This window comes from Bradyrhizobium commune, assembly GCF_015624505.1.
Lineage (GTDB): Bacteria > Pseudomonadota > Alphaproteobacteria > Rhizobiales > Xanthobacteraceae > Bradyrhizobium > Bradyrhizobium commune.
Genome location: NZ_CP061379.1, coordinates 5,167,372 through 5,282,714 on the forward strand (window position 1 = coordinate 5,167,372; position 115,343 = coordinate 5,282,714).

Sequence of the window (115,343 nt, forward strand, 5' to 3'; positions counted from 1 at the left end):
AGGCCCCGGCGCGTGGTGGCGCGCGGCGGATAATTCTCGTCCTTGCCGAGCGCGTCGTACATCATGACGATGTTGGCCATGGGCGGATAGATCGCGCCCATGCCGTCCTCGCCGTTGAGCCGCTCCTCGGTGAAGGCGAGCGCGGCATCGATCGCGCGCTGGCGCAGGCGCTTCGGAAACATCGGCTCGACGACGCGCAGGATCGTGTCGAGCGCGCGGAACAGCAGGAACCAGGCCATGCTCTGATGCGGCGCCTTCGCGGTCATGCCGATCGAACGCGGATCGCCGAGAAACAGCTCGTCGATGCCGACGCCCTTGGGATTTTTCGCACGCGGCTTCAGCGCGGCGAGCACCAGCAGCGGCACCATGGTGGTGCGCGCCCAATAGGAGATCTTGTTGATGTGGAACGGAAACCAGAACGGCAGCAGCGTGATCTCGACCGGCAGCACCGGCACCGCGCGCCAGGTCAGGACGCCGAACATCGCGAGCGTAAAGCGCGTGAAGACGTTGCTGTTGACGGCACCGCCGTGGGCGTGGATCGCCTCGCGCGCGCGCACCATGTGCGGCGCGTCGACGCTGTCGCCGATCATCTTCAGCGCGAAATAGGCCTTCACGCTGGCGCTCATGTCCAAGGGACCGTCATGCACCAGCGGCCAGCCGCCGTGGGCGCCCTGAATGCGACGCAGATAGTTGCCGATCTTGGCCTCGAGCTGCGCATCGACCGGCTCGCCGAGATGGTGACGCAACAGGATATATTCGGCCGGAATGGTGGCGTCGGCCTCGAGTTCGAACACCCAATGGCCGTCGGATTGTTGAAAGCCGAGGACGCCTTGCGTCGCCGACGCAATGCTCGATTCCAAGACCTTCGATTCCAAAGCTTCGCGGCTGGTCGCGTTCACGGAATCCATCTTGCTCGATTACTCCGACAGTTGATTGCAATGGACCGGGACAAATGCCCGTCAGGGCCGCTCTTCAGGATCCTTTTGAGTCAAGAGCCCTTTTTGAGTCAAAAGCCCTGGGCGGCCAAAACCAGATCGGCGGCGCGATCGCCGGACCGGACCGATCCCTCGATGGTTGCAGGCAATCCCGTAGCAGTCCAATCGCCTGCTAGGAACAGGTTTTTCAGCGCGGTGACCGGCCCCGGGCGCAGGGCATTCTGCGCTGGAGTAGCGGCAAAAGTGGCGCGACGCTCGCGCACGATCTGCCAGGGCGGCAGCTCGCCGGAGACACCGCCCGCCTTGCAGACGTCGCTCCAGATCGTCTGCGCGAGCTCCTCGCGCGGCACGTCGACCAGGCGGTCGCCATTGCTAATGGTCACCGAAAGCCGGTTGGGGAATGCGAACAGCCATTCGACCGTCCCGCCGATCACGCCCAGGATCGGCGCCGAGCCAGCCGGCGGTTCGATGCGGAAATGCGCGTTCACGATGGCGCGGAATTCGGTCGGCGTCTTCAACCCCGGCAACAGGCTCGCCGCCGCGCGCGGCGGCACCGCCATCACGATCACGTCGCCTGCGGCGAGCTGGATCACGTCCTCGCCGCCGAAATTCAGCGCGCCGACCTTGCCGTCGGCGCTCGCGAAGGACCGCAGCTCGTGGCCGAGCTGAACCGTGTGGCCGCGCTCAGCCAAGAACTTGAGGGCGGGCTCGATCAGCACGGCGCTGAGGCCGTCGCGCGCGATCAGCGGGCGGCAGGCGTGTCCGCCCGCAAGCAGCGTCTCGCGCACGATCGCGCCGGCAAGTCCGGCCGAACCTTCGGGCGGATCGACATTGAGCGCTGCGAGCAGCAGCGGCTGCACCAGGCGCTGATAGAGCGTGCCCTCGCAGGGAATGGACTTGCCGACCAATGTTGCTTCCGACGCCCAGATCAGCGGCGCCAGCTTGAGGTAGTCCGTCAAGCCGGTGTCGGGCACGCGGCGGCCCTCGTCGAACAGCCAGCCCGGCATGCGGCCATCGCCGAGATCGAGCTGCCAGCGCTGGCCGGTCTTGATATCGACGAAGGGGAATTGCGCGCGCTCCGGACCGACCAGGCCGGCCTCGGTGCCGATCGAGCGCGCATAGGCGCGCGCGTGGCTGTTGCCGGACAGCAGCAGATGATTGCCGTTGTCGATGGTGAGATTGGTGGCGCCGTCGAAATAGGAACGGCAGCGGCCGCCGGCCTGCTGCGTCGCCTCGTGCACGGCGACCTTGAAGCCGGCATTGGCGAGCCGAACAGCGGCAGAGAGGCCGGAAATTCCAGCGCCGATGATGTGAGCTGTGTTTTGCATCAGATGAGAGCGTAGCGGAGCAGGATCGCAAAGCGTGTGACCTTCGACACACGCACCGGCTCGCGCGGTGCGTTGAAGCCGCGCGCGATCAGGAGGTCCAGGATGGCGTGATAGTATTTCGACATGATCCGCGGCGCGCGCACCGCGCGGCGCCGGTTGCGGTTCATGATCTCGTCCGACTGCTCGAAATGCGCCTTCGCGCGCTGCGCCAGCGGCAGGCAAACCTTCGCCAGCGCGCGCTCGGCGATCACCCGGTTCGGATCATTCGACGTGATGCCGGCGTGCAACAGCGCCTCGCGCGGCAGATAGAGCCGGCCGAGGCCTGCGTCCTCGTCGATGTCGCGCAAAATGTTGGTGAGCTGGAGCGCGCGGCCGAGATGATGGGCGAGCAGGATGCCGTCCTCTTCCGGCAGGCCGAACACCCGCACCGACAGCCGCCCCACCGCGCTCGCGACCCGATCGCAATAGAGATCGAGCGTCGCCATGTCGGGCGCGCGGATGTCCTGCGGCACGTCCATCTCCATGCCGTCGACGATGGCGAGGAAATCCTCGCGCTTCAGGCCGAAGGTTTTCACGGAGCCGACGTAGTCGGCAAGACGCGGCGGAGGGTTGCCCTGGTAGAGCGCATCGATGTCGTTGCGCCAGTCCTGGAGCGCGGCGAGGCGCTCGTCGCGCGGGCCGTCGGAATCGGCGATGTCGTCGACCTGGCGGCAGAAGCTGTAGATCTGGAACATCGCCTCGCGCTGGTCGCGCGGCAGGATGCGCATCGCAGCGTAGAACGAGCTGTTCGATGCGGTCGAGCCATAATTGGCGCCGGGCGACGTCGCCTCAAGCGTCATGGGCAGTCCCCGGTCTAGAGATGGCCTTGCGGCCGAGCGCGCGGCGGCCGACTGCGCCGATCATGCCGGCGAGGCTGAAGATGAGCAGCTCAAACTTGTTCAGATGCACCCGCTCGCGCAGGGGATCACGCACCTTCAACAGGCGCACGATGCGGTCGGCGTAAGCCTGGATCACCGCGACGTCGACGCCGAGGCGGACATCCCTGATCTCGGCGCTGAGCGCCCTGCCCTCACCCAGCAGCGCTTCGTTGCGCACGGCGAGCGCCTGAAGGCAGGCCAGCATCGCCGGTGGCGACTGCGCAAGGGCGAGCTGCTCGACCGAGGCACCGCTTGCGGCCAGCGCGTCGCGCGGCAGGTAGACCCGGTTGAGCTCGCGGAAATCCTTACCGCAATCCTGGAGGTGGTTGTTGATCTGGAGGCCTGCGCAGAGCGCATCCGAGGCGGCCCAGGTCGAGGTCGCCTCACCATGGACGTCGAGCATGAAGCGGCCGACCGGCATCGCCGAATAACGGCAATAGTGGATGACCTCGTCCCAGTTCTCGTAGCGCAGCTTGGTCACGTCCATGCGGAACGCGATCAGCACGTCGAGCGCGTGACGCGGCGCCATGCCGCGTTCGGCGAGCGCGCGCCGCAGGGTGACGGCTTCAGCCTGGGTGTCGCCCTTGCCGAGCAGTTCCGCCTCGAGCAGGTCGAGGATGCGAAGCTTCTCGTCCGCCGGCAGCGTCGCGTGGTCGGCGATGTCGTCGGCAGTGCGGACGAAGTTGTAATAGGCCAGGATCAGCGCGCGATGACGCGGATGAATGATCCAGGACGCGACGGGAAAATTCTCGTCGCGGTCACCCTTGCCGGATCGCAATTCGCTCGCAGAGGTCATCGAGGGCTGGTCAACAATCGTTTGGACAGGAAGGGCTTTTTGCCCGCACGGGCTCACGCCGGCGGTGCCGCCGCGGCCCCCATATAGGGGAATACGGCCGCAAAACCAATCCTGTCTCGCGATGGTGGCCCTTCCGAATCCGACCCGAAAAGGCGGCCTTCCGGGGGCCGCCTTCGATGGGCCAGTGGCCGAGCTTACTGGTTGTGGTTCTTCAGGACCTGGTCGCAGGCCTGCGAGATCTTGGCCCGGTTCTCCTTGAGGCAGGCCAGGATTGTGAAATCGCCCGCGTCAATGACCGGACGGCAGAACTTCTGCACATCGCGGGTGCAGGCCTTCTGCTCTTCGGCCGTGCCACGGCCTGCCTGGGCGAACGCCGCGGTCGAAAGGGATGCCGACAGCAGGGTGAGAGCGACGAGAAGCTTACGCATTGTATTCCTTCATTCTGACGGCAGAATCGCACCGATCCCGGACAGCACAGGGCGGACGACGGGAACGGTTTGTTCTGATGGCAAGTTGCCGCGGAGAGAGCGGCACCGGAGAAGGCACAAGCGCTGGTAAATGCGGCCAAATTGGCGCCACGCCTACCAAATCCGGTCTTCCCTTGGTCTTCATTGGCAGATGTAAGAGGTTGATACTACGTCATAATTCGGGCAGGCCGCGTTTTGCTGGGCACCTGTTGCAGGTCTGCATCTGTCCCGGCCGCGTTTTCGGGCGGAAACATCCAGAAACGCGCGAAACCGGAGGGTGCGGGCATCGCGCGGGGCGCCGTGAACCGCCATCTCTGGCGATCCGGTGTTGAACCTGACACTGGCTCGCAGCACTAAACTTTCGATGTGGCGAGACGTCTTTTCCTGAAGAGACGTCGTTCCAAAACGGGATATTGATGATGAAATTCTTTGGGCGATCTGGACATGCGATCAAGGCGGCCGGCATTGGGGCTGCCCTGCTCTTCTCGATTTCGGCAAGCCACGCGCAGTCGTCCGGACCGTTCGCCGGTTTCGATGGCGCGTGGACCGGCACCGGCACGGTGTCTCTGTCTGATGGTTCCACCGAGCGCATCCGCTGCAAGGCCGACTACAAGGTCGCCGGCACCGGTCTCAGCCTCAAGCAGGCGCTGCACTGCGCCTCCGACAGCTACAAGTTCGACCTCACCAGCGACGTGACGAGCCAGGGCGAGCGCATTTCCGGCAATTGGAGCGAGTCCAACCGCAACATCTTCGGCAATTTGCAGGGCACCGCCGGCGGCGGCCAGATCGACGTGTTCGTCGAGGCCAACGGCTTTGCCGCCAACCTGACGCTGCGCACCAACGGCAGCAAGCAGACGGTGCAGATCTCCTCCAAGGGCGAGATCCGCGGCGTCAACATCACGATGACGAAGGGCTGATCGCCCTTCCGGATCGAAGAGGAACACGCCCCCGGTTCTCGCGAGCCGGGGGCTTTCGCTGACATGCTGCGCGGAGGCCGCCCCGCTCAGATCGCGGGCTTGTCGGGGCCCTGAAGTTTTGCGTGCAGATTGATCAGCCACATCGCGGTCGGGCGCAGGATGAAGAGGTCGGCGACGAGTGCGGCCACCATCGAGAAGGCGCTGAGCCAGCCGAACAGCCGCAGCGACGGCAGGTCGGAGAACACGGTGACGACAAGGCCGCAGGCCAGGACCACCGTGGTCAGGATCAGCGCCGGGCCGACCAGCACGGTCGCGCGCTCCACCGCGAGCGCCGAGCCCACGCCCGGCTTGCTCTCCAGCCGCAGACGGTTGAGGAAGTGGATGGTTGCGGAGAGGCCAAGGCCGAACGAGACGGTGAGCGCGACGACGCTGGCGAATTGCAACCCCTCGCCCATCGCCCACAGCACCGTTCCCGACATCACCACCGGGAAGATGCCGGGCAGGATGCAGGCAAACATCACCACCCAGGAGCGGAAGGCCAGGCCAATGAAGATCGCGACCAGCGCGAATTCGATGGTGAGACCGCGGTTCAGCTTCTCGATCATGCCGGACGAGTTGCGCGCGGCGATGGCGGCGAGGCCGGTGACGGCAACCTCGTAGCCCGGATGCTTCTTGCGGACGGCGTCGAGCTCGGTATCGAGCTTGTCGACGATCGGCAGGAGCTGGCTGGAATCCTTGTCCGGCACGCGGCCGGCCACGACCACGGCATCCTGCTCGGCGTCGATGAAGCGACGCACCAGATGCTCGGGAATGACATTGACATATTCCTTGAGCGTTGCGACGTCGTCGCTGCCGGCCTTTTCCGCCAGCCACCGGCGCAGCGTCTCCAGCGACCAGACATTGCCGACGCCGGCCGCCTTCTCCACGGTCGCATGCACGTCCGCGATGGTGTGCAGCGTCTCCGGCGAGTAGAGCGTTTCGCCCTTGGGGAACTGGATCAGGACATTGACCGGATTTGCGCCGGTCAGCTTGGCGTCCAGCCGGTCGCTGGCGGCGACGGCCTGGCGCTTGTCGGGCACCTGGTCGGCGAGCCGGTAGCGCGGCTCCAGATTGGCGTAGATCACGCCGAGGCTGGCGACGAACAGCAGCGCGATCAGGCTGAACAGGCCGGGCCGGCCGACCATGCGCACCGCAATCCAATAGCAGAAATTGCGCAGCGCCTGCACGCCGGCGTCCGCGCTCTGGAACTTGACCGCGAAGACCTTCTCGTTGCGCACGAACAGCACGCCGAACACCGGCACCAGCGACAGCACCGTGACGAGCGCGATGATGGTCGCGGCGAGGCCGGCCTCGCCGAATTTGCGGATCAGGTCGGAATCGGAGAACTGGAGCGCGATGAAGGAAATGCCGGCGGTGCCGTGCGTCAGCACGCAGGCCGGCCCCACCACCAGCACCGCGTTCTTGAACGCGGTGAACTTGTCCTGGCCCGCGATCAGCCGGTCTCTTGCAGCAAAGGTCAGCTGCATCGAGTCCGAGAAGGAGATCACCATGATGAGCGGCGTCATCACGTTGAGGAACATGTTGAGATTGAAATTGGCCCAGCCAAGCGCACCGAGCGCGATCAGGATCGCGATCATCGGCGGGAACGCCGCCACCACCATGAAGGAGATTTTCCGGAAGAAGACGATGGCGATGATGCAGCCGGCGAGAATGCCGAGGATGTTGTAGGTGAGGCCGTCGCGCTCGACCGCGTTGCGGATCTCGAGCTGCATCACCGGCACGCCGGAGAGCTGCACGCTGAGCCCGGTGTCGCCAAGATCTTCCTTCATCAGCGCGCGGATGTCGCCGACGGTCTTGGTGAGCCTGCTGGAGGCGACCACCTCCGGATCGAGCGAGAGCACGATCAGCGCAAGCGTGCCGTCCTCAGATATCAGCTTGCCGCGGATGATCTCGTTGTTCTTGACGGTCTCGATGAACTGGTCATAGGCCGCGCCCTCGGGCAGTTCGGCGGGAAACAGCGCGGCCGGCAGCTTGCCCGGCGCTGGCGCCTGGCGCGCGGAGAACAACGAGACCAGACCGCGCGTGCCTTCGACCAGCTGCAAATCGGTGACGAAGTCGCGCAGCTTCTCGAGGTTGTTGCGGGCCAAAAGGGTCTTGCCCTCGACCACGACCAGGACGTCGAACTCCTCGGCCGGGAATTTCTTCGTCACCGCTTCATATTGGCGGAATTCCGGCGTGTTGGAGCGGAACAGCTGCGACAGCGAATCGTCGATCTTGATCCGCTCGATGCCGAACACGGCGGCGACGATCAGCGCAACCAGGATGATGCAGGAGACGATCGGCGCGCGGACGGCGATCAGCCCGATGCGCTCCAGCCCGAAGGCAATGGAGGACGCAGGCCCCTGCTCGACCTTGTCGACATGAACCTCATTCTCGCGGTGCTTTTCGAGCATGCCTTGTCCAGTTCCTAAATCGGCTCGGTCAATGAGCTTGTTGCGCCCCGCGAACGGCTTGAAAACGCCATACCAATGGGAGGCTTGCCCTTTGAAAATGCGCGGAAAATCGCCGGCAGCGGTTTAGCAGGTGAACGGGCCTTTTCGCAAGCATGCGTGAGGTGGCCAAATCGATCAAGATGCAGCGATTTTGCCGGAATGCCCGTCATTCCGGCAAGGCCGTGCCAATTCGACGCGGCGCGCGGTCGGCGCTCTCGTCCTTGAGCGCCACGCCGGTGACTTCTCGCGCCAGCCCCTCGCGGACCAGCCAGGCGATCTTGAAGGCGGCCTCGTCATAGCTCAACCCGGCGTGGTGGATATTCGACACGCAGTTGCGCTCGGCATCGGTGCGGCCGGGCTTGGGCGCGAAGGTCAGATAGGCGCCGAGGCTGTCGGGCGCTGATAGCCCCGGCCGTTCGCCGATCAGCATCGCGACCATGTGGGCGCCGAGAATGGCGCCGATCTCGTCACCGAGCGCGACGCGCGCGCCTGAGGCGATGATGACTGGGCCGATCGCGACAGCTTCCCCGTTCGCGAGGAGCCGCAGCAGGCTCTTCACCAGCGCGACAGCGTGCACGTGGACCGCCGCCGCCGACAATCCGTCGCCGATGACGAGCGCAAGCTGGCACGGCCCGGTGGCGCCGTGCGCCAGGGCCTCGGCCGAGCCGGCATCGAGCTGTCGCCCGAGATCCGGCCGGCGCAGATAGTCCCTGCGATCGGCGGCGCGGCTGCTCACCTCGGTCACGGCAAGGCCGAGCGCGTCGAGCTCGGCGGCCAGACGCGGCGCCTCGAAAGCGGCATGCACGGCGTCGCGGGCGCGGGCGTGGTCCAGCGTGAAATCGAGCAGCGGCTTTGTCGGCAGGCTTGCGCCGCTGCGCCCGAGCGCAACGCGCGCAGGCGTGAACGACCGCAGGTCGAGGATCGGACGCGCTGGAACGGACTTGTCGCTCATTCGGCCGGAACGGCGGCCTCGCGCAGCCGGATCGAATAGTTCGAGGCGTTCTGCTTGCCGCTGGTGGCTGCGCGCGCAAAGGTGATGAGGTGATGCGCGATCATGCTGCAGCCGATCAGGCCTTCGATGTCGCCATGCCGGATCCGCCCAAGCGCAAACTTCCAGAACACGCGCCTGTAATTGCCGAGCACGCCGACCTTCCAGAAGATGTTCCTCATCATGATGAGGCCGCGCCTGATGTTGGCCCAGGTCTTCATCTCGTCCGGCACCGGCATCTTGAGACGGTGGGGATAAACCTCGTCGCATTGATACTGGAAGCGGGCGTAGACCTTCTCGGGCTCGTAGGCGACGCTCATGGCGTGCTTCCAGGACGCGACGACGTCGTCATAGGGCAGCAGGAAATTGACGTTGGAATCGCGGCCTTCGTCATCGACCAGTCGCCCCTCCTTCTCGAGCCGGTCCCACAGCGGCGTCTTCGGCAGCGCCTGAAGCAGGTTGATGGTCAATAGCGGAATCCGGGACTCCTCTACGAAGGCCAGCAGCCCCTCCGCCGTATTTGGCTTGTCGGTGTCGAGCCCCATGATGATGCCCGACACCACCTCCATGCCGTAGGAGTTGATGGTGCGCACGCCCTCGAGAATCGGGACCATCATGTTGTGGTCCTTGTGCATTGCCTTCAGCGCGTCGGGATCGGGCGTCTCGATGCCGCAGAAGATGGTGATGAAATAGGCGTCGCGCATCTTCTTGAGGATCTCGGGACGCTTGGCGATGTTGAGCGTCGCCTCGCAGGCGAGCCGCATCACATAGCCGGTCTTCTTTTGCCATTCGATGAGGTGCGGCAGGAGATCCATCGCGGCCTTGCGGTTGCCGATAAAATTGTCATCGACGAAGTAGACCGTGTCGGTCATGCCGCATTCGCGCAGACGGTTGAGCTCCGCGATGATCTGCTCGGGTGACTTGATGCGCGGGTTGCGGCCATAGAGGCCGGGGATGTCGCAGAACTCGCACTCATACGGACAGCCGCTGGAATACTGGATGCTGCCGAGGAAGTATTTCTTTACGTCCACAAGCTCGTAGGCCGGAATCGGAAACTCCGTCATCGGCACGCGGTCCTTGGTGGTCAGCACCACCTGGCTCTTGGGACGCGAAGTGTCGCGCGACAATATCTCGAGCAGCTGGTTGGTGGCGTCACCGAGCTCGCCGACGTGGAGATAGTCGAACGAGGGATAATAATCCGGACACGCGCTGACCGAAGGCCCGCCGAGCGCGACCGGCAGGTCGAACTCATGGGCGCGGCGGCAAATGTCGTTCATCTGCTGGCGCTGGATGTGCATGCCGCTGACGAACACGACCTCCGCCCATTCGAACTCGTCCCTGGTTGTGCTTCGGAGGTTCTCGTCGACGAACTTGACCTGCCATTCCTTGGGCAGATAGGCCGCAAGCAGCAGCAGGCCCTGCGGCGGCATGAAGGCGCGGACGCCGTCGGTCAGCGGATAGGAATATTCGAAAGTGCCGAACGACGATGTGTAACGCGGGAAGACGCAGAGGATATGCCGGATCGTTCCGTTGCTTGCAGCGCGCATCGAACTTCCCCCAACCAACGTTCTACGAACGGTACTGACGAGGTCACCAGACACATAACGTAACGCTGTGACCGGATTTCCTCAATATCGTGATGGCGAACTAATTCGTGAGACGCACCAATGGTTTCCCCGGTTCACGCCGGCGGGAAGAAGTTTTTGCGGGCGTTTTACACGCGCTGGGCCTCAGGCGATCAGCCGGGAGGCAAAATCGGGCAACAGGCCTGCATCACCGGCAAGCCGGAAATCGGCGCTGGCAATGCCGGTTTGCGCCAGCCAGTCGTCGAACTCCGGCGCGCGGGCCGCACCGAAGACGTCGCGGACATAGAGCGCGTCGTGGAAGGAGGTCGACTGGTAGTTCAACATGACGTCGTCGGCGCCCGGCACCCCCATGATGAAGGTGACGCCAGCCGCCGCCAGCAGCGTCAGGAGATTGTCCATGTCGTCCTGGTCCGCTTCGGCATGGTTGGTGTAGCAGATATCGACGCCCAGCGGCAGGCCGAGCAGCTTGCCGCAGAAATGATCCTCGAGCCCCGCCCGGATGATCTCCTTGCCGTCGTAGAGATATTCCGGACCGATGAAGCCGACCACGCTGTTGACCAGCAAAGGCGCATAGGCGCGGGCGACCGCATAGGCGCGGGCCTCGCAGGTCTGCTGGTCGACACCGTGATGGGCGTTGGCCGACAGCGCCGAGCCCTGGCCGGTCTCGAAATACATCACGTTCTCGCCGACCGTGCCGCGCTGCTGCGACAGGCCGGCCGCCCGCGCCTCCTTCAGCAGCGCGAGGTCGATGCCGAAACTGCGATTGGCGGCCTCGGTGCCCGCGACCGACTGGAACACGAGATCGACCGGCACGCCCTGCCCGATCAGCGACAGCGACGTCGTGACATGAGTCAGAACGCAGCCTTGCGTCGGGATCTTCAGCCGCGCGATGATCTCGTCCAAGAGCCGCAGCAATTGCGCGATCACGGCCGGATCGTCGCTCGCCGGATTGATGCCGATGCAGGCATCGCCCGCCCCTAACAGGAGGCCGTCGAGGATCGAGGCGGTGATGCCTTTGGCGTCGTCAAACGGATGGTTGGGCTGGAGCCGCGTGCTCATCCGTCCCTTCAGGCCGATGGTGTTGCGGAAAGCGGTGGTGACCTGGCATTTCCGCGCGGCCAGAATCAGGTCCTGATTGCGCATCAGCTTCGAGACGGCGGCTGCCATCTCCGGGGTGATGCCGCGCGCCAGCTTGCGCAAGACGTCCGATGTCGCGGCGTCCGACAGCAGCCAGTCGCGGAAGGCGCCGACCGTCAGTGACGCCACCGGTGCAAACGCCTTGGCATCGTGGCTGTCGATGACGAGGCGGGTGACCTCGTCGGCCTCGTAGGGGATGACTGCTTCCTGCAGGAACTGCCCGAGCGGGACGTCGGCGAGCGCCATCCGGGCCGCGATCATCTGCTCGGCGCTCCCGGCGGCAATCCCGGCCAGCCGGTCGCCGGAGCGCGGCGGCGTCGCCTTGGCGAGGAGGTCGCGCAGATCGGGGAAGGTGTAGGTCGTGGCGTCGATGGTGTGGCGATAGACCAAAGGCCTCTCCGGGGTTCGTCGGCCAATGGCCGATCGATCATGGCGTCAGGGAATACGCGCTTGGCGGCCTCCGTGCACGCCGATGTTTGGGGCACTCCGGGCGATGCCCGGGGCGCCTTGCCGGAAACCGATAGGATTTACCCCAAATCACTGGGATGGCTTATCTTTCCTGCGGCTGATCGGGCACACCCTGGACGGGCGCGTTAACGCCGCGTCCATCTTCATTCTGCATAGTTTTGCAACAATTTTACAGGACCGCGCGCTACAGGCCGCTCCCGGCCATTCGGGCCCGAACACCATGACATCAGACCGACCTGGGAATGCCGCCGCTCTGGCTGGCCGCTTCTCGCTTGCGACCAAGCTCTACGCGATCTTCGCGCTGTTTGCGCTGCTCACCGCCGCAATTGCGATGCTGTCCGACTACAACAGCCGCCGCGGCGCCGAGCTGACCGTCGCGATCGAGACGGCGAATGCGGCAGCGCTCAACGTCGAGCGCGTCAACTCGCTGGTCTATGCCGTGGTAATGGAATCCCGCGGCGTCTACATGTCGACCGACCCCGCCGCCGCGAAGAAATTCGGCGACGGCCTGCTCAAGTTCAACACGCAGATCCTCGACGTCGTGAAGCGCTGGGAGACCATCGTCAAGTCCGACGATGCCGAGCAGTTCGCGACTTTCAAGAAGCGCATCGAGCAGTTCGTCGACTTCCGTAAAGAGCTGGTGCGCCGCGCCAACGAGATCAGCCCGGCTGCGGGCCGCGAATGGGGCGACAACGACGCCAACCGCGCGGTGCGCTCGGCGCTGAACAAGGACCTCGAGGCGCTGTCCAAGGTCTATGCCGAGCGCGCCAGGCAAATCGCGGAGCAGACCGAGACCAACCGCACGCTGTCCTTCGTGCTGACCTGCCTCGGCGGCGTGGCGCTCGCGCTCGTCGTCATCGGCATCGTCATCATTGCCCGCTCGATCGCCCGGCCGCTTGCCGCGATCACCGCGACCATCGAGCAGGTCGCCGACGGTGCCGAGAATGTCGTGGTGCCGCACTCCGGCCGCGCCGACGAGATCGGCGCGCTCGCCCGCGCCATCCAGGTGTTCCAGGACGCGATGGGCCGCAACCGCAACCTCGCCTCGCAGGTCTCGCAGGATTCGGCCGCACGCGAGCAGCGCGCGCAACACATCGAACAGTCCGTCGAAGCGTTTCGCGAAGCGATCGGCGCGATCATGCGCGGCCTCAGCGACAACGCCGCCGTCATGCGCGAGACCGCGCAGACCATCACCCGCGTTACCGCGGATGCCAACAGCCGCGCCGGCACGGCGGCGAACGCCACCGAACAGGCCTCGCACAATGTCACGGCGGTGGCAGGCGCGGCCGAAGAACTGTCGGCCTCAGTGGAAGAGATCGGCCGCCAGGTGCGTCAGAGCGCAGGCGCAGTCGAGCAGACCGGCCAGCGCACCGAGAAGTCGATCGCCGAGATCGAAAGCCTTGCCGCCGCCACGCAACGCATCGACGGCGTGCTGACCCTGATCCAGACCATCGCCGAGCAGACCAATCTGCTCGCGCTCAACGCCACCATCGAGGCCGCGCGCGCGGGTGAAGCCGGTCGCGGCTTTGCCGTCGTCGCCCACGAGGTGAAGGCGCTTGCCGGGCAGACCGCGAAGGCGACCGCCGAGATCAGCGAGAACGTCGCCTTGATCCAGGCGTCCACCCGCAACGCGGTCGACGCCGTGCGCGAGATCGGCGGCGCGGTGCGCGAGATCAACGAGGTTACCTCGGCCATTGCCGGCGCGGTCGGTCAGCAGGATCAGGCCACGCGCGAGATCTCGTCCAACGCGCAATCGGCAGCCCAGGGCAACGAGACGCTGGTCGCCAACATCACTTCGCTCCGCGACGCGATCGGCGAGACCGATACCGCGGCATCCTCCGTGTTGACGGCCGCGAGCGGCCTGACGGCGACGGCCGAGACGCTGTCACGCGAGGTGGAGACGTTCTTCCAGAACCTGCGATCAGGCGCGGATGGACGCGCCGCCAAGGTCGCGTGAGAGCGGCTCTCGCAAGAAGCGCGAAATCAACCCCATGCACAGTAGGCGGTGACAGCCTTATCAATGAGTTGGCTGCCAGCACCGGGCCTTTCCGATTTTACGAAGCCATTTGACTCGTCGGGCAAAACACTGGCATGATGTCATCATGGCGGCGGCTCTCCCGAAAGAGGCGCAAGCGATGTTCCCATTCCCGATTCTATCGCAGCTGCGCTGGCGGGATTGTATTTTCTCCTTGATCCAGATCGACGAATGACCGCGAGGGTCGTCGTCTACCTCGCCATCAACCTGCCGCGCGTGCTTCAAGCAACGAAAAGCCCCGGCGCGAGGGCCGAGGCTTGCGATGCAGCCCGCGTACATCCGGCGAACCAATCGTCGACTGGAAGGTTAGCAACGGATTTTGAACGGATGATGACGAGGTTCTCGCGCGCGCAGAGAACCCCTTCATCCACGCGAAAACTCAGAATCCATAGCCGACGCTGAAGGTGAGAGACCCACCTTGCACATGCTGCCCTTCGGACCCGCGGTCGCTGGCACCGAGCGTGAAGGCGCGGGCCTTCGCACCGACCGACCAGTTCTGGTTGAGCTGAACATCGACACCGATACCCGCAGTCGGGCCGACCAGGGTGAAATAGTCGGTCACCCCCGCAGACGACACACGGGTCCGGCCCCACATCGGACCGGCAAACCCATACACCGAGACTGGCATAGAACCGTTCTGGAATGTCGTTCCGATCAGGATGTCGACCGGCACACCCCACCGCAATCCAACGCTGAAGCCTGGAACGGCTTCCTTGGTCAGATCGGTGCCCAGCACGCTCACTTGCGCGCCGACGAACATATTGTTTGGCTGCGCGACCCGTACGCCCACAGAGCCGCCACCGATAAAGCTGCGAGGATCGATGCTCAGCTCGTCGTAGTGTGCCTGGGCCCCGGTAAATCCTCCTTCCACGCTGACGAAGAACCGGACACCCGAGCTGCCATCAGGCGACATGCCCGGCGTGCGATAGCCGCCGGTCCCCGAACCCGGCCGTTCGTAAAAGCCGCCGCCGACTTGCTTCGGCTGTTCCGGCGGCACACATTTCCGCCGATCGAATTCCTTCAGCAAATTGTCGAGCCGTTGAATGAGAGGGTCGTTGTCAAGAATCGAGCGGTTGTCCTTGGAGAACTTGATCACCGCGAGTTCCTGACTGAACAGCAGCGAAATCCATGATTTTGCCAGAGCCGGCGGTATGCAACCGCTAAAGGTGCTGAGCACCTTTTCCCCGTTCTCAGCGACGCGCTGCGCTTTCGAGATGACCGGCGGGGTTTCGGGCGGCGCCGGGGTTCCCCCGCCGGCGTTCGGCGGTGGCGGAGGTGGCGGAGGAGGCTGCGGCACGGCACATTGGAAAGGCGGGCGCTGGTTGTAGATCTTCAGCGCCTCGTCCACGTCGTGCTTCAATCGCGCGTCCAGCCGGGCGAAAACATCCTGGCCGCCCCACACACCGCTGCGGAGTTTCTTACCGAAGGTACGCCCCTGCTGGAATTTCTCGTATCGCGCCTTTGCATCGAGATAGTCGCCCCAAAGGTACGCCGAGGCCAGCTCGTATTCGCCTTTGTCACAATGCGCGATGGCAATCTTGAGCAAAGCGAGGTGCGCCCGTTCTGACGCTGCCTGACCGCGGTCGAAGACGCTGCCGTAATCCGTTCCCTCAACGCTGACTTGATTCTGGGGCACATCCTGCGCCCTCGCATTCGCACTTATGAGAACGACAAAGCTTGCGATCAACAAGCCGCGCGCAACCGCAAAACAATCCAGCATGGCTGCCCCCCAACCAGAACTGAAATAAATAAAGGGGAAGCCAAGGCCGGGCTGGGCCGGCAGTCAACAGGCCCGCTGGTAGATGCCACGACATGAAGGCAGGTTTGTTTCCGAGTGTCTCTATGACGCAACATGCCCGAGCCGGATCAGGAGGCGAACTGGCGCGCTTCCAGCACATCCATCAGCGAATATCTCCAGGGATACTCGCTATCCGAGTGTAATGGCCCTACCGTGCCATCACCTCGACGCGCTTGATCAGCTCATTGCCGGCGGCGGCGAAATACACCTGATCGGGCCAATCGCCAAAGCGATGAGGCGCGGATAGGCGCAGACAAGACTATTCGATCACCTCGTCGGCGCGAGCGAGCAGCGCGGGGGGAATCGTCAGGCCAAGAACCTGGGCCGTCTTGAGGTTGATAGCCATGGTGTAGCGTTCTGGCTGTTCGACGGGAATGTCCGCAGGCTTCTCGCCTTTGATGATCTTGTCGACCAGATGCGCACTCTGTCTCGCCAGCGCAACCAGGTCCGGACCAAGACTGATCAATCCCCCGGCAGCCACCGTTTCCCTGAATCCGTGGAGCGACGGCAGGCGGTTCGCGAGCGCCAAATCGGCGATCGTCTGGCTGCTTCCATAGGTCATCCCGCCGGCGACGACGAGCAGCGCCTCCATCCCGCCTCGCTTCATATCGTCGAAGACGGCCGGCAGATCTTCCTTCGACGGCAGCGAAAAGGTCGTGAGCGTGACCTGCATGGCAGAGGCCGATTCTGTCAGGGATGCCATCGCAAATCGAACGTTCGGATCATCTTTTGCACCCAGGACGGCGACACGCGATGCTTTCGGCATGATCTCCTTCAGGATCTGCAGCCGCTTGGCGTAGGTTTCCGACGTTGCCTCGAATGACACGCCCGTGATGTTGCCGCCCGGGTGGGCAAGACTTTTGACGAGCCCGATATCGACGGGAGCGCCGACCGAAATGAACACGACGGGAATCGTCGATGTCGCGGACTTGGCTGCCACGCCCCCGACGGTGCCACCGACAACGAGCACATCAACCTGATCGGCAATCTCCAAGATGGCCTGCCTCGTGGCGTCGATCGTCGAGATCGCAACTTCCTTTCGGATCAATCTGACGTTCTTGCCATCGACATATCCAAGGCTGTTCAAGCCTTCGAGCAATCCTGCGACCCAGGCATTGGTCGGGCGGCCGTCAAGATAGGCGACACGAGGAAGCGCCTTCGGCTGTTGGGCTCGAACCATGAGGGGAACGGCTGCCAGGGTGCCAAGCAGGCCAACCAGTTCACGCCGTCTCATTGCCGCCGCCCTTCACATTAGAGGACGTTACGGTAACAGCAGCAATTCGCGAATGGAACGCCTATCCCGCCATCACGCCGCCGCGCTTGATCAGCTCCTTGCCGACGGCTGCCAGATGCACCTGGTCCGGCCCGTCGCCGATGCGGATGAAGCGGGCGTAGACGTAGGCCCGCGCGAGGAACGTGTCCTGCGAGACGCCGGCGGCGCCGTGGATCTGGATGGCGCGGTCGATCACGCGCGCGGCCATGCTGGGGACCACGATCTTGGCTGCGGCGATCAGGTCGCGCGCGGCCTTGTTGCCGTCGCGGTCCATCTTGTCGGCGGCTTGCAGCGTCAACAGCCGCGCCTGCGCGATCTCGCAGAAGGAGTGCGCGATGTCCTCGCGCACCGAGCCCTGCTCTGCCAGCGGCTTGCCGAAGGCTGTGCGCGAGACCGAGCGCTGGCACATCAGTTCGAGTGCGCGCTGGGCGCAGCCGATCAGCCGCATGCAATGATGGATGCGGCCGGGGCCGAGCCGCCCTTGCGCGATCTCGAAGCCGCGGCCTTCGCCGAGCAGGATGTTCTCGGCGGGCACGCGGACGTTGTCGTAGACGATCTCGGGATGGCCAACCGGCGCGTCGTCATAGCCGTAAGTCAGCATGTCGCGGACGATGCGGACGCCGGGTGTGTTCTTCGGCACCAGGATCATGGATTGCTGGCGGTGGCGATCGGGATCGTCGGGCGCGGTCTTGCCCATCACGATCAGGATCTCGCAATCCTCGTTCATTGCGCCGGAGGTGAACCATTTGCGGCCGTTGACGACGTAGTCGTTGCCGTCACGCTTGATCTCGCATTGGATGTTGGTGGCATCGCTGGAGGCGACCTGCGGCTCGGTCATGGAGAAGCCGGAGCGGATGCGGCCCTCCAGCAGCGGCGTCAGCCAGCGCTCCTGCTGTGCTGGCGTGCCGTAATTGGCGAGCACCTCCATGTTGCCGACATCGGGCGCCGAGCAGTTGAACACCTCGGGCGCCCAGAGGATGCGGCCCATGATCTCCTTCACGGGCGCATATTCGAGATTGGTGAGGCCTGGACTGGTAGGATCTGGGCCGTGCTCGCCGGAGAGAAACAGGTTCCACAACCCCTGCTCCCGCGCCAGCCGCTTCAGGTCCTGCAACACGGCCGGCGCCTTGTAGCGGGTCGCTTCCGGTTTCACCTGCTCGTAATAGAGCTCCTCGACCGGCTCGACATGCATCCGCATGAACTGGCGGACGCGCTCCTGGAGCTCCAGCGAACGTGCGGAGTGTTGAAAGTCCATGGTGGTCTCCTGTTCCCTTCTCCCCTTGTGGGAGAAGGTGGCGCGAAGCGCCGGATGAGGGGTATCTCTCCACTCGTCCAAATGAGAGTTGGACTCGCGGAGAGATACCCCTCACCCGGCTCGCCGCTTTGCGGCGATCCACCCTCTCCCACAAGGGGGAGAGGGTGCACCGCCTCCGTGGCCGCTCGCCCCGCCCCTCACGTGCCGCGCAACAGCTCGCTCGCCACGACCCAGTCGCTGCCGTCGAACTGGAGCATATAGCCGTCCTTGATCGGGCGGAAATCCTGCGGTGTGGTGTTGAGCGTGATGCCGGGCAAGAGCAGCGACAACGGCACGCTCTTCAGGTTGGAGGCCTGCGCCATGATGTTCTCGCGCGTCAGATTGTCCTTGCACTGCTTCAGCACCACCACCAGCGCCTCGGCAACCGTGTAGCCGTAGAGCGCGGCGACATTGTTGATGTCGGCGTTCGGCAGGCGGCGCTTCATGAAGTCGATATAGGCCGACATCGCCGGATCGTCCTTCGGTTCGGCCGTGAACGGTTTCAGCGAGCCGAGCGACAGCACGCCCTTGCCGGCATCGAGGCCGGCCGGCGCCATCACGGTCGCCTTGTTGGCGCAGCCCGAAGCGAGGAAGCGTGTCGGCTGCCAGCCGACCTCGTAGGCCTTGCGGATCGCCTGCGCGCAGGCGCGCGGCGTCACTGAGTAAATCATAAAGACGTCGGCCTTGGTGTTGGCCAGCGTCAGCACCTGGGAATCGACGGTGGGATCGGTGACCTCGAAGCTCGAGGCCATCGCCAGCGCCTTGTCGGCATCGGCGCCGAGCGCTTCCTTGACACCGCGGAAATATTCCTTGCCGGCGTCGTCGTTCTGGTAGAGCACCGCGAAGCGCGCATTGGGGTTCTTGGCGCGGGCATAGGCAACGTCGATCGCGGCCTCGCTGGTGTAGTTCGGCGCCCAGGGCAGTGCCATCGACCAGGGCATGTTGGCGGGGTCGTTCCACTTCGAAGCCGAGCTGATCAGGAACAGCTGCGGTACCTTGTTGCTGTTGAGATATTTTGCGATCGCCGAGCTCGGCGCCGTACCCATGGTCGCGAAGATGAAGGCGACGCCGTCGCCCTCCACCAGCCGCCGCGCCGCTTCCATGGTCTTGGGCGGCGAGAACGCGTCGTCCAGCGAGAGCAGATTGAGCTTGCGGCCGTTGACCCCGCCCTTCTCGTTGATCTCGTCGAAATAGGCCGCGAGCACGCGCCCGGTGATGCCGAGCGGCGAGGCCGGCCCGCTATAGGGCATGGTGTTGCCGATCTTGATCTCGGCGTCCGTGATGCCGGGACCATAGGATTTTTGCGCGGATGCGGGCGTGGACAGGCAGGCGGCAGCGAGCGCTGCGGCCAGGGCCAAGGCGGCTCTCATGGTTTCTCCCCGGGGCTTTGTCGTCCGCGCGCGGCGTCGAGCGCAGGTGCGGCGTGCTGCTTTTTGTCAGCGCGTCAGCTCAGCGGAGTTCCGCAACATGGTCTTGCGTCGAGTTGCTGGTGGCTAGCGCCGCTGCTTCAGGCTGAAGCCCAGGCTGATCCAGCCGGCGCCCGCCATGATGAGGTCGATGCCGAGGAACAGGCCGAGGATGTAGACGCTGTTGACCGGCCAGCGCGCGACGATCAGCAAACCAAGCAGCAGCGTGATCGCGCCCGACAGCGCCACCCATACCCATGGGCTTTCGCGTTTCATGCTGAAGGCGAGGAACAGCCTGACGGCGCCGGAGGCGATCAATGAAGCACCGAGGAACAGCGTCAGCAGCACTGCCGCGAATAGCGGATTGTCGAAGACCAGAAAGCCCGCGATAACATAGAGCACGCCGAGCAACGCCCAGATCAGGAACTTGCCCCAGCTCTTCATCTGGAACGCGCTGATGATTTCGACTGCACCAGCGACGATCATCATGGCGCCGACCACGATCACGCTCGCCACGGTCGCCATCACGACGCTGCCGAGCGCGACGAAACCGGCAATGAGATAGACGACGCCGAGGGCGACGATCCAGCCCCATTTGGCGTGCAACGCCGCGATGCCCGAACCCAGGCCCAAATTGTGAGAGGTATCTGATGCGCTTGTCATGACGGCTACTCCTGCATGCGAAGCCCCAGAGCGCAGCTCAGGATACCACGAGCCGTGCCGGAACGACAGCCAGCAGAGCAGCCTCCGGGGCGCCCGTATTGACGCAAATCAAGCTCGAATGCGGTGCAACGTGTCCTTGATTGCTTCTGAAATCAGGCCGGTCCGGCCGCCGTGCGCACATCGAGCACGGCCTGCGCCCATTCGGCCGGCCGCTCCTGCGGAAGATTGTGGCCGGCGCCCGCGAAGACGCGCCGCTCGAAAAATCCCTCGAACTTCTTCGCATGATGGGCGGTGCCGGGATTGACGCCGTCGCTGTCGCCGTCGATCGCGATGGTGGGGACGCGGACCGGCGGCTGGCCCGCGAGCTTCGCCTCGATCGCAGCATAGGCGGGATCGCCCGTGACCAGCGCATAGCGGTGGCGATAGGAGTGGATCACCACATCGACGAAATCTGGGTTGTCGAACGACGCTGCGCTCGTCTCGAACGTGGCATCGTCGAACGCCCATGTCGGCGACCACATCGCCCAGAGCTGGCGGGCAAAGCCGCGCCGATTGCGCTCCAGCGCGCGGCGGCCGCGCTCGTTGTGGAAGAGATATTGATACCACAGCGCCGCCTCTTCCGGTGGCGAGGCCGGCTCCATCGATCTGGCGATGTTCTGGATGTTGTAGGAGTTGCCGGAGACGAGCCCGACGACGCGCTCAGGATGGAGCACCGAGACGACGCAGGCCGCGCGTCCGCCCCAATCATAGCCGCCGACGACCGCACGTTCGATGCCGAGCGCATCCATGAAGGCGAGGAGATCCGCGCCCAGCGCCGCCTGCTCGCCGGAGCGGAGCGTCTCGGCAAAGCGAAACCGCGTCGGACCATAACCGCGCAGCCACGGCACCAGCACCCGCGCGCCGGCCTGCGCGAGGATCAATGCTGCCTCGGCATAGGCATTCACGTCATAGGGAAAGCCGTGGCCCATGATGCAGGGCCAGCCGTCCGGCGCGCCGTCCTCGAGATAGGCGATGTCGAGGACGTCCGTGGTGATGGTTTTTTGTTGCATGGTTCATTCACGGACTTGTGCGATGTAGCGCCGATCCGGCGGCTACTTCTGCGGCCCGGACAGCGAGATCTCGCGTTCGGCGCGAAACACGTTGCTGTAGAGATTGGCGATCCATTGCCGGCCAATCTCGGTCTTGTTGAGATAGCCGATCTCGGTCTGGATGTGGGGTGCGACGCTATTCCAGTAGAATTGCGGATAGCGATTCACGATGTCGGCCGGCGAGTCGTAACCGAGCTGCCGGTTCATGCCGACCTCCTCGAACTCGTAATAGAGCGCGTTGGCCTTGCGCAGATAATTGGGATCGCCGAGCTGCCCGATGAAGTCGGCGGCGCGCAGGGTCGCGGCATCCGCGTCGTAATCCTGGCCTTCCCGGGCCGGGAAGCGCGTCCCCTCGATGGCGGCCGCAATGCGTTCCGGATCGAGCCCCGCAATGTGCCGCAGCCGCCGCCGCACATAGAGCTTCGAGCGGTCGACGTGATACATCATCAGACTGGCATCCGACGCGCCACGCTGCAACGAGACCTTGGTGCCGGCCGCATCGATCACGAAACCGTCCTCGTCGTCCTCCTCGAACAGACCGCGGACATAGCCGATGTCGTGCGCAAGACAGGCAATGAGGACATGAACGTAGTCCTCCGCCTCCAAATGGGTATGGAGATATCGGCCGCTGAGGATGGAATGACCCGCCAGGGTCACCAGCATCGTGTGCTCGATATTGTGATAGAGCGCGTCGCTGTTGCCGATGCATTCCATCGTGGTACGGGTGGCGCTCTCGACGACGTTTGCCGCAGCATCGCCGTACCGACGGCGCATGAACGAACCCAGCAATTTCTCCAGGGATTCGGCCGCCAGTCTCGGTAACGTGATCATCGATGCAGCCCCGTTTGTCGGTGGTGCCCCGCCAACTCCCGACGTCTCATTCTCGCCCTCGACACAAGCTCAGCATAGCCCAATCCGGGCCGGCTGGCCAAATCCCGAAACGAAAATACGGAAATATGTTGCCGTCCCGCCGCGCAACATCACGGTTGCGATCACAGTTCGGTGCGCCCCGCGGCGAGACATGCGGGGACCGGCGCGACTGTTGAGGTCGGCAACGAATTCACTTTACCGGAATTTTACGGGATGGTCCGCGCGAAGCGGCCAAGCATGGCGTCGAACGCGAGCTTGATCTTCCGGATATACAGGTCCTTGTAAGGAAACTCCGGATTCTGGTCGTGCACCAGCATGGACGCGTTGACCTCGAACACGACGAGGTCGCCGTCGCGGTCGAGCCCACAATCGATGCCGAAATAATCGAGACCGATGCGGTCGCGGATCAGGCGCAACGCATCATAGTGGGCCGCGTCGAACACCTCTTCGGGCGCACGCAAAAAGTGCTCTTCCTCGTCCTGCATCCAGACATGGCGTACCATCTCGGTGCTGTCGCGATGCAGCTTCCAGCCGTCGCCGATCGCCAGATGATAGGGCAGGATCTCCTCGCCCACGAACAGGAATCTGTACTTGCGGAAGAAGCCGTCGGCCGAGCGATAGTCGATATAGTCGATGACATAGCGGTCGTGGTCGACCTGCGCGGCGAGGAAGGCGTCGAGCGCCGCGGCATCCTCGAACTTCTCGAAGACGTCGCCGCCATGCATTCCGGCCTGGCGGGCCAGCAGCGGAAAGGCAAGGTCGAGGCTCGCAGGCAGCGCCTCACCGGCCGCGATCCGGACCGTGTGCGGCACGCGGCAGCCGTCGATGCCGGCGAGCGCCAGCGCGGTCGCATCGCGGGTCGTGCGCAAGATCTTCTCGGGATCGTTGACGATCGGCTTGCCGAGGCGTCGCGCAATTGCGGTCGCAAGCGGAAGCACCGTCGCGCCCTGGTCGGCGTCGGAGACGAGGTTGACGACGACATCGGTCTCACGCGCGAGCAGGCCGAGATCCGGCGCGGCTCCGGGCAGCAGCGACAGGATGCTGGTCTCGTAGCCGCAATCCTTGAACAGAAACTCGACCGGCGTGTTGCCGACGAAGGGCGCAAACAAGGCCAGCACCCGGAACGCCGGCGGCGATTTGACCGCGGGCCTAAGCAGGATCGGATGCACTTGCGCGGCGCGGGCGTAGGCGGCCCGTGCCGCCTCCAGCTCGCCCCGCGCCTGGCGGATCGCACCGATCCAGTAGATGTTCTCGGACTGGGCGGGCGCGAGCGCAACGGCGCGCTCGAACTGCGCGATCGCCTCGCCGCTGTCGCCGAGCTCGAAGCAGATCTTGCCAAGCCCGCTGCGCAGCTCGGCATCGTCGGGCGTCTCCTCGAGCAGCTCGAGCAGGAGCGTCCTCGCGATCGTGAACTGCCGGGTTGCGACCAGCGCCTGGACCAGGTTGGTCCGCGACGGCCGGTGCGCCGGATTGCGCCTGAGCGCCTCGAGGTAGAGCGCAATCGCGTCCTGCGTCATGCCGGAGCGCTGATGCACGATGCCGAGATTGCACCAGCAGGCGACGAGATGCGGCGCAAGGCGAAGTGCGGCCTTGTAGTTCTCAGCCGCTGACGCAATGTCGTCGCAGAGCATGAAGGCATTGGCGAGTGCGGCGTGAAGATCGGCCGCGACGCTGCTGGCCGCCACGCCGATCGAGACGGTCGCCGCAAGTGCGAGCCCGGCCTGGAAGATCGCGATCGCGGACCTGATTTCACCGCGCCGGTAATGCTCGCGCCCCGCGCTCAACAGGTCAGATAGGCTCGGCGCGCCGGTGGCCGGCACTGCGAGGGCCGCCGATGGTGAAATCATGTGCCCTCCGGAGGCGTCGCCGTGAAGGTGACGCCGTGCAGATTGATCGCAGGCGAGATGCCGTAATGATTGCCGCCGAAGGCCTGCATGCGGCGCCACAGCTCGTCGCTGGAAATGTCCAGCGGGATGTCGCAGGCGTCCCTGTAGCGGCGGCGCGTATTGGTGCGACCGCTCCATGGCAGCGTGCACCGCGCCACCAGCGACGGCTCCCGCGCCAATGGTTCGGCCCACACTTCGAACAATTGCAGCAGATACGCATAGGCGAGCTCGCCGAGCCCCATCAGCGTGCAGGCGTGCGGAATCGGGAATGACACCACGTCGAGGATGGTGCCGGAATCGACCCGCTCCGCCATGGCGTGAAAGGTCACGCCGAACGTGTCCGCGCGGTCGTAGAGCGCGAAATGGGCCGGCGCCCAGCCCGGATAGTTCGGCGGCCCCGGATGGAAATTGTAGGCGCCATGGCCAACGTTCGCGAGCAGGTCGGCGGGCACGATGACGCTGGACGCGAAGGCGACCAGCCGGGCGTTGCGCAGGACCGCCGTCTCGACGCGGCGAAGCTCATCGATGCCCGCCACCGGCCAGATCGCCTGATCCGGCCGGAAACTTCGCAGGATCCGCGACAGCGCCAGCTGCTCGGCGGCATCCGTCAGCAATACAAGGCCCTCGACCATGGCTTCGGCTTCAGCAAGGATGAAAGTGAGCCAAAATGTCGCGGCGCAGCGTTAACAGCGTCTTAACGGACGGACGTTCGTCGCATCCGGGAAACACACCGAAACAAATTTATTGCGCTTGAACGCATTCGTTCACAGCGCCGCACAGTGAAACTACGGATCATTCCACCAGCAGCACGTCCACAGCGACGCCAAGCTTCTGCTTCGGCGAGCCGACGATGATGCCGTCGACCGGGGAGACATCGGAGAAGTCCCGCGCAACTGCGAGCACGATGTGGTCGTTGGCGACGAGGAGATCATTGGTCGGATCGAGATCGACCCAGCCGAGCTCCGCGCCGCACCACAGCGAGACCCAGGCATGGGTGGCGTCAGCGCCCTGCAGCCGCGGCTGGCCCTGCGGCGGAATGGTGCGCAAATAGCCGCTGACATAGGCTGCGGGCAGCCCGAGCCCGCGCAGGCCCGCGATCATCACATGGGCAAAGTCCTGGCAGACGCCATGGCGCTTGTCGAAGACCTCGTTGAGCGGTGTCGAGATCACAGTGGCCTTGGGATCGTAGCGGAATTCAGTGCGGATGCGGTGCATCAGATCGACCGCGCCGGCGAGGATGCCGGCACCCGGCGCAAAGCTCATCGCCGCATAGGCACTGACGGGCCGCAGCACCGGCACCAGCGGACTCGCAAAGACATAGCCGACCGGCGAAGACGGCCCGAGGCTCGTGGCCTCGAACGCGATGTCGCGGATGCTCTCCCAGGGCGGGCTCATGGCATCTCGCGCCGGCGGCTTGCGTACGACCGAGACGCGCGAATTGGAATCGATCCGCAAGCTGCGATGCGCGGCCTCGATCACCACGCTGTCGGTGAGCGTGCCGAAGAAATCGCGGCGGACATTGCGCTCGGCCGGACGCGGGCGGATCTCGAGGCTGTGCGAGATCAGCTCCTGACCGTTGCCGCTCTTCGGCTCCAGCCGCAACGTGCAGCGGGCGAAGCTGACCGGGCTCTCATATTCGTAGGTGGTGACGTGTTTTATGTCGTAGATCACGCCAGCCCCGTCAGCTTTTCCGGCCGGCTGGCATTGGGGCCATGCGGAAAGTAGTGCGACCCGATTGCCTCGGCGAGGCTGAGCAAATCCTGCTCCAGCGAGAACAGCGTCTTGACCTCGAGCTTCTCGGCCTCGGCGGTTGCGAGCATCGCCTGCACCGCGACCGCGAGCCGCTGCGGCCGCTCGATCAGGCCGTGCTCCTTCAGGCTCGGCAGCGCGGCGATGTGCTCGTTCAAGGTCGCGACCTGGAATGCGACCGAACGCGGATTGTAGCTGTCGAGCACCGCGAGATCGCGCACCGGCGCAAGGATCGGCGCCAGCAGATAGCGCGAGCGGTAGGTGATCTGGGAATCCACCAGCGTCAGCAGGATATCGAGATCCTCGTCGCCGGCCTCGTCATAGGCGAACTGGCGCGCAAAGCGCGTGGTGTTGATGGCGCGCTCGGCGCGGCGGCCGATGTCGAGGAAGCGCCAGCCGGCGGCGCGGTTCATGTTCTCCTGCGCCAGCCCCGCAAAGCTCGCGAGCTCCTGCAAGGTCAGCTCGGCCGCGCTCAGCACGCTGTCGTCGTCCTCGACTTCGTAAGAGAGCCGATCTGCCATCTCGGTGATGACCTGCCAGGCGTCGGGCGACAACCGCTCGCGCAAGGAGGTCGCCGTGCGCTGGGCCGCACGTACCAGCGACAGTGCCGAGCCGAAACGCTCCGCGCTCTGCAACGCTTCGGCGACAATGCGTCCAGGTGCCGCGCGCGAGGTTTGCGAGATCGCGCCCCAGGCGACCAGCAGGCGCTGGATGCGTTCGGCCGATTGCATCGAGGCCGCGGTGCCCTTGTTGGGGCCGCTCGGCGAACCCAGCGCGCGCACCAGCCGCAGCGTCGCCTCGGCGCGCTCGAGATAGCGGCCGAGCCAGTACAGATTGTCGGCCGCACGGCTCGGCAAGACGCCGGCAATGCGGCGGATGCGCACCTTGTCGGTCGCCGGCAGCAGCGATGCGGTCGAAACCTGCTTGCCCGAGACGACCCAGACGTCGGCGGCGCGCGCGCCGTCGCCCATCGACACAGCGCGCGCATCGGCCTGTTCGGCGATCCGGCAGAAGCCGCCGGGCATGATGGCCCAGCCATCGGGCGTGGCGGCCGCGAACACGCGCAGCACGAAGGGGCGCGGTGAGATCTGCCCCTGCTCCCACACCGGCATGGTCGAGAGCCGCACCACCTCCTGACCGACATAATCCATGCCGCGTGCGCCGATGGCATCAACGAGACGCTGGCGCCCGGCTGCATCGAGCTCGCTCGCAAGCACCGGGCCGTTGCGCTCGAAGCCTGGAACGCCGCGGCGGTAGGCGCCTTCGATCGCGACGTCATCGAGGCGAGACAGCACCTCGTCGCGCGCTGCGCGCTGGCCGCACCACCAGGTCGCGATGTGCGGCATCTTCAATTCTTCGCCAAGCAGGCGGCGGCTGAGCGCCGGCAGGAAACCGAGCAGCGCCCTCGCCTCCAGCACGCCGGAGCCCGGCATGTTGGCGACGACGACGCCGTCCTTGCGCAGCACGTCGATCAGGCCGGGCACACCAAGATGCGAGGACGCATCGAGCTCGAGCGGATCGAGCGAATTGGAATCGACACGGCGCAGCAGCACGTCGAGCCGCTTCAGGCCCGCCACGGTGCGGATATGGACGCGGTTGTCGCTGACGGCGAGATCGTCGCCCTCGACCAGCAGGAAGCCGAGATAGCGTGCCAGCGTTGCGTGCTCGAAATAGGTCTCGCTGAAACTGCCGGGGGTGAGCACGCCGATCCGCGGCTCGTCGCGGTCGGCGCGCGCGCGCAGACTGTCGCGGAACGCCTCGAAGAACGGCGCGACGCGCGGCACGTTCATCGACTTGTAGAGATCGGAGAAGGCGCGCGACAGCACCAGGCGGTTCTCGAGCGCATAGCCCGCGCCGGATGGGGCCTGCGTGCGGTCGCCGAGCACCCACCAGCGGCCATCGGGCCCGCGGCCGACATCGGCGGCATAGAGCGAGAGGTAGCGACCGCCCGGCGGCGGCACGCCGCAGACCGGACGGAGATATTCGGGGCTGCCGGCGATCGCGGCCGCCGGCAACGCGCCGTCGGCGACGAGCTTGCCCTCGCCATAGATGTCGCGAAGCACGCGCTCGAGCAGCTCGGCGCGCTGGGTGATGCCGGCGGAGAGCTGCTTCCAGTCGGCCTCGTCGATCAAGAGCGGCAAATGGCTGATTGACCAGGGCCGGTCCTGGCTATCGCCGGGCGCCCGGTAGGTGACGCCGGCCTCGCGCAGATGGCGGTCGGCCATGGCGAACCGCCGCTCGATCTCGTCCGGCGCGAGCGCGCCGAAGGCATCGAAGAAGCGGCTCCAGACCGCGCGCGGCTTGCCGTCGGGCCCTAGGAACTCGTCGGGAATGCCGGGCAGGCGGCTATAGTCGCGGACCCATTGCGCGATCCGGCGCTGGCCTTCACGCTGTCCTTGCGCCTTACCCGCCTGGTCGTCCTCTTCGACTGCGCCCTCGCCCATGGGCCTCTCCCTCCCCCGCCATCATACTCATTGCAGGAGCGGGGTTCGCAAGTCGAGGGTCAGCGGAAATTCATTTGTGCGTTCCTCCGGCGGCGGCTGCATCGGACCCGGCGTATGGCCATGGTCCTGGAAGCGCGCCAGACGCCGCGCCTCGGCCTCATAGGTGTTGACGGGCTTGGTGTCGTAGCTGCGCCCGCCGGGATGGGCGACGTGGTAGACGAAGCCGCCGAGCGAACGGCCGTTCCAGGTGTCGATGAGGTCAAAGGTCAGCGGCGCGTGAACCGGAATGGTCGGGTGCAGGCCGGAGGCCGGCTGCCAGGCCTTGAAGCGGACGCCGGCCACGGCCTCCGCCGAGCGGCCGGTCGAGGTCATCGGCAGACGACGACCGTTGCAGGTCACGATATGGCGACCCTCGACGAAGCCCTCCGCTTTGACCTGAAGGCGCTCGACCGAAGAATCGACATAGCGCACGGTGCCGCCGGCCGAGCCTTCCTCGCCGAGCACATGCCAGGGTTCCAAAGCCTGCCGTAGCTCCAGCGTCACGCCGCCGTGGTGGACGCGACCGAAGGCGGGGAAGCGGAATTCGAGCTGGGCCAGGTACCATTCCGGCTCGAACGGATAGCCGGACTTCTTCAGCTCGGAGAGCACGTCCAGAAAATCTTCCCAGATGAAATGCGGCAGCATGAAGCGGTCATGCAGCGCCGTGCCCCAGCGCACGAACTTGCCCTGTTGCGGCTCGCGCCAGAATTTTGCGATCAGCGCGCGGATCAGGAGCTGCTGCGCCAGCGACATGCGCGGATCCGGCGGCATTTCGAGCGCGCGGAATTCGACCAGACCGAGTCGCCCCGTGGTGCCGTCCGGCGAATAGAGCTTGTCGATGCAGATCTCGGCGCGGTGGGTGTTGCCGGTGATGTCAACGAGCAGATGCCGGAACAGCCGGTCGACCAGCCACAGTGGCGTCTGGTAGCCCGGCGGCGGCACGTGCGAGAGCGCGATCTCGAGCTCGTAGATGCTGTCGTGGCGGGCTTCGTCGATGCGCGGCGCCTGACTGGTCGGACCGATGAAGAGGCCCGAGAAGAAGTAGGATAGCGACGGATGCCGCTGCCAGTACAGCACCAGGCTCTTCAACAGATCGGGCCGGCGCAGGAACGGCGAATCCTGCGGGCTGGAGCCGCCGATGACGACGTGATTGCCGCCGCCGGTTCCGGTATGGCGGCCGTCGACCAGGAATCGGTTGGCGCCGAGGCGCACCTTGCCCGCATCCTCATAGAGACCCGAGGTGATGTCGACCGCGTCGCGCCAATTCTTGGCCGGCTGGATGTTGACCTCGATGACGCCGGGATCGGGCGTCACCTTGATGACCTCGATGCGCGGATCGAACGGTGGCGGATAACCCTCGACATGGACCTGGAGCTGCATCTCCTCGGCCGTGGCTTCGAGCGCCGCGATCATTTCGAGGTAGTCCTCGATGCGCTCGACCGGCGGCATGAAGGCGCAGATCACGCCGTCGCGGACCTCGACCGACAGCGCAGTACGGACGGGGACGGACGTGTTGAGCTGCTCGGGCGCCACCCGCGGCGGCGGCGATTCCGGGCGCGCGGGGAGACTGAACACCGGCAGCTTGCCGCGCGCCTCCATCGGATCCTGCTCGACGATGTAAGGATATTGATTGGGCGGGACGTGGCCGAGCGAGTCGAGCGGCAGGCGCAGGCCGAGCGGTGAATCGCCAGGCATCAGGAACAGATGATTGCGCCGGAGTTGCCAGCGCTCGCTGCGCCAGCGAGGTGGCGCGTTCCAGCGCTGCACCGGCAGCACGAAGCCGCGCGGCGTGTTGAGACCCTGGTCGAACACCCGCGCCATCCGCGCGCGTTCTTCCGGGTTGGATAATTTGGAGTCGGACGGATCGACGTCGACGGGAAGCTCGGCCTCCTTGTGGAGCCAATAGGCAGTGTCCTCATAGGCCGGCATGATGTAGCCGGGGTCGAGCCCGAGCCGCAACGCCGCACCCTCCATGAAGGTGTCGGCATCCTTCGCCTGCGCTGGCCGCGGATTTTCGATCTTGGCGATGAGGTCGGCGTTCTTCCAGATCGGCACGCCGTCCTTGCGCCAATAGAGACCGAAGGCCCAGCGCGGCAGGCTCTCGCCGGGATACCATTTGCCCTGGCCGAAATGCAGCAATCCGCCCGACCCGAAGCGCGAGCGCAGGCGGCGGATCAGATCGTCGGCGAGTGCGCGCTTGGTCGGACCGACAGCTTCCGTATTCCACTCCGCCGCCTCGAGATCGTCGACCGAGACGAAGGTCGGCTCGCCGCCCATGGTGAGCCGCACGTCCTGGGCCGTGAGATCGCCGTCGACCTGCTCGCCGAGATCGTTGAGCCGCGTCCAGGATTCGTCCGAGAACGGTTTTGTGATGCGCGGCGCCTCGCGGATACGCTTCACGCTCATATCGAACGCGAACTCGACCTCGGCAAAGCCGGCGCCGCCGGAGATCGGCGCGGCGGAGCGATAATGCGGCGTGGCCGCGACGGGGATGTGCCCCTCGCCTGCCAGCATGCCGGAGGTCGCGTCGAAGCCGATCCAGCCTGCGCCGGGCAGATAGACCTCGGCCCAGGCGTGCAGATCCGTAAAATCGTTCTCCACCTCGGGCGGTCCCTCGATCGGATCGATGTCGGGACGGATCTGGATCAGATAGCCGGAGACGAAGCGGGCCGCGAGGCCGAGATGACGCAGCGTCTGGATCAGGAGCCATGCAGAGTCGCGGCACGAGCCGGCACCGGAGGACAGCGTCTCCTCCGGCGTCTGCACGCCGGGCTCCATGCGGATGATGTAACGGACGTGCTTCTGAAGCTCGCGATTGAGATCGACCAGGAAGTTGACGGTGTTCGGGGCTTCGTGCGGGATCGAGTCGAGAAATTTCGCGAACAGGCGATCGGCCTTGATGGTCTCGAGATAAGGGGCGAGCTCCGTCTTCAGGTCTTTGGTGTATTCGAACGGGAAGCTGTCCGCATAGGGCTCGACGAAGAAGTCGAACGGGTTGACCACGGTCATCTGCGTCGTGAAATCGACCTCGAACTTCAGCTCCGTGGTCTTCTCCGGGAAGACGTAGCGGGCCAGCCAATTGCCCTGCGGGTCCTGCTGCCAATTCACGAAATGATTGGCCGGGGTGACCTTGAGCGAATAGCTCAGGATCGGCGTCCGCGTATGCGGCGCCGGCCGCAGGCGGATGGTCTGCGGGCCAAGATCGATCGGACGGTCGTATTTGTAGTGCGTGACGTGGTGTAATGCGACGTAGATCGACACGGGTTACGGTGCTCCAGCAGCTTTTTTGAGCAGAACACCTGACGTGATCGCGATCAAGCACTAACAACGGGCAGACCGTGCCTATGCAAGGTGCGGGCCGAGCGGTTGTAGGACTTGTCTGGTGCGCTGGCTAACGCTCCCCTCCGGCTCCCTCTGCGGAAGAAGGTGGCGCGAAGCGCTAGATGAGGGGTTCTCTCCACTTGCCAGACCGTTCGTGAGGACGGAGACTCCTCACCCGGCTTCGCTTTGCGAAGCCACCCTCTCCCGCAAGGAGAGGAGGTATATTGATGGCTCGAATCTGCGCCAGTTTCGACCAAAATGCGCCCTCACATTTGCTCCACAGATTCGGATTACCGACATCTGCTGTCACGTGTTTCGCCAAACCGCACGACTCGGATTGCGTTGCTCCCATATGGAAAGGACGCAACAAGGGGATATGGTCTAACCGTAGATTTTCTCTAGTTGCAGTTGCGTCACGGTAAATTTCCTGCAATTTTCTCAAGCGGGCAAATCCTGCTACGGACGCAAGATCTTTTGTTTATCGGCGCCCCGTCGATGAGCGTTATTGAACGCCGCTAGGAAGCGCTTCGTGGCATTCCTGGTCGCTACATTTTGTTCAGATCCAATGATATCCGAGAGAACAGAAAAACTCCTCCTGTTGGTCAGCGCCATCGTAAGCGCCCTAGTAGCAATTGTGGGTGGAGCAACAGATCTTTTCAAGAAACTCGCGGCTTTAGCAGTAGATATTAGAGGGACGCCTCCGTTAATTTTTGGGCTCATCTATTCTGCATTCTTCGCGTTATCAATTTGGCTGATTATAAAGTGGAGATCCCGCAGCTCCAAGCTTTTGAAGCCAGATGCCTTTCGGCTAGATCGAGACAACGTAGACCACCTTGTTGGGCGGACCGACGATACCGAGATCCTTCTGCAGCAATGCCTCTTTAAGCAAATCACATTTTTGGAGGGCGAATCCGGATCAGGAAAATCGGCCTTGATTAGGAGCGGTTTGTTACCGAGGTTAAAAGGCAGTGATTTAATCGTTCCGCTCTTGTTGCCAGACCTTTGGGTCGACCAATGGGAGCGTGGGCCCATGCAGGCGCTAATGATCGCACTGAGGAACAATGCAAGCCTCGGTCAATCTAGTGACCTAAACGATAAGAAGTCCAATCTCTTCGCTTCTTCGACCGATATCGAAAATTGGCTCGCATCCCTGCACGATTTGAGAGCGAAAACGGCCCTCATCATTTTTGATCAGTTTGACGACTACCAGGCTCGTAACCGAGATCGGTTTCTGAAGCAAAAAACTTGGATCGACCCAACTACGTTGCGTCGGCAGAATCGATTCTGGGAAATGATTGCTCGCTTGCTCGAAGCAGAGAAAGTGAAGTGTCTTTTCGTAACACGCAGCGATACTGCCGGCGGCTTCAGCTCGGTACAATTTCTGGGGCCTGTTGAGGCCTTGCGACTTGATCGAGTCCCTACACCGTATATCGCAGAACTTATAAATAGCATAACAAGAGGAAAACCAGACGCCCCCGTGATAGCTGAGCCGGAAGCCGGCTGGAATAAGCTCCAAGAACGAATTGTACGGGACGTCTCGCAGCAAGATGTTGTGCTACCTCAGCAACTCAACACTATGCTTCGAGGTATCCAAGGCCTCAAATCTCTGAGTGTAGCCGAATACGACAAAGCGGGAGGTGCCAGCGGCATAGAGGCTCTGTATGTCGAGCGCCAAATCGCTGGCGCCGCACGGAAGTCTGGACTGGAAAGCAGCCTGATTCTACCGATGCTGGTTGACTTGATCGATCCTATCAATGCGTCCAAGACGCGCTCCCGCTCGAAGGCCCTCCTCGCAAAAAAATGCAATGCTGTTCATGAAGATACTAAAACGCTAGCAAAGTTGGAGGTCGTCCTAACGGAACTAGAGCGTGGTGAGTTAATTCGAGCCGAAAGTGATCCCGACAAGAACACTGAAGTCTATCGTCTCGACCACGACTATCTCACTCGCGGAGTTGCTGCTGCCGAGCGGCGTGCGAATAAGTGGCGCTACGTTCTTGAGGACGGTTCAAAGTCATTCGAAAATGCCGGGACGTCTGCAAATCGCTGGCGCGCGTTGCTTCCAGCCTCCGTGCAAGTTCGACTTGCTTGGGAACGCTTGCGTGGCAACGTTCGCTATGGCCAGCAGCAACTCTATGCGCTAGCAAGTCTTCTTCGACTTGTGCCTTTAGCAGCCGTTCTGGTCGCAACAGCGGTCGGGATATTCCAGATCAAGCACTTTCGCTATGAAGAGGCGGTGCGGAAGCGAGCTCAAGAAATTTGGGTGAAATTTGAATTCATCGACGGGATCAGCGATCAGGAACGAGACGCCGCATGGATGCTGGCAAGCGAACCCGATCCAAATGTCAGATTGGAGTTCGTTCGCCAGATGATGACGACTCCCGAGTACGCAGTGCGTCTACTGCGCAGCCCTGAGTTGGTCACCCAAGCGCTTGTCCCAACTAATCTCATTGCGCGGCGAAAGCTCGAGCCAACGGTCGTCGAATTTCTGAAAAATAAGCAGCGATACGGTGTCATCGAGATTGGCACGATATCGATCGCCCGCCAGCTCGGAAATCCTGTCCCGCTGGACACAGGCGCATTGGTAGAAGCAACAATAACTGCCGACAACAATCAAGTGCCGGTACTGCAAGAGGCGTTCGACACCTTCGTGAAGCAAGTTGGGGCTCAGAATCCGGCTTTCCTCATGCAGCAGATCGTAAATGCAATCACACTAAAAAGCTCTCTGGGCTCCTCGCTAAATCGAATGTTTGACTCACTCTCGTTGCTGATAAGCGAACAAGATAGCGAACGGTTGGAAGCTCAGGTCATTTCGTCGGTTCTTGCGGTTACTGATGGAGACCAACTCACAAGCCTTAGAGTGTTTGCTAGAACGCTTACGCCAAAACTGACGTCCCAAGAATTCTTAAAGTCACAGGCAATACGAGCCATCAACGGTGTAAATTCAACTCTTGATTACGATCAACATCGTGCACTTGAAGAAGTGCTCGAATTGCTAAAGTCACAACTTACCCCAATAAATTCAAGCAGCTTGATCGAGTCGATTATGTCCGCGCTATCGCAGACAAACGAGGTCTACAAACTTGGCACACTGAGTCGAATGCTCTCCGTCGCAGGCTTGCCCGCGCACATCGCAGACGCTCGTGCCTTGGCTCTCGCGGTTATTGACGGACTGAGAGTGGGAGAGACAAACAAAGCCCTCTTTTCCGATCTGGAAATCGTTAGACCTCTGCTAAGCGAAGACGGGGCCTATACAGTTGCTGAATCTGCGATTTCTGCCATCGACCAGGAGGGCACGACCTACATCAAGCAGAACTTACAGAAAGGGTTTTCCCTTATAATTCCATCATTGAATTCAGCCGCTGTGAGAAAGCTTGCCGACAGCAATTTGGCTGCCATCAACGAAACTCAAGACTATTGGACTGTCGCGGTTTTAGCAGACTCAGTTATCGCACTTAGCCTAAGACTCAGTACAGATGAGCTTGCGATTATGGCGAAGTCGTTGGTTGAAGCCGCGAAGAGTCATGACGGATATCAAAGAGACGGATATGCCAAAATCCTCGCCAGCGTATACGCGCACCTGGAAGAATCCGGAAAAGCTAGTGTGGAATCCAATATTATCCGCACAGCAGAAACTGCGTCTGACAGAGACCGGCTGCTGTTTCTTCTTTCAATTGCTCAACAGCTCGATGAAAATAACGTTCGTTGGCTTACTAAGCCGCTGACAGACTTAATGCAGACAAATGGCGATGCGGTCGGCTTGCTGATGGATGCGTTTCTTGTGGTTGGGCGATCTTTGAGCGATCGCGATCGCGAGGTGCTAGCAGATAGCATTTCGCGCAATATCTATCGTGCCGCGAACTCAAATAGCTACCTCCGACCATATGTGATTGCCAACATCGTGGATAGATCGTTTGTGAAGAGAGACAAAATTTCAGGCGCCGCTGCGTATTTTCTCACGCGGTCTCTGCCTACAATTCGCAGCGATTATGAAAGCTTTCGGCGGGCTGCTGATATATCTGAGGTGATTTCGCCACATCTGACACCCGAGGCGGCTGCTGCACTGAACAAAGCAATTGTCGAGTCCTTTTCAAGAGCGCAGGGCACAGCACAATGTAGTTTGTTGAGTCGAGCCATTGCCGCTTTGGCTCCTGTCTTGGATGAGACCGAAGCGCATGCTCAGGCCATTTCGGCAGTTACGTTGATCAGAGGACGTGACCGGTCCGACCAAGCAACTGGACTAGCCGACGCATTCAGTAAGCTTGCGCCCCGCATGAGAGCTAGCGACGTCAAAGATACAATTTATTCCTTATACAAATTGATGAGCGAAACAAAACAATGGTGGCAGATTGGAGCGCTGGCGCAGGCTACCGTGACCGTCGCGCCTAACATGGATGTTGAGGTGGCTCGGCAATTTTCTGAAAAGCTGTTGGGCTTGATTGATGAGCAGCCAAATACACCTTTGGCGACCTTGCTGGTGGCTGTGGATCGAAAATTGCCTTGGAATGAGCGACTGAGATCACTAGCAACCGCTCTTAAATCCCCCAATGTCTATGGCAGTTCGCGCACGATGATCGTGGAAGCGATTGCAGAAAATCCTGATGCACGACGAATCTCTGGCAAAATCGATACATGGTCGATCGCGCAATGGCTTCAAACAGACAACGCCATCGATATGGAATCTCCTCTGCAAGGAAAGCAGTCTTCGGAGAGAACATATAGACCTTTGCACTAGGATTTAGCGATCAACCTTACGAGGATGGGGTTAACTTCTTGAAGTCCATTTGTGGTGAGTAATACTGCTGCTTAGCCAATTCCGCATTTGAGGCGGTATGCGCCATCGCGCTTGAGATCCCCCGACTTAAATGTTTCGCTGCGAACCCGCTCTAGGACAAGTCGATCCGCCAAGGGTCTCAGCGGCTCCATTAGGTCGAACACCAATGCAGCGCGATTCTTGTCGCAGAGGCGAGCGCTCCCAAAAGGAATCAAGCTCACATCGCTAAGAACTACGGCTGACGATATTAAGCAGGCGTTAGCGCAGGAACTCGCGCGATCAAATGACGATCCGCGTAATTACTTAAGCAGGCGACATGCCGTTGGCTGATACCGCCGCAGCGCGTTTACATCGTTGCCCCAAGCACCCAGGGCGCGAACTCGGCGCCGCCGAAATCGAAGCTCTCGCTCTTGGTCGGCTGGCCGGAGGCGGTCTTGAGGATAAGATCGAAGATGCGCTGGCCACACTGATGGACGCTCTCCTCGCCTTCGAGGATGGTGCCGCAATTGACGTCCATGTCGTCTTCCATGCGCTTGTACATGGGCGTGTTGGTGGCGAGCTTGATCGACGGCGCCGGCTTGCAGCCGAACACACTGCCGCGACCGGTGGTGAAGCAGACGAGGTTGGCGCCGCCGGCGACCTGCCCCGTCGCCGCGACCGGATCGTAGCCGGGCGTGTCCATGAACACGAAGCCGCGCTTGGTCACCGGTTCGGCGTAGCGCAAGACATCGACGAGATTGGTGGTGCCGGCCTTGGCCATGGCGCCGAGCGATTTTTCCAGAATGGTGGTGAGGCCGCCGGCCTTGTTGCCGGGGCTCGGATTGGCGTTCATCTCGGCGCCCTCGCGCTCGGTGTATTCGTCCCACCAGCGCATCAGATCGACCAGCTTCTCGCCGACCTCGCGGCTGACCGCGCGGCGCGTCAGCAGATGCTCGGCGCCGTAGGTCTCGGGCGTCTCCGACAGGATCACGGTGCCGCCGTGACGGACGATGAGATCGCTGGCCGCACCCAGCGCCGGGTTGGCGGACACGCCGGAATAACCGTCCGAGCCGCCGCATTGCAGCGCCACGGTCAGTTCGCTCACCGGCACGGATTCGCGCTTGACCTTGTTCGAGTCAGCCAGCGCCTCGCGCACGAAGGCGATGCCGGCTTCGACCGTCTTGCGGGTGCCGCCGACCTCCTGGATGTCCATCGCACGCAGGCGGCCGGCGAGCTTCTGCTCCTCCATCAGGCCGCCGATCTGGTTCACTTCGCAGCCAAGGCCGAGCACGATCACATGAGAGAAGTTCACGTGCCGCGCATAGCCGCCGAGCGTGCGGCGGAGCAGCGCGAGCGGTTCGTTCTGCGTCATGCCGCAGCCGGTCTTGTGGGTCAGCGCGACCACGCCATCGACATTGGGGAAATCAGCGAGCGGGTTGTCGCCGGTGAAGGGATTTTTCTTGAAGACATCGGCGACGAGACCAGCGACATGCGCGCTGCAATTCACCGAGGTGAGAATGCCGATATAGTTGCGGGTAGCGACGCGGCCGTCCGGGCGTCGGATGCCCTCGAACGTCGCCGGCAGATCGAAATTCGGCGTCGGCTTGACGTCGGCGCAATAGGCATAGTCCTTAGCAAAATCGCCCATGCCGATGTTCTGCACGTGCACATGCTGGCCCGGCGCGATGGCCTGGGTCGCAAAGCCGATGATCTGGCCGTAGCGGATGACCGGCTCGCCGACCGCGATGGGCTTGATCGCCACCTTGTGGCCGGAGGGAATGCGCTCGACCGTGGTGACGCCGTCGGCCACCACCGTCCCCGGCGGCAGGCTCGCGCGCGCAGTCAGCACGCCATCATCGGGATGCAGGCGGATGACGGGGCTGATGGTCATGGGAGGTCTCCTTGGGCGAATAGTGAGTAGTGAGTGGCGAAATGGAAAAAGGGAGTAGCGCTATTCGCTACTCCCCATTCGCCATTCGCGAGATCTCAGGCCTTCCCGCCCGAATCCTTGCGGGTCGCATTCACCTGCATCTTGGCGTAGGTCGTCATCAACCCGACCTCGTTCGAGAGCGTCACCAGCTTGAAGCCCATGTTGATGGCACGCGCCGCACCTTCGGCGCCGCTGCAATGGATGCCGGGATTGAGGCCGCGCTTGCCGCATTCCTTGATGATCTTCTCGTAGATCGCGAGGATCTCGGGCTCGGTGCGATCCAGCTTCGGCTCGAGGCCGTAGGAGAAGCCGAGATCGGACGGGCCGATATAGACGCCGTCGAGGCCCTCGACATCGAGGATCGCTTCCATGTTCTCGACCGCGGTCCTGGTCTCCATCATCGGCAGCAGCACGGTGTCGGCGTTCGCGGTCTTCTGATAGGAGCCCGCAGTGCCGTACATGCCGGCGCGGATGGGGCCGTTGGAGCGGACGCCCTGCGGCGGATATTTCGAATAGGAGACGAGATTTTTCGCTTCCTGCGGCGTGTTGACCATCGGGCAGATCACGCCATAGGCGCCGCCGTCGAGCACCTTGCCGATGATGCCGGGCTCGTTCCAGGGCACGCGGACCATCGGCGTCACCGGATGCTTGTCCATGGCCTGGAAGCACTGCACCATCGACAGATAATCCTGCACGCCGTGCTGCATGTCGACGGTGACGCTGTCGAAACCGCATTGCGCGATCATCTCGGCCGAGAAGCCGGAGGGAATCGCGAGCCACGCGTTGACCACGGCCTTGCCCGACTTCCAGATTTCCTTGACCTTGTTCGCCACGTTGCCTTCCTTCTTGTTGCTTGGACCGTTGTCGGGACCTTCGTCACCATGACGAGCGCCACGAGGGCGATCCTGCTTTCCGGTGCCGATTTGGACGGATCGGCTTGAGCGGCACTTTGAGCGAAAAAACGCGGCCATGTCCATGGCTGTTGCCGCGCCTCTGCGCATATCTGGTTTCACTCCTCGGCACTTGCCTCGTCGGCGGCGCCGAGCCCCGCGAGGCTTTGCTCGAGCTCGCCCAGCATCTCCTGCAACTCGACGAGCTTGCGTGCGCCAAAGCGCCGCGTGATCTCGGCATAGATCGCTTCCGAGGACGGCGCCACGGAGGCCATCAGCTTCACGCCCTCCCTGGAGATCGACACCATGCTGCGGCGCTGGTCGGCCTTCGCGGTCTTGCGCTCGATCAGATTGCGCGCCTCCAGATCGCGCAAAATGCGCGACAGGCTCGGGCCGAGCAGGAACGCGGTGCGTGCGAGTTCCGTGACCTCGACGGCCTCGATGGCCGCGAGCGCGCGCAGGATACGCCATTGCTGCTCGGTCAGCCCGTGCTCGCGCAGCGATGGGCGGAACTGCCGCATCACCGCCTCGCGCGCCCTGAGCAGCGACATCGGCAGCGAGCGCGAGAAGTCGCGCATCGGCACCTGCCGCGCGGCAGGTGCATTTGGGCTAGGATCAGCCGGTCGCTTCGCCATTGACGCCCTTTCAAAGTCGCCCTTTCAAACCGCAAAACGTTTGCAGTGCAGCAAGCCCGATTTGGGTTTGACGCATACACTTAACATGTTAAGTAACTTCCGGCACCATGATTTCCAGAGATCGCGGATGGCGCTTTCCAACGACGATATCCGAGCTTGCGCGAGGCGTCTGCACCAGGCGGAGAAGACCCGTACGCAGATCCGGCAGCTCTCGCAGGATTTTCCCGACATCAGCATTGCCGATGCCTACGCGATTCAGAAGGCCTGGGTCGAGGTCAAGATCGCCGAGGGGCGCGTGGTCAAGGGCCACAAGATCGGCCTGACCTCGAAGGCGATGCAGAGCGCGCTCAACATCAACGAGCCGGATTCCGGCGTGCTGCTCGACGACATGTTCTTTGCCGATGGCGGCCAGGTCCCGACCGAGCGCTTCATCGCGACGCGCGTCGAGGCCGAGCTCGCTTTCGTCATGAGCAAGCGCCTCGCGGGGCCGGACCGCACGATGTTCGACGTGCTCAACGCCACCGACTTCGTGGTGCCCGCGCTGGAGATTCTGGATACGCGGATCGAGCGCGTCGATCCCAGGACCAAGGCGGCGCGAAAAATCTACGACACCATCGCCGACAACGCGGCGAATGCCGGCATTGTGCTCGGCGGACGGCCGATCCGCCCGCTGGACGCCGATCTGCGCTGGATCGGCGCGCTGTGCTTCAAGAACGGCCAGCTGGAGGAGACGGGGCTCGCCGCTGGCGTGCTCAATCATCCCGCGACCGCCGTTGCGTGGCTCGCCAACAAGATCGCGCCGCTCGGGCTTGCGCTCGAGCCCGGCCAAATCGTGCTTGCCGGCTCCTTCATCCGTCCAATCGAGACCCGCAAGGGCGACACAATCCAAGCCGATTATGGCGCCTACGGCTCGGTGAGCTGCTACTTCGCCTGACGAATAAAAATACAGGGAGTGAAACCGCCATGCCGCATTTCACGATTGAATATTCGGCCAATCTCGATAGCCGACTTGACATCGGCACTGTCTGCGAAGTCGTGCGCAAGGCGGCGGTCGAGACCGGCATTTTCCCGCTCGGCGGCATCCGCGTCCGCGCCATCCGCTGCGAGCATTATGCGATCGCGGATGCGCGGCAGGATTACGGCTTTCTCGACATGGTGCTGCGCATCGGCGAGGGCCGCGACCTGCCGACCCGCAAGAAGGCGGGCGAGCAAGTCTTCCAGGCGCTTTCAAAACATCTCGATCCGGTCTTCGCCGGCTCAAAATTCGCTTTGTCGTTCGACATGCAGATCAACGACAAGGACACCAGCTGGAAGCGCAACAACATCCACGGCGCATTGAAAGTGGAGGCTGCCCATGGATAAACCCACCCCGAAGGCCGATGTGTTCCAGGCCAACCGCGACCGCGCAGCACCACTGCTGAAGACCCTGCGCGCCGACGGCATCGGCCACATGATCGACGGCAAGATCGTCCCGTCGATCTCAGGTGAAACGTTTGAGACGAAGTCGCCGGTCGACGGCGCGACGCTTGCGAGCGTCGCGCGCGGCAACGCCGAGGACATCGACGCCGCGGCGACTGCGGCGGCGCTCGCCTTCAAATCCTGGCGCGACATCGGGCCGGCGATGCGGAAGAAGCTGCTGCATCGGGTCGCCGACGCGATCGAGGACAATGCCGAAGACATCGCCGTGCTCGAATGCATCGACACCGGACAGGCCTATCGCTTCATGGCCAAGGCCGCGGTCCGCGCCGCCGAGAATTTCCGCTTCTTCGCCGACAAATGCGCCGAGGCTCGTGACGGCCTCAACACGCCGAGCGATGAGCACTGGAACATCTCGACCCGCGTGCCGATCGGCCCGGTCGGCGTGATCACGCCGTGGAACACGCCGTTCATGCTCTCGACCTGGAAGATCGCGCCTGCGCTGGCCGCGGGTTGCACCGTCGTGCACAAGCCGGCCGAGTGGTCGCCGGTGACGGCCGCGATTTTGGCAAGGCTGGTCAAGGAAGCCGGCGTTCCCGACGGCGTGCTCAACACCGTGCACGGGTTTGGCGAAGAGGCCGGCAAGGCGCTGACCGAGCATCCCGCCATCAAGGCGATCGGCTTCGTCGGCGAAAGCGCGACGGGCTCGGCGATCATGGTTCAGGGCGCGCCGACCTTGAAGCGCGTGCATTTCGAGCTCGGCGGCAAGAACCCGGTGATCGTGTTCGACGATGCCGATCTCGACCGCGCGCTCGATGCGGTGGTGTTCATGATCTACTCGCTCAATGGCGAGCGCTGCACCTCGTCGAGCCGGTTATTGATCCAGGCCAGCATTGCGGAAAAATTCGTGGAGAAGCTGACCGCGCGCGTGAAGGCGCTGAAGGTCGGCGATCCCCTCGATCCCGCGACCGAGATCGGGCCGCTGATCCACGAGCGGCATCTGGCAAAAGTCTGTTCCTATTTCGATGTCGCACGCCAGGACGGCGCAACCATTGCGGTCGGCGGCAAGGCGTATGACGGCCCGGGCGGCGGCCACTATGTCGAGCCGACGCTGGTGACCGGTGCCAACGGCAAGATGCGCGTGGCGCAGGAGGAGGTGTTCGGCCCGTTCCTTACCGTGCTGCCGTTCGGGGACGAAGCCGACGCGATCGAGATCGCCAACGACATCCGCTATGGCCTGACCGGCTATGTCTGGACCAACGACGTCGGCCGCGCATTGCGCGTCGCTGACGCGCTGGAGGCCGGCATGATCTGGCTGAATTCGGAAAACGTCCGCCATCTGCCGACGCCGTTCGGCGGCATGAAGGCCTCGGGCATCGGCCGCGACGGCGGCGACTATTCGTTCGACTTCTACATGGAAACCAAGCACGTCTCGCTCGCGCGGGGCACGCACAAGATTCAAAAGCTGGGAATGTAGGACTCGTTATTCCGAGAGGAAACGTCAATGCCGGTACCGCAACACATCTTCGAGCCGCCGTTCAACATCATCCGTTCGAGCCACGTCGTGCTCGACGTGACCGATTTGAAGCTGAGCCGCGCGTTCTACGAGACCATTGTCGGCCTGCATGTCGAAGACGCCGACGACAATGTCGTCTATTTGCGCGCGGCCGAAGAGCATCAGCATCACTCTCTCGTGCTGCGGAAGGCGGCCGCGCCCGCCTGTAACAGGCTCGGCTTCAAGGTCGGCAACGACAGGGATCTCGACAAGGCCGCGAGGTTCCTCTCCGAGAACAGCCTCAACTACGCCTTCGTCGATCAGCCGTTCCAGGGCCGCACGCTGCAATTCACCGACCCCTTCGGCTACCAGATCGAGCTCTATGCTTCGATGGACCGCCGGCCGCACCTGCTCCGCCGCTTCGACCTCTACAAGGGATGCCATCCGCAGCGGCTCGACCATTTCAACGTCTTCGCCGCCGAGGTACAGGACACCGTCGAGTTTTACGCGCAGCTCGGCTTCCGCCTCACCGAATATGCCGAGGAGGATGGGCCGAACGGACGCATTGCGGCGGCCTGGATGCATCGCAAGGGCAACGTCCACGATTTCGCGATCACCAACGGCAAGGGCCCGCGGCTGCATCATTTCGCCTACTGGACGCCGACGGCGATGAACATCATCCATCTCTGCGACGTCATGGCCTCCGCTGGCTTCGTCAAGAACATCGAGCGCGGCCCCGGGCGCCACGGCATTTCGAACGCGTTCTTCCTCTACGTGCGCGATCCCGACGGGCATCGGCTGGAACTCTACACCAGCGATTACTTCACCGGCGATCACGACCACGAGCCGCTGCGCTGGTCGCTGCGCGATCCGCGCCGCCAGACGCTGTGGGGCGCACCGGCGCCACGCTCCTGGTTCGAGCAGGGGTCGCCCTTCACGGGCCAGGCCGTGCGCGACCCGAAGTTTGTAGCCGACGTGCTGGTCGCGGATTGATATTCTTCGCCGGGACGACAAGAGAGATAAACTGAAGATGAAGCTCCCTCGCCTCGCCACCTATTCCGTCAAGGGTGCAACCCGCTACGGCGCCGTCCTGGAGGGCGGCATCGTCGATCTCTCGCCGCACCACGAGGACTATCCGACGCTGCGCGAGGTGATCGCCGCGGGAAAGCTTGCAAGCCTCGCCGAGCAGGCGGCCGGCCGCAGGCCGGACCATGCGCTCGCCGATATCACCTGGCTGCCGCCAGTGCCGGCGCCGGAAAAGATCATCTGCATCGGCGTCAACTATCCCGACCGCAATGCCGAGTACAAGGATGGCCAGGACGCGCCCAAATATCCGAGCATGTTCATGCGCTCGCCCCGCTCCTTCGTCGGCCACGACACGCCGCTGGTGCGCCCGCGCGCATCGGCGCAGCTCGACTATGAGGGCGAGATCGTGCTGGTGATCGGCAAGGCCGGGCGGCACATCGCTGAAAGCGCTGCGCTCGATCACGTCGCAGCGCTCACACTCTGCAACGAAGGTTCGGTGCGCGACTGGCTGCGCCACGCAAAATTCAACGTCACGCAGGGCAAGAATTTCGACTCCAGCGGCAGCCTCGGGCCGTGGCTTGTGCCCTACACGAGGGAAGCGCAGATCGCCGACATCCGTCTGACCACGCATGTCAACGGCGAGCTCAGGCAGGACGACCGTACCAGCCGGCTGATGTTTCCGTTCCGCACCCTCATCAGCTACATCTCGACCTTCGCGACGCTCGTCCCCGGCGACATCATTGTCACGGGCACGCCGACCGGCGCCGGTGCCCGGTTCGATCCGCCGCGTTACTTGAAGCCCGGCGATGTCATCGAGGTCGCAGCCGAAGGCATCGGATCTTTACGCAACGGCGTCGTCGACGAAGCCTGATCAACAATACGAATGGAATGATGCAATGACCACCCTCACCGGCGGCGAAGCGATCGTAAGCGGGCTTGTTGCGCATGGCGTCGACACCGTGTTCGGCCTGCCCGGCGCGCAGATCTATGGACTGTTCGACGCCTTCCACCAGGCCCAGCTCAAGGTGATCGGCGCGCGGCACGAGCAGGCCTGCGGCTACATGGCGTTCGGCTATGCGCGCTCCAGCGGCCGGCCGGGCGTGTTCAGCGTCGTGCCCGGCCCCGGCGTGCTCAACGCCAGCGCGGCGCTGCTCACCGCCTATGGCTGCAACGAACCGGTGCTGTGCGTCACCGGTCAGGTACCGACACAGTTTCTCGGCAAGGGTCGCGGCCATCTGCACGAGATGCCGGACCAGCTCGCAACTCTACGCACCTATGTGAAATGGGCAGACCGCATTGAGACACCCGGCAACGCGCCGACCACTGTCGCGCGCGCCTTTCAGGAGATGACGTCCGGACGGCGCGGCCCCGCTTCGGTCGAAATGCCCTGGGACATTTTCACGCAGCGCGCGGAGACTGCGGCTGCGCAGGTGCTGGAGCCGCTGCCCGCGCCGCTTCCCGACCCTGATCTGATCAGGCAGGCGGCTGCGCTGATCAAGGCCAGCAAGGCGCCGATGATCTTCGTCGGCAGCGGCGCGATCGAGGCGCGCGCGGAGATCCTCGAGCTCGCCGAGATGATCGATGCACCCGTGGTCGCCTTCCGCAGCGGCCGCGGCATCGTCTCCAATGCGCATGAGCTCGGGCTCACCATGGCCGCCGCCTACAAGCTGTGGCCAAAGACCGATCTGATGATCGGCATCGGCTCGCGGCTGGAGCTGCCGACGATGTCGCGCTGGCCGTATCGGCCCGGCGGGTTGAAGAGCATCCGCATCGACATCGATCCCGTCGAGATGCGGCGCTTCATCTCGGACACCGCCATTGTCGCCGACGCCAGGACGGCGACTGCCGATCTCACGGCTGCCGTCAGCAAGGCCGGCTACAGCAAGACCGCCGGCCGCCGCGCCGCGATCCGCGAGGCGACTGCGACCGCGCAACAGGAAATCCAGCGCATCCAGCCGCAAATGGCGTATCTCAACATCCTGCGCGAGGTGCTGCCGCCGAACGCGATCGTCACCGATGAATTGTCGCAGGTCGGCTTCGCCTCCTGGTACGGCTTTCCGATCTACCAGCCGCGCACCTTCATCACGTCGGGCTATCAGGGCACGCTCGGCTCGGGTTTTCCAACCGCGCTGGGGGCCAAGATCGCCAATCCCGACAAGCCGGTCGTCGCCATCACCGGCGACGGCGGCTTCATGTTCGGCGTGCAGGAGCTTGCCACCGCCGTGCAATTCAACATCGGCGTGGTGACGCTGGTGTTCAACAACAACGCCTATGGCAATGTCCGCCGCGACCAGCGCGAGCGCTTTGACGGCCGCGTGGTGGCATCCGATCTGGTCAATCCGGATTTCGTCAAGCTCGCGGAGTCGTTTGGCGTTGCTGCGGCGCGCGTGACGGCGCCTGACCAATTCAAGGCGGCGATGGAGAAGGCGCTGGCGCAGGGCGGACCTTATCTGATCTCGGTGGAAGTGACGCGGGATTCGGAAGTCAGCCCGTGGGCGTTCATTCACCCGCCGAAGCCGTAGCAGACCCTCATGGTGAGGAGGCGCTTTAGCGCCGTCTCGAACCATGAAAGGCCCGGCTCTCGCAGCTCGGCCTTCATCCTTCGAGACTCGCGCCAAGTGGCGCGCTCCTCAGGATGAGGGAAGAGATCACCGCGTCCTGCGGAACGTCAAATTGATCCGCTTCCGCCCAAGCTGCGCGTGCTCGCCCTCGGCGAGCGGCGCGACGCCGTGATAGGCGAGCCTGTTAGCCCCGCCCCAGACCACGACGTCGCCATGGACCAGCCGGAAGCGGCGCGGCTTGTCGCTCCGCGCCATGCCGCCGAACAGGAAGGTCGCGGGCAGGCCGAGCGAGACCGAGACAATCGGCGCCGAATAATCCAGCTCGTCCTTGTCCTGATGCAGCGATAGCCGCGTACCGGGCTCGTAGCGGTTGACCAGGCATGCATCGGGCGCGAAGTTTTGGAAGCCGCCCTGCTCCGCCGCACGGCGGGCGAGATTGCAGAGCACCGGCGGCATCGCCGGCCATGGTGCTCCGGTTCGCGGATCGATAGGATCATAGCGATAGCCGGTGTGATCGGTGATCCAGCCGCGCTCGCCGCAATTGGTCATCGCCACCGACATCAGATGGCCGCCGGGCGTGGTCATGCGGCGGAACGGCGATTGCGCCACGATCGCGCGCACGGCTTCGATCAGCTCGCCCTCGATCGGCTTGACGAAGCCGCGCAGCAGCACGGCGCCGTCGGCGATCTCCTCGCGCGACGGCTGTGCCTCGGCAACGCTGTCGAACAAATCAGCCGTCAATGGCTCCGCTCATTTGGCATCGTGAAAGATCACGCCCAGCGTATGGCGCTGGCCGGACCTGATCCGGCTGACACCGTGGCGCAGATTAACGCGGTAGGTGCCGCGTGTCCCCTGCACAGGGCGATGATGCACAGCAAAGGCGACCGCGTCGCCCTGCGTGAGCGGCACGACCTCGGCGCGGGACTGCATGCGCGGCCGCTGCTCGGTCAGCACGAACTCGCCGCCGGTGAAATCGCGGCCGGGCTCGGAGAGGAGGATCGCGACCTGGATCGGGAACACGTGCTCGCCATAGAGGTCCTGGTGCAGGCAATTGTAGTCGCCCGCCTCATATTGCAGCAGCAGCGGCGTCGGCCGCGCCTGCCCCGCCTCGTGGCAGCGCTTGAGGAAGGCGGCATGCGCTGTGGGATAGCGGATGTCGATCCCCATCGCCTCGTTCCAGCGATTGGCGACGCCTTGCAGGTGCGCGTAGAGCGCCGGGCGCAACTGCGCGATCAGGTCGGGCAACGGATAGGTGAAATATTTGTACTCGCCGCGGCCAAAGCCATGGCGGCCCATGACGATGCGGCTGCGAAAGCTTGCGTCGTCCGGATAGAGCGCGGAGATGGCCCGGCATTGGTCGGGGGTGAGCAGGCCCTTGAGGACGACGCAGCCCTGGGCGTCGAGATCGGCGGTGATTTGGGGCCAGTCGAGGGCATCGACGTGGGCGTCGAGGTCGCTCGAGGGCGATGGGGATGATTTGCGGGCTGTTGCTGTCATGGCCGCGACTCTCGCAATACGATGCCCCCGCCGCCACCCGATTTCCGACTCTCTCCCCGTCATTGCGAGCGAAGCGAAGCAATCCAGAGTACCTCCGCGGAACCAGTCTGGATTGCTTCGTCGCAAGGGCTCCTCGCAATGATGCGGAGAGAGCTGCGCCGCCAAAAACGGCGTCCTTAGCCCCGCACCGGCAGTGTCACCACGTCATACCCATGCCTGATCGTCCGCTTCAGCACGGGGTCCTCCAGCTCGAACTCGAAGCGGTCCGCGGGGCGAATGCCGCCCTTGGCGGCGAAGGTGCCGCCGAACATGGCGCAACCGTCGGGGAATTTCCCACCCTCGAAACCGCGCACGATGAGGTCGGCGACCGGCAGCATCGAATCCAACGTGCCCTCCTGGTAGAGCACGCGCTCGCCCTTGATGGTGGCGTAGGAGCGCAGGATCATCTTGTCCCAATGGCCGATGACGTCCTCGAGCTCCCACAGCGTCGAGGCGATCGGCTTGTCGCACATCTGCTTGGACACCGTGACGTTATAGGCCTCGACCTTGCGGTCGGTGTGGTCGGAGCCGCAGCCGACGAAGATGCGGCCCTGCCAGCCGATCAGCACGAACTCGACCTCGCCGCTGGAATCGCCGCCGCAGCATTCGATGCTGTCTTCCATGGTGAACCGTCGTGCCGCGGCGCGATAGTAGATCGGGGTCGAGGCCGGCGGGGCGATGCCCATCTCTTGCAGCTCGGCGATGTGCTTGTCGCGCGCGACAGGATCGCGGCCGGTCCAGCCGGCGATGACCATCTGGTCGATTGCCAGCGTCAGCGGCCTGATGGTGTCCTGGGCGTCGACGGTGAAAGTCAGGTCAAACACGAATGACGGCCTCCATGCCGGCAGCAAGTTCAAAGATACGACGGTCCGAGCCGCCGCACCCCGCCAGCATCAGGCCGACGGGAATTTCGCCCTCGCGATGCGCGGGCAGCGCGATGGCGCAGCCGTCGATCATGTTGATCAGGGTGCAATTGCGCAGCGCGCGCAGGTTCTGGGTGGTGAACGCCTTGTCGTCGGCGAGATCGGAAATCTTCGGCGGCGTGTTGGCGGTGGTCGGCAGCACCAGCGCGTCATAAGGCGCGATGCGCGCATTGACGCGGGCAATCAGCGAGCGGCGCTCGTTGAGGAGATCGATGTAGTCGGCCGCGCTCTGCGCCTCGCCGCGCATGATGCGGACGGAGACGCGGGGATCGTAAACGTCGCCCTTGGCGGTGATGAGATAGCGATGCCAGGCGTAGCTTTCGGACGCCGCAAAGCCACCCTTGGCATTCATCGGGCCGATGTCGTGGAATTCCGTCATCTCGATGCGCTCGATGATGGCGCCGTGGTCGGCGAGCGATTTTAGCGCGCGCTCGAACGTCTCGGCCACTTCTGGATCGAGATCGTCAAGCGCGATCGTGGTCGGCACCGCGAGGCGCATGCCCTTCACCGGGCGCGGCCTCAACGGGACGATCGGCTCGTTGGCAAGGATAGCATCGAGTATGGCACAGCAACTGACCGATCGCGCCAGCGGACCGATGCTGTCGAGCGAGAACGACAGCGGCACCGCGCCGTCGAGCGGCACGCGGCGCTGCGTCGGCTTGTAGCCGACGATACCGTTGTACGCGGCCGGAATCCGACAGGAGCCGCCGGTATCAGTGCCGAGCGCGCCATGCGCCATGCCGTCGAGCACGGAGACCGCGGCGCCCGAGGACGAGCCGCCGGGCACGTGGCCTTCGGCCCGGTTCCAGGCGCCTTTAGGTGTACCATAGTGCGGATTGATGCCGATGCCGGAATAGGCGAACTCGGTCATGTTGGTACGCCCGATCAGGACGAAGCCGGCCTTGCGCAGCCGTGCCACGGTCGCCGCATCCTGCTCGGCCGAGGGAGAATCGTCGAGCGCGCGGGAGCCGGCGCGCGTCACCTGGCCCTTGATGTCGAACAGATCCTTGATCGAGACCGGAATACCGGCATAGCGCGATGGCGCCCCCTTGACCTTGCGCAAGGCGTCCATCGCATCCGCAGTTGCGAGCGCGGCATCCCTGTCGACATGGATGAAGGTGCGCTGGCCTTCGCCAGAGGGATCGGCGATCCTGGCGATGCACGCCTCGACCAGTTTTCGGGAGGTGGTGCGGCCGCTTTCGAGGTCCTCGGCGAGCTTCGCGAGTGTCGGAAAATCGGGCATGTCTGTCTCACGGAATATTGGCGCGCGCAATCTATAGCGCGGGCTCAGTTCGACACAAGCATTGTGCGCATGATGGCATGCATGCTGCCTGCTGGACCGTTGACGCGCCATGGTCAATTGTCGCATCAAGATCGAAACAGACGGGCGCAAAGCCTGTCTCTTGGGAGGTTTTCCGACATGGCCGAACCGCAGCGCGCGCGACCGAAACCGACGCCGGAGACCCAGCATTTCTGGGATGGCGCGAAAGCGGGCGAATTGCGCCTGCAACGTTGCGACGCCTGCGCGCATGTCTATTTCCCGCCGCGCCCGTTCTGCCCGTCCTGCGCCTCGCGCAAGGTGTCCGTGTTCAAGGCAAGCGGCAAGGGCTTCCTCTACAGCTACGTGATCAACCACCGCCCCGCCGCGCCCGGCTTCACGCCGCCTTACGCGATCGCCGTGGTGGAACTGGCCGAAGGGCCGCGGATGATGAGCAACATCATCGACTGCCCGCAGACGCCGGAAGCGCTTCAACTCGACATGAAGCTCGAGGTCGCCTTCGAGGCGCTCGACGACAAGATCACCCTCCCCGTGTTCCGTCCGGCGAAGGGATAGACCATGCGCAGAAACCAGGTTGCCGTCGTCGGCGCGGCCGAGACCACCGAGCTTGGCGTCATCCCCAACATGTCGCAGCTCCAGCTTCACGCGGACGCGGCGCTCAACGCCATCGCCGATGCCGGGCTGCAACTCTCCGACATCGACGGCTTTGCCACCGCGGTCGAGACGCCACAGCAGGTCTGCCATTATCTCGGCATCACACCGACCTGGGTGGATGGCACCTCGGTCGGTGGCTGCTCCTTCATGCTGCATGTCCGCCACGCCGCCGCGGCGATCGAGGCCGGACTGTGCAAGACCGTGCTGATCACGCACGCCGAGAGCGGCAAGTCGATGATCGGCAAGGCGCCGCGCTCGACAGCGCCGGACAGCCTCAACGGCCAGTTCGAGGCGCCATTCGGCGTCTACGGCCCACCCAGCATGTTCCCGATCCCCGTGCTGCGCTTCATGAAGACCCATGGCATCACCCACGAGCAGCTGGCTTCCGTCGCCGTGGTGCAGCGCGAATGGGCGGCGAAGAACCCGCGCGCGATGATGAAGAACCCGATCACGGTCGCCGACGTCCTCAATTCGCGCATGATCGCCTATCCGTTCCGCCTCTTGCAGTGCTGCCTCGTCACCGACGGCGGCGGCGCGCTGATCCTGACCTCGGCCGACCGCGCCAAGGACTTTCCGCAAAAACCCGTCTACATCATGGGCACCGGCGAGAGCGTCGAGACGCCGATGGTCAGCCAGATGGAGACTTTCAACTCCTCGCGCGCGTTCAAGACTGCCGGCCCGCTGGCCTTCAAGGAAGCCGGCATCGCACACAAGGACGTCGATCATCTCATGATCTACGATGCCTTTGCGCATCTGCCGCTGTTCGGCCTCGGCGATCTCGGCTTCATGCCGCACGAAGAGACCGGCAAGTTCATCGCCGACGGCAACACGCGCCCCGGCGGCAAGCTGCCGCTCAACACCAATGGCGGCGGATTGAGCTACATGCATTCAGGCATGTACGGCATGTACGCGCTCCAGGAGAGCGTGCGCCAGATGCGCGGCATCGCGCCGGCACAGGTCGCCAACGCGAAGATTTCGGTGTGTCACGGGGTCGGCGGCATGTTCGCCGCAAGTGGCACGATCGTGTTTACGAACGAGAGGTAATCGACATGACAAAATCACTGCAAGACAAGGTCATCATCGTCACCGGCGCAGGCCGCGGCATCGGGCGCGAGATCGCGCTGCTTTGTGCTGCGGAAGGCGCCAAGGTCGTCGTCAACGATCCCGGTGGCGCCGCCGACGGCGCCGGCTCGAGCGCTTCGCCTGCCGAAGAAGTGGTCGACGAGATCAAGAAGCGCGGCGGCATTGCCGTGCCGAACTTTGAAAGCGTCGCGGAAGCGATCCCCGCGAGCAAGATCGTCAAGACCGCGACCGATCATTTCGGCAAGCTCGACGGCGTCGTCAACAATGCCGGCATTTTGCGCGACATGATCTTCCACAAGATGAGCGTGGAGGCCTTCGAGGCCGTCATCAAGGTGCATCTGATGGGCTCGTTCTACGTCAGCCACGCCGCGGCGCGGCTGTTCCGCGAGCAGGAGTCCGGTTCCTTCGTGCACTTCACCTCGACCTCCGGCCTGATCGGCAATTTCGGCCAGGCCAATTACGCCGCCGCCAAGCTCGGCATCATCGGACTCTCCAAATCCATTGCGCTCGACATGGGCCGCTTCAATGTCCGCTCCAACTGCGTCTCGCCATTCGCCTGGACCCGCATGATCGGCACTATCCCGACCGAGACCGAAGCCGAGAAGGCGCGCGTCGAGAAGATCAAGCAGATGGGTCCGGAAAAGATCGCGCCGATCTGCGCCTATCTGCTTTCCGACGCCGCCAAGGACGTGTCCGGTCAGATCTTTGGCGCGCGCATGAACGAGCTGTTCCTGTTCAGCCAGAACCGCCCGCTGCGCTCGGTGCACCGGAGCGAAGGCTGGACGCCGCAATCGATCGCGGAACACGGCATGCCGGCGTTGAAGGGCTCGTTCTACAAGCTCGACCGCTCCGCCGACATCTTCCCGTGGGATCCCGTCTAGCCACATTTTGGGCGTCCCTGCGCTGCGATCTCTGGTTGTCTCGCCCAGAGATCGCCCCGCTTGATTGCGGGCGAATGGTATCCTCCCGATAAAACTTTGGGAGGAAACCATGACAAGAACACTGACGAACCCCAACGACACCTCAGCAACGGAACCCGGTGGGCTCGGCCGCCGCACGCTCCTCAAGGGTGCGGCGACATTCGCCGCATCCGCTCTGCTCGCCTCTGAGGCGAGCGCCCGCGATTACGGCGCCAATGCCGAGCCGCAGCGCTATCCCGACTCCGATATCGTCGTGATCGATCCCAAGCGCTTCAAGGCCAAGGTCGGCAACACCGCGATCAAGCGGCTCTATACCGGCTGCCTGTGGGCGGAAGGACCGGCGTGGAACGCGCAAGGCCAATACCTCGTCTGGAGCGATATCCCTGCCAATCGGCAATTGCGCTATCTCGACGACGACGGCCACATCTCCGAGCAGTTCCACAAGCCTTCGAACGAGGCCAACGGCAATTCGTTCGACACCGAGGGACGCCAGATCACCGCGGAGCGCACGCGCCTGGTCCGCTACGAGCACGACGGCTCGGTAACGACGCTGGCAGAGCAGGCCAACGGCAAGCCGCTCAACGGCCCCAACGACATGGTCGTGCATCCCAACGACAAGTCGATCTGGTTCACCGATCCCGGCTATGGTGCGATCAGCATCTACGAAGGCAAGCTCGCCAATACCGGCTCGCTCCAGCCCTACCAGAAGGAAGCGGTCTATCGCCTCGACGCGCAGTCCGGCCAGCTGACGAAAGTTGCCGACGAGCCGTTCAAGCCGAACGGCATCGCCTTCTCTCACGACTACAAGAAGGTCTACGTTCGCGACACCGGGATCACGCATTATCCGCAGGCGGAAAACGTGGTGTGGTCCTACGACCTCGACGGTCAGAAGCTATCGAACCCGAAGCGGCTGATCGACATGAAGCTCGACGGCAAATCCGGCTTCCCTGACGGAATGCGAGTCGACACCGAAGGCAATATCTGGGTCGGCGCCGGCTGGGTCGGTCCGGGTTATGATGGCGTGCAGGTGTTCGCACCGACCGACGGCGCGCGCATCGGACAGATCATGCTGCCGGAGACCTGCGCCAATCTCTGTTTCGGCGGCAGGAAGCGCAACCGCCTGTTCATGACCGCGAGCCAATCGCTCTATTCGGTCTATGTCGAGACGCAAGGCGCGCATTTCTGTTGAGGTAAGCGAATAGTGAGTGGCGAATGGCGAGTAGGGTTTCTATTCGCTACTCGCCATTCGCAACTCGCCGTTTAACCCGTATTCCGCAACCCAGCCGAGATGCCGTTGATCGTCAGCTGAATGCCGCGCAGCACCTGCTCGTCCGGATTCTGTGCGCGGTGCTCCTTCAACAGCTCGACCTGCACATGATTGAGCGGGTCGAGATAGGGGAAACGGTGACGCACCGAGCGCTCCAACAGCGGGTTGCCTTGCAGCAGCCGATCCTGGCCCATGATGTCGAGCAGCGTCTCGATGCAGGAATGCCATTCGCGGCGGATGCGGCCAAAGATCTTTTCGCGCAGGGCTTCATCGGGCACCAGCTCGGCATAGCGCGAGGCGATCGCGATCGAGCTTTTGGCGAGCACCATGTCCATGTTCGACAACAGCATGCGGAAGAACGGCCACTCCTTGTAGAGCTCTTTCAGGAACGGCATTCCCTTGTCGGGATGCTCGGCGATCCACTGCTCGACCGCGCTGCCGAAGCCATACCAGCCCGGCAGCATCAGCCGGCATTGCGCCCAGGAGAACACCCAGGGGATCGCGCGAAGGTCCTCGATGGCACGGGTCTTCTTGCGCGAGGCCGGGCGGCTGCCGATGTTGAGCGTCGCGATCTCGTTGATGACGGTCGAAGCCCAGAAATAGTCGACAAAGCCGTCGGTCTCGTAGACGAGGCCGCGATAGGCCTTGAAAGCGAGATTTGAAAGCTCGTCCATTGTCGTCAGATATTCGTGACGCGGCGCGCTCTGGCGCGGATGCAACAGGCTCGCCTCCAGCGTCGCCGCGGCCAGGATCTCCAGATTGTTGCGGCCGACCTCGGCGTTGGAATATTTCGACGAGATGATCTCGCCCTGCTCGGTGATGCGGATCTGGCCGTTCACGGCGCCGCCGGGCTGCGCGATGATGGCGTCATAGCTCGGCCCGCCGCCGCGACCGACCGAGCCGCCGCGGCCGTGGAACAGGCGCAGCCGCACGCCATGGCGCTCGAACACCTCGACGAGGCCGATCTCGGCCTTGTAGAGCTCCCAGCCCGAGGTGACGAAGCCGCCGTCCTTGTTCGAGTCGGAATAGCCGAGCATCACCTCCTGCACGCTGCCACGGCTGTCGACCAGGCGGCGGTAATCGTGCAGCGACAACATGCGGTCCATGATGCCGCTGGACGCCTGCAAATCCTCGATGGTCTCGAACAGCGGCACGATGTTGATGGCGCTGCGCCCCGAAGGGTGGACCAGTCCCACTTCCTTCAGCAGGATCGCGACCTCGAGCATGTCGGACATGCCCTTGCACATCGAGATGATGCATTGGGGGATGGCATCCGAGCCGAACTTCGCATGCGCCTCTGCGGCGGCATGGAAGACGTTGAGCTCGCCCATGGTCTCGTCGCTGTATTTGACGAATTGCGACACCAGCGAGCGCGTCGAGCGCAGCTCGTTGGTGAGCAGCGAAATGCGCGCTTCCTCGCCGAGCGCGAGATAGGACATGCCGGGGTTGGCGGCGTCCATCAGCTCGGCGATGGTGCGCTCGTGCACAGCAGAATTCTGGCGGATGTCGAGCCGCGCCAGGTGGAAGCCGAAGCAATCCACTGCACGCCGCAGCAGCCGTAGCCGGCCGCGGGCGATGACGCGGGCGTTGTTGGAGATCAGCGAGCGGTGCAGCACGTCGAGATCGGCTTGCAGCTCCTTGACGCTGTCATAGGGCGCGGCCTTGCCGACGGGACGGCGCGTGATCTCGACCTCGAGCTTCTCGGCGGTCGCCGTCAGGCGCGCATAGATGCCGGAGACGGCCAGACGATAGGGCTCGCCGCTGCGATGTGGCGACGTATCCGGCGAGCGCTCCGCCAGCGTGCGCAGCTCCTCGGAGACGTCGGCAAGATGCGCCGCGATCGATAGCTCGGAGCCGAGCACATGCAGCTCGTTCAGATAGAACTGCATCACCCGGCTCGACTGGAGCCGCAGCGTGCCGCGCATCACGTCGGCCGTGACGAACGGGTTGCCATCGCGATCGCCGCCGATCCAGCTGCCCATGCGCAGGAACGAGGCGAGCTCGGCTGCCGCCTGCTCGCCACCCTCCTCCAGCCGGTCCTCCAGCGCGTTCACCAGCCGCGGCACCTCGCGGAGAAACGTGTAGTCGTAGAACGACAGGCCGTTGGCGACCTCGTCGAGCACCGTGAGCTTGGTCCGGCGGAGCAGATTGGTTTGCCACAAGGTCAATACCTCGCGGCGGAGCTGCTCGTCACTGGCGGCGGCTTCGTCAGCGGTCAAGGCGACGCGCTCGCGGCGGTCGAGCAGCGCTGCAACCTCCATCTCGCGGTCCATCGTGCTCTTGCGGCGGACCTCGGTCGGGTGCGCCGTCAGCACCGGGCTGACCTGGGCGGTCTTGAAGAAATTGCGCAGCTGGTCGGCGCTGATGCCGGCCCCCTTGGCATTGGCGAGCGTCTCAGCCAGCACGCCGGAGCCGCTGCGTGATCCAGCCTCTTTGGCAGCCGTCCGGGCGCGCATCTGGCGGATGTTGTTCTGGTCCTCGGCGATGTTGGCGAGGTGGGAGAAATAGCTGAAGGCGCGGACGATCCGCACCGTCTCGGAGGTCGACATGCCGTCGAGGATCTGCTCGAGCTCGCGGCGGGCCAGCCGGTCCTCGTCGCGGTGGAAGCGGATCGAGGTCTGGCGGATGCGCTCGACCAGGTCGAACAATTCAGCCCCCTCCTGGTCGCGCACCGTGTCGCCCAGGATGCGCCCGAGCAAGCGGATGTCGTCCCGCAGCCGCGCGTCGGCCTCCAGCGCCTGGGCGTCCTCAGGCCTGTTCGGGCGATGATCGGCGGCGTCGGATGGTAAGGTCTGGAGGGACATGGCTCGCTCCCTGGTTCGAGCTCGCTGAGGTGCCCGGCCAGCCGAGTGTGCAAGTTTTTTGCCGCAGCGCAAGATGAAGTTGGGGGCGGCGCACTTTGAACGCGGGCGCAGCGCCTCGCGCCCTCTAAGCCGGCACGATCACCTTGCCGATCGGCCAGAGCGCGATCCCTGCAAGCTTCAGATGGGCCCAGGCGAAGGGGATGCCGATGATGGTGATGGCGAGGACAACGGCCGTCACGAGATGGCCGAGCGCCAGCCACCAGCCGGCAAGCACGAACCAGATGATGTTGCCGATCACCCCGAGCGGGCCGGTCCCGATATCGCTCACGCCGGTGACGGCGTCGCGGCTGACCGCCCGCGAGCCGAACGGCAGCAGCGTATAGACGGCGATGTTGAACGCCGCCCGCGCCCAGGGCAGGCCGATGATGGTGATGGCCATGATGATGGCAGCCACCAGCCAGCCCAACGCCATCCAGGCGCCGCCGATGAGGATCCAGAGCAGGTTGAGCAGGATGGAAACGGGAGCCATGAGATTATCCGCGGTCAATGACCCCGCTTGTATAGGCTCGAAATCTGTCCCTGCGAAGACAGGTCTTCCGAGATCAAAGCCCGTGGCGGCGGCTGCGTTCGGCACGCAGCGATGCGCCGACAAACCCGACGTCCTCGATGCCGCGGGAGATCTCCTTCGAGCAGAGCCAAAGCGTCAGCGCGGCCGCGCCGATCGCGACCAGCCCGGACACCAGAACCGGATTCGGACAAAAGGTATCGAGAAGGTTCTCCAACGGGACGGATCCGCCCGGCCGGCGCGGCCCGCACGCCGAGGACGCTACGGCCCAGCCGGCAAGCATCACGCTGACTGCGTTCGCGGCAGCCAGCACGGCAATGACAATCGCGAGGCCCTTTTTCATGGAAAGCGCGAGATCGACCAGCTTCACCATGGCGCAACACGTGCCCACGAAGACGGCGGCCACACCCCATGCCGGAAGCCCGACGGCCATAGCCTGACCGGTCCAGACCCATAGCGCGGCGATACAGGCCAGAAGCGCGAGATTGACCTTCACCGCTTCAGGAAACTTGCAGCGAAGCACATAGGCATTCGCTTTCTCGATAAGGTCCAGCACCGCGCAGGCGATCAGGCCCGCCGCAAAGCCGCCGAGATGGACGCCCCAATCGATCCGCGAATTGCCGAACGCGAACGCGATATTCAGCCCGATGTTGATGGCGAAGAAATCGAATCCGAAATCGAGCTTGCCGAGGATCCACAGGCAGAGCAGCGCGCCGAGGATGCCCGACGTGGCGCCGGAGGCGCCGACGGTCAAATAGGGCGTGGAATGGATGGCGTTGCCGATGATGGCGCCGAACACCATCGCGCAGAGATAAAGGATGAGGAAGTAGGCCGGACCGACCCGCCGCTCGAGATGGCCGCCCCACAGCACGAGGCACAGCATGTTCATCGTGAGGTGGACGAAATTGACGTGCAGGAAGCCATAGGCCAACAGGCGCCAATATTCGTGCCGCGCCAGCGCGGTCGAATACATCCCGCCATAACGATACAGCAGCTCCGCCGGCGCCGACGGGCCGGCTGACTGGATGAAGCAAAATCCAGAGGCGAGAACCGTCACCGTCATCAACGCGTAGACCGCGGCATGCGGGACTTCGAGGAAGCTGGAGCGGTGTGACGGCATGGATGATCGCAAGCGGCTCGAGTGGGATCGGCAAACTAGCCGAGCCGATCGATGATTGCTACTCCAGCGTGCGCGACCCGGCCTCGCCTGTGGGAGTCCTCTCATTCTTGCGGCCCGGATGGGCATAGCGACATCCGGGACCTTAATTCTCACTGTCCCGGGTATCGCTTCGCTTACCCGGGCTGCGCACCGTCAAATCTTCCGTCCAGCCTGCTCCCAATAGGGATCGCGCAGGCGGCGCTTGAAGATCTTTCCGGAATCTTCGCGCGGCAGTCCGGTGCGGATCTCGATGTGCTTCGGCACCTTGTAATCCGCGAGCGAGGCCTTCAGCCGCGCGCGGATGTCGGCGACACCGAGCGTGACGCCGGCTTGCGGCTCGACCACGGCCATCAGCGCCTCGCCGAATTCGGCGTCGGGAATGCCGAACACGGCGCAATCATGCACGCCGGGCACAGCGTGCAGCACGGATTCGATCTCGGCCGGATAAATGTTGACGCCGCCTGATATCACCATGTCGCGCTTGCGGTCGCAGATGAAGACGTAGCCGTCCGCGTCGATATAGCCGACATCGCCGGAGGTGATGAAACCGTCGCGGTCGATCTCGGCGCGCTTCTCCGGCTTGTTGTGGTAAGTGAAGTCGGCCATCTCGGCCATGCGGGAATAGATCTCGCCGATCTCACCCACACCCAGCGCGCGGCCGTCCTCGCCGATGAAGCGTAATTCGGCGCCGGGTGAGATCTTGCCGACCGTGCCGGGCTTCTTGAGCGCATCCTCGGAGGTCGCAAAAGTGACGGCGCTGGACTCGGTCGAGCCGTAGAACTCGTAGATCACCGGCCCCCACCAGTCGATCATGGCGCGCTTGACGTCCGCCGGACATGGCGCCGCGGCATGGATGATATGCCGCAGCGATGAGACGTCGTACGTTCTGCGCACCGCCTCCGGCAGCTTCATCAGGCGGATGAACATGGTCGGCACCATGAAGATGGTGTCGATCTTGTACCGTTCGATCAGCTGCAGAAACTCTTCCGCCTCGAAGCGCGGCATCAGCACCAGCACGCCACCGAGCTTGCCCGCGCGGATGCCGAAGGAGTTCGGCGCGGAATGATACAGCGGCCCCGGCAGGATCGCGCGGGCGCCGGGCTTGAGCCCATAGATCATCGCGCGCATGCGCTCGGCGGCCGCTTGCTGCGCCGGCGTCGGCGCATTGCGCCGCACGCCCTTGGGATGGCCGGTGGTGCCGGACGTGTAGATCATGTTCATCGGCTGCGGCACGACCGGGCCGTCATAGGGCTGGTACTGCGTGAACCAGGATTCGAAATCGATCGCAAAATCCGGCGTCGCCAGATGATCGGGATCGATCTTGTAGTTGGACAGGATCTCCGGCGGCGTCGGCACGCTGAGCACGGTGACGCCTTTCGGGATCGAGCCGCGCAGGGCGTGCAGCATGTCGGCATGTCCGATCAGCACGGATGAGCCGGTGTCGTTGAGGATGTAGTTGATCTCCTCCGGCTTGAAGTGCCAGTTGATCGGCACGCCATAGGCCCCAAGCCGCATCGCGGCATAGGCGGCCTCGAGGAAGACGATGTCGTTGCGCATCAGCATGCAGACGCAATCGCCTTGCCTGACGCCGATCTTCGCAAGGCCGCTCGCGATGCGATCGGCGCGGGCAGCGACGTCGGCGTGAGCACGACGGCGATCGCCGGAGACGATGCCGAGGAAATTTGACGTTTCGCTCATTTTTGTTTTCCGATCTTTCGTCGGGCTTGAGATCTCAGTCACAACCGCGGTCGTCATTCCGGGATGCGCCGAAGGCGCAGGCCCGGAATCCATACTCCCGATCGTGGTTATGGATTCCGGGCTCGATGCTACGCATCGCCCCGGAATGACGGCAGTTTGCTAGTCCGCGTACCTCGCCGCACGCTTCTCCAGATTGGCGCGCACCGCTTCGGTCTGGTTCGGGCTGCCGATCAGCTTCTGCTGCTCGACCGACTCTGCGAGCAGCGCAGGACCCGGGTCGACCGAGAGATTATTCAGCAGACGCTTGGCCGCCCGGATCGCATCGGGGCTCTTGCCCGCGATTTCACGCGCGGCTTCGAGCGCCGCAGCACGCGGATCGTCGCAGATGCGCGTGGCGAGGCCATACGTCATCGCTTCCTGCGCGGAGAAGATGCGGCCGGTGTAGGTGAGATCGCGCAAGATATCGTCGCGCACCAGTGATGCCAGGATCGGCGTGCCCGCCATATCGGGCACCAGGCCCCATTTGATTTCCATCACCGACATCCGCGCATCGGGTGTGAGGAAGCGCATGTCGGCGCCGAGCGAGAGCTGGAAGCCGCCACCGAAGGCAACACCATGCACGGCCGCGATGACGGGCACCGGAAGCTGCCGCCAGCCCCACACCGCCTGTTGCGGGAAGTTGGCCTGGCCATGCGTGCGCGCGGTGAGGTCGCGATTTTCGCCACCCGGAATTCCGTTGCCGCCCTTCTCCTTCATGGCCGCAAAACGCCCCATGTCGAGACCGGCGCAGAAAGCGCGGCCCTCGCCGGACAGCACGACGACGCGCACGCCTTTTTCCTTCGAAAGCCGCTCTGTTGCCGCGACAAGGGCCTCGAACATCGCCTGATCGAGCGCGTTCATCTTGTCCGCGCGCACCAGACGCACGTCGGCGACGCCCTCCGAGATCGAGATCGAGACGCGCTCTTCCATGGATGAATTCTCCCCTGTTCTTGTTCGGTGCCGCTTTACAGAAAGACGGCGGCCGGATTTAGTCAATCGACCAATTAACTGACAATCCGTACGGGAGAAACAGCCATGTTCAAGGAAAATCTTCTGGCCGGACGGCGCATTCTCGTGACCGGCGGCGGCACCGGGCTCGGCAAGTCAATGGCGGCGCGCTTCCTGCAACTGGGAGCAGAGGTGCACATCTGCGGCCGGCGCAAGATCGTCTGCGACGAGACCGCGACCGAGCTGATGGCAGAATATGGCGGCCGGGTCACCAGCCATGGCGTCGACATCCGCAACGCGCTCGCGGTCGAGGAGATGGTCGAGACCATCTTTCGCGACGGTCCCCTCACCGACCTCATCAACAACGCCGCCGGCAATTTCATCTCGCGCTCGGAAGAGCTCTCGCCGCGCGGCTTCGATGCCGTGGCCAACATCGTCATGCACGGCACGTTCTACGTGACGCACGCCATCGGCAAGCGCTGGATCGCCTTGAAGCAGCCCGGCAATGTCGTCTCGATCACCGTGACCTGGGTGCGCAACGGCTCGCCCTATGTGGTGCCGTCCGCGATGAGCAAGTCGGCGATCCACGCCATGACGATGTCGCTCGCGACCGAATGGGGCCGCTACGGCATCCGCCTCAACACCATCGCGCCCGGCGAAATCCCGACCGAGGGCATGAGCAAGCGCATCAAGCCCGGCGACGAGGCCGGCGCACGCACCAAGGCGATGAACCCGATGGGCCGCGTCGGCACCATGGAGGAATTGCAGAACCTCGCGGTGTTCCTGATCTCGGGCGGCTGCGACTGGATCAATGGCGAGACCATCGCCATGGACGGCGCCCAGGCGCTCGCGATGGGCGGCAATTTCTACCAGCTGCGCGACTGGAGCGACGACGACTGGAAAACCGCGCGTGAGAGCATCATGGCGCAGAACGAGAAGGACCGGGCCAAGCGGGGGTGATGCTATCCATTGTCGTCCCGGCGAAGGCCGGGACCCATACGCACCGAGAGTGGTTTGGCGAAGGCTGGTCATGACCTGTCTTCGCCAAATTGCGTTCATTGGTTATGGGTCCCGGCTTTCGCCGGGCCGACGGTGTTGAAGCAGTCGCGCCTCCCCTCTCCTCCCTTGTCTTCACCCGCGGATGACGCCACACTCCGCGGCATAAAAACAAAACGCCACGGGAGAGACATGTCCACACAGCCATTGGCGAATCTCGCCGATATGGTGCGCGAGCGCGCGAAGAGCCGCGGCAACGCCACCGCCTATGAATTCGAGGGCCGCGTCACCAGTTTTGCCGAGTTCGACGCTAGGACCAACAAGGTCGCGAACGCGCTGATCGCAATGGGCGTGGAGAAAGGCGACCGCATCGCCTATCTCGGCAAGAACAGCGACCTCTATTTCGAGCTGTTGATGGGCGCCATGAAGGCCGGCGTGGTGATGGCGCCGGTGAACTGGCGGCTGGCGGGCCCCGAGGTCGCCTTCATCGTCGCGGATTGCAAGGCGCCGGTGCTTTTCGTCGGACCGGAGTTCATCACCCTCGTCAAGCAGATCAAGGATCAGATTCCGGGCGTCCGCTCCGTTATCACCACCGAGGGCGGTGCGCCGGAATGGCAGGATTTTGCCGCGTGGCGCGAAGCGCAGAGCGGCGATGATCCGAAAGTGCCGATCGACACCAGGGACATCGCGATCCAGCTCTATACGTCGGGCACGACAGGCAAGCCGAAGGGCGCGATGCTGTCGCATGCGAACTTCCTCAACCTCGTGCAGACCGGCAATGCCGAGGACAAGCCGGAGTGGAACCGGTGGTCGACCGACGACGTCTCGCTGATCGCGATGCCGATCTTCCATATCGGCGGCTCCGGCTGGGGCGTGATGGGGCTCTATCACGGCGCCCGCGGCGTGATCGCGCGCGAGTTCGATCCGACCAAGGTGCTGGATTTCTTCGAGCAGTCCGGCATCACGAAATTGTTCATGGTGCCGGCGGCGATGCAGTTCGTGGTGCGGCAGCCGCGCGCGAGGACGGTCGATTTCTCGCGGCTGAAATACATGCTGTATGGCGCCTCCCCGATTCCGGCAGCGCTGCTGAAGGAATGCATCGAGGTCTTCAAATGCGGCTTCGTGCAGATGTACGGCATGACCGAGACCACCGGCACCATCGTCGCGCTACCGCCGGAGGATCACGTCGAGGGGCTGGAGCGGATGCGCTCGGCCGGCAAGGCGCTGCCGGGCGTCGAGATCGCGATTTTAGATGCGGACGGCAAGCCGCTGCCGCCGCGCCAGGTCGGCGAGATCGCGACGCGCTCGGGCTCGAACATGGCGGGCTACTGGAATCTGCCGGAGGCGACCGCGTCGACGCTGCGCGGCGACGGCTGGCTGCGCACCGGCGATGCCGGCTACATGGACGAGGACGGCTACCTCTATATCCACGACCGCATCAAGGACATGATCATCTCCGGCGGCGAGAATATCTATCCAGCCGAGGTCGAAAGCGCGCTGTGCGATCATCCTGATGTCGCGGAGGCCGCCGTGATCGGCATCCCCGACGACAAATGGGGCGAAGCGGTGAAGGCCGTGGTGGTGATGAAGCCGGGCAAGGAAGCGACCGCCACCGACATCATCAACTTCACCCGCGAGCGCATCGCCGGCTACAAGACGCCGAAGAGCGTGGAATTTTTGCCGGCGTTGCCGCGCAATCCCTCAGGCAAGATCTTGCGGCGGCAGTTGCGGGAGCCGTATTGGGCGGGGAAGGATCGAAGGGTGAATTGATCTCAGGGTGGGCAAAGGCGCGCTCTTCGCGCGCCGTGCCCACCACTTCTCTCTGCGGCTGCGGCAAATTGTGGGCACGCTTCGCTTTGCCCACCCTACAAAACCGGCGCAAGCCTCAGTGCTTCCCCGGCCCCATATATCCGAACAAGAACCCCGCCACTTTCCGCATCTGGATTTCTTCGCTGCCTTCGGTGATGCGGTAACGCCGATGATGGCGGTAGATGTGCTCGAACGGCTTGTGGCGTGAATAGCCCATGCCGCCGTGGACTTGCATGGCGCGGTCGGCAGATTCGCAGCAGAGGCGGTTTGCAAAATAGTTGCACATGGAGACGCGGTCGGAGAGCGTGCGCTCGATCTGCTCCTCGGTGAGCTTGTCCATCTCCCACGCGGTCTTGCGGATCAAGAGGCGCAGCATCTCGGCTTGCGTCGCGAGCTCGACCAGCGGGAACTGGATCGCCTGGTTCTCGGCGAGCGGCCTGCCGAACGGTTTTCGCTCGCGTGCGTACTTCACACTCTCGTTGATGCAGTAGACGGCGGCGCCGAGCGAACTCGCCGCCTGGCGGATGCGATTCTGATGGACGAAACACTGTGCCAGCGACAGGCCGCGGCCGACCTCGCCGAACTGCGCATCCTCCGGCACGAACACATCCGTGAAGCTGACGCGCGGGTGATCGGTCGGCATGTTGAAGGTCCACATGTACTCCTCGACCTTCACGCCGTCGCTCCTGGCCGGCACCAGGAAGCAGGTGATGCCGCGCGCATCGCCGTCATTGCCGCTGGTTCGCGCGAACAGAGCGCAATGCGTGGCGACGTGCATGCCGGTGGTCCACATCTTCTCGCCATTGATGATCCAGCCCTTGACGTTGTCGCGGGTCGCCGGCACCGCGCGCGTTTCCATGTGAGTCGCGTCCGAGCCGTGATGCGGCTCGGTCAATCCAAACGTGATCCGGTACTTGCCCTTGATCGAACCGTCGATCATCGCCTTCTGGTCGTCGCGGCCGTAACGGTCGAGCATGGTCACGACGGGAAAATTGCCGACGATCGAGTGCTCGTTCTGAAGGTCATTGTGCAGGCCGAGGCCCTTCGCCGCAAAATGCTCGCGGATCACCGCCATCCAGAGGTTGGAGCCGTCCTTGCCGCCATACTCCTTCGGCACCGGAAAGCGCAGATGGCCGGCGGCGTCGGCGAGATCCTTGGCCTTGCGCAGCAGCGCTTCCCATTCATGGCGCGGCAGGCCGCCATTCTCGAAATCAGTGCGCGCCCACTCGCGGCGATGATCGAAGAAGCGGATGTTGTCGTCGGCTTCTTCCAGCGGCTTGATCTCGCGTTCGATGAAGCGGTCGAGCTCTCCGAGATAGGCGACGAGATCGGCAGGCAATGAGAAATCCACGGCTCTCTCCCGGATGATTTTATCGTTTTGCGTTAAGGCGCTAGGCGCGTTTCTGGTTCAATCGATTAAGGTGAGAAGAGCGCGGCCAAGTCAAGCAAAGCGAGGCGTGACGGCCACGCAAGGCGCGCCCGCGCAATTCGATGGCGCTCTTGCGCACACGCGCGCTAATATAACGCCAATATTCCTTCACGAGAAAATGCGGGAGCGACCATGGAGCTGAAATTCTCAAAGGTGGAACGCAAGGGGCCGATCACGATCGTCACGCTGTCGCGGCCGGAGGTCTACAACGCGCTGCACACCGACGCGCATTTCGAGCTCCAGAAGGTGTTCGACGATTTCGCGGCCGATCCCGAGCAGTGGGTGGCGATCGTCACCGGCGCCGGCGACAAGGCGTTCTGCGCCGGCAACGATTTGAAGTGGCAGGCGGCGGGCGGCAAGCGTGGCTGGGACAAGGGTGGTTTCGCCGGCCTCACTGCGCGATTCGACTGCGACAAGCCGATCATCGCCGCGGTCAACGGCGTCGCCATGGGTGGCGGCTTCGAGATCGCGCTCGCCTGCGACCTGATCATCGCGTCGGAGAACGCGACCTTCGCCCTGCCCGAACCGCGTGTCGGCCTCGCCGCGCTCGCCGGTGGCCTGCACCGGCTGCCACGCCAGATCGGCCTCAAGCGCGCCATGGGCATGATCCTCACCGCGCGCCATGTCAGTGCCAAGGAGGGCCATGAGCTCGGCTTCGTCAACGAAGTGGTGCCGCAAGGCGAGGCGCTCGCAGGCGCGTTGCGCTGGGCCGAGATGATCACCAAGAATTCGCCGATGTCGATCCGCGCCTCCAAGCAGACCATCCAGAAGGGCCTTGCGGTCTCGCTGGAGCAGGCGATCGATGAGCAGCGGGACTATCCGGCGGTGAAGGCGATGGCGGCTTCGCAGGATTATGTCGAGGGTCCGAAGGCGTTCTCGGAGAAGCGGCCGCCGAAATGGGTGGGGAAGTAGTTCCGCTTCTCTGGAAGACGGCCGCAGTAGCTCACCCGCGAGTCGTCCCGGCGAAGGCCGGGACCCATAGCCACAGGGAGGCGTTTGGCGAAGACTCGTTGTTCGGAACAACGACTTCGCAACATCGATAAATCACGCGGTATGGGTCCCGGCCTTCGCCGGGACGACTAAGAGGATAGACCGCCGTTCACCCGCCTCCCTCCAGCTCCCGCTTGTACGATGCATAGTTCGGCTGATCGACCGCGAGCTTGTCCATTGTGGTCGCCCAGAGGTGCTCGGCGAGACCCGGCGTTGCCAGGTCGACTTCGCCCTTGGCAATGCGCTCCGCGAGCGCGCGATTGAGATCCGTCACCGAGCCCTCCATGCCAAGCAGAGCGCGCAGGCGCTCCACCTCGCTTGCATCGCTCCCCTCCTCCCGCGTCAGCTGCCGGGTCACGAGGTCCAGGATGTTGATGGCGACACGCAGCTTGAAGGCCTGATGGCCGGAGATCAGCGGCGTGATGTCGTTGCGGAGAAAATCGGCAACTGACTTGGTCAGCTCGACCGGTGTCGGCTCGTCCTGCATGGTTCACCTCCCGCGCGGCGCCAGCAGCCGCAACAGATCGATCTCCGTCTCCGAAGCGCGACGGCCGATCATGGCACGCTCCATCGAATGGTCCGGGCCCTCGCGAAAACGCTGCATCATGCCGCCGCACATGATGCCCCAGCGCAGCGTGCCCATCACTTCCCAGAACTTGACGCGTGCTGGATCAATCTTGCGCCCCGCAGCTTCATAGCCGGCGAACATCTCCTCGCGCGAACCGAAGCCGCCGACGGGCTTGTCGATCTCGCCAAAGCGCCAGGAATTGACGCAGACCCAGCCGAGGTCCTCCATGGGATCGCCGAGATGGGCGAGCTCCCAGTCGAGCACCGCCCGGACGCCGTCTGAACCGATAATGAGATTGCCGTTGCGGAAATCGCCATGGACCAGCGTCGTCTCGGCTGAGGGGCCGGGATCGTGGTCGCGCAGCCAGCGCAGCGCCAGCTCGAACACCGGCTTCGGCCAGTTCAGGCTATGATAATCGCGGTCGAATTCAGAGATCTCCTGGGTCGCATTGCGGCTGCGCAACTCGGGCAATTTATCTTGCGGCAGCCTGTGCAGGCCCGCGAGCACGCCGCCGATCTGCCGTGCGAGGTGCGGCCGTGCGGCGGCGAATTCGTCATCGCGCAGGATCTTGCGCGCAATGGTCTCACCTTCGACCCGCTGCATGATGAAGCCGGTGCCGAGATCGTCATCGGCCGTCAGCACATGCATCACGCGCGGCGACGGTACGCCCGCTTCATACGCGAGCTGCATCAGCTGCGCTTCCGCAGCGAGACCAGCCGCGCGCGTTGGGGCTGCGCCATAGCCCTTCGGCGAGCGGCGCAGGATCGCGCCGACCGGCCCACCAGGATGCACGATATCGAAGCGCCAGGTTTCCTGGCTGGCGCCGCCCGATAGCCTTGCCGCGCCGGTGACGCCGGTCGCACCGGGGCACCAGCGCTGAACGCTGCGGGAAAGCTCCGCCTCGATCATTTGCCCTTGAACTGCGCCGGGCGCTTCTCCAGGAACGCGCCGACGCCTTCCCGGAAGTCCTGCGTGTCACCGGCCCGGAGCTGGCACTGGAATTCGAGATTGAGCTGGTCCTCGAACGAATTTTCCGGGCTGTCCCAATAGAGCTTGCGGATCAGCGACAGCGCAACCGTCGGGCCGCTCGCGAGATCGCGCGCGAGCTTCATCGCCTCCTCCATCAGCATCCCGTCATCATGGACGCGGTTGACGAGGCCCCATTCCAGCGCCTTCTCGGCCGGCAGCCGCTCGCCCATCAGCGACAATTCGACCGAGCGCGCCTTGCCGATCAGACGCGGCAGCAGCCAGGTTGAACCGCAATCCGGCACGAGGCCGATGCGACGGAACGCTTGCAGAAAGTAAGAGGACCGCGCGCACAAAATCATGTCGCCGAGCAGCGCGAAGCTCATGCCGGCGCCGGCAGCCGGGCCGTTGACCGCGGTGACGATCGGGCAATGAAGGTTGCGGATACGACGCAGGAACGGATGAAAGCCGGTCTCGAGCGTCATGCCGGCCTTGGTCTTCTTCGACTGGCTGTTGCGGCCCTGGAGATTCGCACCGGTGCAGAACGCGCGCCCCGCACCGGTCAGCACCACGCAGCGCACCTCGTCCTTCTTCTCCTCGATCTCGTCGAGCGCGTCGGCGAGGCCACCCAGCATGTCCACCGAGACCGCGTTCATCACCTCCTGATGGTCGAGCTTGAGGATTGCGACCGCACCATCGAAATCGAGCGTGACGTGTTTGAACTGCATGGTTTCCTCGTCAGTTGCGGCCTGCGTCAGTTTCGCAGACCGGAATTCGTTTTTGCCGGGGCGCATATTTGATTTTTGGCGCGGTCTTGTCCATGGTGGGATGAGCATACCCCACCGTCATATCGCATGATCTTGCGCGCACCGGCTGACGCGCGGCATTCCAAAAAACCTTGCCAAGAACCCTTGCCCAAAACAGGAAACGCCATGAACCTTTTCGATCTCACCGGCCGCGTCGCCGTGATCACCGGCGGCAACGGCGGTATCGGGCTCGGCATCGCGCAGGCGCTGGCCGGCCAGGGCTGCAACGTCTCGATCTGGGGCCGCAATGCTGACAAGAACGAGGCTGCTGCCGCGAGCATGGCGGGGCTGTCGGGCAAGGTCGATAGCCGCGTCTGCGACGTCACCGATCCGGCGTCCGTCAACGCGGCGATGAAGGCCACACTCGATACTTTCGGCCGCGTCGACGGCTGCTTCGCCAATGCCGGCATCGGCGGCGGTGGAAGGCGCTCCTTCATCGAGCGCACCGAAGAGGAATGGCGCACGATGTTTGCGACCAATCTCGACGGCGTGTTCCACGCCTTCCAGGCTGCCGCAAGACACATGACGGAGCGCGCCAATGCCGGCGATCCCTTCGGCCGGCTGGTCGCGACATCGAGCCTCGCCTCGATCTTCGGCACTGCGCGCAACGAGCATTACGCGGCAACCAAGGCCGCGATCAACGCGCTGGTGCGCGCGCTCGGCGTCGAGCTCGCCCGCCATGGCGTCACCGCGAATGCGATCCTGCCGGGCTGGATCAAGAGCGACATGACCGCAGGAATCATGGCCAACGAAAAATTCGTCGCCAACGTGATGCCGCGCATTCCGCAGCGCCGCTTCGGCGAGGCATCCGATTTCGGCGGCATTGCCGTGTATCTCATGAGCAAGGCATCGTCGTATCACACGGCAGATACGTTCGTGATCGACGGCGGCTATACGGCATTTTGAGTCTCGTAGCCCGGATGGAGCGAGGCGTAATCCGGGATTCTAGAAAGCAAGCAAGACCCGGATTTCGCTGCGCTCCATCCGGGCTACAAATCATACTGAGGGGATAGGGCAATGTTCTCCCACATCATGATCGGCACCAACGACCTCGACAAGGCCAAGGCCTTCTACGACAATTTGCTCAGCACGCTCGAGGTGCGACCGGCCAAGGTCGATGGCCACCGCATCTTCTACTTCACCAAGACCGGCATTTTCTCGGTGACGAAGCCGATCAACGGCGAGCCGGCGACCTGCGCCAACGGCGGCACCATCGGCTTTGCCGCAAACTCGCCTGAGCAGGTCGACAGGTGGCACGCCGCAGGCGTCGCCGCCGGCGGAACGCCGATCGAGAATCCGCCCGGCATCCGCGAGGGTGCGGGAAACAAGCTCTATCTCGCTTATTTGCGCGACCTCGACGGCAACAAGATCTGCGCGATGCATCGGATGCCGAGCTAGATCGGCACGCACAATCGTAGCCCGGATGGAGCAAAGCGTAATCCGGGGTTGCGCTCCATCCGGGCTACACATCATCCCAGCCGGCAGCATTCAAACAACATTTCAAACGCCCTCGCGAAATTCCATCGCATGGCATGGGTCGTGTGAGAAAATGCGCGCTCGCGCTTTGGCCGCGCTGCGTCTATTCTCCGGCGCAACGCGATCTCAGTGACCCCGGGAGGAACAATGACAAAGCATGCCTACATACCCCGCACCACCAACTACACTCTCAATCCCGGCGACGAGCTCAACGACCTCCGCATGTCGGACCAGGTCCGGCCGCTCTATGACCATGTGAAGAAGTTCATCCGCGACACCGTCGAGCCGATGTCGATCGAATTCGCCAAGGCGGGCGAAGGCAAGGAAGACCGCTGGAGCTTTACGCCGAAGCAGCTCGAAGTGCTCGAGGTCGCCAAGAACAAGGCGAAGAAGGAAGGCCTCTGGAACTTCTTCCTGCCCGATGACGAAACCGGCCAGGGCCTGAAGAATCTCGATTACGCCTATATCGCCTCCGAGCTCGGCAAGAGCCCGCTGGCCTCAGAGACCATGAACTGCTCGGCGCCCGACACCGGCAACATGGAGGTGCTGGAGCGCGTCGGCACCAAGGAGCAGAAGGAGAAGTGGCTGAAGCCGCTGATGAACGGCGAGATCCGCTCGGCCTATGTCATGACCGAGCCGAACGTCGCCTCCTCCGACGCCAAGAACATCTCGACCACAGCAAAGCTGGTCGGCGATGAATGGGTCATCAACGGCGAGAAGTACTACATCTCCGGCGCCGGCGATCCCCGCTGCAAGATTCTCATCGTGATGGTGAAGACCAATCCGGACGCCGCGCCGAGCAAGCAGCAGTCGCAGATCCTGGTGCCGCGCGATGCGCCGGGCGTCGAGGTGCTCGGGCCCATGTACGTGTTCGGCCAGGATCACGCGCCGCGCGGCCACATGCACATGCGCTTCAACAATGTACGCGTGCCGAAAGAGAACATGCTGCTCGGCGAAGGCCGCGGCTTCGAGATCTCGCAGCTCCGGCTTGGACCGGGCCGCATCCATCACTGCATGCGCACCATCGGCAAGGCCGAGAAGGCGCTCGATCTGATGGTGCAGCGTGGCCTCACCCGCGAAGCCTTCGGCAAGAAGATCGCCCATCTCGGCGGCAACATGCAGATCATCGCGCAGGCGCGCTGCGAGATCGAGGCGATGCGGCTGATGGTGCTGAAGGCCGCGAAGGCTATGGACGTGCTCGGCAACAAGGAGGCCCGCGTCTGGGTCTCCATGGTGAAGGCCATGGTGCCGGAGCGGGCCTGCAAGATCATCGACCAGTCCATCCAGATGCACGGCGCCACCGGCATCTCGCACTGGACCCCGCTCGCCGAGATGTACCAGGATGTGCGGCATCTGCGCTTCGCCGATGGCCCGGACGAGGTGCACTGGATGGTGGTCGGCCGCCACGAGCTGAGCATGGCGTGATCCGCCCCTCGGGGAGAGCCATAGGGTGGGCAAAGGCGCGCGCTTCGCGCGCCGTGCCCACCAATCGCAACATGGCAAGAAGTGGTGAGCACGCTTCGCTTTGCCCACCCTACAAGACTACCCGCGAGGCACAGGAGCCCCCATGGACTACGCCGCCAGCGACCTGACGCCACGCGAGCGCTACAAGGTCCTGACCTCCTTCATCCTGCCGCGGCCGATTGCGTGGGTGACGTCAGTTGGGCCGACCGGCGTCGTCAATGCCGCACCGTTCAGCTTCTTCAACGCGTTCTGCGAGGATCCGCCGCTGTGCATGTTCGCGGCCAACCGCAAGCCCAACGGCCAGGACAAGGACACTTTCCTCAACATCCAGCGCACCGGCGAGTTCGTGGTCAACATCGCCGATGAGCCGCTGGCGAGGGCCATGCACGAATCCAGCGGCGATTTTCCGCCCGAGATCGGCGAGCCCGATTATCTCGGGCTGAAGCTCGCCCCATCGAGCAAAATCGCGGTGCCCCGGCTCGCCGACGCGCCTTGGGCGATGGAGTGCAAGCTCTGGAAGCTGATCGACGTCAACGACGATCGCCGGCTGATCATGGGCGAAGGCATCCACTTCCACATCCGCGACGAGCTGTGGGACCACGAGGCGATGCGGGTTCACATGGATCGCTATCACCCGATCGGCCGCATGTTCGCCGACCGCTACTGCCGCACCGATGACCGCGTGGTGTTTCCCGCGGCCGAGGGTGCGAGGAAATCGTAGGGCGGACTACGCCTGCGGCTCTAATCCGCTCTATAAGCTCACGTCGCCGGCGCGACCTTGTCCTGCGTCTTGGTCTCGAAATCGCTGGCGTCGTGGCGCTCGTGGAGCTGGCTGGCGGGATCGCCGGAGATTCGGTTGACCATGCGGCCGCGCTTCACGGCCGGGCGCTTGGCGATCTGATCGGTCCAGCGCTGCACGTTCTTGTAGTCCTGCACCGAGAGGAATTCGCCCGCGCCATAGACCAGCCCCTTGGCGAGCGCACCGTACCAGGGCCAGGTCGCCATGTCGGCGATCGTATACTCGGCACCGCCGAGATACTCGTTGTCGGCGAGGCGACGGTCGAGCACGTCGAGCTGCCGCTTCACCTCCATGGCATAGCGGTTGATGGCGTATTCGATCTTGGTCGGCGCATAGGCATAGAAATGACCGAAGCCGCCGCCAAGGAACGGCGCGCTACCCATCTGCCAGAACAGCCAGGACAGGCATTCCGCCCGCGCCTGACCGCTGGTCGGCAGGAAGGCACCGAATTTTTCCGCGAGGTGAACCAGGATTGCGCCGGACTCGAACACCCGGACCGGCGTCGGTCCGCTGCGATCCACCAGCGCCGGAATCTTCGAATTCGGATTGACCCCGACGAAGCCGCTGCCGAACTGGTTGCCGTCGATCTTGATCAGCCAGGCGTCGTATTCCGCGCCGCCGTGGCCGGCGGCCAGCAACTCCTCGAACATCACCGTGACCTTCACCCCGTTCGGGGTCGCCAGCGAATAGAGCTGGAAGGGATGCTTGCCGACCGGCAGTTCCTTGTCGTGGGTGGGACCGGCGATCGGGCGGTTGATGCTGGCGAACTGCCCGCCGCTCTCCTTGTCCCAGGTCCAGACTTTGGGCGGCACGTAAGAGGTGTCGGTCATGCGAGGGGCTCCGGCGGAAAGATGCGCCTGCATTAATTAGCCCGGGAATGGCCGATGACAAGCCCTGCCCGCTCTGCGTCCGGCGCGGGCCTCTAGCTCGTGTCATGCGTTCGGCCTAACCCGTCACCGCCCTGCGCGACCGGACCTCGGCCTCCATCACGAATCCCTCATATCCCTTCGCCGCGACCTCGTCGCAGATCCGCCGGTAGACGCCGACGCCGCCGATATAGGGCATGAAGATGCGCGGCTTGCCGGGGATGTTGGCGCCCATGTACCAGGAATTGGCCTGCGGATAGAGCGTTCCGGCGGCGACCTCGTTGACATGGGCGACCCATCTCTCCTCGGCTTCGCTTCCCGCCTCGATCGTGGCCATGCCCTGCCGCCGCAGGTGGACGAGGCCGTCGGCGATCCAGTCGACGTGCTGCTCGATCGACACGATCATGTTCGACAGCACCGACGGGCTGCCCGGCCCGGTGATGATGAAGAGGTTCGGGAAGCCCGCGCTCATCAGCCCGAGATACGTCTTCGGGCCTTCCGCCCATTTCTGGTTCAACGTCTGGCCGTCGCGGCCGCGAATGTCGATCTTCGCGACGGACCCGGTCATGGCGTCGAACCCGGTCGCCATCACCAGCGTATCGACCTCGTGATCCGTCCCTGCGACGCGCACGGCGTTCGCGGTGACCTCTTGAATCGGATTGGCCTTGATGTCGACCAGCGAGACGTTCGGCCGGTTGAAGGTCGCGAAATAATCGGTGTCGATGCAGATGCGCTTGGTGCCGATCGGATGGCTGTTGGGCTGGAGCAGCTTTGCGGTCGCGGGATCCCTCACGATCTCGGCGATCTTGCTGCGGACGAAATCGGCGGCCGTATCGTTCGCCGTCCGGTCAAGGCCGAGATTGTTGTAGGCGTACATGAAGGTGAGCCCGCCGCGCTCCCAGCGCGCATCGTACTTGCCTCGCCTGGTCATGTCACTGTCGTCGAACGCACCGCGATCGGGCTGCTCCGCATAGATGCCGTTGCGCGCGACCTCACGCGCGAAGCGGCGGATCTCCGGATAGTTCTTCCGAAACGTCTCGCGTTCCTCGTCGGTCAGCGTCGCATTGCGGGCGGGAATCGAGAAATTTGCCGTGCGCTGAAACACGGTGAGCTGCCTGGCCTGTTCGGCGATGATCGGGGCGGACTGAATGCCGGACGATCCGGTGCCGATCAGGCCGACGCGCTGACCGGTGAAGTCGACAGGCTCATGCGGCCAGTTGCCGGTGTGATAGACGGGGCCTTTGAAGCTCTCGAGGCCCTTGATCTCAGGCTTGCGCGCGTTGGAGAGGCAGCCGGTGGCGAGCACGACGAACCGTGCTTCGACCTCGCGACCGCCTGACATCGTCACTAACCAAATGTTCGTGCGCTCGTCGAACACGGCGCGCTCGATGCGGGTGTCGAACTGGATGTCGCGGCGCAGGTCGAAGCGGTCGGCGACGTGGTTGGCGTATTTCAAGATCTCTGCTTGCGGCGCGTAACGCTCGCTCCACTGCCATTCCTGCTGGAGCTCTTCAGAGAACGAGTAGGAATACTGCATGCTCTCGACATCGCAGCGCGCGCCGGGATAGCGATTCCAGTACCAGGTGCCGCCGACGCCATCGCCCTGTTCGTAGACCCTTGCCGAGAAACCAAGCCCGCGCAGGCGGTGCAGCATGTAGATGCCGGCAAAGCCTGCGCCGACGACGACCACGTCATAGGCTTCGGTGGACTCGGCCGGGCTTGCTTGTGGTGGCGACATCGGTTGGCGCTCCCTGATCGTTTTCTGTTGTTGTGATCCAGCATTCTCTCACGTTCGCGAAAGCGCAAGAGGCTTATCGGCAGCCCCTGCCCCGCTTTATTTTGCGCGACGGAATGGATCGTGACGCAACATGACGCCTGCGCGCAAGATGCGCGTGGGGATCCGGCATGGCATCGCAAACGACGATGGGCTAGCGTCGTCGAAGGCCGCCGGGAGAGGACCATGAAATCGCCGATCTGCGACATGCTGGGCATCGAGTTCCCGCTGCTCGCCTTCAGCCATTGCCGCGACGTCGTTGCCGCCGTCAGCCGCGCCGGCGGCTTTGGCGTGCTCGGCGCCACCGTGCATACGCCGGATACGCTCGAACGCGAGCTGAAATGGATCGACGATCACGCCGACGGCAAGCCCTATGGCATCGACGTGCTGATCCCCGAGAACATCTCGACGGCCGGGGAGAAGGACGTCACCTGGAAGAGCCTCGAGGCGCGGGTGCCGCAAGAGCACCGCAACTATACGCGCAATCTCCTGAAGAAGTACGACATCGAGCTCACGACGACGAGCGTCGATGACAACCAGCCGCAGCCGTTCGATGCGCAGACAGCGCTGGAGCTGCTGGAGGTCTCCTTCAATCATCCGATCCGGCTGATCGCCAATGCACTGGGCGTGCCGCCGAAGGCGATGATCGAGATGGGCAGGAAGCACAACGTGCCGGTGGCGGCGCTGGTCGGCGCCAAGGAGCACGCGCTGCGCCAGGTCGCAGCCGGCGTCGATATCCTTGTGGTGCAGGGCACCGAAGCCGGCGGCCATTGCGGCGAGGTCTCGACCATGGTGCTGGTGCCGGAGGTGATCAAGGCGATCAAGAAGATCCGCGACGTTCCGGTGCTGGCGGCTGGCGGCATCATGACCGGGCGGCAGATGGCGGCCTGCATGGCGATGGGCGCGGCCGGCGCCTGGACCGGCTCGGTGTGGCTCGCGACGGTGGAAGCCGAGACCACGGAAATTTTTCGCGAGAAGATGATCGCGGCCTCCTCGCGCGATGCGATCCGCTCGAAGGGCCGCACTGGAAAACCTGCACGTCAGCTCCGCTCGGTTTGGACCGATGCCTGGGACCGCGCGCCGGAGAGTCCGGGCGCGCTGCCGATGCCGCTGCAAAGCATCATCAGTCGCGACGCCTTCAACTCGATCGATCGCGCGGCGGCCGCCGGCAACGCCAAGGCGCGCGATCTCGTCAGCTATTTCGTCGGCCAGGGCGTCGGGCTGATCGACAGCGTGAAGTCGGCGGGCGCCGTGGTGCAGGAGTTCAAGGAAGAGTTTGCCGAAGCCGTCGAGCACATGAATGCGCTGGTGGCGGAGTGACAACCACATCGTCATTGCGAGCGAAGCGAAGCAATCCAGGCTGCCTCCGCGGAACGATATCTGGATTGCTTCGCTTCGCTCGCAATGACGAAAACAACCGATATCGTGAACCGAGACTATGACTGACAATACCAACATCCCCGAAGACCGCATCCCCGTCATCGTCGGCATCGGCGAGATCGTCGACCGCCCCAGGGAGATCACCGAGGGCCTCGAGCCGCTCGATCTGCTCGAACAGGCGCTGCGGCGCGCGGAGCAGGATACAGGCGCAAGGCTGCTTGGCGAGGTGCAGTCGCTCGACGTCGTCAACTTCCTGAGCTGGCGCTATCGCGATCCGGAGAAGATTTTGGCGCAACGCCTCGGCATTTCGCCCGCGCACTGCTATTACGGCCCGGTCGGCGGCGAGAGCCCGATCCGCTACATCGACGAAGCCGCCAAGCGCATTGCGCGCGGCGAATGCACGGTGGCGGCGGTCTGCGGCGCGGAGGCGCAGTCGACCGCGACCAAGGCGGAGCGCGCCGGCTCAAAACTGCCATGGACGCCGTTTGCGCACGACGTCGAGGAGCCGAAGCGCGGCGCGGCATTCCAGAAGCCGCTTGCTGTGAAGCTTGGCGTCTTCCGGCCCGTCACGGTCTATCCGTTTTATGAGGCCGCCTCCTCTGCCCGTTGGGGCCAGACGCCGCATGAAGCCATGGCGGAGTCAGGTACGTTGTGGTCGCGCTATTCGGAAGCTGCCGCGCAAAATCCAAATGCCTGGCTGAAGCGGCGCTATGCGCCCGACGAGATCACGACGCCGACGGCGGACAACCGCCTGATTGCGTGGCCCTACAACAAGCTGATGGTCGCCAATCCCAGCGTCAACATGGGCGGCGCATTGCTGCTCACCAGCCTTGCCAGGGCGCGCGCGGCCGGCATTGCCGAGGACAGACTGGTCTATCCCCTCGGCGGCGCCTCGGCGGAAGAGCCGCGCGACTATCTCCTGCGCGACCAGTTCTACGAGAGCCATCCGCAGAACGCGGTGCTGAACGCCGTCATGGATCTCGCCGGCGGCGACGGCAAGAAATTCGACGCGATCGAGCTCTATAGCTGCTTCCCCTGTGTGCCCAAGATGGCGCGGCGGACGCTGGGTCTTTCCGCCGACGTGCAGCCGACCGTGACCGGCGGCCTCACTTTCTTCGGCGCGCCGCTCAACACCTACATGACGCACGCGGCCTGCGCGATGGTGCGGCGTGTGCGCGGTGGCGCCGGGCTCGGCCTGCTCTACGGCCAGGGCGGCTTCGTCACCAAGCATCATGCGCTCGTGGTGTCGAAGACTCCTCCGCGCGAGGCGCTGGCGCAGGAGACGAGCGTCCAGGCCGAGGCCGACCGCAACAAGCGCGCGGTGCCGGACTTCGTCACGGAGGCTTCAGGCAAGGGCAAGGTGGAGAGTTTTACGGTGCTCTACGGGCGCGCCGGCGATATCGAGCACGGCGTGGTCATGCTTCGCACGGCGGATGACCGGCGCACGCTGGCGCGGATTCCGGCGGGCGATACGACGACGCTGGCGCATCTGTTGAACATGGAGAAGACGCCAGTCGGCTCGCTCGGCGAGATCGCGATGGCCTCCGACGGCGTGCCGGAGTGGCGGGTGGCTTGATCTCGTAGGGTGGGCAAAGGCGCTCTTGCGCCGTGCCCACCACCTTTTCCGCGATCACGTCAAATGGTGGGCACGCTTCGCTTTGCCCACCCTACAAGACCCCCTCAGCCCTTTGGCGCCTGCGGCTCCGACGCCGTCGCCGGCTTGCCCTTCGCAGCGGCACCGCCGACAACGTGCACCTGATCGCCATCGGAGAGGCCATCCGGCGGCGCGGTGATGACGCGATCATCGGGCGCGATCCCCGAGGCGAGCTCGATCTCGCGGCCGAGGTCGCGGGCAATCGTCACGGTCTTGAACTGCACCCTGTCGTCGGCGCCGACGGTCGCAACGCGCAGGCCGCTGCCGTTGAAGATCAGGGCGCTGGCGGGAATGCTGAGCGGGGCCGTATCGCGTTGGAGGCTGAGCTTGACGCTGGCATAGCCGCCGGGCATCAGCTCGCCGCTGGAATTGTCCAGCCCAAGCTGCATACGCGTCGTGCCCGACGCCACGTCGACGGCCTGAGACGAAGCTTCCACCGTCGCCTGGAAGGTTCGGTTCGGGTATTCCGGCATCACCATAGTGGCCTTGGCGCCGATCTTGATCGCCGGCACGTAGTTCTGGGGCACATTGACGTAGACGCGCAGTTTGGTGATGTCGGAGACCACGAACATCGCCGGGCCGGCCCCGCCGCCGGCATTGATCAGCGCGCCGACGTCGGTGTCGCGCGCGGTGACCACGCCGTCGAATGGCACGGTGATCTTCTTGTAGCCGGCGAGCGCTTCAAGCCGCTCGACATTGGCCTGGCCCGAATGAACGGCGGCGTTCTTGTTGGAGAGATCGGCGGTGCGCTCGTCGATTTCCTGGGCGGAGACGAAATTGGAGGCGACCAGCGTCTTGCGCCGGTTCAGGGTTGCCTCCGACAGCCTGGCGCTGGCTTGCTGGCTGGCAAGGTCGGCGCGGGCCTGCAAGAGCTGCTGGTCGAGGTCGGGCGCCTCGATCTCGGCGATCACCTGGCCGGCCTTGACGCGGGCGCCGATATCGGCGCTCCAGCTTTTGAGGTAGCCGGAGACACGGGCGAAGATCGGGGCGCGGTAATAGGCCTCCAGCCGCCCCGGCAGGTCGATGGTGGCGTTAAGGGATTTTGCGTTGGGCTGGGTCACAGCGACGCTGGGAACGGCCTGGTCGTCGGTCCATTCCTTCAGCTTGGAGCCCTGGTCCTCGCGGGCGCGGATGCCGGTGCCGACCACGAGGCCTGCCGCAATCAGCGCCACCACGCCGAAAATGCCCAGTTTCCGGTGCGACACCGGGGAGCGGGGTTCAGTGGGCGACATGCGGAGTCTCCAAAGGGGCGGCGGCTTTGGCGCCTTGTTTCTTGTGTACCATACTGAACACCACGGGAACAAACATCAGCGTGGCGAAGGTTGCAAAGATCAGGCCGCCGATCACGGCGCGGCCAAGCGGCGCGTTCTGCTCGCCGCCCTCGCCCAGGCCCAGTGCCATCGGCGCCATGCCGATGATCATGGCGAGCGCGGTCATCAGCACCGGGCGGAAGCGGACGAAGCCAGCCTCCAGCGCCGCCGCGACGGGATCGCCGAGCTCCTCGTAGCGCTCGCGGGCGAAGGAGATCACGAGCACGCTGTTGGCGGTGGCCACACCCATGCACATGATGGCGCCGGTGAGCGCCGGCACCGACAGCGTGGTCTCGGTCGTGAACAGCATCCAGACGATGCCGGCAAGGGCTGCCGGCAGCGCGGTGATGATCACGAACGGATCGGACCAGGATTGGAAGTTCACGACGATCAAGAGATAGATCAACACCACGGCGCCGAGCAGGCCGAACAGCAGACCGCTGAAGGCGCTATTCATGGTCTGCACCTGGCCGAGCAGCACCACGGACGAGCCCTTCGGCACCTCCTTGGCGGTCTCGGCCATCAGCTGGCGGATGTCATTGGACACCGCGCCGAGGTCGCGGCCCGACGTCGTCGCAAAGATCTGCACCAGCGACTGGATGTCGTATTGCGACACCACCGCGCTCGAGGTCGAGCGCTTGATATCGGCGATGCCGCCGAGGATCGGCGACTGCGAATTGCCGGCCGCCGTGATCGGCAGCGTCTGGAGCGCGCTGAGCGAATCGATCTGGTATTGCGGCGTCTGCATCACGATGGAGTAGGACACGCCGTTATCCGGATTGAGGTAGTAGGTCGGCGCCACCTGCGAGGAGCCGGCGAGGTTGACCACGAGGCTGTTGGTGACGTCGCGCTCGGTCAGGCCGACATATTGCGCGCGGGTGCGGTCGACATCGATGTTGAAGGTCGGATTGCTCGGCGATTGCTGGATACGCGCATCCGCAATGCCGGGAATCCGCCGGACCTTGGCCAGCAGCCTGTTGGCATAGGCGAAGTTGGCCTCGAGATTGGCGCCGCGGATTTGCAGGTCGATCGGCGCCGGCGCGCCGAAATTCAGGATCTGGCTGACGATGTCGGCCGGCAGGAAGGCGAAGCTGACGCCCGGAAACAGCCGTGGCAATTGCTCGCGCAGCACCTTCACGTGCTCTTCGGTCGGCTTGTGGCCCTCCTTGAGCTTGATCTGGATGTCGCCATCCTGCGGGCCGATCACACCGGTGTTGTTGTAGGTCATGTTGATGCCGGAGATCGGCATGCCGATGTTGTCGGTCAGCGTCTCGATCTCGCCGGGGATCAGCTTGCGGATCGCCTTCTGCACGTCGGCGAACTGGTTGGCGGTCTCCTCGACGCGGGTGCCGACCTGGGTGCGGACATGCATCAGGATGTTGCCGGCATCGACCGCGGGGAAGAAGTTGCGGCCGAGGAACGGCACCAGCGCGAAGGACGCACCGACCACGCAGAGGAAGCCGATCACGAACACCGCGCGGTGCGCCAGTGCGAGCCCGAGGAAGTTATGGTAGCCGCCGCGGATCCGCTCGAACCGGGCCTCGAAGCCGCGCTGAAACCAGACGAACGGATTGCGCGACTTCGGCGGTTCACCCTCGTGATGGACATGCGCCTGCAAGAGGTAATTCGCCATGGTCGGCACCAGCGTGCGCGACAGGATGAACGACCAGATCATCGCGAACATCACGGCTTCGGCCATCGGCACGAACAGGAAGCGCGCGACTCCGGAGAGGAAGAACATCGGCACGAACACGATGCAGATGCAGAGCAGCGAGACGAAGGCCGGCGTCACGATCTGGTTGGCGCCGTCGAGGATCGACTGCTCGACCGGCTTGCCCTGCTCGAGATGGTAGTTGATGTTCTCGATCGTCACCGTGGCATCGTCGACGAGGATGCCGACCGCGAGCGCAAGGCCGCCGAGCGTCATGATGTTCAGCGTCTCGCCGATCGCCGACAGCATGATGATGGCGCCCAGCACGGAGAGCGGGATCGAGACCGCGATGATGACGGTCGAGCGCCAGCTGCCGAGGAACAGCAGGATCATGACGCTGGTGAGCAGTGCGGCGATCACACCTTCGAAGGCCACGCCCTGGATCGCGCCGCGGACGAACACGGACTGGTCGCCGATGAAACCGATCTTCAGCGCATCCGGCATCTGGTCCTTGACGTCGATCACCTTCTGCTTGATGCCGGCGATGATATCGAGCGTCGAGGTCGCGCCCGCCTTCAGCACCATCATCAGCACCGAGCGGTTGCCGTCGACATGGACGATGTTGGTCTGCGGCGGATTGCCGTCGCGCACGGTCGCGACATCGCGGACATAAACCATCGCGCCGTTGACGGTCCTGATCGGCAGATTGCCGAGCTCGTCGATCCGAAGCGGCGAGTTGTTGAGCTGGATGTTGTACTCGAACTGGCCGATCTTCTGGGTGCCGACCGGCGTGATCAGGTTTTGGGCGGCCAGCGCGTTGGCGACGTCCTGGCCGGAGAGGCCGCGGGCCTGGAGCGCGGTCGGGTCGAGGTCGATCTGGATCTGGCGCTGCTTGCCGCCGAACGGATACGGGATCGCGGCACCAGGCACGGTGACGAGCGGCGTGCGCAGCTGGTTGATGCCGATGTCGGCGAGGTTCTGCTCGGTCAGACCATCGCCCGACAGCGCCACCTGGATGATCGGCACGGTCGAAGCCGAGTAATTCAGGATCAAGGGCGGCGTCGCGCCCGGCGGCATCTGCTTCAGCAGCGTCTGTGAGATCGCGGTGACCTGGGCGTTGGCGGTGCGGATGTCGACGGTCGGCTGGAAGAAGATCTTGATGATGCCAAAGCCGTTATAGGAATTGGCGGTGATGTGCTCGATGTCGTTGACCGTCGTCGTCAGCGCCCGCTGGAACGGCGTGGTGATGCGGCCGGACATCTGGTCCGGCGGCAGGCCGGTATACTGCCAGACCACGCCGATCACGGGGATGCGGATGTCCGGGAAGATGTCGGTCGGCGTCCGCAGCGCTGCGAGCGGTCCGATGATCAGGAGCAGGAGCGCGAGCACGACAAACGTGTAGGGTCGGCTCAGGGCAATACGGACCAGAGCAATCATTCGTCAGGCAATTCCAAAACGGGGGACAGGGAACACGCCCCCACGGTTTCCCTCAGCCCATTTACCCGAACACCGCCAAAATGGCCAACGATGCCGGGTCACGCGCGGTCAATTCCCTGCTATCGCACTGCGAAATCGCATTCCAGATATGCAGCCTCGACCTGAAGATGACCGAGACGGCTTTCAGCCATGTAAAAAGGCGGCGCCCTGAGGCGCCGCTTTCAAAATCGTTTCTGTTTCCCGGCTCAAGCCGCCCGGACGTTGGTCAAGAACTTGCTGACCTCAGTCTTTAGTCGGGTGCTGTCGTTCGACAGCATCTGCGCCGCCGACAGCACCTGTGAGGAGGCGGTACCGGTCTCGGTCGCGCCGCGCTGCACGTCGGTGATGTTGGAGGAGACCTGCTGGGTGCCCTGGGCCGCCTGCTGGACGTTACGCGCGATCTCCTGGGTGGCCGCGCCCTGCTCTTCCACCGCGGCCGCGATGGCCGAGGAGATTTCCGACAGGCGCTCGATGGTCGAGGAGATCTCCTTGATCGCGCCGACCGAATCGTTGGTCGCCGCCTGGATGCCGGAGATCTGCTGGCCGATCTCGCCGGTCGCCTTCGCGGTCTGCTCGGCGAGCGCCTTCACTTCGGAAGCGACCACCGCGAAGCCGCGGCCGGCTTCACCGGCGCGCGCCGCCTCGATGGTGGCGTTCAGCGCCAGCAAATTGGTCTGGCCGGCAATGGTGTTGATCAGCTCGACGACGTCGCCGATGCGGGAGGCCGCCTTGGACAGCTCGCTGACGCGCTCGGTGGTGGCACGGGCCTGGCCGACGGCGTCGCCGGCCATCCGCGCCGATTCCTGCACCTGACGGCTGATCTCGCCGACCGAGGAGGCCATCTCTTCGGTGGCCGAAGCCACCGACTGGACGTTGGTGGAGGCCTCTTCCGAGGCCGCGGCAACCGTGGTCGCCATCCGCTGCGAGCGGTCGGCGCTCGAGGTCAGCGTCGAGGCGGAGGCTTCGAGCTCGGTCGAGGCCGACGACACGGTCTGGACGATCTCGCCGATCATCGCTTCGAATTCGCGGGTGATGTTGTCGACGCGACGGCCGCGCTCGATCTTGGCTTCGGCATCGGCCGCAGCGGCCTCGTCGGCCGCCTTCTTGGCGATCAGCGCCTCCTTGAAGATCTGGAGCACGTCGGCCATGGCGCCGATCTCGGTCTTCTCGCCGCGGTGCGGCACCTCCGCGGAGAGGTCGCCCTTGCCCAGCGCCTGCATCGGCCGGGTGATCGAATCGATGCCGCTGGAGACATCGTGGACGAGATAGAAGCCGACGCCGATGCCGACAACAACGGCGGCTCCGAGGATCATCGCAACCAGCATGAAGGCGTAATAATAGGTGTCGGAAGCGTCCGCGGAGGCCTGATCGCCACCCTTGGTGTTGAGCTCGATGTCCTTGGCCAGGATGGCGTCGGCCTCGAGCCCGATCTTGTTGACCGTCTTGGTGTTCAGCTCGTGCGCCTCGTGCGGGATCTTGCCGGCCTCCTGACGCGACAGCGCCATAACCTCCTGGGTACCCTTCTTGTAGTCATCCCAGGTCTTGGACCACTGGTTGTAGAGCGCGCGCTCCTCGGGCGAGGTGATCATCCCCTCGTAGGACCTGCGGAACTTGGTGTTGGCCTCGACCACGGTCGCGAGCGTCTTCTCCGCTGCGAGCTTCTCCTCCAGCGTCTCCGCCAGCATGTGCTCGCGAATGACGTTGCGGTAGGTGATGACGCCGGCCCGGAGGTCGCCAATCACGCGCACGCTGGGCATCCAGCTCGTGGTGATGTCGACCGTGTTGGTATTCATCGACCGCATCTTCATGACGGCGAGCAGGCCCATGCCGGACATCGCGACCAGTAGGAACGCCACGACACTGATGATCTTGGCGCGGATGGAGATCTTGGCGAGCATAACAGGTCTCTTTTTGCTGGGCGCGGTCGCGCGTCCCTAAATGAGTCAACCAAAGGGGCGGCGCCGACATCCAACAACAAAGCGACTGAGCAGTTGTTAACTACGACTCCGTACGAGTACGGAACCTTAAAGAAGTGAACGAGGGACTAAGAATGTCCTGCGCTCAGCGCATGAGCCCAAGCGCATCCGAGAAAAATTCCGGCCCACCGAAATTTCCCGACTTCAAAGCGAGCAGCATGTCGCCGCTCGTGCCCCCTACTGCGCGCAAGACCGGGACGCCGGCAGCTATCTCTGCGCCGACCAGAAACCCGGGAATCCTCAACCGGTCAACGACAGCGCCGGAGGTCTCACCGCCGGCGACGACCAAACGTCGCACCCCCGATTTCACGAGATTTTCTGCGATATCGGCCATCGTCTGCTCGATCGCGTGCCCCGCCGCGTCGCGGCCGTGGCGCGCCTGGAGTGCGGCAACCTGATCCGGCGTCGCGCTCGATGCGATCAGCACCGGACCTTCGGCCAGTCTCGGGCTCGCCCAGTCCAGGGCGCGCTGCGCCTCGCCCACTCCCGTAAGAATACGGTCCGGATCGAGATGGAGCACCGGCATGGCGCGCTCAGCGCTGGCGATCTGATGAAGCGTCGCCTGCGAGCAGCTTCCCGCAAGGCATGCCGCCGGCCCGCCGACCGCGGCACCGGGCCCGCCGCTTGCCGCGGTCGATTTGATCTTGCCCGTCGAGACCAGCGCGCGCGCCAGCCCCAGGCCGATGCCGGAGGCGCCGACCGACAGCCGATGCTGGGCGGCAACGAGGCCGATGGTCTCGAGGTCGCGATCGAACACGGCGTCAATGATCGCAGCGCCAATACCCTTGCCGGCAAGCTCGGCAACACGCGCCCGCACGGCGTCCGCCCCACGCGTGACGGTGGCGAGGTCAACGAGGCCGATCTGCGTCCTGCTCTGGCGCGCCAGCACGCGCACCAGGTTGGAATCGCGCATCGGGTTGAGCGGATGGTCCTTCAGCGAGCTCTCGTTCAGCGGCACGGCGCCGACGAACAGATTGCCCTGGTAGACGGTGCGTCCGGTCTCCGGGAAAGCCGGCGTCACCAGCACGGCGGCCTCGCCACAATCGGCGCGCAGCGCATCCATCACCGGGCCGATATTGCCGACATCGGTGGAATCGAAGGTCGAGCAGATCTTGAACAGCACGTGGCCCGCGCCGCGGCTGCGCAGCCATGTCTCGGCGGCGCGCGAGCGCGAGACGGCAAGCCCCGCCCCGATCGAGCGGCTCTTCAGCGACACCACGACGGCGTCGACCTCGGGCAGCGCGAGATCGTCCGCGGGTACGCCGATGGTCTGCACCGTGCGCAGGCCGGCGCGCGTCAGCGTGTTGGCGAGGTCGGAGGCGCCGGTATAGTCGTCGGCGATACAGCCCAATGCGAGCGTCACGGCTTCACTCCCGCATAGGGCTTGAACCAGGCAAGGCCATCATTGGTCTTGCCACGCGGATTGTACTCGCAGCCGACGAAGCCGGCATAGCCGAGCCGGTCGAGCTCGGCGAACAGGAACGGATAGTTCAGTTCCTCACCATCGGGCTCATTGCGCGAGGGAATGCTGGCGATCTGGATGTGACCGATGATCGGCATCATCTCGCGCAGCCGCATGGTGACGTCGCCATGGATGATCTGGCAGTGATAGATGTCGAACTGGAGCTTCAGGTTCGGAAGCCGCAACTCCTGGATCAGGTCGCGGGCGAAACCGAAATCGTTGAGGAAATAGCCGGGCACATTGCGTGCATTGATCGGCTCGATCACGATGTCGATGCCGTGCGGCGCGAAGAATTCCGCCGCCCACGCCACCGACTTGTAGAAAGCCTCGATCGCGACACGCTCGCCGCGATTGGCGATGCCGGCCATCAGATGCAGGCGCTTGACACCGGTGGCCTTGGCGTAAGGCAGCGCCGTCTCCAGGCTCGCCTTGAGATCGGCGAAGCGCGCCGGCAGCGCGGCAAAGCCCTTCTCGCCGGCATTCCAGTCGCCCGGCGGCAGGTTGAACAGCGCCTGGGTCAGGCCGTTGCGCTTGAGCCGCTCGCCGACCGCTTCGGCCGGATGCTCATAAGGAAAGAGAAACTCGACGGCGGTGAAGCCGGCCTCGGCGGCCGCATCGAAGCGGTCGAGGAACGGCACCTCGGTGAACATCATCGAGAGGTTGGCGGCGAAACGGGGCATTGGAATCCTCTTCTACTTGTCGCCGGGAAGTTTGACGCCGGTGACCTGCGCATACATCCGCGCCACCGAGGCGTCATCGTCGCGGCCCATGCCGGCGGCTGATGTCATCAGGAACATCTGGAGCGCTGCGGCGGACACCGGCACCGGAAATCTGGCGCTGCGTGCCATGTCCTGGATGATGCCGAGGTCCTTGACGAAGATCTCGACCGCACTGCGCGGCGTGTAGTCGCCATCGAGCACATGCGGCATGCGGTTCTCGAACATCCAGGAATTGCCGGCCGACGCCGTGATCACCTCATAGACCTTGCGGATGTCCAGGCCCTGCTTGGCCGCGAACGCGATCGCTTCCGAGGCGGCAGCAATATGCACGCCGGCGAGAAGCTGGTTGATCATCTTGAACGCGGCGCCCTGCCCTGCGGCGTCGCCGAGCTCGTAGAGCTTTGCAGCCATGGCATCGAGCGCGGGCCGCGCTTTTGCAAATGCCACCGGACTACCGGAAGCGAGGATCGTCAGCTCGCCTTGCGCCGCGCGCTGCGCGCCGCCGGAGATCGGTGCATCCAGATAGTGCCGGCCGGTCGCCTCGATCTGTTTTGCGAGTCGACGAGCCACATCTGGATCCATCGTGGCGGAGGACACGAACACGCTGTCCTTCGGCATGGTCTCGGCGACGCCATCCTTGCCGAACAGGATGGTCTCGGTCTGCGCGGCATTGACGACGACGCTGACGACAATGTCGGCGCCCTTGGCTGCTTCGGCCGGCGTCTTCGCGCCCGCGCCGCCGTCCTTGACGAAGCGCGCCACGGCATCGGCCGAGACGTCGCAGCCGGTCACGGCATGGCCGGCACGCTTCAGCGAGGTCGCCATGCCAAAGCCCATCGAGCCGAGCCCGATGATTGCGATGCGCTGATTCTGTGGCGGAGAGGCGGACATGCAACTGATCCTTGCGAACGTTTCCCGGACGGCCGGCCTTGGCGGCGGCTCACTGACCCGAATAACACGGCTTGGCCGCGCTGCCAAAGCGTGAGACAAAAAGGCATGACGGCCATGAGAACTGAAACGAGCAACGAGACAAGGCTGCGTGAGGACATCTGCCGCTTCGGACGCTCCCTGTTCGAACGCGGGCTGACGCCGGGCTCCTCCGGCAATATCAGCGTCAAGCTCGATGACGGCGGCTGGCTGGTGACGCCAACCAACGCCTCGCTCGGCTTTCTCGATCCGGCGAAGCTCTCACGGTTGGACGATCAGGGCCGGCTGGTGTCGGGCGATGCCCCGACCAAGGAAGTTCCGCTTCACACCGCGCTCTATGACACGCGCGGCAGCGCACGCGCGATCGTGCATCTGCACTCGACCCATTCGGTCGCGCTCTCGATGCTGCCCGAGATCGACCCGCGCGCCGCGCTGCCACCGATGACGGCCTATTACCTGATGAAATGCGGCGCCACCGCGCTTGTGCCCTATTACCGCCCCGGCGATCCCGCGGTGGCGGACGCGATCAAGGGGCTGGCGGGGAAATACTCGTCCGTGCTGCTCGCCAATCACGGCCCGGTCGTTGCCGGCGATACGCTGGAGGCCGCGGTGTTCGCGACCGAGGAGTTGGAAGAGACGGCGAAGCTGTATCTGCTGCTGCGCGGGATGAACCCGCGCTATCTGTCGCCGGAGCAGGTAACGGATCTGGTGAAAGTATTCGGAGTGGCGTTGCCGGAGCATGGGCACCGGCATTGAGCCCCCGGCTCTCGCCTGGTCATTGCGAGCGAAGCTCGCAATGACGGGTGTGGCTACAGCCCCAGATACGCCTTGCGCACGTCCGGATTGCCCTTGATCTCCGCCGCCGGCCCCTGCATCAGCACGCGGCCGGTCTGGAGAATGTAGGCGCGGTCGGCGATCTCGAGGCACTCGGCCATGCGCTGCTCGACGATCAGCACGGTCATGCCGGCGTCGCGGATGCGCAAGACAGCCTGAAAGATTTCATCCACCAGCTTCGGCATGATGCCTTGCGACGGCTCATCCAGCATCAACAGCCGCGGGCGGGTCATCAGCGCGCGGCCGATCGCGAGCATCTGCTGCTCGCCGCCGCTTAGCGTCTCGGCGCGCTGCTCGAGACGTTCGGACAGGCGCGGGAACAGCTGGAAGACGAGATCGAGCGGCGCCTCGCGATCCGCCTCGCCGCGGTAGAGATAGCTGCCGAGGCGAAGATTGTCGCGCACGGACAGGCGCGGGAACAGGCGGCGGTTCTCCGGCACATAGGCGATGCCGGTCGCCGTGATGTGATGCTGCGCCATGCCGTCGAGGCGCTTGCCGTCGAAGGTCACGGTGCCCGAACGCGGACGCTCGGCGCCGGCGATGGATTTGAGCAGCGTCGACTTGCCCGCGCCGTTGGCGCCGGCGACGCAGACGATCTCGCCCTTGGTGACTTCGATGCTGACCGCGGAGATCGCGACCAGGCCCTGATAGGCGGTCGTGACCTCATGCACCGACAGCATGACGATCTCCCAGATATGCGCTGATCACCTTGGGATCGCGGACGACCTCAGTGGGCTTGCCCTCGACCAGCACCTTGCCGAGGTCGAGCACGATGGCGCGGTCGACCAGCGGCATCACGATCTCCATGACATGCTCGACCATCAACACGGTGATGCCGGCATCGCGCACCTTGCGCACCAGCGCGACGCCGGTCTGCGCCTCGGTCGGCGTGAGGCCGGTGAGGACCTCGTCGAGCAACAGCAGTTTCGGTTCGGTCGCAAGTGCGCGGGCGACTTCGAGGCGGCGCTTCTCGGCCGGCACGAGGTCGCTCGCGAGCACGTCGGCGCGGGCGGCAAGCCCGGTGAACTCCAGCACCTCATACGCTTTCCGGCGCGCCACGCGCATCACGGTGTTGCGCACCAAGGCACCGACGATGACGTTGTCGATCACGGTCATGGTCTCAAAGCTCTTGACGACCTGGAAGGTACGCCCGACGCCGCGCTGGCAGCGCTCGGCTGCCGGCAATTTGGTGACATCCTCGCCGTCGAACCAGATCGAGCCTTGCGTGGGCGGCAGCACGCCGGCGATGAGGTTGAACAGCGTCGACTTGCCGGCGCCGTTGGGGCCGATCAGGCCGACGATCTCGCCGCGGCCAACCGAGATCGAGACATCGCTGTTGGCGACGAGGCCGCCGAAACGTTGCCAGACGCCGCGGGTTTCAAGGAGCGCGGTCATCGCGTGGCTCCTTTCGCTTTTGAACGTGAGAACAGGCTGACCAGGCCTTGCGGCAGCGCCAGCGAAATCGCCACGATCAGTGCGCCGTAGACGATGAGGTCGACGCCGCGGCCGGAGCCGCCGATATAGGAGCGCGTCAGCTCCGTCATCGGGATCAGGATGGCCGCCCCCAGCACAGGTCCCCATAGGGTGCCGATACCGCCGAGCACCGCGGGCAGCGCCATCAGGAGCGAGAACTGGAAGCCCATCACGCTTTCAGGATCGATATACGAGAGAAACTGCGCATAGAAGGCGCCGCCGACGGCGACGAGGAAGGCGGAGACGGCTGCCGCACCCATCTTGGAGTTGAACACGACGACGCCGAGACTTTCGGCCGCTTCCGGATTATCCTTCACCGCGCGCCACCAGAAACCCCATTTGGAATCCTCCAGCCACCAGGTGACGAACCAGGCGAGGCTGCACAGCGCCAGCGCGAAATAGAAATATGGCAGCTTGCTGCGCAGGAACTGGAATTTCAGCCAGCTGTCGCCGCGCACGGGAATGGTGATGCCCATTGCAGCCCCCGCCCATTCCCAGTTCTGGAACAGCAGCAGGCCGATCTCGGCGATGACGATGGTCGCGATCACGAAGTAATGGCCGCGCAGGCGGAAGAAGGGATAGCCGAGCCCCATCGCGATCACGGCCGCGATCGCGCCGCCGGCGAGCATACCGAACCAGGGCAACACGCCGAACTTGGTGAACAGGAGCTCGGTGGTGTAGGCGCCGATGCCGAAATAGAGCGCGTGGCCGAGCGAGATCTGCCCGCAATAGCCGGACAGGATATTCCAGCTCTGCGACAGCGCCGCATACATCAGGGTCAGGATCAGGATGTTCTGGACGTAGACGTCCTTGATGAGCAGCGGCGCGAGCGCGGCCAGCGCGACCAGCACCGCGGCGATGATGAGGTCGCGGCGGCGCCGCGCGGCAAAATTCTTGTCCATCACATCGACCCGAACAGGCCGCGCGGCCTGATGAAGACGACGAGCAGATAGACGGCATAGATGCCGACCGATTTCAGCGAGGGCGGCAGTACCAGCGCAGTGGTCGCTTCGACCAGGCCGACGATGATGCCGCCGGCGAAGGCGCCGAACACGCTGCCGAAGCCGCCGAGCGCCACCGTGACATAGGCGATCAGCGCAAAGGACGCGCCGACGTCGGGATAGATGTAGAAAAACACCGCCATGATCGCACCGGCGAGTCCGACCAGCGCCGCGCCAAGGCCCCAGCCGAACGCGAACACGCGGTTCTTGTCGATGCCGACGAGTGCGACCGCACCGGGATCTTCGCGGGTGGCTTCGATCGCGCGGCCAAAATCGGTGCGGTGGATGAAGAAGTAGAGGCCGCCGAACGCTGCGATCGAGACCAGCGCACCGACCAGCTGCGGCTCCGGCAGGAAGATGCCGGCGATCGAGATGGTTTTGCCGCCGATCCAGGACTGCGGAATGCTGCGGTAGTCCGGCGTGAAGAAGAACTGCGCCAGCCCGCGCATCACGATGGCCAAGCCAAAGGTCGTGAAGATCTGGACCATGCCGGCATTGGCCTTGGCCCGCATGGCGAAGCGTACAATCAAAAGATAGATCACCGCTCCGAACACGAACATCGCCGCTGCGACCAGCGGCGCCGACAGCAAGGGATCGATGGCGAAGAACGAGAACAGGAAGAACGACACGTACATCGCGATCATCAGGAACTCGCCATGGGCGAAGTTCGTGACGTCCATCAGGCCGAAGATCAGCGCGAGGCCGACCGCGATCAGCCCGTAGAGCAGGCCCATCAGAAGGCCGCTGGCGAGACTTTGGATAATGGCTTGGGCTGTCACCTCTAGTCCCCCGTTCGAAATGTCATCGTTTGCTCCGTCATTGCGAGCGAAGCGAAGCAATCCAGAATCTCACCGTGGAGACGCTGGATTGCTTCGTCGCTTCGCTCCTCGCAATGACGAGGCTCGTGCGACGATCTCGATTTATTCCCCTACTCCCGCGACCTTACTTCATCGGCCAGATCGCCTCGGCGATCGCGGCCTGCGGCGGGAAGATGGTGACGAACTTGCCGCCGACATATTGCAGCAGCACCGGGTCGGCGTCGTTGTTCTGGCCCATCTCGTCGAACTTCACGCGCTTCCAGGGCATGATGGTCTGCTCGCCCGGGATGTCGGTGGCGGCCAGCGCGTCGCGGATCTTCTCGCCGTCGGTCGACTTGGCGCGGCTGATGGCGTCGGCCAGCACGATCAGGCCCATGAACTGGCGAGAGGTGAGGTCATTGAGATCCTTGCCCGACTTCGCCTTGAACATGTCGTTGACCTTGCCGACCATCGGGCGCTTCTGCGCGAGGTCGAGCGAGAAGGTGCCGCGCGAGATCACGCCCTCGAGCTTGTCGCCGACGGCGTCGTAGAGCGCCTTCTCGGAGAAGCCGGCGTCCTGCGCCACGATCGCATTCGGCTTGTAGCCGAGCTCGGCCATGGTCTTGACCAGCAAAATGCCGTCGGTGGTGTAGCTCGAGGGCATCAGCACGTCGGCATTGGCGGTCTTGAGCTGCTGCACCTCGGCCGACAGCGACGGCGAATTGGCGCGGTACTTGATGTCGGAGACGATCTTGTAGCCGCGCTCGCCGGCGATCTTGGCCTGCGCATTGCCGGAATCGGTGCCGAAGATGGTGTCCTCGTGGAACAGCGACAGCGTCTCGATCTTGGTGCCCTTCTTCTTCAAGGCATCGAAGAAGTCGAACATCGCGGCCGAGTACATCTCGTCATGCGGCGAGGCACGGAAGTAGTATTTGAGGCCGCGCCGATGCAGGCTCGGCGAGGAGTTGTCGGCGGACACGAACGGAATCTGGTAGCGCTCGCAGATCTGGCTGACGGTGACGGCGACCGCGCTCTGATAGGTGCCGATGATGGCGCAGACCTTCTCCTGCGTGATCAGGCGCTCGGCTTCGGCGCGGCCCTTCTGGGGATCGGCTTGGTGGTCGGCGAACACGAGGCGCACCTTGGCGCCGCCGAGGCCCGGCAGGCCCTCGCCCTTCGCCAGCGGCAGGTCGAAATCACTGTCCTTGTTGATGACCTCGAGCGCGGTCTCATAGGCCTTCTGCGCGTCGACGCCCTGCTGGGCGCTGCCGCCCGAGAACGGATAGATGACGCCGATCACGACTTCCGAGGTTTGGGCACGTGCCGCTAGCGGCACCAGCGCGGCGGTAGCGGTCGCACCTAACAAAACGTCGCGGCGAGTGATCGTCATGGGTGAATTTTCCTGTTACTGAATTTTGCGCGTATCGAATGAAGCGATTGGTGGAGAGCGTAAAGCCTGAAGAAGCAGCAAATGCTGCCCACTAAATCACGGCCATGGTCCTGTTCTTCAGATCGGTGACCAGCATCAGGCCCGGCGAATGCGTGATCGCGAACGGCAGCTTGGCGGCGTTGATCACCGATTGCGGCGTGACGCCGCAGGCCCAGAACACCGGGATCTCGTCATCGGCAACCGGCACCGGATCGCCGTAATCGGGCTTGGCGATGTCCTTGATGCCGATCAGATGCGGATGACCGAGATGCACGGGCGCGCCGTGCACGGCGGGATAGCGCGAGGTGATCTGCACGGCGCGGATCGCATCGGCCGGCTTGAACGGACGCATCGACACCACCATCGGCCCCGCGAACGGGCCGGCCTCGCCGCAGGCGATGTTGGTGCGGTACATCGGCACGCGCACGTTCTGCTCGATGTGGCGGATCGGCATCCCCTCGTCGAGCAGTGCCTCTTCGAATGAGAACGAGCAGCCGAGCACGAAGGTCACGAGATCGTCGCGCCAATGCTTCGTCACATCGGTCGGCTCGTCGACGACTTCGCCATCGCGCCAGACGCGATAGCGCGGCACGTCGGTGCGGATGTCGAGATCGGCGCCGAGCGCGGGAATGTGCGGGCTGCCGACATCGGACATGCCGATGATCGGGCACGGCTTTGGATTGAGCTGGCAAAAGCGGTGGAAGGCGCTGGCGTATTCCGCCGGCAGGATCGCCAGATTGCCCTGGACGAAGCCGGGGGCGACCCCGGCCGTGGAACCGACCGCACCGCCGCGATAGGCGAGCCGCGCCTGGCGGCTCGGGAGAGTGTCGGGCGTTTCAGTTTGCTGCACTGCCACCAAAACAGTCATGTGATCGACCTGCCTATAAACTCGACAAAGACAGCCAACACCAAGCGTGCTATAAAGTCTAATCTTCCTTTCTAATCAAGATCGATAAATTTGATTTATCGATTAGGAAAATCCTTCCAATGCTGGACTTTAGATCGATCGAGACATTCCTCTGGGTTGTGAAGCTCGGCAGCTTTCGCGGCGCCGCAGCACGGCTCAATACGACCCAGCCGGCGATCTCCCAGCGCATCGCCCAGCTCGAGCGCGAGATGGGCGTCAAGCTCCTGAACCGCGATCATCGCGTGGCTTCGCCGACCCCGAGCGGCCGCCAGATGATGGTCTATGCGGAGAAGCTGATCGGCCTGCGCGCCCAGATGATGGCCGAGATCGGCGACCGATCCGCGATGCGCGGCGTGATGCGTCTCGGCGTCGCCGAGACCATCGTGCACACCTGGCTGCCGCGTCTCGTGAAGAGCATGAACGAGATCTATCCGAACCTGTCGCTAGAGATCGAGGTCGATATCACGCCGAACCTCACTGCGCGCCTGCTTGCGCAGGAGATCGAGCTTGCCTTCGTGGTCGGACCGCTGTCGGCAGCCGGCGTGCACAATCGCGTGCTCGCAGACTATCCGATCGGCTTTCTCGCAAGCCCCTCGCTCGGACTCGGCAAGGGCCCGGTGACGCCAGCGGAGCTCGCAAGGTTTCCGATCATCACCTTCCCGCGCAAGACCAAGCCTTACGAGGTCGTGCGTGAGGTGTTCGACCGGCCGGAGCTGCCGCCGATCCGCCTGCATGCATCGGCTTCGCTTGCGACCGTCATCCACATGGCGGTCGAAGGGCTCGGCATCGCCGTGATCCCCGACGCGATCGTCGAGAACGAGCTCGCCGACGGGCGGCTGCAACTGCTCGACACCGATCTCGAAATCGCGCCGCTGACGTTCACCGCAAGCTGGCTCGCCTCACCCGACGTCGTGGCGGTGCAGCGGGTCGCCGAGCTTGCATGTCAGATTGCGCAGAGCAGCCTCGCGGTTGACGCGCCCGCGCTGGCGGGTCATTGAAAAAGGCGCCGGACAAAAGAGAGACTTGCTGCATGAGCCGAGCCGCCACCAATCTGCAAATCGATTCCGCCCGCCTCTGGGGCTCCATCCACGAGACCGCGCAATTCGGCGGGACAGCCAAAGGCGGCGTGCGGCGGCTGACATTGAGCAGCGAAGACAAGCAGGTGCGTGACTGGTTCCGCAAGGCTTGCGAGGACGCCGGCCTCGAAGTGCATGTCGACGCGCTCGGCTCGCAGTTCGGCCTGCGCAAGGGCCGCGACATGTCGAAGCTGCCCGTCGGCATCGGCTCGCATCTCGACACGCAACCGACCGGCGGCAAATACGACGGCATTCTGGGGACGCTCGGCGCGCTCGAAGTGATCCGCACGCTGAACGACGCCGGCATCGAGACGGATGCACCGATCTGCGTCGTCAACTGGACCAACGAGGAAGGCTCGCGCTTTGCGCCTGCCATGATGGCTTCCGCCGCCTACGTCGGCGATTTCACCACCGACGACATCCTCTCGCGCAAGGATATCGAGGGCACGACTGTCGGCCAGGCGCTGGACCGCATCGGCTATCGCGGCGACAAGCCGGTCGGTTTCCAGAAGCTCGGCTGCTTCGTCGAGCTGCACATCGAGCAGGGTCCGATCCTGGAAGCCGAGGGCAAGACCATCGGCGTGGTCGATTCCGGCCAGGGCGTGCTCTGGTACGACGGCAAAATCTCCGGCTTCGAGAGCCATGCCGGCTCGACGCCGATGCCGCTGCGGCGCGATGCGCTCGCAACACTGTCCGAGATCGTGCTGGCGATGGAGGCGATTGCCAGGAAGCACGGGCCCAACGCAGTCGGCACCATTGGCGAAGCCGTGATCGCAAATCCCTCACGCAACGTCATTCCCGGCGAGATCGCTTTCACCATGGACTGCCGCAGCGCCGATGGCGCCATCATGGACGCGCTCGACCGCGACCTGCGGGCCGCCATCGCCGAAATCGCCGCGCGCCGCAAGGTCGAGGTCAAGATCGACCTGGTCTGGCGCAAGCCGCCGACGCATTTCGATCCCAAGCTCATCGCAGCAGTGGAGAACGCGGCGAAGACGCTCGGCTTTTCCTCTCGCCGCATCACCTCAGGCGCCGGCCACGACGCCTGCAACCTCAACACCATCATGCCGGCTGCGATGGTGTTCGTGCCGTGCAAGGACGGTATCAGCCATAACGAGCTGGAGGACGCCACGCAGCCCGACTGCGCCGCCGGCACCAACGTGCTGATGCATACCGTGCTGGCGATCGCCGGCGTCGCGTCCTGATCGGAGATGGACATGCGCGGAGTTTTCGTCGACGCCAATGAAGCGCTCGCATTGATCATGGAGCGGCTGGAGAAGCCGGGCGATCCCAAGGTGCGGATCCACAGGGATCCCGACATCAAGCCGGAGCAATATCCCGAGATCCTCGACGGCGCCGAGATCGCGATCGTCGACCACACCGCGCTGCCGACCGAAGTCGCGAGGAATTGCACGGGCCTCAAGCACGTCGTGTTCCTCGGCACCGGCGCGCGCAGCTACATGAATCCGGAAGAGCTCGCCGAGCTCGGCATCTCCGTGCACCTGATCAAGGGTTATGGCGACACGGCTGTCGCCGAATCCGCGATCGCGCTGATGTGGGCCTCGGCCCGCGTCATCGCGATGATGGATCGCGAGATGCGCGCGGGCTTCTGGCTGCGCGAGGACGGCATGCAGCTCACCGGCAAGACGCTCGGCCTGATCGGCTTCGGCGGCATCGCAGCCGAGGTCGCGCGTATCGCGTCTGGCAGCGGCATGAAGGTAATCGCCTGGAATCGCTCGCCGAAGAGTTTTCCGGGCGTGGAATTCACCGATCTCGACACGTTGCTGGCGAAGAGCGACGTGGTGTCGCTGCATTTGCTGCTCAACGACGAAACCCGTGGCATGATCACGCGCGAGAAGATTTTTGCGATGAAGCCCGGCGTCATTCTCATCAACACCGCGCGCGCCGCGGTCGTCGACGAGCAAGCGATGATCGACGCGCTGAAATCGGGCCACATTCGCCATGCCGGTCTCGATGTCTTCAACATCGAGCCGCTGCCCGTCGATCATCCGCTGACCAAGCTGCCGAACGTGACACTGTCGGCGCATTCGGCCTTCCGAACGCCGGAAGCCAGCGAGAACCTGATTGAAGCGGCCCTGGTCCACTGCCGCCGGATCGTGAAAGGATAAGAGCAACGACAATGGCCGATTATCGCACCATCAAGGCAGAGCCGCTCACCAATGTCGTCCGCGCTATCGTCAAGGCGGGCGGATCCGCCGACCGCGAAGCCGAGCTCGTATCGACCAACCTCGTCGAGGCCAATCTCAAAGGACATGACTCGCACGGCGTCGGCATGATCCCGCGCTATGTCCAGAGCGTCACCAACGGCGGCCTCGCCGTGAACCAGCACGTCAAGATCGTGCTCGACACCGGCCCGCTTCTCACCCTCGACGGCCTCATCGGCTATGGCCAGGTGATCGGCCATGAAGCGATGGAGCTGGCGGCGGAGCGCGCCAAGAGCAACGGCGTCTGTCTGGTCGGCCTCTCCAACGCGCACCACATCGGCCGCATCGGCCATTGGGCCGAGCAGTGCATCGACCACGGGCTGGTCTCGATCCACTTCGTCAATGTGATCTCGCGCCCGATCGTGGCGCCCTGGGGCGGCAGCGATGCGCGTCACGGTACCAACCCGTTCTGCGTCGGCATCCCGCGCAGGGGCAAGGACCCGATCGTGCTCGACTTCGCCACCAGCAGGATCGCGCAAGGCAAGACCCGCGTCGCCCACAACAAGGGTGACGCGCTCGAGCCCGGCACCATCATCGACAATGAAGGCGAGCCCACCGTCAACCCGCGCTACACCGTGATCCCGCCGTACGGCGCCATCCTGCCGTTCGGCGAGCACAAGGGTTCAGGGCTCGCGCTGGTGTGCGAAATCCTCGGCGGCGCGCTCTCCGGCGGACAGGTGGTCAAGGGCCCATCCGACGGCAAGTACAACGTCCTCAACGGCATGCTTTCGATCGTCATCGATCCCGGCAAGCTCGGCACCGGCGAGAACCTCGCGCGCGAAGTCGAGAGTTTTGTTGCCTGGCACACCGGCTCGCCGCCCGGCCCCGGTGTCGACAAGATCAAGATCGCCGGCGAACCCGAGCGCGAGACCAAGACGAAGCGCCTTGTCGAAGGCATTCCGGTTGATCCGACCACTTGGCAGGATATTCTGGAGGCCGGGAAGAAGTTTGGGCTGGATCAGGCCGCGATCGAGAAGATCGCGGGCTGATCGGAGCTGCGGATGCTCGCCACCCTCTCTCCGCAAGGAAAGAAGACGAGCGCGCCGCGATTTCGGAATAATCGCATTATGCCCCTGTTTTGCCCGACAAGTCAATCCGCCTCGCCGGCTGCCAGCGCAAGTCCCTGATTCCGTTGTCCCCGCTACTGTGCATGGGGTTGTTTTCACGCTTTTTGCTTGGCCGCCTAGTCCACCATGTCCGCGACCGCCTTGCCGCAGGCTGTGGTGTCGGCGTTGCCGCCGAGATCCTTGGTGCGCAGCGTGCGTTCGGCGAGCGTGCGTTCGATCGCGTCGACGATCGAGCGACCCGCTTCCTTCTCGCCGAGATGCTCGAACATCATCGCGCCCGACCAGATCGCACCGATCGGATTGGCGATGCCCTGCCCCGCGATGTCCGGCGCCGAGCCGTGCACCGGCTCGAACACCGAGGGGAAATCGCCTTCGGGGTTGATGTTGCCTGACGGCGCGATGCCGATGGTGCCGGTGCAGGCAGGGCCGAGATCGGACAGGATGTCACCGAACAGATTGGAGCCGACCACGACATCGAACCAGTCCGGGTGCAGCACGAAGTTCGCAGTGAGAATGTCGATGTGGTACTTGTCCCACTTCACGCCCGGAAACTTCTTGGCCATCGCCTCCACGCGCTCGTCCCAATAGGGCATGGTGATGGAGATACCGTTGGACTTGGTCGCCGAGGTCAGATGCTTCTTCGGCCGCGACTGGGCGAGCTCGAAGGCGAACTTCAGAATACGGTCGACGCCGGTGCGGGTCATCACCGTCTGCTGCGTCACGAACTCGCGGTCGGTGTCCGGGAACATGCGGCCGCCGACGGAGGAATATTCGCCTTCGGTGTTCTCGCGCACCACCCAGAAATCGATGTCGCCGGGCTTGCGGCCCGCAAGCGGCGACGGCACGCCGGGCATCAACCGCACGGGGCGCAGGTTCACGTACTGGTCGAACTCGCGGCGGAACTTGATCAGCGAGCCCCACAGCGAGATGTGGTCCGGAATCTTGGCCGGCCAGCCGACCGCGCCGAAGTAGATCGCGTCGTGCTTGCCGATCTTCTCCTTCCAGTCGTCCGGCATCATCTGGCCGTGCTTCGCGTAGTAGTCGTAAGACGAGAAGTCGAAATGATCAAAATGCAAGGCGACCCCGTGCTTCTTCGCGGCCGCCTCCAAAACGCGCAGGCCCTCCGGCATCACTTCCTTGCCGATGCCGTCGCCGGGGATGACTGCGATCCGGTATTGCTTCTTGCTCATCGAGAACGTCCCTTGTTGGTCCGGCAGCCGCCGCCTTTTTGACCGCACTGCAATGGACCAAACTCGGCGGCAGTGCAACGCTGCACTGCAATGTTGACCATGGCGCGGCCGAGCGCCTACTGATTTCATCCTGTTCCCATCCTGCGAGTACCCCCATGGATCTGCATCTGCGTGGCAAGCGCGTCCTGATCACGGGCGCGTCCAAGGGCATCGGCGCAGCCGCTGCCGAGGCGTTTGCCGAGGAAGGCGCTCACCTCCTGCTCGCCGCCCGCAGTGGCGACCAGCTCAAGGCGCTGGCCGACCGCCTGCGTTCCGCGCATCAGATCGATGCCGCCACGAGCGTCGTCGACCTGCGCAAGGCCGAGGACATCACGCGGCTCGCCAAGGAAGCCGCCGACATCGACGTCCTCGTCAACAACGCCGGCGACATCCCCGGCGGCTCGGTCGACAAGATCGACGAGGCGACCTGGCGGCACGCCTGGGAACTGAAAGTGTTCGGCTACATCAACCTGACGCGGCAGATCTACGCGCAGATGAAGGCCAAGGGCGGCGGCGTCATCGTCAACGACATCGGTGCTGCCGGCGAAAAGTTCGACGCCAATTACATCTGCGGCAGCGCCGGCAATGCCGCGCTGATGGCCTTCACCCGCGCGCTCGGGGGAAAAAGCCTCGCTGACAACGTCCGCGTGGTCGGCATCAATCCTGGCCCGGTCGGCACCGACCGCCACGTCACGCTCCTCAAGACCCGCGCAAAGCACCAGTTCGGCGACGAGAGCCGCTACAGGGAATTCCAGAAAGGCCTGCCGCTCGGCCGCCCCGCGCATGCGCGCGAGATCGGTGACCTCATGGCGTTCCTGGCGTCGGATCGCGCCGGCTATACGTCGGGCGTGATCTATACGGTGGATGGCGGCATCAGTGCTGGGTGGGGTTAAAGTCTATCCTCGTCATTGCGAGCGAAAAGCAAGTAAGCCTTAGGAGTAGAGTACTTGTCTCAAGAGTTGATCCGCGAAACGGCTTGCACCGTCGTCGATAAGCTGCGCTCCGGCGACATTTCTCCACTCGAGCTGCTGGACGTGGTGGAGAAGCGCATTGCCGAGGTCGACGGCAAGGTCAACGCGCTGCCGACGCTGTGCTTCGATCGCGCGCGCACCCATGCGAAAGCGCTGATGCAGAAGCCAGCCGGCGCGCGCGGGCTGCTCGCGGGCCTGCCGGTGCCGATCAAGGATCTCACTGACGTTGCCGGCGTGCTGACCACGCAGGGCTCGCCGATCTTCAGGGATAACATCCCCACGAAATCCGACCTCATGGTCGAGCACCTCGAGGCCAACGGCGCGGTGGTTTACGCCAAGTCGAACACGCCGGAATTCGGCGCCGGCGCCAACACCTTCAACGAAGTGTTCGGTGCAACTCTCAATCCCTGGGATACGAGGAAATCAGCGGCCGGCTCCTCCGGCGGCGCCGCCGCGGCGCTCGCCACCGGCATGGCCTGGCTAGCCCAGGGCTCCGACATGGGCGGCTCCTTGCGCAGCCCCGCGGCTTTCTGCGGCGTCGTCGGCATGCGGCCGAGTATCGGTCGCGTCGCACGCACCCCCAAATCGGGTATCGATCGCAATCTCGGCGTCGTCGGACCGATGGCGCGCAATGTCGAGGACCTCGCACTGCTGCTCGATGCCATGAGCGGCGACTATGCAGACGATCCGCTGTCGCTGCCGACGCCTCCAACCTCGTTCCTGTCGGCAGCCCGTTCGGGCGGGAAGCCGAAGCGCATCGCCTATTCGCCCGATCTCGGCATCACGCCAGTTGATCCCGAGGTCAAGGCGATCACGCGCAAGGCAGCCGAACGTTTCGCGGAGGCCGGCGCCATCGTCGAGGAGGCGCATCCGGACTGGCGCGAGGCGCATGAATGCTTCCACGTGCTGCGCGCCTTCGATTTCGCGATCACCAAGGCCAATCTCCTGCGCACCAAGCGCGACCTGTTGAAGCCCGAAGTGATCTGGAACATCGAGGAGGGCCTCAAGCTGACCGTCGACCAGCTCGCGCGCGCCGAAGCGCAGCGCGTCGGCATGACCGCGCGCGCCATCGAGTTCTTCAAACCCTACGATCTCCTGCTGGTGCCTACCACGATCGTGCCGCCCTTCCCGATCGAGAACCGCTACGTCGCCGAATGCACCGGCAAGAGGTTCGAGAATTACGTCGAATGGCTCGGCATCGTCTATGCCATCACGCTCGCCTGCTGCCCGTCGCTGTCGCTGCCCTGCGGTTTCACGGCCTCAGGCCTGCCCGTCGGCGTTCAGGTCGTCGGCGCGCCGCGCGCGGATGCGCAGGTGATTGCGGGGGCGAAGGTGCTCGAAGATATTCTGGGCCTGGGTGGGACGACGCCGATCGATCCGCGGGTGAAGAAGTAAGGCAAAACCTCACCTCCCGCTCGTCGCCTCCAGGCTGCGGCTGTACCGCGACATCGCAAAGCAGAACGCAAAATAGATCGCGGCGACGAAGATGTAGACCTCGACCGAGAACTGCTGCCAGCCGGGATCGATGATCGCGGTCTTGGCCGTGGTCAGCAGGTCGAAGATGCCGATGATCAGCACCAGACTGGTGTCCTTGAAGAAGGCGATGAAGGTGTTGACCAGCGGCGGGATGACGTGGCGGATCGCCTGCGGCAGCACGACCAGCCGGTGTTTGCGCCAATAGGACAGCCCCAGCGCATCGGCCGCCTCATATTGCCCGCGCGGCACCGCCTGCAGCCCGGCGCGAACGACCTCCGCCAAATAAGCGCCGGCGAACAGGATGATCGCAATCTGCGCGCGCAGGAGCTTGTCGATATTGAAACCGCTCGGCATGAACAGCGGAAACATCACGCTCGCCATGAACAACAGGCTGACCAGCGGCACGCCGCGGATCAGCTCGACATAGAGCACCGAGAGCGAACGGATCGCCGGCAGCTTCGAACGCCGGCCGAGTGCAACGAGGATGCCGAGCGGGAAGCCGAAGGCCAATCCGAACGTCGCCAGGATCAGCGTCACCGGCAAGCCGCCCCAGCGATCCTGTGAGACGAAGGAGAGCCCGAACACGCCGCCCCACATCAGCACGCTGATCAGCGCGAGCGCGCCGATCCAGAGATAGGCGAGCTCGCGCCGCCAGAAGGCACGGCGGGTCGAGAGATAGAACAGCACGATGAACAGCAGCACCGACAATGCCGGCCGCCACTGCTCGTCGAACGGATAGGTGCCGAACAGGATGAAGCGGTACTTTTCGGGGATGATGGCCCAACAGGCGCCGAGGCCGCGTACCGCCTTGCAGCCGCTGGAATCGTTGGCCGGCGCGAGCCAGACCGCATTGGCGATACCCCATTGCACGAAGCTGATGCCCCCCTTCCCTAGCACCGCCAGCAGGACCACCGTAAGGATACCGTTGGGGATCGACGAGAACAGATTGGTGCGCAGCCAGCGTAGCACCGGATTGCCGATTTGCGGGCGTCGGGCGGCGCGCGGCACGTCCGGCATGTCAGTGATCGCCGTCATGCTCAGCGCTCCGCCAGCGCGATACGCGCGTTGTACCAGTTCATGAAGAAGCTGATGCCGAGGCTGATGGTCAAGAACACCGCCATGATCAGCGCGATCGCCTCGATCGCCTGCCCGGTCTGGTTCAGCGTGGTGTTGGCGACCGAGACCACGTCCTGGTAGCCGATCGCGACCGCGAGCGATGAGTTCTTGGTGAGGTTGAGATACTGGCTCGTCATCGGCGGCACGATGACGCGCAGCGCCTGCGGCAAAATGATCTGCCGCAGCATGAAGCTGCGGCGCAAGCCGAGCGCGCTGGCGGCATCCCACTGACCGCGCGGCACCGACTGGATACCGCTACGCACGATCTCGGCAATGAAGGCGGAAGTGTAGGTCACAAGCGCGATCAGCAGCGCAAAATATTCCGGCGCCAGCGTCAACCCGCCGACGAAGTTGAAGCCGCGCAGCTCAGGCCACTCGATGGCCCAGGACACGCCAAGTCGCAACGACACCGCCGCCGGCAGCACGACAATGAGACCAAGCGCAAACGGCCAGGCCGGCCGCGGCTTGCCGTCGCGCATCTGCTGCCCGATCAGCCACTGCCGGATCACATAAAAGGCGGCCAGGCCCAGCACGGCGGCGCCGAGCACCCAGAGCTGCGGCGGCCCGATCGGGATCGCCGGCAGGATCAGGCCGCGATTGGAGAGGAAGACGCCCTCGACCGGCCGCCACGCCGCGCGCGCCGCCGGCAGCGCCTGCATCAGCACGTACCAGAACAGAAGCTGGAGCAGCAGCGGGATATCCCGCAGCACTTCGACATAGACGGCGGCGAGGCGCGACAAGAGCCAGTTGGCCGACAGTCGCGAGATTCCGATCAGCGTGCCCAGGATAGTTGCGAGCACGATGCCGATCACTGCCACGCGCAGCGTGTTGGCGATGCCGACGACGAAAGCCCAGAGGTAGGTGTCTCTCGGATTGTACGCGAGCAGGCTGTCGGCGATTGGCATCCCGGCCTCGCGGCCGAGGAAGGCAAAGCCGGTGGTGATGCGCCGCGCTGACAAATTGGTGACGGTGTTGGACCAGAGGAAGGCGATCACCGCGAGCGCAACCCCGACCACCAGCACCTGCCAAAACAGGCCCTTCAATCCGTTGCGCCCGAACGTGGCAAAGAAGCTGAGGTGCGGCGGCGGCCTGGGATCATCCGATGTCACAGCACAAAAATCCTTCCTGAAAACAGCGATTTCCGGCGGCGCGCATCAACTGTTGCACCAAATCATGATCTATGCAACAAATGTTTCATGGCCGAGCCGGCGAAATCCTCACCCCTGAGCGAACTGCGCATCGCGTTGCCATCGCTTCCGATGCGGTTGCAGGAGGTTGGACGTTTCGTCGCAGCCAATGATTACGACGCTACGACCCGTTCGATGCGCGATCTCGCCGCCGAGGCCGGCGCCGATCCGGCCGCGTTCACACGGCTTGCAAAGGCGATCGGCTATTCCGGCTGGGACGAATTGCGCGCGGCGCTGACCGAGGCGCGGCGGCCGTCGCAGACATCGCCCTTCTCAGGCCGCGCCAAAGGCCGCCGCCACGGTCCGAATGCCGATGTCGCGCTGATCACCGACAAGCTCGAAGCCGAGGCCACCGGCCTCCCGCGCATCTCCGCCCATGCGATCGCGGAGGCGGCCCGCGCGCTGCACGAGGCCAGGCGGATCTGGATCACCGGCTATCGCAGCTGCCGCGGCGTCGCTGAATTGCTGAATTACGAGCTACGGTTGTTCCGTCCCGAACAGGTGCAGATCGTCGGCGCGTCGGGCCCTGACGATCTCGATCTCGGTGCGTTTCGCGCCGGCGAGGCCGTCATCGTCATCGGCTTCATGCCCTATACCAACGCCAGCGTCCGCGTCGCACAGGCCGCCTATCGCGCCGGCGCGACGCTGGTCGCGATTGCAGACAGCGTCGCAGCTCCGATGGCCGAGGGCGCCGACCACGTGCTGCTGTTCGAAGCGGCTTCCTCGCCCGGTTTCTTCCCGAGCCTCACCGGCGCGCTCGCGATCGCGCAGTCGCTCGCGGCGGTGACGTTCTCACTTGGCGGTACCGCTGCAAAGAAGCGCCTCCAGGATACCGAGGAGCGGCTCGCCGCAGCCTCCACCTACGTCTCAGAGAAAGGTTGACCCATGAGCACCAGCCGCGTGCTGCATCGTTCGCTGCGCGAGACGCCGCCCAAGGCGATCGGCGGTGAAGGCGTCTATCTCTTTGCCGAGGACGGGCGCCGCGTGATCGACGCTTCCGGCGGCGCCGCAGTCTCCTGCCTCGGTCACCAGCATCCGCGCGTGATCGCGGCGATGGCCAAGCAGGCTTCGACCCTTGCTTATGCCCACACCGCCTTTTTCTCCTCCGAACCGGCGGAGCGGCTTGCCGAAACACTGGTCGGACATGAGCCCGGCGGTCTCGCCTACGCCTATTTCGTCAGCGGCGGATCGGAGGCGATCGAGGCCAGCATCAAGATCGCACGGCAATATTTCATCGAGCGCGGCGAACCGCAACGGCAGCACTTCATCGCGCGGCGGCAGAGCTATCACGGCAATACGCTCGGCGCGTTGGCCGCCGGGGGTAACGCGTGGCGACGTGCGCCGTATGCGCCACTGCTGTCCGAGGCGTTCAGCCACGTCACGCCTGCCTTTGCCTATCACGAGAAGCACGAGGGTGAGTCGGATGCGCAGTTCGTGGCACGGCTCGCGGCTGAGCTCGAAGCCGAGTTCCAGCGGCTCGGCCCGAATACGGTCGCTGCGTTCCTCGCAGAGCCCGTCGTCGGCGCGACTGCGGGAGCTGTGGCCTCGCCCGACGACTATTTCAAAGCCGTGCGTGAGATCTGCGACCGGCACGGTGCGCTGCTCATCCTCGACGAGGTCATGTGCGGCATGGGCCGTACCGGGACGACGCATGCCTGGCAGCAGGAGGGCGTCGCGCCCGACATCCAGGCGATCGCAAAGGGGCTCGGCGGCGGCTATCAGCCGATCGGCGCGATGCTCGCGAGCGGCAAGATCATCGATACCATCCGTGCCGGATCTGGTGCGTTCCAGCACGGCCACACTTATCTCGCCCATCCCCTCGCCTGCGCGGCCGCGCTCGCCGTGCAAAACGTCATCCGTGAGGACGGCCTGCTCGACCAAGTCAAGGAGCGCGGCAGGCAGCTCGAACAGCGCCTGACCGAGCGGTTTGGCAATCACCGCCATGTCGGCGACATCCGTGGGCGCGGCCTGTTCTGGGCGATCGAGCTCGTCGCCGATCGCGCCAGCCGCACCTCGTTCGATCCGGCGCTCAAGCTCAACCAGAAGATCAAGGCAGAGGCGTTCGCCAACGGGCTCGGCTGCTATCCCGGCGGAGGCACCGTGGACGGCGTCCGCGGCGACCACGTGCTGCTGGCGCCGCCCTATATCGCGTCTGCCGCCGAAATCGACCTGATCGTCGACAAGCTCGGCACGGCCGTCGACAACGTATTGCGTAGTGTCCATCACTGAGGGGAGAGTCATATGAGGACAATGGTTATCGCAGCGGGCGTGCTCGCAGCATCGGCGGCGGTCGCGCAGGCGGCGACGCTCGACACGGTCAAGAGCCGCGGCACACTAGTGTGCGGCGTCAGTGCGGGCTTCGCCGGCTTCTCCGCGCCAGACTCGCAAGGCAATTACAAGGGCCTCGACGTCGACTATTGCCGCGCGCTCGCGGCCGGTGTGCTCGGCGACCCCAACAAGGTGCGCTACGTCTCGCTGACGGCGCAGAACCGCTTCACCGCGCTGCAATCCGGCGAGATCGACGTGCTCTACCGCAACTCGACGCAGACGTACTTGCGCGGCGTCACGCTGGGCCTGCGGCAGGGTCCGATCAACTTCTACGACGGCCAGGGTTTTGTCGTGAAGAAAGATCTCGGCGTGAAGGAGCTGAAGGACCTCAAAGGCGCCACCGTCTGCGTCGCACAAGGCACCACGCATGAGGTCACGCTCGGCGATTACGGCCGCGCCAACGGCATCGACTGGAAGCCGCTGGTGTTCGACCGGGTCGACACCATGTACCAGACCTTCTTCGGCGGCCGCTGCGACGCCATGACCCAGGACGCCTCCGCGCTCGCCGGTGCGGTGACCACCGCGGCACCGAACCCGGCCGATTACGTCGTGCTGCCACAGACCATCAGCAAGGAGCCGCTCGGGCCCTTCACCCGCAACGGTGACGAGGTCTGGAGCGACATCATCACCTGGCTGCATTACGGCCTGATCGAGGCCGAAGAGCTCGGCGTCACCCAAGCCAATGTCGACGAGATGACGAAGTCGCAGACGCCCGCGATCCAGCGGCTGCTGGGCGCCTCCGGCGATCTCGGCTCACGGCTCGGGCTCGACAACAAATGGCTGGTCACGGCGATCAAGGCCACCGGCAATTACGGCGAAATCTTCGAGCGTAACGTCGGCAAGGCAAGTCCGCTCAAGCTCGAGCGCGGCCTCAACGGCCTCTGGAGCAAGGGCGGCTTGATGTACGCAGTGCCGTTCAAGTAAAGAGCCCCTCACCCCAGCCCTCTCTCCGTAAGAACGGGGAGAGGGAGAAGAGATATCGATGCGCATCGCCCTGATCCACGCCCTCAAGCATTCCATCGCCCCGATCGAGGCGGCGTTTGCAAAGACGTGGCCGGAGGCGCGGCTGATGAATCTGCTCGATGACAGCCTGTCGGCGGATCTGGCGCGCGACGGCGCGCTCAACGACACCATGACCGAGCGCTTCCTTGCGCTCGGCGACTATGTGACGGCAACGGGAGCGGACGCGATCCTGTTCACCTGCTCGGCCTTCGGCCCCTGCATCGAGGCGGTCGCGGCCGCGCATGCGCCAATGCCGGTGCTGAAGCCGAACGAGGCGATGATCGAGCAGGCGGTGACGATGGGCAAGCGGATCGGCCTGCTCTCGACCTTTCCACCGACGCTGGCCTCGATGCCGCCGGAATTTCCGACCTCGGTCCAGGTCGTACCGAAACTCGCCGAGGGCGCGCTAGCCGCGCTAGACCGCGGCGACCGCGCCACGCATGACCGGTTGATCGCGGAAGCCTCACGCGATTTGCGCGATTGCGACGTTGTTGCGCTCGCACAGTTCAGCATCGCGGCCACGGCGCCGATGGTTGCGGAGGTTACCGGCCGTCGTGTCGTGACGACGCCAGACAGCGCCGTGCAAAAGTTGATGAAGCTGCTCGCAGCGAAGGCTTAGACGCGGGTCTTCGCCTTACGGCGCGCGTCCTTGATCGCGGTCGCGAGCGCGATCTTCGTCTCGGTGACGAAATCCTCGACCAGCTCCTCGCGCGAGGCATGTGCGGCCTCGCCGGTGAACAGGCCCTGCTCGGCCAGCGTCACCACACCATGCAGCGCCGCCCAGATCTTGAGCGCGTGCCGTTCGCGCAAAAAGCCCACGGCCGGCACTTCCAGCGCCTCGATCACGAGCGCAAAGGTCTCGCGGGTCGCCTCGTGCAGCTCGCTGCCTTTCGCGGCGCAGGAGACCGTGCGGGAGGCAAACATCAGTCGGTAGATGCCGTTGCGGCGCAGGCCGAAATCGAGCGTCGCCTGCGCGAGACGCGACAGCTTTGATTGCTGCGACGGCTTTGCCATGGCCTCGCGCAGGATTGCACTGAGCTGCCGGAACGCCTCCGCCGTCACGGCCGCAAGCAGCGCCTCGCGATCGGCGAAATGCCGGTATGGCGCCGGCTGCGAAACACCGAGCTGTTTCGCCAGCGCCTTGATGCTGATCGCCTCCACTCCGCCCTGCTCCGCCTCGCGCAATGCGGCCTTGATCAAGGCGTCGCGAAGATCGCCGTGGTGGTAGGATTTTTGCGGCTTCCGGGCCAATTGTGAACGCATGTTGCCCGGAGCCTATAAGTTTGCGCTTGACAGGGGAAGCCTACCGCGAATGTAATAGACTATAACTTAAAGTCGCGGCGAATGCCGCCGATAAATTTGACCAGAGGAACGCGCGACGTCTTGCCGACCGCGCGCACACGACCGAGGAAGCCGCCATGACAGAGCGACTGAGGGTTCGCGTCGATCCCGACAAATGCCAGGGCCACGCGCGCTGCAAGGCGCTGGCGCCGGAGCTGTTCGAGCTCGACGAATACGGCAACGCCCATGAGGCCGGCGACGGCATTGTTCCACCGGGCCTCGAGGACAAGGCCTGGCTCGCCAGGTCCAATTGTCCGGAAATCGCAATCGATGTGATCGAGGAGTAGCGCGACTTTGTCCGTACACGCTTGCGTTTGATTTCAGCAAACACCAGCCCTAGGTTTCGCCTGCCATGTCCGACGTCAGCCAACCCGCCGCCCATCCGCCTGTCACCGACTGGGTCAACGATTTCGACCACACTGATCCGCAATGGACGGATGATCCGTTCCCGATCTGGGAGGAATTGCGCGCCACGAGCCCGGTCGTGCACACCGAGCGCTTCCTCGGCTGCTACATGCCGACCACCTATGAGGCGGTGCGCGAGATCGCCAACGACACCGAGCATTTCTCCTCGCGTCGGATCATCGTCCGCGATGTCCGGCCCGAAGTCGCCCGAAACGCGGCCCCGCCGATCACCTCAGATCCGCCTGTGCACAAACCGGCCAAGCAATTGCTGCTGCCGCCGTTCACGCCGGATGCGATGAAGAAGCTCGAGCCGCGGATGCGCGCGATCTGCAACGAGCTGATCGACGGATTCATTGCGGATGGCAAGGTCGACGCCGCAGCGCGCTACAGCAAATACATTCCGGTTCAGGCGATCGCCCACATGCTCGGCATTCCCGAGAGCGACAGCGATCTCTTCATCAACTGGATCCACATGATCCTGGAGCTCGGCATCAAGGACGAGACCAAGCTGCTCCAGGCCGTGCAGGAGATGAGCGCCTATTTCAGGACGCATATCGAGGCGCGTCGATCGAAGCCGACCGACGATCTCATCTCCTATTTGATGAATGCCAAGGACAAGGAAGGTCAGCCGCTGGAGGAGTCCCATGTGCTGGGCTCGCTGCGCCTGCTGCTGATCGCCGGCATCGACACCACCTGGAGCGCGATCGGCTCCTCGCTCTGGCATCTCGCCCGCACGCCGGCCGACCGCGAGCGCCTGATCGCCGAGCCCGCGCTAATCCCGACGGCTGTCGAGGAACTGCTGCGGGCCTATTCGCCGGTGACGATGGCACGCGAGGTGGTGAAGGAGACCACGGTCTCGGGCTGTCCGGTCAAGGCGGGCAACATGGTGCTGCTGTCATTCCCGGCCGCCAACCGCGACCCCAAGATGTTTCCGGACGCTGACAAAGTCGTGATCGACCGGCGGGAGAACCGCCACGCCGCCTTCGGCCTCGGCATCCACCGCTGCGTTGGTTCCAACCTCGCGCGGATGGAGATGCAGGTTGCGCTGGAGGAATGGCTGAAGCGGATTCCGGACTTCCGGCTCGACCCAGCCGGTACCGTGACCTGGTCGCAGGGCACGGTCAGAGGCCCCCGCCAGTTGCCATTTTTGCTGGGAAGGGCGATGTAGGCTCCCAGAGAAAGATTTCTGGGAGGCCGGACGTGACTGAGCAAGCAACCAAACCGGCCTCCGAGCACTTCGACATCGCCGACGCCGAACGGCGGATCAAGGCGATCTTCATCGGCTCGATCGGCAATCTCGTCGAGTGGTATGACTTCTACGCCTATACAGCGTTCGCGCTGTATTTTGCGCCGGCCTTCTTCCCGGGCAACGATCCCGTGGTGCAGCAATTGAACGTCGCCGTGGTATTCGCGGCAACATTCCTGATGCGCCCGCTCGGCGGCTGGCTGTTCGGCTATATCGCGGATCATTTCGGCCGACGCATCTCGCTGACGCTGTCGGTCGTCTTCATGTGCTTCGGCTCGCTGATCATCGCGCTGACGCCGACCTTCGCCACGATCGGCTTCGCCGCGCCGGTGATCCTGGCGCTCGCTCGCGTCATCGAGGGCCTCAGCCTCGGCGGTGAGTACGGCGCCAGCGCCACTTATCTGAGCGAGGTCGCCGATCCCAAGCATCGCGGCTTTTATTCGAGCTTCCAATACGTCACCCTGATCGGCGGCCAGCTCACCGCGATCATCGTGCTGCTGCTCCTGCAAAAGGTCTTCCTCACGCCCGAGGAATTGAGGGCCTGGGGCTGGCGCATCCCGTTCGCGATCGGCGCGGGGCTTGCGATCTTCGCTGCGGTGATGCGGCGTGGCCTGCATGAGACCGAGGCGTTCGAGGAGGCCAAGAAGATCGTCAAGCCGACCGGCTCGATCACCAACCTGCTGCAATATCCGCGCGAGCTTTTGCTGGTGGTCGGCCTCACCGCCGGCGGCACGGCCGCATTCTACACCTTCACCACCTACATGCAGACCTTCGTCAAGCTCTCGGTCGGGCTGACCGAGGACCAGACCACTTTCGTGATCTTCGGCACGCTGATCTTCGCGACCATCCTCCAGCCGATCTATGGCGCGATCTCCGACAAGATCGGACGCAAGCCGCTTTTGATTTTCTTCGGCATCGCCGGCACGCTCGCGACCGTGCCGCTGCTGATGACGCTGAAGGAGACCAAGTCGCCGTTCACGGCGTTCATCCTGATCTGCGCCGCCTGGCTGTTCGTCGCCGGTTACACCTCGATCAACGCGGTGGTGAAGGCCGAGCTGTTCCCGACCAATGTCCGCGCGCTGGGCGTCGGCCTGCCCTATGCGATCACGGTCTCGATCTTCGGCGGCACGGCGCCGGCGATCGCGCTCTATTTCAAGAGCATCGGGCACGAGGAGTGGTTCTACTATTATCTCGCCGGCGTCATCTGCCTGTCGCTGATCATTTATTCCACCATGCGCGATACCAAGCACGCCTCCGCGATGCATCGACACGAGTAACTCATTTTCGAGCAGATCATGGCCGACGAGACGCCATCCGACAGCAAGCTGACGCGCACCAAGGAGAAGTGGGCGCGTGAGGGCCGTTTCCTCACCGGCAAGGTCACGCGCCCGGAGGACCAGCGTCTGCCGCCCGGGCAGCACCTCACCAAGGATTGGCCGGTGCTCGATCTCGGCGTCGTGCCGCCGGTGTCGCGCGAGCGCTGGCGGCTCGATGTCTATGGCGCGATCGAAAATCCCCTGTTCTGGACCTATGCGGAGTTCGCCGCACAGAAGCAGGCGCAGTTCACGTCCGACATCCACTGCGTGACGACCTGGTCGCGCTACGACAACCAGTGGGAAGGGCTCGCGACACGCGAGCTGCTGGCCGCCTGCCAGCCGCGCGAGGATGCGCGCTTCGTGGTGCTGCATTCCTACGACGGCTACACCACCAACCTCGCGCTGGACGACTTTGCCGCCGAGGACGCGCTGCTTGCCCATAGCTGGTCGGGTGAGCCGCTGTCGGACGAGCATGGCGGCCCGGTGCGGCTCGTCGTGCCGCACCTGTATTTCTGGAAGAGCGCCAAATGGCTCCAGGCGATCGAATTCGTGACTGAGGATGCGCCGGGCTTTTGGGAGGTCCGCGGCTATCATAACCGCGGTGATCCCTGGGCCGAGCAGCGCTATTCAGGCGACTAGGTTTCAAAACGCAAACGGGGGAGGCCCATGCCGACAGAACGCTTCCAATTCACCGGCGAAGGCGGTCATCAGCTCGCGGCCGCGCTGGAGCTGCCGGACGGCGAGCCTTTGGCCTACGCGCTGTTCGCGCATTGCTTCACGTGCGGCAAGGACACGCTGGCGGCCAAACGCATCTCGGTCGCGCTCGCGGCGAGGCGCATCGCGGTGCTGCGCTTCGATTTTACCGGGCTCGGCTCCAGCGAGGGCGATTTCGCCAATTCGACGTTCTCCTCCAACGTCGCCGATCTCGTGCACGCGGCCGATCATCTGCGCACGACCCGCAAGGCGCCGTCGATCCTGATCGGTCACAGCCTTGGCGGCGCCGCGATCCTGGCTACGGCCGGCAAGATTCCGGAAGCGAAGGCCATCGTGACAATCGCAGCGCCATCCGATCCCGCCCACGTGACCGGCCTGTTTAGGGAGCATGTCGACGCGATCCGCGCGCAGGGCGAGGTGGAAGTGTCGCTTGCCGGACGGCCATTCCGGATCAAGCGCGAATTCCTCGACGACATCGTCGAGCACGAGCTGATCAAGGATGTCACCGGCCTGCACAAGGCACTGCTGGTGATGCATTCGCCGGTCGACGACACCGTCGGCATCGACAACGCGACCAGGATTTTCGTTGCGGCCAAGCACCCCAAGAGCTTTGTCTCGCTCGACCATGCCGATCATCTCCTGACCAGGCCGGCCGACGCGCTCTATGCCGCCGATGTCATTACCGCCTGGGCGAGCCGCTACGTCGATGCAGCAAAGCCGGCGACGACAACCGATTCGTCGGAAGCGCCGCGGCGGGTCATCGTGCAGGAGACCCGCAAGAGCAAGTTCAACCAGATCATCTCGGTCGGGCCGCACCGCCTCGTGGCGGACGAGCCGGTCGCAGCCGGTGGCGAGGATGCCGGCCCCGGGCCCTACGATTTCCTGCTCGCCGGCTTAGGTGCCTGCACGTCCATGACGATGCGGCTCTATGCCGACCGCAAGTCGCTGCCGCTCGACCGCGTCACGGTCACGCTGAAGCATTCCAAGATCTATGCCAGGGATTGCGAGGAGTGCGAGACGAAAGAGGGCATGCTCGACCAGATCGAGCGCGACATCGCGATGGAGGGCGCGCTCGACGCCGACCAGCGCAAGAGGCTGATGGAGATCGCCGACAAATGTCCGGTGCACCGGACATTGACGTCGGAGATCCGCATCGTGACGAAGGCGGTGGGCTAGCGCCTATTGGGCCCCGTCCAACAAAAACGCGAAAACAACCCCATGCACAGTAGCGGTGATAGAAGAATCAACAGCTTGTGCGGGCAACCGCGAGGCAGTTTGACTCGTCGGGCAAAACAGGGGTAGAATGCTATTATTCCGAAATCGTCCGCGTTCTTCCCGCGCGAGGCGACATGGCGCTGCCAACGGTCGCCGGCGGCGAAATCTGGTTTCGCGCCAAGACTCCCGGACTAGAAGCATGACGCCATCGTTCGCACCGCCGCGCTGATCTCGCTCTCGCGCCAGGCTGCAAAGCCGAGCAGCAAGCCGTGATCGCACGGTTTTCCGAGCGCCAGACTGGACAAGGCGCGCGTCTCGACCCCCGCCGCGATAAGCCGCTTCACCGCGGCCTGATCTGCGGTGCCGCGCCTGAGGCGCGCGACGAGCTGGATACCGCCGGTGGGGACTTCGACCGAAAGCACCTCGCCGAGATGGCGTCGCAGTCCCTCGACGAGGTGGTCGCGCCGCGCGTGATAGAGTCGCCGCATCCGCCTTATATGCGCAAGAAATTGGCCATCGGCGATGAACTCGGCGAGCGCGTCCTGGATGTGGCTGGAGGCGATCAGCCCGATATGCCGCTGCGCAATTTCGAGCGTAGCGACCATCGCCGGCGGCACGACGAGATAGCCGAGCCGGATATCCGACGTCATCGCCTTCGAGAAGGTGCCGACATAGAACACGCGTCCATGGACATCGAGCCCCTGCAAGGCCGGCACCGGCCGGCTGTCATAATGAAATTCGCCATCATAGTCGTCCTCCACGATCCAGGTCTTGCCGGGCCGGCTCAGGCTGAGAAGTTCGGTGCGGCGGGCAAGCGACATCAACCGTCCGGTGGGATGCTGATGCGTCGGCGTCATGAACATCAGCGCTGGCGGCGCGGCTTTCGGCATCCGTTGCATGCCCTGCTCGTCCAGCCGCACGCCGGTCACGCGCGCGCCGGTCGCATGGAAGGCGGCGGCAGCACCGGGATAGCCGGGATCCTCGACCCAGACGTCATCACCGCGCGAGATGACGG

95 protein-coding genes (2 of these 95 only partly in view) are annotated in these 115,343 nt (G+C 64.1%); 38 read left to right on the plus strand and 57 right to left on the minus strand.

What is annotated here, in order from left to right; all coding sequences use genetic code 11:
- The 5 genes from shc to IC761_RS24435 all read right to left on the minus strand — a co-directional run.
- Positions 1–908, minus strand: partial view of a squalene--hopene cyclase gene (shc, locus tag IC761_RS24415; protein ID WP_195799207.1) — the 5' portion only. It extends 1,060 nt beyond the left edge of the window; only the first 908 of its 1,968 coding nucleotides appear in the window; the start codon lies at positions 906–908; the stop codon falls past the left edge of the window.
- Positions 909–1,006: 98 nt separating this feature from the next.
- Positions 1,007–2,263: a hydroxysqualene dehydroxylase HpnE gene (gene hpnE / locus IC761_RS24420; RefSeq protein ID WP_195799210.1), complete on the minus strand. Its 1,257-nt coding sequence runs from the start codon at positions 2,261–2,263 to the stop codon at positions 1,007–1,009.
- A complete protein-coding gene (gene hpnD, locus IC761_RS24425; protein WP_195799211.1) occupies positions 2,263–3,102 on the minus strand; it encodes a presqualene diphosphate synthase HpnD in 840 nt (279 codons plus the stop codon). Before hpnD ends, hpnE begins: the two co-directional genes overlap by 1 nt.
- On the minus strand, positions 3,092–3,976 hold the full coding sequence (gene hpnC, locus IC761_RS24430) for a squalene synthase HpnC (protein WP_195799213.1): 885 nt from the start codon (positions 3,974–3,976) through the stop codon (positions 3,092–3,094). Before hpnC ends, hpnD begins: the two co-directional genes overlap by 11 nt.
- A 194-nt stretch (positions 3,977–4,170) precedes the next feature.
- Positions 4,171–4,404, minus strand: a complete 234-nt coding sequence (locus IC761_RS24435) for a hypothetical protein (RefSeq protein ID WP_195799215.1) — start codon at positions 4,402–4,404, stop codon at positions 4,171–4,173.
- Positions 4,405–4,862: 458 nt separating this feature from the next.
- On the opposite strand from IC761_RS24435, the gene IC761_RS24440 reads away from it, so the two are divergent.
- Positions 4,863–5,360 carry a hypothetical protein gene (locus IC761_RS24440; RefSeq protein ID WP_195804763.1) on the plus strand — a complete coding sequence of 166 codons (498 nt, stop codon included), beginning with the start codon at positions 4,863–4,865 and terminating at the stop codon, positions 5,358–5,360.
- Between the two features lie 86 nt (positions 5,361–5,446).
- Here the strand turns inward: IC761_RS24440 and IC761_RS24445 are convergent, their stop codons facing one another.
- The 4 genes from IC761_RS24445 to IC761_RS24460 all read right to left on the minus strand — a co-directional run bounded on the left by IC761_RS24445 (position 5,447) and on the right by IC761_RS24460 (position 11,953).
- Positions 5,447–7,813, minus strand: a complete 2,367-nt coding sequence (locus IC761_RS24445; protein WP_195799216.1) for an efflux RND transporter permease subunit — start codon at positions 7,811–7,813, stop codon at positions 5,447–5,449.
- 205 nt (positions 7,814–8,018) lie between these two features.
- Complete coding sequence (gene eutC / locus IC761_RS24450) at positions 8,019–8,804, minus strand: ethanolamine ammonia-lyase subunit EutC (protein ID WP_195799217.1); 786 nt, start codon at positions 8,802–8,804, stop codon at positions 8,019–8,021.
- A complete protein-coding gene (locus IC761_RS24455) occupies positions 8,801–10,387 on the minus strand; it encodes a B12-binding domain-containing radical SAM protein (RefSeq protein ID WP_195799218.1) in 1,587 nt (528 codons plus the stop codon). The genes eutC and IC761_RS24455 overlap by 4 nt, the downstream gene beginning before the upstream one ends.
- 183 nt (positions 10,388–10,570) lie before the next feature.
- Positions 10,571–11,953 (minus strand): ethanolamine ammonia-lyase subunit EutB, encoded by a 1,383-nt coding sequence (locus IC761_RS24460; protein WP_195799219.1) that lies wholly within the window; start codon positions 11,951–11,953, stop codon positions 10,571–10,573.
- A gap of 298 nt (positions 11,954–12,251) precedes the next feature.
- Here IC761_RS24460 and IC761_RS24465 point away from each other — a divergent pair, with 298 nt between their 5' ends.
- A complete protein-coding gene (locus IC761_RS24465) occupies positions 12,252–13,988 on the plus strand; it encodes a methyl-accepting chemotaxis protein (RefSeq protein ID WP_195799220.1) in 1,737 nt (578 codons plus the stop codon).
- Positions 13,989–14,445: 457 nt separating this feature from the next.
- Here IC761_RS24465 and IC761_RS24470 read toward each other — a convergent pair whose 3' ends face one another.
- The 12 genes from IC761_RS24470 to IC761_RS24525 form a co-directional block, all read right to left on the minus strand.
- On the minus strand, positions 14,446–15,786 hold the full coding sequence (locus IC761_RS24470) for an outer membrane protein (RefSeq protein WP_195799221.1): 1,341 nt from the start codon (positions 15,784–15,786) through the stop codon (positions 14,446–14,448).
- Between the two features lie 337 nt (positions 15,787–16,123).
- A complete protein-coding gene (locus IC761_RS24475) occupies positions 16,124–17,098 on the minus strand; it encodes an ABC transporter substrate-binding protein (protein ID WP_195799222.1) in 975 nt (324 codons plus the stop codon).
- A gap of 61 nt (positions 17,099–17,159) precedes the next feature.
- On the minus strand, positions 17,160–18,392 hold the full coding sequence (locus IC761_RS24480) for an acyl-CoA dehydrogenase family protein (protein WP_195799224.1): 1,233 nt from the start codon (positions 18,390–18,392) through the stop codon (positions 17,160–17,162).
- 197 nt (positions 18,393–18,589) lie between these two features.
- Positions 18,590–19,801 (minus strand): ABC transporter substrate-binding protein, encoded by a 1,212-nt coding sequence (locus IC761_RS24485; RefSeq protein WP_195799226.1) that lies wholly within the window; start codon positions 19,799–19,801, stop codon positions 18,590–18,592.
- A 123-nt stretch (positions 19,802–19,924) separates the two neighbouring features.
- A complete protein-coding gene (locus IC761_RS24490) occupies positions 19,925–20,500 on the minus strand; it encodes an HdeD family acid-resistance protein (protein WP_195799228.1) in 576 nt (191 codons plus the stop codon).
- 152 nt (positions 20,501–20,652) lie between these two features.
- Positions 20,653–21,549, minus strand: a complete 897-nt coding sequence (locus tag IC761_RS24495; RefSeq protein ID WP_195799230.1) for an alpha/beta fold hydrolase — start codon at positions 21,547–21,549, stop codon at positions 20,653–20,655.
- A 42-nt stretch (positions 21,550–21,591) separates the two neighbouring features.
- Positions 21,592–22,419: an HD domain-containing protein gene (locus IC761_RS24500; RefSeq protein WP_195799232.1), complete on the minus strand. Its 828-nt coding sequence runs from the start codon at positions 22,417–22,419 to the stop codon at positions 21,592–21,594.
- Between the two features lie 245 nt (positions 22,420–22,664).
- Positions 22,665–24,305: a tetratricopeptide repeat protein gene (locus tag IC761_RS24505; RefSeq protein ID WP_195799234.1), complete on the minus strand. Its 1,641-nt coding sequence runs from the start codon at positions 24,303–24,305 to the stop codon at positions 22,665–22,667.
- Positions 24,302–24,976: a formyltransferase family protein gene (locus tag IC761_RS24510; RefSeq protein ID WP_195799235.1), complete on the minus strand. Its 675-nt coding sequence runs from the start codon at positions 24,974–24,976 to the stop codon at positions 24,302–24,304. The genes IC761_RS24505 and IC761_RS24510 overlap by 4 nt, the downstream gene beginning before the upstream one ends.
- A gap of 160 nt (positions 24,977–25,136) precedes the next feature.
- Positions 25,137–26,015 (minus strand): transglutaminase family protein, encoded by an 879-nt coding sequence (locus IC761_RS24515; protein ID WP_195799236.1) that lies wholly within the window; start codon positions 26,013–26,015, stop codon positions 25,137–25,139.
- Positions 26,012–28,537: a circularly permuted type 2 ATP-grasp protein gene (locus IC761_RS24520; protein WP_195799237.1), complete on the minus strand. Its 2,526-nt coding sequence runs from the start codon at positions 28,535–28,537 to the stop codon at positions 26,012–26,014. The genes IC761_RS24515 and IC761_RS24520 overlap by 4 nt, the downstream gene beginning before the upstream one ends.
- A gap of 27 nt (positions 28,538–28,564) precedes the next feature.
- Positions 28,565–31,837, minus strand: a complete 3,273-nt coding sequence (locus tag IC761_RS24525; protein WP_195799238.1) for a transglutaminase family protein — start codon at positions 31,835–31,837, stop codon at positions 28,565–28,567.
- Between the two features lie 589 nt (positions 31,838–32,426).
- Here IC761_RS24525 and IC761_RS24530 point away from each other — a divergent pair.
- Entirely contained in the window at positions 32,427–36,629 is a 4,203-nt protein-coding gene (locus IC761_RS24530) for an nSTAND1 domain-containing NTPase (protein ID WP_195799239.1), read from the plus strand.
- Positions 36,630–36,700: 71 nt separating this feature from the next.
- On the opposite strand, the gene IC761_RS36175 is transcribed toward IC761_RS24530, so the two are convergent.
- The 4 genes from IC761_RS36175 to hpaR form a co-directional block, all read right to left on the minus strand.
- Complete coding sequence (locus IC761_RS36175) at positions 36,701–36,820, minus strand: hypothetical protein (RefSeq protein ID WP_368367113.1); 120 nt, start codon at positions 36,818–36,820, stop codon at positions 36,701–36,703.
- A gap of 194 nt (positions 36,821–37,014) precedes the next feature.
- Positions 37,015–38,538, minus strand: a complete 1,524-nt coding sequence (locus IC761_RS24540; RefSeq protein WP_195799241.1) for a UxaA family hydrolase — start codon at positions 38,536–38,538, stop codon at positions 37,015–37,017.
- Between the two features lie 95 nt (positions 38,539–38,633).
- Positions 38,634–39,410 carry an HpcH/HpaI aldolase family protein gene (locus tag IC761_RS24545; RefSeq protein ID WP_195799242.1) on the minus strand — a complete coding sequence of 259 codons (777 nt, stop codon included), beginning with the start codon at positions 39,408–39,410 and terminating at the stop codon, positions 38,634–38,636.
- Positions 39,411–39,586: 176 nt separating this feature from the next.
- A complete protein-coding gene (gene hpaR, locus IC761_RS24550) occupies positions 39,587–40,102 on the minus strand; it encodes a homoprotocatechuate degradation operon regulator HpaR (protein ID WP_195799243.1) in 516 nt (171 codons plus the stop codon).
- A gap of 127 nt (positions 40,103–40,229) precedes the next feature.
- On the opposite strand from hpaR, the gene hpaH reads away from it, so the two are divergent.
- The 6 genes from hpaH to IC761_RS24580 are packed head-to-tail and all read left to right on the plus strand — an operon-like array spanning position 40,230 to position 46,561.
- Entirely contained in the window at positions 40,230–41,036 is an 807-nt protein-coding gene (gene hpaH, locus IC761_RS24555) for a 2-oxo-hept-4-ene-1,7-dioate hydratase (RefSeq protein WP_195799244.1), read from the plus strand.
- A gap of 29 nt (positions 41,037–41,065) precedes the next feature.
- The gene (locus IC761_RS24560) at positions 41,066–41,464 is read left to right on the plus strand and encodes a 5-carboxymethyl-2-hydroxymuconate Delta-isomerase (RefSeq protein ID WP_195799245.1); all 399 of its coding nucleotides are present in this window, start codon (positions 41,066–41,068) and stop codon (positions 41,462–41,464) included.
- Positions 41,457–42,995 carry a 5-carboxymethyl-2-hydroxymuconate semialdehyde dehydrogenase gene (gene hpaE, locus IC761_RS24565; RefSeq protein WP_195799247.1) on the plus strand — a complete coding sequence of 513 codons (1,539 nt, stop codon included), beginning with the start codon at positions 41,457–41,459 and terminating at the stop codon, positions 42,993–42,995. Before IC761_RS24560 ends, hpaE begins: the two co-directional genes overlap by 8 nt.
- A gap of 27 nt (positions 42,996–43,022) precedes the next feature.
- Positions 43,023–44,006: a 3,4-dihydroxyphenylacetate 2,3-dioxygenase gene (gene hpaD, locus IC761_RS24570; protein ID WP_195799249.1), complete on the plus strand. Its 984-nt coding sequence runs from the start codon at positions 43,023–43,025 to the stop codon at positions 44,004–44,006.
- A gap of 37 nt (positions 44,007–44,043) precedes the next feature.
- A complete protein-coding gene (locus IC761_RS24575) occupies positions 44,044–44,910 on the plus strand; it encodes a fumarylacetoacetate hydrolase family protein (protein ID WP_195799251.1) in 867 nt (288 codons plus the stop codon).
- Positions 44,911–44,935: 25 nt separating this feature from the next.
- Positions 44,936–46,561 (plus strand): thiamine pyrophosphate-dependent enzyme, encoded by a 1,626-nt coding sequence (locus tag IC761_RS24580; RefSeq protein ID WP_195799253.1) that lies wholly within the window; start codon positions 44,936–44,938, stop codon positions 46,559–46,561.
- Between the two features lie 126 nt (positions 46,562–46,687).
- Here IC761_RS24580 and alkB read toward each other — a convergent pair whose 3' ends face one another.
- From alkB to IC761_RS24600, 4 genes are all read right to left on the minus strand, one after another.
- The gene (gene alkB, locus IC761_RS24585) at positions 46,688–47,341 is read right to left on the minus strand and encodes a DNA oxidative demethylase AlkB (RefSeq protein WP_195799255.1); all 654 of its coding nucleotides are present in this window, start codon (positions 47,339–47,341) and stop codon (positions 46,688–46,690) included.
- Positions 47,342–47,350: 9 nt separating this feature from the next.
- The gene (locus tag IC761_RS24590) at positions 47,351–48,097 is read right to left on the minus strand and encodes a 2OG-Fe(II) oxygenase (RefSeq protein ID WP_195799256.1); all 747 of its coding nucleotides are present in this window, start codon (positions 48,095–48,097) and stop codon (positions 47,351–47,353) included.
- Between the two features lie 176 nt (positions 48,098–48,273).
- Positions 48,274–48,960 carry a DUF2848 domain-containing protein gene (locus IC761_RS24595; RefSeq protein WP_195799257.1) on the minus strand — a complete coding sequence of 229 codons (687 nt, stop codon included), beginning with the start codon at positions 48,958–48,960 and terminating at the stop codon, positions 48,274–48,276.
- Positions 48,953–50,302 (minus strand): amidase, encoded by a 1,350-nt coding sequence (locus IC761_RS24600; RefSeq protein WP_195799258.1) that lies wholly within the window; start codon positions 50,300–50,302, stop codon positions 48,953–48,955. The genes IC761_RS24595 and IC761_RS24600 overlap by 8 nt, the downstream gene beginning before the upstream one ends.
- Positions 50,303–50,479: 177 nt before the next feature.
- Here IC761_RS24600 and IC761_RS24605 point away from each other — a divergent pair, with 177 nt between their 5' ends.
- The 4 genes from IC761_RS24605 (at position 50,480) to IC761_RS24620 (ending at position 54,184) form a co-directional block, all read left to right on the plus strand.
- Positions 50,480–50,893 (plus strand): Zn-ribbon domain-containing OB-fold protein, encoded by a 414-nt coding sequence (locus IC761_RS24605; protein ID WP_195799260.1) that lies wholly within the window; start codon positions 50,480–50,482, stop codon positions 50,891–50,893.
- Between the two features lie 3 nt (positions 50,894–50,896).
- Complete coding sequence (locus IC761_RS24610) at positions 50,897–52,036, plus strand: thiolase C-terminal domain-containing protein (protein ID WP_195799262.1); 1,140 nt, start codon at positions 50,897–50,899, stop codon at positions 52,034–52,036.
- Between the two features lie 5 nt (positions 52,037–52,041).
- Positions 52,042–52,956: an SDR family oxidoreductase gene (locus IC761_RS24615; protein ID WP_195799264.1), complete on the plus strand. Its 915-nt coding sequence runs from the start codon at positions 52,042–52,044 to the stop codon at positions 52,954–52,956.
- A gap of 109 nt (positions 52,957–53,065) precedes the next feature.
- Positions 53,066–54,184, plus strand: coding sequence for an SMP-30/gluconolactonase/LRE family protein (locus IC761_RS24620; RefSeq protein ID WP_195799266.1), 1,119 nt, complete (start codon positions 53,066–53,068; stop codon positions 54,182–54,184).
- A 71-nt stretch (positions 54,185–54,255) separates the two neighbouring features.
- On the opposite strand, the gene ppc is transcribed toward IC761_RS24620, so the two are convergent.
- From ppc to IC761_RS24645, 5 genes are all read right to left on the minus strand, one after another.
- Complete coding sequence (ppc, locus tag IC761_RS24625; RefSeq protein WP_195799267.1) at positions 54,256–57,066, minus strand: phosphoenolpyruvate carboxylase; 2,811 nt, start codon at positions 57,064–57,066, stop codon at positions 54,256–54,258.
- 124 nt (positions 57,067–57,190) lie between these two features.
- Positions 57,191–57,595 carry a YccF domain-containing protein gene (locus tag IC761_RS24630; RefSeq protein ID WP_195799268.1) on the minus strand — a complete coding sequence of 135 codons (405 nt, stop codon included), beginning with the start codon at positions 57,593–57,595 and terminating at the stop codon, positions 57,191–57,193.
- A gap of 73 nt (positions 57,596–57,668) precedes the next feature.
- On the minus strand, positions 57,669–58,751 hold the full coding sequence (locus tag IC761_RS24635; RefSeq protein WP_195799269.1) for a rhomboid family intramembrane serine protease: 1,083 nt from the start codon (positions 58,749–58,751) through the stop codon (positions 57,669–57,671).
- A 192-nt stretch (positions 58,752–58,943) separates the two neighbouring features.
- The gene (locus IC761_RS24640; RefSeq protein ID WP_195799270.1) at positions 58,944–60,488 is read right to left on the minus strand and encodes an acyl-CoA synthetase; all 1,545 of its coding nucleotides are present in this window, start codon (positions 60,486–60,488) and stop codon (positions 58,944–58,946) included.
- Between the two features lie 159 nt (positions 60,489–60,647).
- The gene (locus IC761_RS24645; protein ID WP_195799271.1) at positions 60,648–61,457 is read right to left on the minus strand and encodes a crotonase/enoyl-CoA hydratase family protein; all 810 of its coding nucleotides are present in this window, start codon (positions 61,455–61,457) and stop codon (positions 60,648–60,650) included.
- A gap of 105 nt (positions 61,458–61,562) precedes the next feature.
- Here IC761_RS24645 and IC761_RS24650 point away from each other — a divergent pair, with 105 nt between their 5' ends.
- Both IC761_RS24650 and IC761_RS24655 read left to right on the plus strand, forming a co-directional pair.
- The gene (locus IC761_RS24650; RefSeq protein ID WP_195799272.1) at positions 61,563–62,435 is read left to right on the plus strand and encodes an SDR family oxidoreductase; all 873 of its coding nucleotides are present in this window, start codon (positions 61,563–61,565) and stop codon (positions 62,433–62,435) included.
- Positions 62,436–62,663: 228 nt separating this feature from the next.
- Positions 62,664–64,241: a fatty acid--CoA ligase gene (locus tag IC761_RS24655; protein WP_195799273.1), complete on the plus strand. Its 1,578-nt coding sequence runs from the start codon at positions 62,664–62,666 to the stop codon at positions 64,239–64,241.
- A gap of 115 nt (positions 64,242–64,356) precedes the next feature.
- Here the strand turns inward: IC761_RS24655 and IC761_RS24660 are convergent, their stop codons facing one another.
- Entirely contained in the window at positions 64,357–65,631 is a 1,275-nt protein-coding gene (locus tag IC761_RS24660) for an acyl-CoA dehydrogenase family protein (protein WP_195799274.1), read from the minus strand.
- 210 nt (positions 65,632–65,841) lie between these two features.
- Between IC761_RS24660 and IC761_RS24665 the strand changes: the two genes are divergently transcribed.
- A complete protein-coding gene (locus IC761_RS24665; RefSeq protein ID WP_195799276.1) occupies positions 65,842–66,621 on the plus strand; it encodes an enoyl-CoA hydratase-related protein in 780 nt (259 codons plus the stop codon).
- Between the two features lie 187 nt (positions 66,622–66,808).
- Here the strand turns inward: IC761_RS24665 and IC761_RS24670 are convergent, their stop codons facing one another.
- Genes IC761_RS24670 through IC761_RS24680 form a run of 3 tightly spaced genes read right to left on the minus strand, consistent with a single transcriptional unit; the run spans position 66,809 to position 68,961 of the window.
- The gene (locus IC761_RS24670; RefSeq protein WP_195799278.1) at positions 66,809–67,186 is read right to left on the minus strand and encodes a DUF6285 domain-containing protein; all 378 of its coding nucleotides are present in this window, start codon (positions 67,184–67,186) and stop codon (positions 66,809–66,811) included.
- A 3-nt stretch (positions 67,187–67,189) separates the two neighbouring features.
- Positions 67,190–68,176, minus strand: a complete 987-nt coding sequence (locus IC761_RS24675) for a phosphotransferase family protein (protein ID WP_195799280.1) — start codon at positions 68,174–68,176, stop codon at positions 67,190–67,192.
- Positions 68,173–68,961: an enoyl-CoA hydratase/isomerase gene (locus IC761_RS24680; RefSeq protein ID WP_195799288.1), complete on the minus strand. Its 789-nt coding sequence runs from the start codon at positions 68,959–68,961 to the stop codon at positions 68,173–68,175. The genes IC761_RS24675 and IC761_RS24680 overlap by 4 nt, the downstream gene beginning before the upstream one ends.
- Positions 68,962–69,165: 204 nt before the next feature.
- On the opposite strand from IC761_RS24680, the gene IC761_RS24685 reads away from it, so the two are divergent.
- The 4 genes from IC761_RS24685 to IC761_RS24700 all read left to right on the plus strand — a co-directional run bounded on the left by IC761_RS24685 (position 69,166) and on the right by IC761_RS24700 (position 72,700).
- Positions 69,166–69,945, plus strand: a complete 780-nt coding sequence (locus IC761_RS24685) for an SDR family NAD(P)-dependent oxidoreductase (protein WP_195799289.1) — start codon at positions 69,166–69,168, stop codon at positions 69,943–69,945.
- Between the two features lie 111 nt (positions 69,946–70,056).
- The gene (locus tag IC761_RS24690; protein WP_195799290.1) at positions 70,057–70,437 is read left to right on the plus strand and encodes a VOC family protein; all 381 of its coding nucleotides are present in this window, start codon (positions 70,057–70,059) and stop codon (positions 70,435–70,437) included.
- A gap of 225 nt (positions 70,438–70,662) precedes the next feature.
- A complete protein-coding gene (locus tag IC761_RS24695; RefSeq protein ID WP_195799291.1) occupies positions 70,663–71,940 on the plus strand; it encodes an acyl-CoA dehydrogenase family protein in 1,278 nt (425 codons plus the stop codon).
- A 142-nt stretch (positions 71,941–72,082) separates the two neighbouring features.
- Positions 72,083–72,700: a flavin reductase family protein gene (locus tag IC761_RS24700; protein ID WP_195799292.1), complete on the plus strand. Its 618-nt coding sequence runs from the start codon at positions 72,083–72,085 to the stop codon at positions 72,698–72,700.
- Positions 72,701–72,738: 38 nt separating this feature from the next.
- On the opposite strand, the gene yghU is transcribed toward IC761_RS24700, so the two are convergent.
- Together yghU and IC761_RS24710 are read right to left on the minus strand one after the other, a co-directional pair.
- On the minus strand, positions 72,739–73,608 hold the full coding sequence (gene yghU, locus IC761_RS24705; protein ID WP_195799293.1) for a glutathione-dependent disulfide-bond oxidoreductase: 870 nt from the start codon (positions 73,606–73,608) through the stop codon (positions 72,739–72,741).
- A gap of 115 nt (positions 73,609–73,723) precedes the next feature.
- Entirely contained in the window at positions 73,724–75,382 is a 1,659-nt protein-coding gene (locus tag IC761_RS24710) for a flavin-containing monooxygenase (protein ID WP_195799294.1), read from the minus strand.
- Between the two features lie 222 nt (positions 75,383–75,604).
- Here IC761_RS24710 and IC761_RS24715 point away from each other — a divergent pair, with 222 nt between their 5' ends.
- Both IC761_RS24715 and IC761_RS24720 read left to right on the plus strand, forming a co-directional pair.
- Entirely contained in the window at positions 75,605–76,738 is a 1,134-nt protein-coding gene (locus tag IC761_RS24715) for a nitronate monooxygenase (RefSeq protein ID WP_195799295.1), read from the plus strand.
- Between the two features lie 118 nt (positions 76,739–76,856).
- A complete protein-coding gene (locus IC761_RS24720) occupies positions 76,857–78,374 on the plus strand; it encodes an acetyl-CoA acetyltransferase (RefSeq protein WP_195799296.1) in 1,518 nt (505 codons plus the stop codon).
- Positions 78,375–78,478: 104 nt separating this feature from the next.
- On the opposite strand, the gene IC761_RS24725 is transcribed toward IC761_RS24720, so the two are convergent.
- The 6 genes from IC761_RS24725 to ltnD all read right to left on the minus strand — a co-directional run bounded on the left by IC761_RS24725 (position 78,479) and on the right by ltnD (position 87,937).
- Positions 78,479–79,684 carry an efflux RND transporter periplasmic adaptor subunit gene (locus tag IC761_RS24725; protein ID WP_195799297.1) on the minus strand — a complete coding sequence of 402 codons (1,206 nt, stop codon included), beginning with the start codon at positions 79,682–79,684 and terminating at the stop codon, positions 78,479–78,481.
- Positions 79,671–82,850, minus strand: a complete 3,180-nt coding sequence (locus IC761_RS24730; RefSeq protein WP_195799298.1) for an efflux RND transporter permease subunit — start codon at positions 82,848–82,850, stop codon at positions 79,671–79,673. Before IC761_RS24730 ends, IC761_RS24725 begins: the two co-directional genes overlap by 14 nt.
- A gap of 245 nt (positions 82,851–83,095) precedes the next feature.
- Positions 83,096–84,787: a methyl-accepting chemotaxis protein gene (locus tag IC761_RS24735; RefSeq protein ID WP_195799299.1), complete on the minus strand. Its 1,692-nt coding sequence runs from the start codon at positions 84,785–84,787 to the stop codon at positions 83,096–83,098.
- A 163-nt stretch (positions 84,788–84,950) separates the two neighbouring features.
- Positions 84,951–86,228, minus strand: a complete 1,278-nt coding sequence (gene otnK, locus IC761_RS24740) for a 3-oxo-tetronate kinase (RefSeq protein ID WP_195799300.1) — start codon at positions 86,226–86,228, stop codon at positions 84,951–84,953.
- On the minus strand, positions 86,225–87,007 hold the full coding sequence (gene otnI / locus IC761_RS24745; RefSeq protein WP_195799301.1) for a 2-oxo-tetronate isomerase: 783 nt from the start codon (positions 87,005–87,007) through the stop codon (positions 86,225–86,227). Before otnI ends, otnK begins: the two co-directional genes overlap by 4 nt.
- Positions 87,008–87,019: 12 nt before the next feature.
- Positions 87,020–87,937 carry an L-threonate dehydrogenase gene (gene ltnD / locus IC761_RS24750; RefSeq protein WP_195799302.1) on the minus strand — a complete coding sequence of 306 codons (918 nt, stop codon included), beginning with the start codon at positions 87,935–87,937 and terminating at the stop codon, positions 87,020–87,022.
- Positions 87,938–88,042: 105 nt separating this feature from the next.
- Between ltnD and otnC the strand changes: the two genes are divergently transcribed.
- Positions 88,043–88,729 carry a 3-oxo-tetronate 4-phosphate decarboxylase gene (gene otnC, locus IC761_RS24755; RefSeq protein WP_195799303.1) on the plus strand — a complete coding sequence of 229 codons (687 nt, stop codon included), beginning with the start codon at positions 88,043–88,045 and terminating at the stop codon, positions 88,727–88,729.
- A gap of 53 nt (positions 88,730–88,782) precedes the next feature.
- On the opposite strand, the gene IC761_RS24760 is transcribed toward otnC, so the two are convergent.
- The 6 genes from IC761_RS24760 to IC761_RS24785 form a co-directional block, all read right to left on the minus strand.
- A complete protein-coding gene (locus IC761_RS24760; RefSeq protein ID WP_195799304.1) occupies positions 88,783–89,487 on the minus strand; it encodes an ABC transporter ATP-binding protein in 705 nt (234 codons plus the stop codon).
- A complete protein-coding gene (locus IC761_RS24765) occupies positions 89,471–90,202 on the minus strand; it encodes an ABC transporter ATP-binding protein (RefSeq protein WP_195799305.1) in 732 nt (243 codons plus the stop codon). The genes IC761_RS24760 and IC761_RS24765 overlap by 17 nt, the downstream gene beginning before the upstream one ends.
- Positions 90,199–91,182 (minus strand): branched-chain amino acid ABC transporter permease, encoded by a 984-nt coding sequence (locus tag IC761_RS24770; protein ID WP_195799306.1) that lies wholly within the window; start codon positions 91,180–91,182, stop codon positions 90,199–90,201. The genes IC761_RS24765 and IC761_RS24770 overlap by 4 nt, the downstream gene beginning before the upstream one ends.
- On the minus strand, positions 91,182–92,015 hold the full coding sequence (locus tag IC761_RS24775; protein ID WP_246791578.1) for a branched-chain amino acid ABC transporter permease: 834 nt from the start codon (positions 92,013–92,015) through the stop codon (positions 91,182–91,184). The genes IC761_RS24770 and IC761_RS24775 overlap by 1 nt, the downstream gene beginning before the upstream one ends.
- A gap of 208 nt (positions 92,016–92,223) precedes the next feature.
- The gene (locus IC761_RS24780) at positions 92,224–93,468 is read right to left on the minus strand and encodes an ABC transporter substrate-binding protein (protein WP_195799308.1); all 1,245 of its coding nucleotides are present in this window, start codon (positions 93,466–93,468) and stop codon (positions 92,224–92,226) included.
- A gap of 91 nt (positions 93,469–93,559) precedes the next feature.
- Complete coding sequence (locus IC761_RS24785; protein ID WP_195799309.1) at positions 93,560–94,375, minus strand: putative hydro-lyase; 816 nt, start codon at positions 94,373–94,375, stop codon at positions 93,560–93,562.
- A 119-nt stretch (positions 94,376–94,494) separates the two neighbouring features.
- On the opposite strand from IC761_RS24785, the gene IC761_RS24790 reads away from it, so the two are divergent.
- Genes IC761_RS24790 through IC761_RS24805 form a run of 4 tightly spaced genes read left to right on the plus strand, consistent with a single transcriptional unit; the run spans position 94,495 to position 98,704 of the window.
- Positions 94,495–95,412, plus strand: coding sequence for a LysR family transcriptional regulator (locus IC761_RS24790; protein WP_195799310.1), 918 nt, complete (start codon positions 94,495–94,497; stop codon positions 95,410–95,412).
- Between the two features lie 32 nt (positions 95,413–95,444).
- The gene (locus tag IC761_RS24795) at positions 95,445–96,695 is read left to right on the plus strand and encodes a Zn-dependent hydrolase (RefSeq protein WP_195799311.1); all 1,251 of its coding nucleotides are present in this window, start codon (positions 95,445–95,447) and stop codon (positions 96,693–96,695) included.
- 12 nt (positions 96,696–96,707) lie between these two features.
- Entirely contained in the window at positions 96,708–97,619 is a 912-nt protein-coding gene (locus IC761_RS24800; RefSeq protein WP_195799312.1) for an NAD(P)-dependent oxidoreductase, read from the plus strand.
- Positions 97,620–97,630: 11 nt separating this feature from the next.
- Entirely contained in the window at positions 97,631–98,704 is a 1,074-nt protein-coding gene (locus tag IC761_RS24805) for a malate/lactate/ureidoglycolate dehydrogenase (RefSeq protein ID WP_195799313.1), read from the plus strand.
- A 194-nt stretch (positions 98,705–98,898) separates the two neighbouring features.
- On the opposite strand, the gene IC761_RS24810 is transcribed toward IC761_RS24805, so the two are convergent.
- Positions 98,899–99,972, minus strand: coding sequence for a tartrate dehydrogenase (locus IC761_RS24810; protein WP_195799314.1), 1,074 nt, complete (start codon positions 99,970–99,972; stop codon positions 98,899–98,901).
- 155 nt (positions 99,973–100,127) lie between these two features.
- On the opposite strand from IC761_RS24810, the gene IC761_RS24815 reads away from it, so the two are divergent.
- Positions 100,128–100,904 carry an SDR family oxidoreductase gene (locus tag IC761_RS24815; protein ID WP_195799315.1) on the plus strand — a complete coding sequence of 259 codons (777 nt, stop codon included), beginning with the start codon at positions 100,128–100,130 and terminating at the stop codon, positions 100,902–100,904.
- Positions 100,905–100,958: 54 nt separating this feature from the next.
- On the plus strand, positions 100,959–102,377 hold the full coding sequence (locus tag IC761_RS24820; protein ID WP_195799316.1) for an amidase: 1,419 nt from the start codon (positions 100,959–100,961) through the stop codon (positions 102,375–102,377).
- Positions 102,378–102,386: 9 nt separating this feature from the next.
- Here IC761_RS24820 and IC761_RS24825 read toward each other — a convergent pair whose 3' ends face one another.
- Positions 102,387–103,493 carry an amino acid ABC transporter permease gene (locus tag IC761_RS24825; RefSeq protein WP_195799317.1) on the minus strand — a complete coding sequence of 369 codons (1,107 nt, stop codon included), beginning with the start codon at positions 103,491–103,493 and terminating at the stop codon, positions 102,387–102,389.
- A 2-nt stretch (positions 103,494–103,495) separates the two neighbouring features.
- The gene (locus IC761_RS24830) at positions 103,496–104,683 is read right to left on the minus strand and encodes an amino acid ABC transporter permease (RefSeq protein WP_195799318.1); all 1,188 of its coding nucleotides are present in this window, start codon (positions 104,681–104,683) and stop codon (positions 103,496–103,498) included.
- A gap of 87 nt (positions 104,684–104,770) precedes the next feature.
- Here IC761_RS24830 and IC761_RS24835 point away from each other — a divergent pair, with 87 nt between their 5' ends.
- The 4 genes from IC761_RS24835 to IC761_RS24850 are packed head-to-tail and all read left to right on the plus strand — an operon-like array spanning position 104,771 to position 108,710.
- The gene (locus tag IC761_RS24835; RefSeq protein WP_195799319.1) at positions 104,771–105,643 is read left to right on the plus strand and encodes a MurR/RpiR family transcriptional regulator; all 873 of its coding nucleotides are present in this window, start codon (positions 104,771–104,773) and stop codon (positions 105,641–105,643) included.
- A gap of 3 nt (positions 105,644–105,646) precedes the next feature.
- Positions 105,647–106,990, plus strand: coding sequence for an aspartate aminotransferase family protein (locus IC761_RS24840; RefSeq protein WP_195799320.1), 1,344 nt, complete (start codon positions 105,647–105,649; stop codon positions 106,988–106,990).
- Between the two features lie 12 nt (positions 106,991–107,002).
- Positions 107,003–108,013 (plus strand): amino acid ABC transporter substrate-binding protein, encoded by a 1,011-nt coding sequence (locus tag IC761_RS24845; RefSeq protein WP_195799321.1) that lies wholly within the window; start codon positions 107,003–107,005, stop codon positions 108,011–108,013.
- A gap of 58 nt (positions 108,014–108,071) precedes the next feature.
- Positions 108,072–108,710 (plus strand): aspartate/glutamate racemase family protein, encoded by a 639-nt coding sequence (locus tag IC761_RS24850; RefSeq protein WP_195799322.1) that lies wholly within the window; start codon positions 108,072–108,074, stop codon positions 108,708–108,710.
- On the opposite strand, the gene IC761_RS24855 is transcribed toward IC761_RS24850, so the two are convergent.
- Complete coding sequence (locus IC761_RS24855; RefSeq protein WP_195799323.1) at positions 108,707–109,354, minus strand: TetR/AcrR family transcriptional regulator; 648 nt, start codon at positions 109,352–109,354, stop codon at positions 108,707–108,709. The two genes, IC761_RS24850 and IC761_RS24855, sit on opposite strands and share 4 nt — an antisense overlap.
- 155 nt (positions 109,355–109,509) lie before the next feature.
- On the opposite strand from IC761_RS24855, the gene IC761_RS24860 reads away from it, so the two are divergent.
- The 5 genes from IC761_RS24860 (at position 109,510) to IC761_RS24880 (ending at position 114,289) form a co-directional block, all read left to right on the plus strand.
- Complete coding sequence (locus IC761_RS24860) at positions 109,510–109,719, plus strand: ferredoxin (RefSeq protein ID WP_195799324.1); 210 nt, start codon at positions 109,510–109,512, stop codon at positions 109,717–109,719.
- A 65-nt stretch (positions 109,720–109,784) separates the two neighbouring features.
- The gene (locus IC761_RS24865) at positions 109,785–111,005 is read left to right on the plus strand and encodes a cytochrome P450 (protein WP_195799325.1); all 1,221 of its coding nucleotides are present in this window, start codon (positions 109,785–109,787) and stop codon (positions 111,003–111,005) included.
- Between the two features lie 32 nt (positions 111,006–111,037).
- A complete protein-coding gene (locus IC761_RS24870) occupies positions 111,038–112,360 on the plus strand; it encodes an MFS transporter (protein WP_195799326.1) in 1,323 nt (440 codons plus the stop codon).
- An 18-nt stretch (positions 112,361–112,378) separates the two neighbouring features.
- A complete protein-coding gene (locus tag IC761_RS24875) occupies positions 112,379–113,038 on the plus strand; it encodes a sulfite oxidase-like oxidoreductase (RefSeq protein WP_195799327.1) in 660 nt (219 codons plus the stop codon).
- Between the two features lie 27 nt (positions 113,039–113,065).
- Complete coding sequence (locus IC761_RS24880) at positions 113,066–114,289, plus strand: bifunctional alpha/beta hydrolase/OsmC family protein (protein WP_195799328.1); 1,224 nt, start codon at positions 113,066–113,068, stop codon at positions 114,287–114,289.
- 230 nt (positions 114,290–114,519) lie between these two features.
- Here IC761_RS24880 and pdxR read toward each other — a convergent pair whose 3' ends face one another.
- Positions 114,520–115,343, minus strand: the 3' portion of a protein-coding gene (gene pdxR / locus IC761_RS24885) for a MocR-like pyridoxine biosynthesis transcription factor PdxR (protein WP_195799329.1). 625 nt of this gene lie beyond the right edge of the window; only the last 824 of its 1,449 coding nucleotides appear in the window; its start codon lies beyond the right edge, outside the window; the stop codon is at positions 114,520–114,522.

Coding starts and splice junctions, on each gene's coding strand:
- IC761_RS24480 (WP_195799224.1), bottom strand. CDS start 18,392: ATGGACTTTCAACACTCCGCACGTTCGCTGGAGCTCCAGGAGCGCGTC.
- IC761_RS24670 (WP_195799278.1), bottom strand. CDS start 67,186: ATGCAGGACGAGCCGACACCGGTCGAGCTGACCAAGTCAGTTGCCGAT.
- IC761_RS36175 (WP_368367113.1), bottom strand. CDS start 36,820: ATGGAGCCGCTGAGACCCTTGGCGGATCGACTTGTCCTAGAGCGGGTT.
- IC761_RS24770 (WP_195799306.1), bottom strand. CDS start 91,182: ATGGACAAGAATTTTGCCGCGCGGCGCCGCCGCGACCTCATCATCGCC.
- yghU (WP_195799293.1), bottom strand. CDS start 73,608: ATGACCGACACCTCTTACGTGCCGCCCAAAGTCTGGACCTGGGACAAG.
- IC761_RS24635 (WP_195799269.1), bottom strand. CDS start 58,751: ATGCCGTCACACCGCTCCAGCTTCCTCGAAGTCCCGCATGCCGCGGTC.
- IC761_RS24495 (WP_195799230.1), bottom strand. CDS start 21,549: ATGCAACAAAAAACCATCACCACGGACGTCCTCGACATCGCCTATCTC.
- hpnD (WP_195799211.1), bottom strand. CDS start 3,102: ATGACGCTTGAGGCGACGTCGCCCGGCGCCAATTATGGCTCGACCGCA.
- IC761_RS24665 (WP_195799276.1), top strand. CDS start 65,842: ATGGAGCTGAAATTCTCAAAGGTGGAACGCAAGGGGCCGATCACGATC.
- IC761_RS24675 (WP_195799280.1), bottom strand. CDS start 68,176: ATGATCGAGGCGGAGCTTTCCCGCAGCGTTCAGCGCTGGTGCCCCGGT.
- IC761_RS24795 (WP_195799311.1), top strand. CDS start 95,445: ATGAGCCGAGCCGCCACCAATCTGCAAATCGATTCCGCCCGCCTCTGG.
- ltnD (WP_195799302.1), bottom strand. CDS start 87,937: ATGTCCGCCTCTCCGCCACAGAATCAGCGCATCGCAATCATCGGGCTC.
- ppc (WP_195799267.1), bottom strand. CDS start 57,066: ATGTCCCTCCAGACCTTACCATCCGACGCCGCCGATCATCGCCCGAAC.
- IC761_RS24850 (WP_195799322.1), top strand. CDS start 108,072: ATGCGCATCGCCCTGATCCACGCCCTCAAGCATTCCATCGCCCCGATC.
- IC761_RS24505 (WP_195799234.1), bottom strand. CDS start 24,305: ATGATTTCACCATCGGCGGCCCTCGCAGTGCCGGCCACCGGCGCGCCG.
- IC761_RS24615 (WP_195799264.1), top strand. CDS start 52,042: ATGACAAAATCACTGCAAGACAAGGTCATCATCGTCACCGGCGCAGGC.
- IC761_RS24880 (WP_195799328.1), top strand. CDS start 113,066: ATGCCGACAGAACGCTTCCAATTCACCGGCGAAGGCGGTCATCAGCTC.
- IC761_RS24485 (WP_195799226.1), bottom strand. CDS start 19,801: ATGAGAGCCGCCTTGGCCCTGGCCGCAGCGCTCGCTGCCGCCTGCCTG.
- IC761_RS24805 (WP_195799313.1), top strand. CDS start 97,631: ATGGCCGATTATCGCACCATCAAGGCAGAGCCGCTCACCAATGTCGTC.
- IC761_RS24610 (WP_195799262.1), top strand. CDS start 50,897: ATGCGCAGAAACCAGGTTGCCGTCGTCGGCGCGGCCGAGACCACCGAG.
- IC761_RS24835 (WP_195799319.1), top strand. CDS start 104,771: ATGGCCGAGCCGGCGAAATCCTCACCCCTGAGCGAACTGCGCATCGCG.
- hpnC (WP_195799213.1), bottom strand. CDS start 3,976: ATGACCTCTGCGAGCGAATTGCGATCCGGCAAGGGTGACCGCGACGAG.
- IC761_RS24695 (WP_195799291.1), top strand. CDS start 70,663: ATGACAAAGCATGCCTACATACCCCGCACCACCAACTACACTCTCAAT.
- IC761_RS24765 (WP_195799305.1), bottom strand. CDS start 90,202: ATGACCGCGCTCCTTGAAACCCGCGGCGTCTGGCAACGTTTCGGCGGC.
- IC761_RS24775 (WP_246791578.1), bottom strand. CDS start 92,015: ATGGGCCTGCTCTACGGGCTGATCGCGGTCGGCCTCGCGCTGATCTTC.
- IC761_RS24690 (WP_195799290.1), top strand. CDS start 70,057: ATGTTCTCCCACATCATGATCGGCACCAACGACCTCGACAAGGCCAAG.
- IC761_RS24760 (WP_195799304.1), bottom strand. CDS start 89,487: ATGCTGTCGGTGCATGAGGTCACGACCGCCTATCAGGGCCTGGTCGCG.
- IC761_RS24560 (WP_195799245.1), top strand. CDS start 41,066: ATGCCGCATTTCACGATTGAATATTCGGCCAATCTCGATAGCCGACTT.
- IC761_RS24630 (WP_195799268.1), bottom strand. CDS start 57,595: ATGGCTCCCGTTTCCATCCTGCTCAACCTGCTCTGGATCCTCATCGGC.
- IC761_RS24440 (WP_195804763.1), top strand. CDS start 4,863: ATGAAATTCTTTGGGCGATCTGGACATGCGATCAAGGCGGCCGGCATT.
- IC761_RS24650 (WP_195799272.1), top strand. CDS start 61,563: ATGTTCAAGGAAAATCTTCTGGCCGGACGGCGCATTCTCGTGACCGGC.
- IC761_RS24790 (WP_195799310.1), top strand. CDS start 94,495: ATGCTGGACTTTAGATCGATCGAGACATTCCTCTGGGTTGTGAAGCTC.
- IC761_RS24620 (WP_195799266.1), top strand. CDS start 53,066: ATGACAAGAACACTGACGAACCCCAACGACACCTCAGCAACGGAACCC.
- hpaE (WP_195799247.1), top strand. CDS start 41,457: ATGGATAAACCCACCCCGAAGGCCGATGTGTTCCAGGCCAACCGCGAC.
- IC761_RS24720 (WP_195799296.1), top strand. CDS start 76,857: ATGACTGACAATACCAACATCCCCGAAGACCGCATCCCCGTCATCGTC.
- IC761_RS24540 (WP_195799241.1), bottom strand. CDS start 38,538: ATGACCATCAGCCCCGTCATCCGCCTGCATCCCGATGATGGCGTGCTG.
- otnI (WP_195799301.1), bottom strand. CDS start 87,007: ATGCCCCGTTTCGCCGCCAACCTCTCGATGATGTTCACCGAGGTGCCG.
- IC761_RS24520 (WP_195799237.1), bottom strand. CDS start 28,537: ATGGGCGAGGGCGCAGTCGAAGAGGACGACCAGGCGGGTAAGGCGCAA.
- IC761_RS24605 (WP_195799260.1), top strand. CDS start 50,480: ATGGCCGAACCGCAGCGCGCGCGACCGAAACCGACGCCGGAGACCCAG.
- IC761_RS24710 (WP_195799294.1), bottom strand. CDS start 75,382: ATGTCGCCACCACAAGCAAGCCCGGCCGAGTCCACCGAAGCCTATGAC.
- IC761_RS24800 (WP_195799312.1), top strand. CDS start 96,708: ATGCGCGGAGTTTTCGTCGACGCCAATGAAGCGCTCGCATTGATCATG.
- otnC (WP_195799303.1), top strand. CDS start 88,043: ATGACGGCCATGAGAACTGAAACGAGCAACGAGACAAGGCTGCGTGAG.
- IC761_RS24590 (WP_195799256.1), bottom strand. CDS start 48,097: ATGACAGCAACAGCCCGCAAATCATCCCCATCGCCCTCGAGCGACCTC.
- IC761_RS24455 (WP_195799218.1), bottom strand. CDS start 10,387: ATGCGCGCTGCAAGCAACGGAACGATCCGGCATATCCTCTGCGTCTTC.
- IC761_RS24875 (WP_195799327.1), top strand. CDS start 112,379: ATGGCCGACGAGACGCCATCCGACAGCAAGCTGACGCGCACCAAGGAG.
- IC761_RS24500 (WP_195799232.1), bottom strand. CDS start 22,419: ATGATCACGTTACCGAGACTGGCGGCCGAATCCCTGGAGAAATTGCTG.
- IC761_RS24815 (WP_195799315.1), top strand. CDS start 100,128: ATGGATCTGCATCTGCGTGGCAAGCGCGTCCTGATCACGGGCGCGTCC.
- IC761_RS24510 (WP_195799235.1), bottom strand. CDS start 24,976: ATGGTCGAGGGCCTTGTATTGCTGACGGATGCCGCCGAGCAGCTGGCG.
- IC761_RS24715 (WP_195799295.1), top strand. CDS start 75,605: ATGAAATCGCCGATCTGCGACATGCTGGGCATCGAGTTCCCGCTGCTC.
- IC761_RS24860 (WP_195799324.1), top strand. CDS start 109,510: ATGACAGAGCGACTGAGGGTTCGCGTCGATCCCGACAAATGCCAGGGC.
- IC761_RS24465 (WP_195799220.1), top strand. CDS start 12,252: ATGACATCAGACCGACCTGGGAATGCCGCCGCTCTGGCTGGCCGCTTC.
- IC761_RS24725 (WP_195799297.1), bottom strand. CDS start 79,684: ATGTCGCCCACTGAACCCCGCTCCCCGGTGTCGCACCGGAAACTGGGC.
- IC761_RS24655 (WP_195799273.1), top strand. CDS start 62,664: ATGTCCACACAGCCATTGGCGAATCTCGCCGATATGGTGCGCGAGCGC.
- IC761_RS24865 (WP_195799325.1), top strand. CDS start 109,785: ATGTCCGACGTCAGCCAACCCGCCGCCCATCCGCCTGTCACCGACTGG.
- eutC (WP_195799217.1), bottom strand. CDS start 8,804: ATGAGCGACAAGTCCGTTCCAGCGCGTCCGATCCTCGACCTGCGGTCG.
- hpaR (WP_195799243.1), bottom strand. CDS start 40,102: ATGGCGAAGCGACCGGCTGATCCTAGCCCAAATGCACCTGCCGCGCGG.
- IC761_RS24680 (WP_195799288.1), bottom strand. CDS start 68,961: ATGCAGTTCAAACACGTCACGCTCGATTTCGATGGTGCGGTCGCAATC.
- IC761_RS24645 (WP_195799271.1), bottom strand. CDS start 61,457: ATGGAAGAGCGCGTCTCGATCTCGATCTCGGAGGGCGTCGCCGACGTG.
- IC761_RS24445 (WP_195799216.1), bottom strand. CDS start 7,813: ATGCTCGAAAAGCACCGCGAGAATGAGGTTCATGTCGACAAGGTCGAG.
- IC761_RS24490 (WP_195799228.1), bottom strand. CDS start 20,500: ATGACAAGCGCATCAGATACCTCTCACAATTTGGGCCTGGGTTCGGGC.
- hpaH (WP_195799244.1), top strand. CDS start 40,230: ATGGCGCTTTCCAACGACGATATCCGAGCTTGCGCGAGGCGTCTGCAC.
- IC761_RS24475 (WP_195799222.1), bottom strand. CDS start 17,098: ATGAGACGGCGTGAACTGGTTGGCCTGCTTGGCACCCTGGCAGCCGTT.
- IC761_RS24780 (WP_195799308.1), bottom strand. CDS start 93,468: ATGACGATCACTCGCCGCGACGTTTTGTTAGGTGCGACCGCTACCGCC.
- IC761_RS24855 (WP_195799323.1), bottom strand. CDS start 109,354: ATGCGTTCACAATTGGCCCGGAAGCCGCAAAAATCCTACCACCACGGC.
- IC761_RS24575 (WP_195799251.1), top strand. CDS start 44,044: ATGAAGCTCCCTCGCCTCGCCACCTATTCCGTCAAGGGTGCAACCCGC.
- IC761_RS24825 (WP_195799317.1), bottom strand. CDS start 103,493: ATGACGGCGATCACTGACATGCCGGACGTGCCGCGCGCCGCCCGACGC.
- IC761_RS24685 (WP_195799289.1), top strand. CDS start 69,166: ATGAACCTTTTCGATCTCACCGGCCGCGTCGCCGTGATCACCGGCGGC.
- IC761_RS24735 (WP_195799299.1), bottom strand. CDS start 84,787: ATGCTCGCCAAGATCTCCATCCGCGCCAAGATCATCAGTGTCGTGGCG.
- IC761_RS24840 (WP_195799320.1), top strand. CDS start 105,647: ATGAGCACCAGCCGCGTGCTGCATCGTTCGCTGCGCGAGACGCCGCCC.
- IC761_RS24470 (WP_195799221.1), bottom strand. CDS start 15,786: ATGCTGGATTGTTTTGCGGTTGCGCGCGGCTTGTTGATCGCAAGCTTT.
- IC761_RS24785 (WP_195799309.1), bottom strand. CDS start 94,375: ATGACTGTTTTGGTGGCAGTGCAGCAAACTGAAACGCCCGACACTCTC.
- IC761_RS24700 (WP_195799292.1), top strand. CDS start 72,083: ATGGACTACGCCGCCAGCGACCTGACGCCACGCGAGCGCTACAAGGTC.
- IC761_RS24730 (WP_195799298.1), bottom strand. CDS start 82,850: ATGATTGCTCTGGTCCGTATTGCCCTGAGCCGACCCTACACGTTTGTC.
- hpaD (WP_195799249.1), top strand. CDS start 43,023: ATGCCGGTACCGCAACACATCTTCGAGCCGCCGTTCAACATCATCCGT.
- IC761_RS24600 (WP_195799258.1), bottom strand. CDS start 50,302: ATGCCCGATTTTCCGACACTCGCGAAGCTCGCCGAGGACCTCGAAAGC.
- IC761_RS24435 (WP_195799215.1), bottom strand. CDS start 4,404: ATGCGTAAGCTTCTCGTCGCTCTCACCCTGCTGTCGGCATCCCTTTCG.
- hpnE (WP_195799210.1), bottom strand. CDS start 2,263: ATGCAAAACACAGCTCACATCATCGGCGCTGGAATTTCCGGCCTCTCT.
- IC761_RS24640 (WP_195799270.1), bottom strand. CDS start 60,488: ATGAGCGAAACGTCAAATTTCCTCGGCATCGTCTCCGGCGATCGCCGT.
- IC761_RS24580 (WP_195799253.1), top strand. CDS start 44,936: ATGACCACCCTCACCGGCGGCGAAGCGATCGTAAGCGGGCTTGTTGCG.
- IC761_RS24845 (WP_195799321.1), top strand. CDS start 107,003: ATGAGGACAATGGTTATCGCAGCGGGCGTGCTCGCAGCATCGGCGGCG.
- IC761_RS24810 (WP_195799314.1), bottom strand. CDS start 99,972: ATGAGCAAGAAGCAATACCGGATCGCAGTCATCCCCGGCGACGGCATC.